The 114987-nt window shown below is 62.2% G+C and carries 101 protein-coding genes (2 of these 101 running past the window's edge); 47 read left to right on the top strand and 54 right to left on the bottom strand.

All coding sequences use genetic code 11. The annotated features are described in order from the left end of the window. The 4 genes from ACLEJP_RS09105 to ACLEJP_RS09090 form a co-directional block, all read left to right on the top strand. Nucleotides 1-281: the final stretch of a glycosyltransferase family 4 protein gene (locus ACLEJP_RS09105; protein WP_440805683.1), read on the top strand. 967 nt of this gene lie to the left of the window's left edge; the window shows 281 of its 1248 coding nt (coding positions 968-1248); its start codon lies beyond the left edge, outside the window; it ends in the stop codon at nt 279-281. Next, nucleotides 278-1522: a glycosyltransferase family 4 protein gene (locus tag ACLEJP_RS09100; protein ID WP_440805681.1), complete on the top strand. Its 1245-nt coding sequence runs from the start codon at nt 278-280 to the stop codon at nt 1520-1522. Before ACLEJP_RS09105 ends, ACLEJP_RS09100 begins: the two co-directional genes overlap by 4 nt. A 58-nt stretch (nt 1523-1580) precedes the next feature. After that, nucleotides 1581-2786, top strand: a complete 1206-nt coding sequence (locus tag ACLEJP_RS09095) for an acyltransferase family protein (protein WP_440805679.1) — start codon at nt 1581-1583, stop codon at nt 2784-2786. A 552-nt stretch (nt 2787-3338) separates the two neighbouring features. After that, complete coding sequence (locus ACLEJP_RS09090; protein ID WP_440805676.1) at nt 3339-4427, top strand: DUF6270 domain-containing protein; 1089 nt, start codon at nt 3339-3341, stop codon at nt 4425-4427. Between the two features lie 205 nt (nt 4428-4632). Here ACLEJP_RS09090 and rfbA read toward each other — a convergent pair whose 3' ends face one another. The 7 genes from rfbA to ACLEJP_RS09055 form a co-directional block, all read right to left on the bottom strand. Next, nucleotides 4633-5514 carry a glucose-1-phosphate thymidylyltransferase RfbA gene (gene rfbA / locus ACLEJP_RS09085; protein ID WP_440805725.1) on the bottom strand — a complete coding sequence of 294 codons (882 nt, stop codon included), beginning with the start codon at nt 5512-5514 and terminating at the stop codon, nt 4633-4635. Between the two features lie 5 nt (nt 5515-5519). Then, complete coding sequence (gene rfbD / locus ACLEJP_RS09080; RefSeq protein WP_440805674.1) at nt 5520-6416, bottom strand: dTDP-4-dehydrorhamnose reductase; 897 nt, start codon at nt 6414-6416, stop codon at nt 5520-5522. After that, nucleotides 6413-7483 (bottom strand): dTDP-glucose 4,6-dehydratase, encoded by a 1071-nt coding sequence (gene rfbB, locus ACLEJP_RS09075; protein ID WP_440805672.1) that lies wholly within the window; start codon nt 7481-7483, stop codon nt 6413-6415. The genes rfbD and rfbB overlap by 4 nt, the downstream gene beginning before the upstream one ends. Before the next feature lie 125 nt (nt 7484-7608). Then, nucleotides 7609-8151 carry a dTDP-4-dehydrorhamnose 3,5-epimerase gene (gene rfbC / locus ACLEJP_RS09070; RefSeq protein ID WP_289134304.1) on the bottom strand — a complete coding sequence of 181 codons (543 nt, stop codon included), beginning with the start codon at nt 8149-8151 and terminating at the stop codon, nt 7609-7611. A 99-nt stretch (nt 8152-8250) separates the two neighbouring features. Continuing rightward, nucleotides 8251-10251, bottom strand: coding sequence for a polysaccharide biosynthesis protein (locus ACLEJP_RS09065; RefSeq protein WP_440805671.1), 2001 nt, complete (start codon nt 10249-10251; stop codon nt 8251-8253). A gap of 49 nt (nt 10252-10300) precedes the next feature. After that, nucleotides 10301-11326 carry an MraY family glycosyltransferase gene (locus tag ACLEJP_RS09060; protein ID WP_440805668.1) on the bottom strand — a complete coding sequence of 342 codons (1026 nt, stop codon included), beginning with the start codon at nt 11324-11326 and terminating at the stop codon, nt 10301-10303. Next, nucleotides 11323-12285: a UDP-glucose 4-epimerase family protein gene (locus ACLEJP_RS09055; RefSeq protein WP_440805667.1), complete on the bottom strand. Its 963-nt coding sequence runs from the start codon at nt 12283-12285 to the stop codon at nt 11323-11325. The genes ACLEJP_RS09060 and ACLEJP_RS09055 overlap by 4 nt, the downstream gene beginning before the upstream one ends. Before the next feature lie 372 nt (nt 12286-12657). Here ACLEJP_RS09055 and ACLEJP_RS09050 point away from each other — a divergent pair, with 372 nt between their 5' ends. The 4 genes from ACLEJP_RS09050 (at nt 12658) to ACLEJP_RS09035 (ending at nt 18178) form a co-directional block, all read left to right on the top strand. After that, complete coding sequence (locus tag ACLEJP_RS09050) at nt 12658-13980, top strand: lipopolysaccharide biosynthesis protein (protein ID WP_440805665.1); 1323 nt, start codon at nt 12658-12660, stop codon at nt 13978-13980. Next, a complete protein-coding gene (locus ACLEJP_RS09045) occupies nt 13970-14875 on the top strand; it encodes a glycosyltransferase (protein WP_440805664.1) in 906 nt (301 codons plus the stop codon). Before ACLEJP_RS09050 ends, ACLEJP_RS09045 begins: the two co-directional genes overlap by 11 nt. A gap of 82 nt (nt 14876-14957) precedes the next feature. Then, nucleotides 14958-16595 carry a hypothetical protein gene (locus tag ACLEJP_RS09040; protein WP_440805662.1) on the top strand — a complete coding sequence of 546 codons (1638 nt, stop codon included), beginning with the start codon at nt 14958-14960 and terminating at the stop codon, nt 16593-16595. 185 nt (nt 16596-16780) lie between these two features. Then, nucleotides 16781-18178, top strand: a complete 1398-nt coding sequence (locus tag ACLEJP_RS09035) for a hypothetical protein (protein ID WP_440805661.1) — start codon at nt 16781-16783, stop codon at nt 18176-18178. A 3-nt stretch (nt 18179-18181) separates the two neighbouring features. On the opposite strand, the gene ACLEJP_RS09030 is transcribed toward ACLEJP_RS09035, so the two are convergent. From ACLEJP_RS09030 to mtnA, 18 genes are all read right to left on the bottom strand, one after another. After that, a complete protein-coding gene (locus ACLEJP_RS09030; RefSeq protein WP_440805658.1) occupies nt 18182-19420 on the bottom strand; it encodes an O-antigen ligase family protein in 1239 nt (412 codons plus the stop codon). A 36-nt stretch (nt 19421-19456) separates the two neighbouring features. Then, entirely contained in the window at nt 19457-20659 is a 1203-nt protein-coding gene (locus tag ACLEJP_RS09025; RefSeq protein WP_440805656.1) for a glycosyltransferase family 4 protein, read from the bottom strand. Further along, a complete protein-coding gene (locus ACLEJP_RS09020; protein WP_440805653.1) occupies nt 20584-21510 on the bottom strand; it encodes an NAD-dependent epimerase/dehydratase family protein in 927 nt (308 codons plus the stop codon). Before ACLEJP_RS09020 ends, ACLEJP_RS09025 begins: the two co-directional genes overlap by 76 nt. A gap of 218 nt (nt 21511-21728) precedes the next feature. After that, nucleotides 21729-22853, bottom strand: a complete 1125-nt coding sequence (gene wecB / locus ACLEJP_RS09015) for a non-hydrolyzing UDP-N-acetylglucosamine 2-epimerase (protein ID WP_440805651.1) — start codon at nt 22851-22853, stop codon at nt 21729-21731. After that, on the bottom strand, nt 22846-23856 hold the full coding sequence (locus tag ACLEJP_RS09010) for a polysaccharide biosynthesis protein (RefSeq protein WP_296235437.1): 1011 nt from the start codon (nt 23854-23856) through the stop codon (nt 22846-22848). The genes wecB and ACLEJP_RS09010 overlap by 8 nt, the downstream gene beginning before the upstream one ends. A 21-nt stretch (nt 23857-23877) precedes the next feature. Continuing rightward, a complete protein-coding gene (locus ACLEJP_RS09005; RefSeq protein WP_440805648.1) occupies nt 23878-24738 on the bottom strand; it encodes a dTDP-4-dehydrorhamnose reductase family protein in 861 nt (286 codons plus the stop codon). After that, nucleotides 24735-25994 carry a glycosyltransferase family 4 protein gene (locus ACLEJP_RS09000; protein WP_440805647.1) on the bottom strand — a complete coding sequence of 420 codons (1260 nt, stop codon included), beginning with the start codon at nt 25992-25994 and terminating at the stop codon, nt 24735-24737. The genes ACLEJP_RS09005 and ACLEJP_RS09000 overlap by 4 nt, the downstream gene beginning before the upstream one ends. A gap of 444 nt (nt 25995-26438) precedes the next feature. Continuing rightward, nucleotides 26439-27869 (bottom strand): MBL fold metallo-hydrolase RNA specificity domain-containing protein, encoded by a 1431-nt coding sequence (locus ACLEJP_RS08995; RefSeq protein WP_440805646.1) that lies wholly within the window; start codon nt 27867-27869, stop codon nt 26439-26441. Between the two features lie 99 nt (nt 27870-27968). Next, on the bottom strand, nt 27969-28232 hold the full coding sequence (locus tag ACLEJP_RS08990; RefSeq protein WP_440805643.1) for a lipopolysaccharide assembly protein LapA domain-containing protein: 264 nt from the start codon (nt 28230-28232) through the stop codon (nt 27969-27971). A gap of 19 nt (nt 28233-28251) precedes the next feature. Further along, entirely contained in the window at nt 28252-28551 is a 300-nt protein-coding gene (gene ihfB / locus ACLEJP_RS08985) for an integration host factor subunit beta (protein ID WP_013971456.1), read from the bottom strand. Between the two features lie 179 nt (nt 28552-28730). Then, nucleotides 28731-29789 (bottom strand): acyltransferase family protein, encoded by a 1059-nt coding sequence (locus ACLEJP_RS08980; protein WP_440805640.1) that lies wholly within the window; start codon nt 29787-29789, stop codon nt 28731-28733. 92 nt (nt 29790-29881) lie between these two features. Beyond that, entirely contained in the window at nt 29882-31558 is a 1677-nt protein-coding gene (gene rpsA, locus ACLEJP_RS08975; RefSeq protein ID WP_003252673.1) for a 30S ribosomal protein S1, read from the bottom strand. Nucleotides 31559-31682: 124 nt separating this feature from the next. Then, nucleotides 31683-32369: a (d)CMP kinase gene (gene cmk, locus ACLEJP_RS08970; RefSeq protein ID WP_225776774.1), complete on the bottom strand. Its 687-nt coding sequence runs from the start codon at nt 32367-32369 to the stop codon at nt 31683-31685. Then, the gene (locus ACLEJP_RS08965) at nt 32366-34585 is read right to left on the bottom strand and encodes a bifunctional prephenate dehydrogenase/3-phosphoshikimate 1-carboxyvinyltransferase (protein ID WP_440805723.1); all 2220 of its coding nucleotides are present in this window, start codon (nt 34583-34585) and stop codon (nt 32366-32368) included. The genes cmk and ACLEJP_RS08965 overlap by 4 nt, the downstream gene beginning before the upstream one ends. A gap of 163 nt (nt 34586-34748) precedes the next feature. Further along, nucleotides 34749-35843, bottom strand: coding sequence for a prephenate dehydratase (gene pheA, locus ACLEJP_RS08960; protein ID WP_112249310.1), 1095 nt, complete (start codon nt 35841-35843; stop codon nt 34749-34751). After that, complete coding sequence (serC, locus tag ACLEJP_RS08955; protein WP_440805638.1) at nt 35843-36928, bottom strand: 3-phosphoserine/phosphohydroxythreonine transaminase; 1086 nt, start codon at nt 36926-36928, stop codon at nt 35843-35845. Before serC ends, pheA begins: the two co-directional genes overlap by 1 nt. Before the next feature lie 205 nt (nt 36929-37133). Further along, nucleotides 37134-39899, bottom strand: coding sequence for a DNA gyrase subunit A (gyrA, locus tag ACLEJP_RS08950; protein ID WP_296235444.1), 2766 nt, complete (start codon nt 39897-39899; stop codon nt 37134-37136). A gap of 361 nt (nt 39900-40260) precedes the next feature. Continuing rightward, nucleotides 40261-41337: an S-methyl-5-thioribose-1-phosphate isomerase gene (gene mtnA, locus ACLEJP_RS08945; RefSeq protein ID WP_440805636.1), complete on the bottom strand. Its 1077-nt coding sequence runs from the start codon at nt 41335-41337 to the stop codon at nt 40261-40263. Between the two features lie 110 nt (nt 41338-41447). Between mtnA and ubiG the strand changes: the two genes are divergently transcribed. The 3 genes from ubiG (at nt 41448) to ACLEJP_RS08930 (ending at nt 43702) form a co-directional block, all read left to right on the top strand. Beyond that, nucleotides 41448-42146, top strand: a complete 699-nt coding sequence (gene ubiG / locus ACLEJP_RS08940; RefSeq protein WP_025338098.1) for a bifunctional 2-polyprenyl-6-hydroxyphenol methylase/3-demethylubiquinol 3-O-methyltransferase UbiG — start codon at nt 41448-41450, stop codon at nt 42144-42146. Nucleotides 42147-42148: 2 nt separating this feature from the next. Next, the gene (mupP, locus tag ACLEJP_RS08935) at nt 42149-42820 is read left to right on the top strand and encodes an N-acetylmuramic acid 6-phosphate phosphatase MupP (RefSeq protein WP_200627036.1); all 672 of its coding nucleotides are present in this window, start codon (nt 42149-42151) and stop codon (nt 42818-42820) included. 141 nt (nt 42821-42961) lie between these two features. Next, nucleotides 42962-43702, top strand: a complete 741-nt coding sequence (locus tag ACLEJP_RS08930) for a YciK family oxidoreductase (protein WP_440805634.1) — start codon at nt 42962-42964, stop codon at nt 43700-43702. A 116-nt stretch (nt 43703-43818) separates the two neighbouring features. Here ACLEJP_RS08930 and ACLEJP_RS08925 read toward each other — a convergent pair whose 3' ends face one another. The 7 genes from ACLEJP_RS08925 to ACLEJP_RS08895 form a co-directional block, all read right to left on the bottom strand. Beyond that, nucleotides 43819-44604, bottom strand: coding sequence for a TenA family transcriptional regulator (locus ACLEJP_RS08925; protein ID WP_225776766.1), 786 nt, complete (start codon nt 44602-44604; stop codon nt 43819-43821). A gap of 30 nt (nt 44605-44634) precedes the next feature. Then, nucleotides 44635-47091 carry an EAL domain-containing protein gene (locus ACLEJP_RS08920; RefSeq protein ID WP_440805632.1) on the bottom strand — a complete coding sequence of 819 codons (2457 nt, stop codon included), beginning with the start codon at nt 47089-47091 and terminating at the stop codon, nt 44635-44637. Nucleotides 47092-47209: 118 nt separating this feature from the next. Next, nucleotides 47210-49042 (bottom strand): ABC transporter ATP-binding protein, encoded by a 1833-nt coding sequence (locus tag ACLEJP_RS08915; protein WP_440805630.1) that lies wholly within the window; start codon nt 49040-49042, stop codon nt 47210-47212. Beyond that, nucleotides 49035-49667: a DsbA family protein gene (locus ACLEJP_RS08910; protein WP_440805628.1), complete on the bottom strand. Its 633-nt coding sequence runs from the start codon at nt 49665-49667 to the stop codon at nt 49035-49037. The genes ACLEJP_RS08915 and ACLEJP_RS08910 overlap by 8 nt, the downstream gene beginning before the upstream one ends. A 3-nt stretch (nt 49668-49670) precedes the next feature. After that, entirely contained in the window at nt 49671-50603 is a 933-nt protein-coding gene (trhO, locus tag ACLEJP_RS08905; RefSeq protein WP_225776762.1) for an oxygen-dependent tRNA uridine(34) hydroxylase TrhO, read from the bottom strand. A gap of 209 nt (nt 50604-50812) precedes the next feature. Continuing rightward, entirely contained in the window at nt 50813-51109 is a 297-nt protein-coding gene (locus ACLEJP_RS08900) for a BolA family protein (RefSeq protein ID WP_225776761.1), read from the bottom strand. A 10-nt stretch (nt 51110-51119) separates the two neighbouring features. Next, a complete protein-coding gene (locus ACLEJP_RS08895) occupies nt 51120-51644 on the bottom strand; it encodes a DUF2059 domain-containing protein (RefSeq protein ID WP_225776760.1) in 525 nt (174 codons plus the stop codon). Nucleotides 51645-51799: 155 nt separating this feature from the next. On the opposite strand from ACLEJP_RS08895, the gene ACLEJP_RS08890 reads away from it, so the two are divergent. Next, the gene (locus ACLEJP_RS08890; RefSeq protein ID WP_225776759.1) at nt 51800-53194 is read left to right on the top strand and encodes a class II fumarate hydratase; all 1395 of its coding nucleotides are present in this window, start codon (nt 51800-51802) and stop codon (nt 53192-53194) included. A gap of 64 nt (nt 53195-53258) precedes the next feature. Here ACLEJP_RS08890 and ACLEJP_RS08885 read toward each other — a convergent pair whose 3' ends face one another. Beyond that, on the bottom strand, nt 53259-54224 hold the full coding sequence (locus ACLEJP_RS08885; RefSeq protein WP_440805626.1) for a DMT family transporter: 966 nt from the start codon (nt 54222-54224) through the stop codon (nt 53259-53261). A gap of 192 nt (nt 54225-54416) precedes the next feature. Then, complete coding sequence (gene pap / locus ACLEJP_RS08880; RefSeq protein ID WP_440805625.1) at nt 54417-55910, bottom strand: polyphosphate:AMP phosphotransferase; 1494 nt, start codon at nt 55908-55910, stop codon at nt 54417-54419. Nucleotides 55911-56037: 127 nt separating this feature from the next. On the opposite strand from pap, the gene mnmC reads away from it, so the two are divergent. The 5 genes from mnmC (at nt 56038) to ACLEJP_RS08855 (ending at nt 63275) form a co-directional block, all read left to right on the top strand. Then, nucleotides 56038-58002 carry a bifunctional tRNA (5-methylaminomethyl-2-thiouridine)(34)-methyltransferase MnmD/FAD-dependent 5-carboxymethylaminomethyl-2-thiouridine(34) oxidoreductase MnmC gene (gene mnmC / locus ACLEJP_RS08875; RefSeq protein ID WP_440805623.1) on the top strand — a complete coding sequence of 655 codons (1965 nt, stop codon included), beginning with the start codon at nt 56038-56040 and terminating at the stop codon, nt 58000-58002. Between the two features lie 167 nt (nt 58003-58169). After that, nucleotides 58170-59957: an N-acetylglutaminylglutamine amidotransferase gene (locus ACLEJP_RS08870; protein WP_440805621.1), complete on the top strand. Its 1788-nt coding sequence runs from the start codon at nt 58170-58172 to the stop codon at nt 59955-59957. A gap of 3 nt (nt 59958-59960) precedes the next feature. Then, nucleotides 59961-61706 (top strand): N-acetylglutaminylglutamine synthetase, encoded by a 1746-nt coding sequence (gene ngg, locus ACLEJP_RS08865; RefSeq protein ID WP_440805619.1) that lies wholly within the window; start codon nt 59961-59963, stop codon nt 61704-61706. Between the two features lie 63 nt (nt 61707-61769). Next, nucleotides 61770-62954 (top strand): osmoprotectant NAGGN system M42 family peptidase, encoded by a 1185-nt coding sequence (locus ACLEJP_RS08860; protein ID WP_225776753.1) that lies wholly within the window; start codon nt 61770-61772, stop codon nt 62952-62954. A gap of 93 nt (nt 62955-63047) precedes the next feature. Next, nucleotides 63048-63275 carry a YheU family protein gene (locus ACLEJP_RS08855; RefSeq protein ID WP_051099660.1) on the top strand — a complete coding sequence of 76 codons (228 nt, stop codon included), beginning with the start codon at nt 63048-63050 and terminating at the stop codon, nt 63273-63275. A 104-nt stretch (nt 63276-63379) separates the two neighbouring features. Here ACLEJP_RS08855 and csrA read toward each other — a convergent pair whose 3' ends face one another. Both csrA and ACLEJP_RS08845 read right to left on the bottom strand, forming a co-directional pair. Then, nucleotides 63380-63559 carry a carbon storage regulator CsrA gene (gene csrA / locus ACLEJP_RS08850; RefSeq protein WP_440805618.1) on the bottom strand — a complete coding sequence of 60 codons (180 nt, stop codon included), beginning with the start codon at nt 63557-63559 and terminating at the stop codon, nt 63380-63382. Between the two features lie 120 nt (nt 63560-63679). Next, on the bottom strand, nt 63680-64489 hold the full coding sequence (locus ACLEJP_RS08845) for an SDR family oxidoreductase (protein ID WP_440805615.1): 810 nt from the start codon (nt 64487-64489) through the stop codon (nt 63680-63682). A 211-nt stretch (nt 64490-64700) separates the two neighbouring features. Between ACLEJP_RS08845 and ACLEJP_RS08840 the strand changes: the two genes are divergently transcribed. Continuing rightward, nucleotides 64701-64853 (top strand): DUF3309 family protein, encoded by a 153-nt coding sequence (locus ACLEJP_RS08840; RefSeq protein WP_003252624.1) that lies wholly within the window; start codon nt 64701-64703, stop codon nt 64851-64853. 55 nt (nt 64854-64908) lie between these two features. Here ACLEJP_RS08840 and ACLEJP_RS08835 read toward each other — a convergent pair whose 3' ends face one another. The 3 genes from ACLEJP_RS08835 to ACLEJP_RS08825 form a co-directional block, all read right to left on the bottom strand. After that, complete coding sequence (locus ACLEJP_RS08835) at nt 64909-66573, bottom strand: cation acetate symporter (protein ID WP_440805613.1); 1665 nt, start codon at nt 66571-66573, stop codon at nt 64909-64911. Continuing rightward, a complete protein-coding gene (locus tag ACLEJP_RS08830) occupies nt 66570-66881 on the bottom strand; it encodes a DUF485 domain-containing protein (RefSeq protein ID WP_170028782.1) in 312 nt (103 codons plus the stop codon). Before ACLEJP_RS08830 ends, ACLEJP_RS08835 begins: the two co-directional genes overlap by 4 nt. 253 nt (nt 66882-67134) lie before the next feature. Then, on the bottom strand, nt 67135-67995 hold the full coding sequence (locus tag ACLEJP_RS08825; RefSeq protein WP_225776749.1) for a glycine betaine ABC transporter substrate-binding protein: 861 nt from the start codon (nt 67993-67995) through the stop codon (nt 67135-67137). A 196-nt stretch (nt 67996-68191) separates the two neighbouring features. Between ACLEJP_RS08825 and ACLEJP_RS08820 the strand changes: the two genes are divergently transcribed. Then, nucleotides 68192-69757 carry a glycoside hydrolase family 17 protein gene (locus ACLEJP_RS08820; RefSeq protein WP_440805610.1) on the top strand — a complete coding sequence of 522 codons (1566 nt, stop codon included), beginning with the start codon at nt 68192-68194 and terminating at the stop codon, nt 69755-69757. A gap of 122 nt (nt 69758-69879) precedes the next feature. On the opposite strand, the gene ACLEJP_RS08815 is transcribed toward ACLEJP_RS08820, so the two are convergent. Next, nucleotides 69880-70257 carry a hypothetical protein gene (locus ACLEJP_RS08815; protein ID WP_440805608.1) on the bottom strand — a complete coding sequence of 126 codons (378 nt, stop codon included), beginning with the start codon at nt 70255-70257 and terminating at the stop codon, nt 69880-69882. 190 nt (nt 70258-70447) lie between these two features. On the opposite strand from ACLEJP_RS08815, the gene ACLEJP_RS08810 reads away from it, so the two are divergent. Next, a complete protein-coding gene (locus ACLEJP_RS08810) occupies nt 70448-71746 on the top strand; it encodes a serine/threonine protein kinase (RefSeq protein WP_440805605.1) in 1299 nt (432 codons plus the stop codon). Beyond that, a complete protein-coding gene (locus tag ACLEJP_RS08805; RefSeq protein WP_225776745.1) occupies nt 71739-72563 on the top strand; it encodes an MlaA family lipoprotein in 825 nt (274 codons plus the stop codon). Before ACLEJP_RS08810 ends, ACLEJP_RS08805 begins: the two co-directional genes overlap by 8 nt. 55 nt (nt 72564-72618) lie before the next feature. Here the strand turns inward: ACLEJP_RS08805 and ACLEJP_RS08800 are convergent, their stop codons facing one another. Then, complete coding sequence (locus tag ACLEJP_RS08800; RefSeq protein ID WP_440805603.1) at nt 72619-73767, bottom strand: patatin-like phospholipase family protein; 1149 nt, start codon at nt 73765-73767, stop codon at nt 72619-72621. Between the two features lie 148 nt (nt 73768-73915). Continuing rightward, entirely contained in the window at nt 73916-74851 is a 936-nt protein-coding gene (locus ACLEJP_RS08795) for a lipid A biosynthesis lauroyl acyltransferase (RefSeq protein ID WP_440805602.1), read from the bottom strand. A 111-nt stretch (nt 74852-74962) separates the two neighbouring features. On the opposite strand from ACLEJP_RS08795, the gene minC reads away from it, so the two are divergent. The 7 genes from minC to ACLEJP_RS08760 all read left to right on the top strand — a co-directional run bounded on the left by minC (nt 74963) and on the right by ACLEJP_RS08760 (nt 81555). Then, complete coding sequence (minC, locus tag ACLEJP_RS08790; RefSeq protein ID WP_170028774.1) at nt 74963-75721, top strand: septum site-determining protein MinC; 759 nt, start codon at nt 74963-74965, stop codon at nt 75719-75721. Nucleotides 75722-75817: 96 nt separating this feature from the next. Continuing rightward, a complete protein-coding gene (gene minD / locus ACLEJP_RS08785; protein ID WP_019097102.1) occupies nt 75818-76630 on the top strand; it encodes a septum site-determining protein MinD in 813 nt (270 codons plus the stop codon). A gap of 3 nt (nt 76631-76633) precedes the next feature. Continuing rightward, nucleotides 76634-76888, top strand: a complete 255-nt coding sequence (minE, locus tag ACLEJP_RS08780) for a cell division topological specificity factor MinE (RefSeq protein WP_003252572.1) — start codon at nt 76634-76636, stop codon at nt 76886-76888. Between the two features lie 155 nt (nt 76889-77043). Next, nucleotides 77044-77679, top strand: a complete 636-nt coding sequence (locus tag ACLEJP_RS08775; RefSeq protein ID WP_440805599.1) for an RluA family pseudouridine synthase — start codon at nt 77044-77046, stop codon at nt 77677-77679. Between the two features lie 81 nt (nt 77680-77760). Continuing rightward, nucleotides 77761-79050: a M18 family aminopeptidase gene (locus ACLEJP_RS08770; protein WP_225776740.1), complete on the top strand. Its 1290-nt coding sequence runs from the start codon at nt 77761-77763 to the stop codon at nt 79048-79050. Nucleotides 79051-79186: 136 nt separating this feature from the next. Further along, on the top strand, nt 79187-79354 hold the full coding sequence (locus ACLEJP_RS08765; RefSeq protein ID WP_178076400.1) for a hypothetical protein: 168 nt from the start codon (nt 79187-79189) through the stop codon (nt 79352-79354). Between the two features lie 44 nt (nt 79355-79398). Beyond that, nucleotides 79399-81555 (top strand): mechanosensitive ion channel family protein, encoded by a 2157-nt coding sequence (locus ACLEJP_RS08760; protein WP_440805596.1) that lies wholly within the window; start codon nt 79399-79401, stop codon nt 81553-81555. Nucleotides 81556-81594: 39 nt separating this feature from the next. On the opposite strand, the gene ACLEJP_RS08755 is transcribed toward ACLEJP_RS08760, so the two are convergent. After that, on the bottom strand, nt 81595-82308 hold the full coding sequence (locus ACLEJP_RS08755; protein WP_440805594.1) for a UTRA domain-containing protein: 714 nt from the start codon (nt 82306-82308) through the stop codon (nt 81595-81597). A gap of 328 nt (nt 82309-82636) precedes the next feature. On the opposite strand from ACLEJP_RS08755, the gene ACLEJP_RS08750 reads away from it, so the two are divergent. From ACLEJP_RS08750 to ACLEJP_RS08725, 6 genes are all read left to right on the top strand, one after another. Continuing rightward, nucleotides 82637-83701 carry an ABC transporter substrate-binding protein gene (locus ACLEJP_RS08750; RefSeq protein WP_440805592.1) on the top strand — a complete coding sequence of 355 codons (1065 nt, stop codon included), beginning with the start codon at nt 82637-82639 and terminating at the stop codon, nt 83699-83701. A 144-nt stretch (nt 83702-83845) separates the two neighbouring features. Next, on the top strand, nt 83846-84652 hold the full coding sequence (locus tag ACLEJP_RS08745; protein ID WP_440805590.1) for an alkaline phosphatase family protein: 807 nt from the start codon (nt 83846-83848) through the stop codon (nt 84650-84652). Continuing rightward, nucleotides 84649-85500 (top strand): ABC transporter permease, encoded by an 852-nt coding sequence (locus ACLEJP_RS08740; protein ID WP_440805588.1) that lies wholly within the window; start codon nt 84649-84651, stop codon nt 85498-85500. The genes ACLEJP_RS08745 and ACLEJP_RS08740 overlap by 4 nt, the downstream gene beginning before the upstream one ends. Beyond that, the gene (locus ACLEJP_RS08735; protein WP_440805585.1) at nt 85490-86284 is read left to right on the top strand and encodes an ABC transporter permease; all 795 of its coding nucleotides are present in this window, start codon (nt 85490-85492) and stop codon (nt 86282-86284) included. The genes ACLEJP_RS08740 and ACLEJP_RS08735 overlap by 11 nt, the downstream gene beginning before the upstream one ends. 1 nt (nt 86285) lies before the next feature. Then, a complete protein-coding gene (locus ACLEJP_RS08730; RefSeq protein WP_440805584.1) occupies nt 86286-87275 on the top strand; it encodes an ABC transporter ATP-binding protein in 990 nt (329 codons plus the stop codon). A gap of 12 nt (nt 87276-87287) precedes the next feature. Continuing rightward, a complete protein-coding gene (locus tag ACLEJP_RS08725) occupies nt 87288-87941 on the top strand; it encodes an HAD family hydrolase (protein ID WP_440805583.1) in 654 nt (217 codons plus the stop codon). A 65-nt stretch (nt 87942-88006) separates the two neighbouring features. On the opposite strand, the gene ACLEJP_RS08720 is transcribed toward ACLEJP_RS08725, so the two are convergent. From ACLEJP_RS08720 to ACLEJP_RS08705, 4 genes are all read right to left on the bottom strand, one after another. Next, entirely contained in the window at nt 88007-90232 is a 2226-nt protein-coding gene (locus ACLEJP_RS08720) for an autotransporter outer membrane beta-barrel domain-containing protein (RefSeq protein ID WP_440805581.1), read from the bottom strand. A 234-nt stretch (nt 90233-90466) separates the two neighbouring features. Beyond that, the gene (locus tag ACLEJP_RS08715; RefSeq protein ID WP_440805580.1) at nt 90467-92389 is read right to left on the bottom strand and encodes a hypothetical protein; all 1923 of its coding nucleotides are present in this window, start codon (nt 92387-92389) and stop codon (nt 90467-90469) included. A gap of 31 nt (nt 92390-92420) precedes the next feature. After that, on the bottom strand, nt 92421-94361 hold the full coding sequence (locus tag ACLEJP_RS08710) for a hypothetical protein (RefSeq protein ID WP_440805577.1): 1941 nt from the start codon (nt 94359-94361) through the stop codon (nt 92421-92423). 99 nt (nt 94362-94460) lie between these two features. After that, nucleotides 94461-95435, bottom strand: a complete 975-nt coding sequence (locus tag ACLEJP_RS08705; RefSeq protein ID WP_440805575.1) for an NAD(P)H-quinone oxidoreductase — start codon at nt 95433-95435, stop codon at nt 94461-94463. A gap of 143 nt (nt 95436-95578) precedes the next feature. Between ACLEJP_RS08705 and ACLEJP_RS08700 the strand changes: the two genes are divergently transcribed. Together ACLEJP_RS08700 and ACLEJP_RS08695 are read left to right on the top strand one after the other, a co-directional pair. Then, on the top strand, nt 95579-97660 hold the full coding sequence (locus ACLEJP_RS08700) for a carboxy terminal-processing peptidase (protein WP_440805573.1): 2082 nt from the start codon (nt 95579-95581) through the stop codon (nt 97658-97660). A gap of 117 nt (nt 97661-97777) precedes the next feature. Further along, nucleotides 97778-98782: an EAL domain-containing protein gene (locus ACLEJP_RS08695; RefSeq protein WP_440805572.1), complete on the top strand. Its 1005-nt coding sequence runs from the start codon at nt 97778-97780 to the stop codon at nt 98780-98782. Here the strand turns inward: ACLEJP_RS08695 and ACLEJP_RS08690 are convergent. The 4 genes from ACLEJP_RS08690 to ACLEJP_RS08675 form a co-directional block, all read right to left on the bottom strand. Then, the gene (locus ACLEJP_RS08690; protein WP_013971408.1) at nt 98764-99132 is read right to left on the bottom strand and encodes a hypothetical protein; all 369 of its coding nucleotides are present in this window, start codon (nt 99130-99132) and stop codon (nt 98764-98766) included. The two genes, ACLEJP_RS08695 and ACLEJP_RS08690, sit on opposite strands and share 19 nt — an antisense overlap. After that, nucleotides 99129-99467, bottom strand: a complete 339-nt coding sequence (locus ACLEJP_RS08685) for a helix-turn-helix domain-containing protein (protein WP_225776728.1) — start codon at nt 99465-99467, stop codon at nt 99129-99131. Before ACLEJP_RS08685 ends, ACLEJP_RS08690 begins: the two co-directional genes overlap by 4 nt. Before the next feature lie 119 nt (nt 99468-99586). After that, nucleotides 99587-100027, bottom strand: coding sequence for a YkvA family protein (locus ACLEJP_RS08680; protein ID WP_440805569.1), 441 nt, complete (start codon nt 100025-100027; stop codon nt 99587-99589). Nucleotides 100028-100321: 294 nt separating this feature from the next. Next, nucleotides 100322-101086, bottom strand: coding sequence for an FKBP-type peptidyl-prolyl cis-trans isomerase (locus tag ACLEJP_RS08675; protein ID WP_225776726.1), 765 nt, complete (start codon nt 101084-101086; stop codon nt 100322-100324). Between the two features lie 269 nt (nt 101087-101355). Here ACLEJP_RS08675 and ACLEJP_RS08670 point away from each other — a divergent pair, with 269 nt between their 5' ends. The 11 genes from ACLEJP_RS08670 (at nt 101356) to ACLEJP_RS08620 (ending at nt 112882) form a co-directional block, all read left to right on the top strand. Further along, a complete protein-coding gene (locus tag ACLEJP_RS08670) occupies nt 101356-102093 on the top strand; it encodes a helix-turn-helix domain-containing protein (RefSeq protein WP_440805566.1) in 738 nt (245 codons plus the stop codon). 184 nt (nt 102094-102277) lie between these two features. Next, nucleotides 102278-103351: an SDR family oxidoreductase gene (locus ACLEJP_RS08665; protein WP_440805563.1), complete on the top strand. Its 1074-nt coding sequence runs from the start codon at nt 102278-102280 to the stop codon at nt 103349-103351. Between the two features lie 4 nt (nt 103352-103355). Further along, on the top strand, nt 103356-104612 hold the full coding sequence (locus ACLEJP_RS08660; protein WP_440805561.1) for an aspartate aminotransferase family protein: 1257 nt from the start codon (nt 103356-103358) through the stop codon (nt 104610-104612). A 9-nt stretch (nt 104613-104621) separates the two neighbouring features. Further along, on the top strand, nt 104622-105065 hold the full coding sequence (locus ACLEJP_RS08655) for a type II toxin-antitoxin system RatA family toxin (RefSeq protein WP_440805559.1): 444 nt from the start codon (nt 104622-104624) through the stop codon (nt 105063-105065). Between the two features lie 4 nt (nt 105066-105069). After that, nucleotides 105070-106215 (top strand): acyl-CoA dehydrogenase, encoded by a 1146-nt coding sequence (locus ACLEJP_RS08650; RefSeq protein ID WP_440805557.1) that lies wholly within the window; start codon nt 105070-105072, stop codon nt 106213-106215. Beyond that, a complete protein-coding gene (locus ACLEJP_RS08645) occupies nt 106212-107039 on the top strand; it encodes an SDR family NAD(P)-dependent oxidoreductase (RefSeq protein ID WP_225776720.1) in 828 nt (275 codons plus the stop codon). Before ACLEJP_RS08650 ends, ACLEJP_RS08645 begins: the two co-directional genes overlap by 4 nt. Before the next feature lie 10 nt (nt 107040-107049). Then, nucleotides 107050-108021 carry a fatty acid desaturase gene (locus ACLEJP_RS08640; protein WP_440805554.1) on the top strand — a complete coding sequence of 324 codons (972 nt, stop codon included), beginning with the start codon at nt 107050-107052 and terminating at the stop codon, nt 108019-108021. Nucleotides 108022-108059: 38 nt separating this feature from the next. After that, nucleotides 108060-108860: a DUF3050 domain-containing protein gene (locus ACLEJP_RS08635; protein WP_440805552.1), complete on the top strand. Its 801-nt coding sequence runs from the start codon at nt 108060-108062 to the stop codon at nt 108858-108860. 73 nt (nt 108861-108933) lie between these two features. Continuing rightward, on the top strand, nt 108934-109998 hold the full coding sequence (locus ACLEJP_RS08630) for an HlyD family secretion protein (RefSeq protein ID WP_440805549.1): 1065 nt from the start codon (nt 108934-108936) through the stop codon (nt 109996-109998). Beyond that, nucleotides 109995-111566: a DHA2 family efflux MFS transporter permease subunit gene (locus ACLEJP_RS08625; protein WP_440805548.1), complete on the top strand. Its 1572-nt coding sequence runs from the start codon at nt 109995-109997 to the stop codon at nt 111564-111566. Before ACLEJP_RS08630 ends, ACLEJP_RS08625 begins: the two co-directional genes overlap by 4 nt. Continuing rightward, nucleotides 111536-112882: a TolC family outer membrane protein gene (locus ACLEJP_RS08620; protein WP_440805545.1), complete on the top strand. Its 1347-nt coding sequence runs from the start codon at nt 111536-111538 to the stop codon at nt 112880-112882. The genes ACLEJP_RS08625 and ACLEJP_RS08620 overlap by 31 nt, the downstream gene beginning before the upstream one ends. Here ACLEJP_RS08620 and pcaQ read toward each other — a convergent pair. The 3 genes in view from pcaQ to nirB are tightly spaced (at most 58 nt apart) and all read right to left on the bottom strand, a layout consistent with a single transcriptional unit that may run on beyond the window. Further along, nucleotides 112873-113805, bottom strand: a complete 933-nt coding sequence (pcaQ, locus tag ACLEJP_RS08615) for a pca operon transcription factor PcaQ (protein WP_440805542.1) — start codon at nt 113803-113805, stop codon at nt 112873-112875. The two genes, ACLEJP_RS08620 and pcaQ, sit on opposite strands and share 10 nt — an antisense overlap. A gap of 58 nt (nt 113806-113863) precedes the next feature. Continuing rightward, nucleotides 113864-114226, bottom strand: coding sequence for a nitrite reductase small subunit NirD (gene nirD, locus ACLEJP_RS08610; protein WP_440805540.1), 363 nt, complete (start codon nt 114224-114226; stop codon nt 113864-113866). Continuing rightward, on the bottom strand, nt 114226-114987 hold the 3' end of the coding sequence (gene nirB, locus ACLEJP_RS08605; protein ID WP_440805538.1) for a nitrite reductase large subunit NirB. The gene runs 1791 nt beyond the window's last position; 762 of the gene's 2553 nt are visible here — the last part of the coding sequence; the start codon falls outside the window, past its right edge; it ends in the stop codon at nt 114226-114228. Before nirB ends, nirD begins: the two co-directional genes overlap by 1 nt.

The following is a 114987-nucleotide window of genomic DNA, read 5'->3' as shown; positions in this document are numbered from 1 at the left end:
ATGTGATTGCCGGTCTACCTGTCGTAGCAACGGATTTTCCGGAAATTCGTCGGATCGTGCGCAGACATGACATAGGTATTCTCGTTCCTGCGGATGATCCAACAGGCCTCGCGCATGCACTCAACGTATTGGTCTCGGACACGAGCTTGCGAGAGAACTATGCACGAAATGCCCGTTCCACTGCTGGCACATTAAATTGGGAGGAGCAGGAGTCGCGGCTGGTGGATTTATATCAACATGTTCTTTCGCCAGTACCGCAGTCATGGCAGGCACGATCATGACCACACGGATCCTGTTGCTCAGTTTTTACTATCCTCCGGACCTTTCTGCAGGCTCATTCCGTGCGGAAGCGCTTGTCAGCGCACTTCGTGCCGAACTAGGTGAGCAAGTAGAAATCGAGATTGTTACCACTCAACCAAACCGCTACCACTCATTCGTTACAAGCGCTGTGAGCATCGAGCGTTTACCGCAGCTGACCATCAGACGGATTAACGTACCTGCACATCGCAGTGGCATAAGGGATCAAGCACAGGCATTTTTCAGTTTCGCCATTAACGCCTTCAAGATTACTCGGAATAAGAAGTACGATCTAGTTTTTGCGACATCGTCAAGACTAATGACAGCTTCACTGGGTGCCGTGATCGCAAAGCGCAACGGCTGCGGTCTCTATCTCGACATCCGAGATATTTTTGTCGATACTTTGCGAGAGTTGTTGCCATCACGCTGGGGACCGTTAGCAGCATCCATTTTTTCTCCAATCGAGCGATGGACAATCAAGCAAGCCACTAGGGTGAACCTAATCTCTCCAGGCTTCTTGCCATACTTCACGACTCGCTATCCTGGACGAGCGTTCACGCTATATACCAATGGCGTAGATGACCTGTTTATTGATCACGCGCAGACAGCCCAGTTACCCGTACCCCAACAGCGCCCTCAACGACTGCAGGTAATTTACGCCGGAAATATTGGCACCGGGCAAGGGCTGCATCAGATTATACCTGCACTGGCTAAACGTTTGACTGACAAGGTAGACTTTCACCTGATAGGCGCCGGCAGTGCTCTGGAAACCCTGAGAAAAGCGCTTGAACATGAAAACGTAGAAAACGTACGAATATCTCTCCCGATGAAGCGCGATCAATTACTGCGTATTTATAATGAAGCGGATGTTCTATTTCTACACCTTAACAACCTAAAGGCCTTTCGCCGGGTATTACCTTCTAAACTATTCGAGTACGCTGCCACTGACAAGCCCATTTGGGGCGGACTGTCAGGTTATGCTTACCGCTTCGCGCAAAAAAGAATCAAGAATGTAGCACTGTTCGCTCCCTGCGATATCGAGGCGGCCATCCGTGCTCTGCATCAATTAGAAATAAAAAGAACTTCCCGCACAGAGTTTGTACAACAATTCTCTCGCCGTTCAATCAAGGAAAAAATGGCGCAGGATGTACTAAAAATTTCACCAAGGTACATTGCTGGTTCCTCGTCCCCACCTTGTAGTTCAACCCAAGGGCGTCCGGATTGAACGCTGCCGAGCACAACAACAGGATTGATATAAGAACATGACTAACGGACTTCATAAAATGAGTCTGTCCAAGCTGGATGGAATCCGCGGCATCGCGGCCGTGATTGTGATTTTCTCCCATGCATTGTTCTGGTTCTACCCAGCCATGCACCTGGGTGTACGCACTAAAGGCCGTCCGCTAGATGGAATTGAATGGTTTGATAGCCCGTTTTCCTTTTTTTACCGTGGTGGTTTTTCCGTATCGATGTTTTTTATTTTAAGCGGACTAGTGCTGACCTATAGCATTTCACGGCATGCCGACGTGCTTGACTCCGTTCGCAGAGCATCGGTTAAGCGCTATATCCGCTTAGGTGTACCTGTCGCCGCGTCTGTCCTTATCGGCTGCGCCCTGATGAAACTTGGGGTTTATGAGGCACCCAATGTCACCCCAACGCCGGTCCTTTCAACGCCGTATCTATTTGACGCGACTTGGGGCAGTGCTATTCGTGACGCAATTTATGGAGCGCTTGCTTTAGGCGACAGCCGTTATAACTATGTGCTTTGGACCATTCAGATTGAGCTCATAGGGTCCTTCGCAGTCTTCGCAGCGTACGCACTCGTTGGCGGTAACGCCTTTATATACCGACTTTTCTGTACCGCAGCGTTTTTGGCACTTTCTTCCTCAGCGAATAAAACAGCCATGTACACATCGCTTTTTTTCCTAGGCTCGATACTGATCACGTTTCGGTTCAATGAGGAAAAGCCCACTGCCATACGACACGCAGTTTCTTTGATCGGCCTGCTCGTCGGACTGTACTTGGCCGGATTCCACTCTGCGAGCGCTTCTTACGTAACACTCGATCATATGACCCGTTCACTAACAACCTTTACAGGTTATAAGCCTTCTTGGCTGTTGATCATGCCCGCATTTGGCGGCTTGATCATTCTACTAAGCGTCCTGAATGCACAACGCACATTCGCTATTCTCGATACCGCACCGATGAAATGGCTTGGGAGGCTCTCCTTCTCTCTTTATCTACTGCACACATTTGTTTTGGTCACGGTGGCTCAATTTTTCACCAAACATTTCGGCATGAGCTTTACCGCCATGGTAATGACATTGAGCACAACATTAACCCTGACCTTTATCGCTGCCTACTATTTCCATTTAAAAATTGACTTGCCCGCCATCTCTTTAGCAAATAAATTTTCTTCGTTGCTTTTAGGCGATAGATCCAAGTCTCAAAACTCTGGTACCAGCCAATCGCGCCCAGTGCAGGCTTAGCTCAACGAATAAAAATTTTTACAAGCATTTTGTAACCGCCACCCCTCCAAAGGTGGCTGGAGCGCTTGGCATTTCTCCAATGTGGCTTGCAAATCGTGCGACACCACACCCAATAGCTAGCTGCAGAAATGTCACAAGGTGACAAGAGCAGCTCAGCTGCATGACACCATTCTAAGAAACTCAAACCGTCTAAAAATATGTGACAGACTTCACATATATTCCCTGCAGCCCTTTCGTCATGCTAATTGCGATGGTAGCAAACCAAGCAAAAATACCAGAAGCACCGACCGAAGTCCTCACATTGCCGAACTTGGATCCAATAGATTTTTATTGACCGAAACGAGAAATGTTCAGCTGATCGGGGACCTTCGATTGCATTCCTGGTCCCGCTATGGATAATGAGGCTTGGGCTATGCTACTCGGAACTTTTCATAGTATCAATTGCCTATACTACTCCGAAGCGTAGCGAATTGATCAAGGTGATAGGCCTGACGGAACAGGACCCCAATGCCGAGTTATGTGAACCAAAAATAAAGAAGGCTAAAAAAGATTGTGGTCAAGAACTTAATTATCTACGGTAGCTGTGTCTCCAGAGACATATTCAACCTAGAAGAAAGCCGAACATTTAAGTTAACCGATTACTTTGCAAGATCTTCAATGGCCTCGCTATGCAGCGCCGCATACGCAAATGACGATGCACTCAACCGCATTTCATCTACATTCCGACGGCGCATGGTTTCATACGACTTTTCTAAACAAATTCTGACTCAACCAGAAATTTTCAAGACCGCCGATCTTATATTGATCGATCTGATCGACGAGCGCTTCGACCTTGTGGTACTACCCTCCGGCCATATCATTACAAATTCTAGCGAATTAGCTGAAAGTGACCTACTTGCAGACAGCAGCGTAAAAGGCTACCAAATAATCAAGTACGGCTCGCCTGAGCGCCGTGATTTGTGGATGCAGGGAATGCGAAAGTTTTTTGCATTTTTGGAAGAGCACAACAAGCTAGGCAGCATAATCATCAACAAAGTGTACTGGGCGTCACATTTTGAAGAAAGCAGCAGCACTGAATTCCCGGTTTCCTTGAACACAGTTGAAAAAGCCAACCAAGAATTGGACTGGATGTACGAGCAACTGGAAAAAAAGCTGTCCAAGAATCAATTCTTGCACTACCCACCGGAAATTTTGACAGCCGACGAGCACCACCGCTGGGGTGTTTCTCCCTTTCACTATTGCAAGCAGTATTACAAAGAAGCCCTTTTACGATTGCAGTCAATAATAGCTGAAGATCACACCGAGAGCGTGCCACTTGGATATCCCGCAGAGCCAGACGCGCTGCTCGTTGCTGACGGAGTAACAATAACCGTTGCCGCTTATGAATCTGGGCATGGAATTTTTGCCCACTGCTCTCTCGTCAAGAATGGAAGAATTTATGACCGTGGGGAATTTGCGTTCTATTTTCTAATTGATGGTGTTCGGCACGGCGTTCGGTGGTATGAAGCCTCGCCTGACGCTCAATTCCCCATCCCTGAAACGCCTGGGGAATACACGGTAATTGCTTTCTTCCAAGACTCCTCGGGCGCGAAAATCTCCAGCAAGTGCCCCGTGAACTCCTTCAGCCTTATACAAAATTAGTTTAAGTTGGGCAGTAGAAATAACGAGGCGAGACCATTCTGAATAGCCCAGAAACCAGGGTGCCTAGGTGCAAAGAGGCGGCACCAAGAGCAGGGAATTCCTTTTTTCCTGCTCAAGTTCCAGCACTGCTTACTCCTACGCTGACACAGCCGACAACTACAATGGATGCGCCCCAGTGCCAGAGCTGCAGGACTCCGATTTCGCTTCAATAAACCTTATCCTGCACCAACCTCTTCAAATACTGCCCATACCCATTCTTGGCCAGCGGCTCAGCCAGCTTCAGCAACTGCTCTGCCCCAATCCACCCCTGCCTGTACGCCACCTCTTCCGGACAAGCCACCTTCAACCCCTGCCGCCGCTCGATGGTCGCGATATACCCACTCGCCTCGAGCAACGAATCATGCGTCCCGGTATCCAGCCAGGCATAACCGCGCCCCATGATCTCCACCGACAACCGGTTCTGCTGCAGATAGGCGCGGTTCACGTCGGTGATCTCCAGCTCACCGCGCGCGGACGGCCGGATTCCCTTGGCGATCTCGATCACATCGTTGTCGTAAAAGTACAAACCGGTGACAGCATAGTTGGACTTGGGTTTGGCCGGCTTTTCTTCCAGGCTGATAGCCTTGCCCTGCGTGTCAAACTCGACCACACCGTAACGTTCGGGATCTTGTACGTGGTAGGCGAAGACACTTGCACTGCCCTGCCGGCCCATGGCACTGCACAGCAATTGCTGGAAGTCGTGGCCGTAATAGATATTGTCCCCTAGCACCAGCGCGGTGGGCGCGCTGCCAATGAAGTGCTCGCCAATCAAAAAAGCCTGGGCCAGGCCATCGGGAGACGGTTGTACAGCATAGGTGATATTGATACCCCAGCAGTGACCATCGCCCAGCAATTGCTCGAAGCGCGGAGTATCCTGCGGGGTGGAGATGATCAGAATGTCGTGGATACCCGCCAGCATCAGCGTGGTCAGCGGATAGTAAATCATCGGTTTGTCGTACACCGGCAGCAGCTGCTTGGAAATTGCCAGCGTCGCCGGGTGCAAGCGGGTACCTGACCCGCCCGCCAGAATGATGCCTTTACGCTTGATAGTGTTCATTTCTCGTGTATTTCCGTAAGCATGCGAGCCACACCCAGGCGCCAGTCCGGCAAGGTCAGGGCAAACGCTTTCTGCAGTTTATGGGTGTCCAGACGGGAATTGGCCGGCCGCTTGGCAGGGGTCGGATAAGCAGCGGTGGTCAACGGGTCGACCTGTTCCGCATGGGCTTTCAGGGTGACACCCTGGGCAGCAGCATGCTCCAGTATGTAGCGGGCATAGCCACACCAGGTGGTTTCGCCGTCGGCTGCCAGGTGGTAAAGGCCGGCCAGGGCCGGGTTGGCCTGGGTGGCGCTGATGGCGTGGGCGGTAATGTCGGCGATCAGCTCGGCGCCGGTCGGGGCGCCATGCTGGTCGTCGATCACGCCCAGGCTGTCGCGCTCCGCAGCCAGGCGCAGCATGGTCCTGGCGAAGTTGTTGCCGCGCGCGGCATACACCCAGCAAGTGCGGAAAATCAGGTAGCGGCAGCCGGCGGCCTGAATGGCCTGCTCGCCGGCCAGCTTGCTTTCGCCGTAGACATTCAGCGGGCCGACCGCGTCCTCTTCACGCCACGGCCGGGTACCTTGCCCCGGAAACACATAATCGGTGGAATAGTGCACCAACAACGCGCCGACGTCGGCGGCGGCACGAGCCAGCACACCTACGGCCTCGGCGTTCACCCTGAAGGCTTGCTCGCGCTCGCTTTCCGCCTTGTCCACAGCGGTATAGGCGGCAGCGTTGACGATTACATCAGGCGCGTAGGCGCGTACAGTTTCGGCCAGGCCCGCCAGGTTGGCCAGGTCGCCGCAGTGCGACTGGCTGCGGGAATTCAGCGCCAGCAACTGGCCCAACGGGGCCAGGCTGCGTTGCAGCTCCCAGCCGACCTGGCCGTCCTTGCCCAGTAGCAGGATCTTCATGCCGAGCGCCCTGCGTAGTTCTTCTCGACCCAGTCTCGGTAGCTGCCGGACTGTACGTTCTGCACCCACTCCTGGTTGTCGAGGTACCAGGCCACGGTCTTGCGGATGCCGCTTTCGAAGGTTTCGGCGGGTTTCCAGCCCAGTTCACGCTCGAGCTTGCGGGCATCGATGGCGTAGCGGCGGTCGTGCCCGGGGCGGTCGGCCACGTAGGTGATCTGTTCGGCGTAGGGCTTGCCGTCGGCGCGGGGGCGCAGTTCGTCCAGCAGGGCGCACACGCGGTTGACGATCTCCAGGTTGGGCTTTTCGTTCCAGCCGCCCACGTTGTACACCTCGCCGGTTTTCCCGGCTTCCAGTACGCGGCGGATGGCACTGCAGTGGTCCTTGACATACAGCCAGTCGCGAACTTGCTGGCCGTCACCGTACACCGGCAACGGTTTGCCAGCCAGGGCGTTGACGATCATCAACGGGATGAGCTTTTCCGGGAAGTGGTACGGGCCGTAGTTGTTCGAGCAGTTGGTGGTCAGCACCGGCAGGCCATAGGTGTGGTGGTAAGAGCGCACCAGGTGGTCGCTGGCAGCCTTGCTGGCCGAGTAAGGGCTGTTTGGCTGGTACTGATGGGTTTCGGTGAACGCGGGCTCGCCGGCAGCCAGCGAACCGTAGACTTCGTCGGTTGACACATGCAGGAAGCGAAATGCCTGGCGTGCCTGGTCATCCAGGCCGCCCCAGTAGGCGCGTACCGCCTCCAGCAGGCGGAAGGTGCCGACGATGTTGGTTTCGATGAAGTCTTCCGGGCCGTGGATCGAGCGGTCGACGTGCGACTCGGCAGCGAAGTTGAGGATGGCGCGCGGCTGATGCTCCTGCAACAGGCGGGCTACCAGCGCGGAGTCGCCGATGTCGCCGTGCACGAAGATATGGCGCTGGTCGCCTTGCAGGCTGCCAAGGGTCTGCAGGTTGCCTGCGTAGGTGAGTTTGTCGAGGTTGACCACAGCCTCGTCATTGCCGGCCAGCCAGTCCAGCACGAAATTCGCGCCGATAAAGCCTGCGCCGCCGGTTACCAGAATGGTCATGTTCGTCTGCTTCCGCTGTCATGGTCTGCTGTTGCATCTTCTGTATTCTAGCCGCTCGGCGCTGCAGCCGAGCAGGAAGATGATATCGTCGTGCTACTTCCCCATCCCTGCGTAGGCTGCTTTGCTCAATCGAAGCAATCCAGATCCCGCAGCGCTGTGCCAACCTGATCCTTGCCTGACAGCAATGGCCGCTCGACAGGCCACTGAATACCAACGGTGGGGTCATTCCAAGCCAGGCAACGCTCGAACTGGGGGGCGTAGTAATCTGTGGTCTTGTACAGGAATTCCGCATGGTCGGACAACACGACAAAACCGTGCGCGAAACCTTCCGGGATCCACATCTGCTGCTTGTTGTGCGCTGAAAGACGGGCCCCGACCCAGTGGCCGAACGTAGGCGAAGAACGGCGCAAGTCTACCGCGACATCGAACACATCACCGGCGACTACTCTTACCAGTTTGCCCTGTGGTTGATGCACCTGGTAATGCAAGCCGCGCAGTACATGCCGGCGCGAGCTGGAGTGGTTATCCTGGACGAAGTTGACGGGACGCTGTACCAGGCGCTCGAAGACTGTGTGGTTGAAGCTCTCGAAGAAGAATCCGCGGTCATCGGTGAAGACGTTTGGCTCAAGTAGCAGGACTTCGGGTATTGCGAGGGGGGTTGCTTTCATTTAACTGCCTTGAAAATTGGTTACATGCCGGCTGCCCCCCGAAGGCGCCGCGCAACGCCGGGGACAACTGGTGACCCTTCGGCGCTGCACTTCGGCGGGTCAGGGCTCGAGACGTCGTTGCTGGTAAATCCAGTCAACAATCTCGCCTTCCGGTGCATAGCCGCTGACGGTTTCACGCAGCAACTGGCGTACCCGCACGAAATCGTCTGCTTCCACTGCCGCCAGCAATTGGCGCAGCGTGTCCTTGAGTGTGTCCCAGGGCAGGAAGTCTTCGTTGGCGCTCATGATCATCGGGTGGCGGGTGGCAATCACGTTATCGCCAATCAGCAGTTCTTCATAAAGCTTCTCGCCTGGCCGCAACCCGGTGAATTCGATGGCGATATCGCCCATCGGGTTACGCTCGGAACGCACGCTGAAACCGGACAGGTGAATCATCTTCTCGGCCAGCTCCACGATTTTCACTGGTTCGCCCATGTCGAGCACGAACACATCACCCCCCTTGCCCATGGAACCCGCCTGGATTACCAACTGGGCCGCCTCGGGAATGGTCATGAAGTAACGGGTGATCTTCGGGTGAGTGACAGTGAGCGGGCCGCCGGCCTTGATCTGTTTATGGAACAGCGGAATCACCGACCCCGACGAGCCCAGTACATTGCCGAAGCGGACCATGGTGAAGCGAGTCTTGTTCACCTGCGAGACGTTGCCGCTGTCGCCGAACAGTACCGGTGCCACTTCGCGGCTCAGGGCTTGCAGGGTCATTTCCGCCAGGCGTTTGGTGCTGCCCATCACATTGGTGGGGCGTACGGCCTTGTCAGTTGAAATCAGCACGAAGTTGGCAACGCCTGCCTGTAATGCAGCCTGGGCAGTGTAGAGGGTGCCGATGACGTTGTTCATCAGGCCTTCGGCAATATTGTGCTCTACCATCGGCACGTGCTTGTAGGCAGCGGCATGGTAGACGGTGTCAACCCGCCAGGTACGCATGATGTCGAGCAACTGCGCCTGGTTACGGACCGAGCCGAGGATCGGTACCAGGCACACCGACAGCGACTCGCGGGCAATGCGCTGTTCCAGTTCCGACAGGATGCTGTACAGGTTGAACTCGCTGTGGTCGAACAGCAGCAGGGTTTTCGGCGTCTGGCCCAGAATCTGCCGGCACAGCTCCGAACCGATCGAGCCTCCGGCCCCGGTTACCAGCACCGTCTGCTCGACGATGCAGCGCGCCAGCAGGTCAGCTTGCGCCGGAACGGCATCGCGGCCCAGCAGGTCGGCGATGTCCACCTCCTGAATATCATCGACCTTTACCTTGCCGCTGGCCAGTTCCATGAAACTGGGAATACTGCGCACATGCAACGGGAAACCTTCAAGGAAGTTGAGAATCTCCCGTCGGCGAGTGCGGGTGGAAGACGGAATGGCCAGCAAAATTTCCTGCGCGCCGGTGGCATCGATCATCTCCTGCAACTGATCGGGGCGATATACCTGCAGGCCGGCAATTACCCGGTCGGTAATGCTGGGGTCGTCGTCGATGAATGCCACCGGGCGCAACGCCCGATCCGCACGCAGCGCCGCTACCAGCTGGTTGCCGGCACCACCGGCGCCATACACGGCCACCCGCGGCAAGCCATCACGGTTGTTGCCGGTAAAGGGGACGTGTTGTACGGCGGCGGCAAACCAGTCACCGAGGAAGTACTGGCGCATGGCCAGGCGCAGGCCGCCCACCATGATCAGGCTCAACCACCAGTAGTTGAAGGTAATGGAACGTGGCACCACGTTCTCGTGGTTGCTTGCCCAATAGATGATAAAACCGAGGATCAGTGCGGACAGGGTTACGGCCTTGGTGATCGCAATCAGCGCGTCGGTGCCGAAATAGCGCAACACCGCACGGTACAGACCAAACCTGATGAACAGAGGAATGCCTACGACCGGCGCAGTGAGGAACAGCCAGCCATGATCCAGGATGGGGTTGGCCAGGTCATCAATACCAAGCCGAACCACGAATGCCATCCACAGGGCAACCCAGATCAGGACAACGTCGGTCAAGACCTGCAGCAAGCGTTTGTGTCTACGTGGTAGAGCAAGCAGTTTAGCGCGCACGGTGTCCATCGCTCCTCTGAAACGTTTCCAGAAATTCCCTGACATCAAGTCGCTCACTTTACCTTTGGTGTCTATCTTCGATTTGGCCTGCGCGGAAACGCACGGCCAGCAGCAACAACGGGATATAGGCCAGCACTACACCTGCGGCACCATCCAGGCCGAGCCGCGCAACGCAAAAGGCTATCGGCAGCAACCAGCACAGGTTCAATACCGCAACAGCCAATGTGACTGGCAAGTGCCTGCCAACCTCACGCGAAGCGAACTGGTAGGCGTGGCTGCGGTGAGCCTCGTACACCTTGTCCCCCCGCAACAATCGACGAACCAGGGTGTAGGTGGCGTCGACAATGAACACGCCGAGCAGGATCAACCAGCACCAGAGCATCTCAGGTGCCACCCAGGCGGCTTGCAGCGAAAGACCGCCCAGAACGATGCCGAGGAAGCCGCTGCCAGCGTCGCCCATGAAGATCTTTGCCGGGGGAAAATTCCAGAACAGGAACCCGGCAACTGCGGCGGCCAGCAGCAATGGCAGCACTGCATGGTTGCCAAGACCCGCCAACCAGTATAGCCAGGCACCACCCAGGCACACAGTGATGGCTTCGATACTGGCGATGCCGTCAATCCCATCCATGAAGTTGTAAAGGTTGAGCAGCCACACCAGGTACACCGCAGCCAGTACGCCCCCCAGCCAGCCCAGGTCCACTTGCAAGCCGAACAGGGCCAACGGCGGCAGCCCTCCCATCCAGGCCAGCATCCAGGCGGCGGCAATGAAATGCCCGAGCAGGCGCCAGCGGGCCGGAATATGGCCGTGGTCGTCCATGAAGCCGATAACGGCAATCAGCGCACCGCTGCCACCCAGTGCCACCAAGGTGCGGCTCTCCCCCGCGCCGGCAAGCATGAGACCGACAATGGCCAGCAGGAATGTCAATACGATTGCAACCCCGCCACCGCGAGGCGTAGGCACTGTGTGCGAGCTACGGCCGTTGGGCACGTCGATGATACTGCGCGCCAGCGCGTATCGACGCAGGCCGGCAGTCATCAACAAAGACAGCAGCAGTACTGCGGGTAGAGCCAAGAAAAGCGTCATTGGTGGTTGTTTTCCTGAAAATGCCTTGCTGCAGCCAGAAGCGCCGCATCCACCCGAACCGGAGGCTGCCAGCCAAGCAGTTCGCGGGTTTTACCGATATCGACCTGTAGCGAGCCGCACAATCGTTGGGAAAGCGCCCCTTTGCCGAGCGCCTTGGCGCCACTGCTTAGCAACCAGGCTGGCACCGGTAGCAGGCGGGCCGGTTTGCCGAGCGCCCTTGCCATGCGAGTAAGCAGTTCGGTCGTGGACAGGTCCTCTCCATCACTGACCAGAAACACCTGGTTGGCTGCGCCCGGGTGATCGATACACCTCAGCACCAGGTCTACCAGGTTGTCCAGCGCCACCAGGCTGCGACGATTATGTATGGCACCGAAGGGCAATGGCACACCACGATCCAACCAGCGCATCATGCTGAGAAAATTGGCTTTCACCCCTGGCCCGTAAACCAGGACTGGACGAATGATGACAATTTCCATGCCTGTTTGCGCGCCAAGCGCCAGCAAACCTTGTTCCGCTTCATGCTTGGAAATGCCATAGGGATCTACCGGGTGCGGGGTGTCGTCGGCACGGTAGGCAGCGCCAGGGCGGGTCTGTTCGCCATTGACCTTGATTGAACTGACGAACACGAACCGGCGGGCGCCGGCCGCGCTGGCGGCCCGGGCGAAGGCCAGGGTACCGTCAACATTGATGCGGCGAAACTCTGCCAGCGGGTCGCTGGCGGTATCGCTCATGACGTGCACGCGCGAAGCGCAGTGCACCACAACATCGGGACGGTGAATCTGTAACTCGGCGCTCTGGTCATCGGCAAGGTCGCCAATCGGGTAACTGGCAACCCCGGCTGGCATCTCCAGCAAAGGTGAACGCAACGGCAGGACCGTTTCAACGTTTGCGTTGCGACTGAGCGCTTTCAGAACCGCCCCTCCGACGAAGCCGGACGCACCCGTCAAAATTACTTTCATTCTCACCTGATCGCTTGTTGGGTTTATTGGCTGTTTACTATCGGACAGATCGCATGCCAACGGAAGACACGTCGACAACTCTCGGAAATTACTGACAAATATCCCTCGAAAACGCCAACACGGCAGCGTGTAGCGCGGGGTGAACACGGTAGTGACTGGAGACCCTAATGAATCTGGAGCAAAACTACAAATCGGCTGTCCGAATACCCGGCCTGGCCCTGATCGGTATCAACTCCCCTGATTTCGAAGCGTCCAGAGCATGGACAGCCCATGCAAAACAAAACAGAATCCGTCCTCCCCCCAAGGTGTCTATAAGAACTCATGTCCACAGGGAAAGTCACCAACGCGCTTTCTTCTCCGATCGCGGCAAGCATGGCTGCGATATTTGGCCGCTTCCTGTTGTTGGGCACCGGCGCCCTGACGGGCATCATCATTCCGCTGACCATGTCGCAGACTTCGGTCGGGTTGTTCTTTCTGGCCCAATCGCTCATCGCAGCACTGGCCACCTTGGGCCAGCTCGGCCTGAGCATTACCGCGCCCGCCTGCATCTCCACCGCGCAGGGGCACCGCGACGGAGGCCAGGTAAAGCAGCTGTTACGCCGCACCCTGCTGTTGGCGGTGCTGTCGACCATTGGCTTGGCCGTGGGGTTCAATATTTTTATGCAGGTACTGTCACGCTACGAAGGTGACGACCTGCTGCGGATGCTGCATGGCATTGCTCCACTGGTTTCGCTAAGCATGATACTGGCGGCGATCAGTACCATTCTGGCCGAGCAGCATCGTGCTCTGGGCCATTTCGTGCAGGCCAGCTTCCTGACCACCGGGGCCAGCCTGGCCAGCGCGGCAACGGTTATCCTGGCCTGGCGCGGCGAGCTGCATATTGAACTGAGCACGTTGATCCTGGCTGGCGCCGTGGGCGCCGGCTGCACCACCTTGCTCGGGGTCTGGAGCCTGTGCCACTGGTACCGGGCGCAACCCCGGGGCAAGCCGAATACCAGCATCGGCTATACCACGTTGCTGCGAGAAACCCGGCCCAATCTGACAACCACCGTAGTGCTGTTCGTAATGTCGCAGGCCGACCTGTGGATCATCGCCTGGTTCGGTGATGCGCCCGGGCTGGCCATTTATGGCCTGGCTTCACGCCTGGCAGCCTTGGTGCTGATCCCGCTGGCAGTGATCAACACCGTGGTCGCACCCTCGATCGGGCGTATCTGGGTGCGCGGCAAGAAACGTTATCTGCAGCGCGTAATGGGGGTAGGTGCGGGAGCGGCGACGCTACTGGGGCTTTCGGGCTATCTGCTGTTCATTGTGTGTGGCCAGTTCGTGCTGACGCATGTGTGGTCCAGTGAATATGCCGATGCGTACTATATATTTGCCATTCTGGGCATTTCGCAACTGGCGCAGACTTACGCCGGCACTGCCGGGTTCGTGCTGATGATGCTACAGAAACAGCACGTGGCCATGCGTATTTCGGTCATCAGCGGGCTAGGCATGATTACCGCCGGACTGCTGGCAATGTGGTTGTATGGAATCATCGGTTTGGCCGTGGTATACAGCCTCGGCGGTATCTGCCAGTCGCTGGCACAGATTTACTGCGTGAAACGGATATTCAACCTCAGCACCACCGCCGATTACGTTTCATTACGCCGGTTCGTGCACCTCTATTACCGTCGAAAGGTATCTCATGGTCGCTAGCAACATACAGCCCAAGGTTTCGATCGTCATTCCTACCTACAACACCGGGCGCTATGTACTGGATGCGATCGACAGCGTGCTGCAGCAGACCTATCCGAACGTGGAACTGATCGTCGTCGATGATGGCTCCACAGACGACACTCCTGCGCTGCTGGAGCAACACCCGGGCCATTTCATTCGCCACCGTCAGGCCAACGCCGGGCAGAGCGCGGCGATGAACTTCGGCTGGCAACAGAGCACGGGCGAGCTGCTTGGCTATCTGAGCGCCGATGACCGCTTGCACCCGCGTGCCGTCGAGGCCATCGTCGCAGCCATGGCCAAGGCTCCTGAGGCTGTGCTGGCCTACCCGGATTTCTGTGTCATTGATGAACATTCCAAACATGTGCGAACCGTGCAAACCCCCGATTACGAAGAGCGGCTGCTGATCGCCAACTTCCAGTGCCTGCCTGGCCCCGGAGCGCTGTTCCGCCGCGCCGTATGGGACAAGGTCGGTGGTTGGAACACCGGGCTGCGCAACATTCCGGACATGGACTTTTTCCTGCGTCTTTGCCAATACGGGCCATTTATTCGAGTAGCCGAACCCCTGGCGGACTTCCGTATTCACTCAGGCTCGACCACCTATAACCCGTGCAACGCCGAACGCTCCGACGAGCCGCTCAAGGTAATCAACAGCCTTTACCAGACCAATGGCCTCTCGCCCTCCATTCTTGGCTGGAAACGCAAGGCCATTGCCAATGCCCATATGCTTTCCGGCTTCATGCACGGGTTTTCCGGGCGCTATGCGATGTTCGTGGTACGCATGGGCAAGGCCGCTCTGCTGGATCCTCCATCGATTCTTTCACGCAAGATGGTCAGCTACGTACTGACCATTTTCAGGCCCAAGTCCAAGGCCTGAGGCCTGCTACGTACCTGTGGGTGCAGCGGTCCCACAGGTCCCGAGAACCAAGAAAACAGTTCTTCCCACTTGGAGCGCGCGGATGAACCAGATCGTTCAAGCCCACCTGCTGGATAACCGCTACCTGCACGTCAGTGCGTTACTGCTGATTGCCACGGCGACTCTCGCCGCCGCTGTCCATTACCCGGGGTCCCTGACACCGCTGCTGCTCAATGGCGTTCTGGCCGGCTTGCTGGTACGCAGCGTGCTGTCCAACCGCACCAGCTTCTTCTCGTTCTTCCTGCTGGCTTTCCTGATTCTCGGTTGCTGGGCAAAGCTGGTATTTCACTTCATTTTCGCCACGCAGTTCATCGAGCCGATCGGTGCCTTCGATAACTCACCGCAGGCTTGGGACTCGGCCATGCTGGCCCTGAACGCTGCATTTGCCACATTACTGGCCTGTCAGGCCATTGCCGCGCGCCTGCAGCCGCCTGCAACCATTCCTGTCGAACGACCACGCGCACTGCTAAAGCCGTCCATGTGGCTGGCAGTTCTGCTCACTGTCGTGCTGCTGGCCATTAATTTCAGGTTCGCCATTCTGAAGGTCGGCACCGAGCCAACGCTCAAGCTCCACAGCTACGTCTACGTACTGGTCTCGTTCATGATTGCCTGGGGCAACCTGATTCTGCTTGCCACGCTGGGGTACTGGTTGGTGCAGGCGCGCCAGATGAAGCTGGAGACACTTTTCTACATTCTCATCCTTGAAGGTGCGGTTACGGCGGTGTCCATGGGCAGCCGGGCGCAAATGATCCTGCATGTGATTGCACCGTTGGCGGTTTACCTGGTGCATGGTCGCGAACTGGCATCAGCAATGCGCCTGGTCCAGTGGGTCAGGATCCTGCTGGTGACCGGGATATTGTTCGTGGCATCTCTGCTGCTGGTGTCTGCTGACCGCCTGCAATCCTTTGCCCAGGCCCGGCCAGTCATGACGCCAATGATTAGCAGCAAAGAGCCGGCGAGCGATGCCAGCCTGACAGTGGCCCGACCAGTGAGCAGCCTGCTTGTTGCCCCGGCCGAGTCGGCACAGGCGATAGCAAGTATATTGGCACCGGCGATTCCTCAATTCCCCATCATCGCCCCCCTTGTAACAGTCGCACCTGTCGACGCGGAACCGGTTCCTGTAACGGTAGCTCCCGTTGTGGAGACTACCGAGGTAAAGCGTGCCCGCTGGAAAGGCATGCTGATGGAACTGAGTAAACTGGTAGTGGACCGTTGGGTTGGCCTTGAGGGTGTATTAGCGGTTGTCAGCCACGAACATACCGGCTGGCCACTATTTCTGCACAGCCTGACCGAACGCCCGGAAGCCGGCACCCATGCCATCTACCAGCGCATGTCGAATGCGCAGTATCAGGCTTTCGAAAACTTCACTTTCATGACCATCCCCGGCCCGCTGGCCATCCTGCTCTATAGCGGCAACCTGGCAGTGCTGGTCGCAGGTCTGGCGCTGTTGTTTTTCGCTGGCATTCTTGTCGAACGGTTGGCTAGCCTGCTGGTCGGCAATATCTTTACTCGCGCTGCCATTGGTGTGGCCTTGGCCTACCTGCTGGTACAGACCAACTTCCCACGGGTGCAGATGTTCTTCCTTGTCGAAGTACTCGGGTTCATCGCCGGCTTGTATCTGGCACGCATTATCGTCACCGCGCAGAAAACCGAAAACGTCGCGCTCAAACCTGCCCTCTAGTACATCGCTCCGTTAAAGACGGAACGGCTTTGCCATAGGCGCCCGACAAACGTGCGGTGGAAAACCGCACCCTTGCGCTCGCTCCTTGTCACAGTCAGGTCAACCTCCCAATCCTGAGCCAGTCCGAATCCTGGATTGTCCAGTAATCGGCATGGCTCGGGTGTGATCAGGCAGAACCTCTCACGATGACAGCAGCTATCACGACTTACAGTAAGATCGCGCCCATTGACGCCATGCTGGCACCGCTCTTTGCGCTGTGCGCCTGGGTAACGTTGAATCCGTATTTTCTCTGGCATTCGCTGCGTCACATGGCCATCGCCGGCATGGTTTCGGGATGCCTGGCCATTGTTGCCCTGCTCCTCGGCGACCGACCGCGGCGGGGCGAGGTTCCCGGTTTCATCCTGATCTGTCTGTTCGTGCTTTATATAAGCATGTTGCCAAAGGTTGATGGCAGCACGACGCGCTGGTATTTCGTACTACCGACCCTCTTTGCCCTTGCAGTGTTCTCTGACCAGCGTCGTGGCAAGATACTGCAATGGTTCGGCTGGTTTTTCGCGCTCAGCCTGATTCCGGGCATCTTGGCATCGCTGTGCAAGATAGTCGGCTTGCCGGTGCAAATGGACCACCTGCCTCTGCTCAACCCTGCGATGGCAGAGGCCGGGGGATTCTACTTGCACGCGCCGGGGGCGCTATTGTTATCCGGCAATCACCTGTCACTGCCTTGGGGGGGCGAACTCTATCGGCTGTGCGCAGTGTATGATGAACCCGGCATGGTCGGCACGTTGTCAGCATTCTTGCTGGCGGGCAACCGCTTCCGGCTCAAGCCTTTCCCCTTTTTCATCATCTTCATTGGTGGTGTGCTGTCGTTTTCCCTTGCCTTCATCGTCATGGCTTCCCTCGGTTTCCTGTTCCGCCTGGTACAAGCCCGCTCGCCATTACCCCTGCTGCCGCTCGCCATCCTCGGGCTTTTCGGCTTGCTGGTACTGGGCATCCTCAAGCCCAAGGGGCCAGACCTGCAACCAGCTCTGCCTGTGGCAACGCAGGCACGGGTAATGGAACCGAACTCTTCCCTGCAGGATGGACCGGTTGAACCCGTGGGTAAACCAGCCTCATCATCGGCGCCCAGCACTAGCACCGCAGTGCCGATCGCACCGCTTGCAGTGCAACAGCCAGAACCTGACCAACAATTGCGCCAGACCCAGTACATCAATAACCGCTCGTTACCGGAGATGGACAAGCTCTTCGCTCGCTACCTGGATGCAGACACCCGCACTTTGCTGTTCGGCATGGGTGCCGATTCCAGCGTGGTCCATGGCGGCGTATCACAGGTAGTGACTCGCATACTCACAGACTTCGGCCTGATCGGTGCCCTGCTGTTCGCGCTGGCCATGATCAGCCTGAGCCTGGCCATAACCCATAGCGCCAAGCGCCGCTTATGGGTACTGCTGTTCTTCGCGCTGTTTGCACTGAGCATCTACCAGCGCCCGATAGTATGGATGCCTTATGCATTCACCATGTTCATCTGCAGCTCAACCCTGGCCGGGCGCCGCAAGTCGACCAGCGAAGCGCAACCGGCAAGCTGAGCCTCATCTTGTAGCGGTCAGGCCGACGCTTGCATCGTCAGCCAGCGCTGGCGACGTGGCCACTTCCGGGGGCGGGCTTTTGGCGATAGCCAGCGCAAACAGCGATGCCAGCAATGTGTCATAAGCCGGGGTCAGTAAAACCACCTCGAACAGGCTCCACAGCAGCGTAACGGCTGCCCCTATGAACACCGAGCGCCAGAATGTCGAGCTGCCTGCCAATTGCGAAAACAGCCGCATGACGCAGTAAAGGTAAAACAAGTACACCGCAGTACCGCCTACCCCCAGCAACAGGAGCATGTTCAACACCGAATTATGCGGATCCCATGCCAATCCGTTGAAAATATAGAAATATTCAGAGCGTGGTGTGCCGATCAGTGGATGATCGATAATGTGGTACACCGCTGCATGCCATAGGCCCACGCGAATGGACAGAGACTCCGGCAGCCCGCCTTTCATGAAAAAAGCGGTAAGGAACACCATCAGGCTGCAGATAATGAACGCGAAGGCAAAAAAGCGCGGATAACGGGAAAGCAGGGTTGTTCTGGTGTCGAGCAACCAGATGGCCACCGCGATGACCAACATCGCGTACCCGGTACGCGAAAATGTGAACATGAACGCCCCAACCAGTGCAATGGCACAAAGATACTGCCTGGCATACAAGGCCACCAGAATGCCAAACAGCAGGAACACGGCAAGATAATTGGAGCTGCCCAGAGGCGTCGCAACCAGGTTCTTCAAGGTGTAGAAATCCAGTTGCTCACGGTAGCCGAGCCCGATATGTGCCAGCATGATGAACGCAATCAATACACAGCCGAAGAGCATGCAGTTCTGCACCAGTAACTCCCCGACGCTACACCTGCTTACCACCAGGATGGCTACCGCAGAGTAAAAAAAACAAAAGTAGACGGAGATATCATTCTTGATAGGCGGATACCCGCCGAAAAATTGGAATACCACCGGTACGCAGGCCAGCGCAGGCAATACCGCCTGCCACCTGAGCGACCTGATTGGCCTGATCTTCAGGCGCAACGCCAGGAGCGGCAGGATATACATCGCAAGCGGTAGCGTGACCCTTGCATAGACATTTCCATAAAATATCGCCAGGAAAAATAACGCCAGCAGCACGTGCTCCTGGGTAGCTCTTTTATACCAACGCTCAAGCACCGACATTTCAAACCTGACCGCCATGAACCATTGATTGGACAGCTGCGCCTCTTTATCCGGCGTTGCCGAAGCTGACACTGCTGCGATGGCCGTCAGCGGAGCCGACGGACACGCCTACTCCACCATCGACCCCGTACGCAACAGCCGGGCAAAACGGTGCAACATCACCTGCACCATGGCTGACCAGGTGTAATGTTCGGTAATGTAAGCCTTGAGTCGCCCGCCTTTTGCCCTGAGCTCGGCAGGGTCAGCCAACATACGCTCAAGACCCGAAGCGATGCCCGCTGCACTGGCTGGAACCACCAGCCCTCCTTGCACCTGCTCGACCTGGTCGAAACCACAGGTATCGGTGAGCAAAACCGGTAACCCGACAATCCCGGCTTCCAGCGCGACCAGCGACATGGCCTCCGAACGCGAAGGGATGACCAGCATCATTGCCTGACGGTACACCTGGGTACGCTGTGCTTCATCAAGAAAGCCGATGAAGTGAATGCGTCCAGCCAGCCCCGAGGCCTCCACTTGGGCCTGCAGATCCTGCTGCATGCCAAAGTCCGGCCCAGCCATCACCAGGGGGTATCGTTGCGCTGCTGGTGTGTCGAGATAGGCCTGGATCAGGAAGTCAGGCCCTTTGACTGGTGCCAGCCGCCCCATGAACAGGATGAAGGGCTCGTCCGGCAGTTGTACAACCTCTGTCCGTCGCGCCGGACCTGGGTCAGCCACGGCGTTGCCGATAACCGGAATGGAAGCTGCCGGCACGCCTGCCACTTGCGCAATCAGCCCTTGTTCCAGGTCGGTAATGGCGATAAAACCTGCGGCTCCCTTGATCAACCAGCGGCCCAGCAGCAGGTGAAACACCTTCATGATCGGACGCGGCGCACCCACCGACGCGAATTCGCCTGCCGGACACAGGATATAAGGGCGCCGACTCAAAAACGCCAGCAGGCCCATGGCGACACTCAACAGGTTCCAGTAGCCCATGATGTGCAGTACATCCGCCCTGCGCACAGCGCGCCAGGCTCGCCAAGGGTTGAGCAACGGGATCGGGAAGCGCAAACCGATTCTCCCCGTGATGTAGCTTTTTACCCCCTGCTCATCAAACTCCCGTTGCCATGAATTGCCGGTCATGGCCACGGCTTCGCAGGCGCTACCGGCTTTGGCCAGGTGCAGCGCCAGGTGCCGGGTGCGCTCGGCTGTACCACCGCCAAGCTTGGCATCCAGCGAAATATTCACCAGTAACACCCTCATGCCGATGCCCTCAGCAGGGCAATGTAGCGCTGCAATTGTTGCTTGAAGTCTGCCGTGGGCGGCTGCTGCCACTCGGCAAGCCGCTGCTCGCTGAAGCGACGCATTGGGTTGGCATTGCTGATACGGCGCAAACGCAACAGCAAGCCGAGCAATGCCGGCGGCAGATGCGGCAAGCAGCTGATCGAGGGCCGGCCAAACGCCTGCATCAAGGCATCCTGCAGGTGACCAAAGTTGTTTTCCGGCGCCGCATCATCCGTTACCAGCACCACTTCCCCTTGGTTTACCTGTGGCACGTAGGCTACGAATGCCAAGGTTTGTGCGACCTTTTCCACACTGACCAGATGCATACGACGCGGGCCATAAAGAATGCGCCGCAACGCCAGCTTCCAGACAGGCGCGACAGACACCTCACGAACAAACGACACGATGTTCAGCCCACCATCACCAAACACCGCGCCCAGACGCAACACCAGCACTTCGAAGCTGTCAGCCGGCACCACGCGCACCAACGCTTCAGCAGCGGCGTGCTCACGTTCATAAGGCGTCCTGGGTTCGAGCTGCGTGTCGGCATCGACCACCGCGTCCGGCGCAGCACCGAATACATCGATACTCGATACGTGCACATAGCGCTTGATGCGTGCTTCGTTGCAAGCGGCGAGCACATTGGCGATAGCTGGCTCGAACCAGCCACTGCCATCGGGCCGCAACAGGTTGATCACTGTGCAGCCGGGCACCAGTATGGCTGCAAGGCTCGCGGAGTCGTTCACGTCAAAGCGAGCCACTTGCACCGTGGCATTCGTCAACCATTCCGGTTCGGTACGGTGGACCGCATAGATGACTTCCGTGTCTTCCAACGCGTTGCATACAGCCAGGAAATGTCGGCCAACAAAGCCGCTTCCCCCAATTACCACCAGCGTGTTCATAGGCCGTTCGCTTCTCCATCAGCCAAGGCGGGGTTCAGTATGGGCCTGATGCCTGTCAGCGGACCAGAAGGACCACTTCGCCGCCCAGTGTCGGCAAGCCCCCACAGAGAGCTCGCCATCGACAATTTCTGCTCATTACTTGTGGCACCGGCTTGCCGGGCAATGGGCTGCAGAACAGCACCGATCAGCGCGAGGTGACAGGATCAGCCTCGGGTCGCTTACTTGGACCACACCGTACGATTGATGTAATCGGTGTAGCTGTACACGATCCGTACCACCTGCTTGGAAACCGGCCCGCCCAGGTAATCCTGCACCACCGGGATCACCCGCTGGTTGCGGTCATGTTGGCTGATCACCACGCGCACCGCGTCCAGCACACGGCACGGTGTCAGGCCGCACATGATCAGGGTGCCTTCATCCATCCCCTCCGGTCGCTCATGGGCGTTGCGGATGGTGACCGCCGGCAGGTTCAGCAGCGAAGCCTCCTCGGTGATGGTACCGCTGTCGGAAAGCACGCAGAGCGCCCCCATCTGCAGCCGGATGTAATCCAGCAAGCCGTAGGGTTTGACAAAACGGATCAGTGGGTGGTCCAGGCTTTCGCCCAGGTCCTCGAGGCGCTTGCGGGTACGTGGGTGGGTGGAGACGATGATCGGATGGCCATAGCTGTCGGCCAGGGCGCGCAGCGAGGCCAGCAGGTCACGCAGGTTCTCCGGGGTATCGACGTTCTCTTCGCGATGCGTGCTGACGATGAAGTACTTGCCCTCTTCCAGCCCCTCGCGTTCGAGCACCGTGGAGGCGTCGATCCGAGGCCGATAGTAGTCCAGCACTTCCTGCATGTGCGAGCCGGTCTTGATGATGGTTTCCGGACGAATGCCTTCATCCAGCAAATAGCGCCGGGCATGCTCGGTCAGCACCATGTTGATGTCGCTGAGGTGATCGAGCACCTTGCGGTTCAACTCTTCCGGCACGCGTTGATCGAAGCAGCGGTTACCTGCCTCCATATGGAACACAGGGATCTTTCGGCGCTTGGCAGCGATCACCGCCAGGCAGGTGTTGGTGTCGCCGTACAGCAGCAAAGCGTCGGGTTTTTCCAGCTCGAAGATTTCATCGGACTTGGCGATGACTTCGGCGATGGTCCCGGCTGCCGTGGCTCCCACTGCCCCCAGGAAATGATCCGGTTTGCGAATACCCAGGTCATCAAAGAATACCTGGTTGAGCTCGTAATCGTAGTTCTGGCCGGAATGCACCAGCACATGGTTGGCCTGCTCGTCGAGCTCGGCGATGACGCGGCTCATCTTGATCAGTTCGGGCCGGGTGCCGACCAAGGTCATGACCTTAAGCATTGAGTTGTTCCTGGATATAGTCGAGTTTCAGCAACAGAGCCTTGATGCCATCAATGTCGAGCCGCTCGGTATTGTGTGAGGTGTAGTCGTCCAGCTCGGAGATGTGCTGCTCACCTTCGACAAAGTACTTCTTGTAATTCAGGTCACGGTTATCGGCCGGAATACGGTAGTAACGGCCCATGTCGTCGGCCTTGGCCATTTCCTCACGAGATATGAGCGACTCGTAGAGCTTCTCACCATGCCGGGTACCGATTACCTTGATCGGGTTTTCCCGCTTGAACAGCTGGCGCAGCGCTTCGGCCAGCTCCTGCACAGTGGACGCTGGCGCTTTCTGCACGAAGATATCACCTTGCTGGGCGTTCTCGAAAGCGTGCAGGACCAGGTCCACCGAGTCCTCCAGCGACATCAGGAAGCGAGTCATGTTCGGGTCGGTCACGGTCAGCTCATTGCCGGCCTTGAGCTGATCGACAAACAGCGGAATAACCGACCCTCGTGACGCCATTACATTGCCGTAACGGGTGGCGCAAATCACCGGGCCGTTCTGCGGAATCATCCGCGATTTGGCAACCATCAGTTTTTCCGCCATGGCTTTGGAAATGCCCATCGCGTTGATTGGGTATACCGCCTTGTCGGTGCTCAACACCACCACGCGCTTCACCCCGTTGGCGATGGCCGCGTTCAACACGTTTTCGGTACCGATGACATTGGTCTTCACGGCTTCCATCGGGTAGAACTCACAAGATGGTACCTGCTTCAACGCAGCAGCATGGAAGATGTAGTCGACCCCGACCATGGCCTCTGACACGCTTTGATAGTCACGTACATCGCCGATATAAAACTTCACCTTGTCGTTGGACAAGGCAATGCGCATATCTTCCTGCTTTTTCTCGTCGCGGCTGAAAACACGTATTTCCTTGACGTTGGTGTTGAGAAAACGCTTGAGGACAGTATTACCGAAAGAGCCGGTACCACCAGTAATCATCAGGATCTTGTTATCGAACACGGGTACGCTCCTTGTTGTTCGTTATTGACGCTGTGCGTGCATGAATTGTATGAGCGCCGGCCAGGAAGGTGGCTGGTAGCCCGCATCCGCGCGGAAGCGAGTAGAGTCCAGCGAACGATCGATTACCAATTTGTCATCCGGTACGATCTGGATGTCCTTGCCATAAACCTTCGCCACTTGCTTGAGCAGCTCATACTTGTCGATCGGCTCTGCAGAAACGTGGTAAAGACCCTTCAGCGAAGGATTGGGAAGAACGTAGTCCAGCATCACCCGAGCCAGTTCGGCAGTCGGCAGGCCTGAAAAAATCGCCTTGGTAAAGCCTTTGACGCAGCCTTGCTGAGAGAGGAACCAGTCGACCAGCGATGCATTGCTCTGCAACTCATGGCCAATAATTGATGTGCGCAGGGTTATGGCGTGGTCCAGGTCGTGCAATTCGCCAATGTATTTGGATTTGCCATACAAGTCGGTGCAGTCCGACTCGTCCTGTTCCCGATACATGCCCTTGGTACCCGAAAACACACAGTCAGTACTGACGTGGATCAGGCGCGCGCCAGCTACCCGGCACAGCGTTGCCAGACGATGCGGAAGCATGGCGTTGATCGGCAGCGCGGTGAGCGGGTCCTTGGCATCAGCAAGTTGCTTGATCAAGCCCACGCAGTTGACCACCACATCCGGCCGGGCCTTGGCGAAGGCCGCCATCAGCGCATCGGCATCGAGCACATCTACACCACAGAGCAGATGCTCGGCCTGATCCGGCGTGAAAAACCTGCACCCGGACGATGAACGCAACGTGCCCATCACCCGGTGTTGCGAATTGGCCGAGAAATACCGGAAGACGGCGTTGCCCAGCATACCCGAGACACCCAGTACCAAAATGTTCATTGCGTCGCCTTGTCCTGTTCAATCCGTTGTTCAAACATACGCACCAGTGCCTTGCATTGGGCCTTGAGTTCGAAATGTTTCAAGAAATAGTCCCTGGCCCGAGCGCCCATCTGCTCTCGCTGCGCTTGCGGCATGGCCAGCATCGACTGGATGCACGCCGCGAGCCCGGTCGCATCATCGGCAGGGCAGGTAATACCGGCACCGGCTTCGCTGATGACGCGGGCACCTTCACCGTCCAGGCTGCCAATTATCGGTCTGCCCGCTGCCAGGTAGGCCTGCACCTTGCTTGGAATGGTAAAGCTGAAAATCTCGTCTCGCTTGAGTGTAACCAGTAATACGGCACTGAGTTCGAACAGTTCGGCCATCGCCGAGCGTGGGTAAGCACCGGCAATGATCAAGTTGTCCAGGCCCCACTTACGCTTCTCCTCTGCCAGCCATTCAGCCTTGCTGCCGGTGCCGACCATCACGATACGGGCCTGTGAATGTTCGGCTTGCAGCAATCGCGCTGCCCCGACAACAGTGGCCAGCCCCTGCGCGCTGCCCAGGTTGCCGGCGAACACGACGCAGAAGTGGTCACGCAACAAAGTGGTCAACGTCTCAGGCAACCTGCCGATCTCGCCGGAATCATCCTGCTGCAGATAAGAGTTGGGGTAGTAGCTTATTTTGTCTGCCCGCGCGTAGCGCTTGACCGGGTCGATGAATGCTCGTGACTGCACCAGCAGCACATCCACGGCCCAGTACAGACCGCGCACCAGCAAGCCTACGATCGACAACAGGTACTTGTTACGTACGAAACCGGTGGCAGCCAGGCTCTCCGGCCACAGGTCCTGCACCCAGAGGAAGACGGGAGCAGGATGGGCACGCTTCATGGCCAGTGCCGGAATTACCGAAATGATGGGCGACGGTGCGAACACGAAGTACACATCGAACTTGCCGCGTCTGGCATGACGGGTGAAATGCCTGACGCCATTGGCGACAAATGAAAAATAATTCAGAATTAGATTTCTTGCTCCGCCTTTTTTGCGCGGACGCAAAGGCGCCCGATGAACAATAACGTTTTCGGCAAAACGATCTTCAACTGCACCGTGAGCGGTATATCCGGGAAAAACCTCACCCTCAGGATAGTTAGGCTTACCGGTAAAAACTTCAACATGCACACCCATCGCGCTCAGTTCCTGAACAATATCATTGATAATGAAGTTCTCAGGAAAAAAATACTGGCTGACCACAGCAATTTTCAAAGGTACTTGCGTCACACTGACTCATCCTTCTGCGTGTGGCGATTTCGGTGCTGCATGAAATGCCTGAACCCTCGCGGCGGCCCCGCCTGATGGCGTGACTGAATCTGGGCGGCTGTTTTGCCGCCATTTCAGGAAACACGGAATACCAGAAGACAAGCCTCCCACCACCATCCCCGGGATCAATTCCGATGTTGGCGCATGTTATTGCAGTTATCCGGTGACCGCCATCCTTTGGCCATCATAAAAATATGTAGCTTGCTATGTTTTGTCGTATTCGCTGCGTCAAGGCCGTCAAACTACTATCCTGCGCGACCCGCTTCAAGCCCAGGCCAGGCATCCTTGGTAAGTCAGCGCATTCATCGGGCAAGTTCCTCGTCCGCTCGAAAAAAAGTTGCCATCCATCGGACGGATCGGCATTCGCTGGCTGCTGCGCCTGTTACGCGCACTACAGCATCCCCACTATGGCACGCTGACCGTGACCTTACGCCCCTGCTGACTGAAGGCCGCCTCGATAGCCCTGCGCAACGCAACCTTGGCACCGGCGTCGCCGTGAACCAGTACCACACGCCCGGCGGGCTCTTTACCTCGCGAAGCAAAAGCGAGCAACCCTGCCTGATCGGCGTGCCCTGAATAACCACCCAATGTAAGTACTTTGGCGCGAATCTCATACAGCTGTCCGTCCAGATCGAGCTGGACAAACCCTTGCACCCCTTCACTGGCCTGTATCACCGCACCCGGCGTGCCCTTGGCCTGGTAGCCGACGAACATCACCTCATGCCGTGGATCCCCCAGCATGGCCTTGAGGTAATTGACGATACGCCCACCCGAGCACATGCCATTGCCGGCAATCACGATCGCCGGCCGCCCGGTACTCTTCAGGTAGTTGACCACCTGCTGATGGCGGGCGTGGGTGTCCACGCTTACAAGCTGGCTGAAACCGAGCGGGTCGCGCCCTTCGGCAAGGCGCGCCTGAGCGTCGGCATTCCAGTAGCCGTGCAGCTCTCGGTACACATCGGTAATGCGCTGGGCCAGGGGCGAGTCGAGAATGATGGGCAACTGCGACCAGTCAAGAGATTCGTCAGCAGGCGCCGGGCCGGCTTTGTTCAGCAAGGCCTTGCGGTGAAGAATGCCTTCGAGTTCGTACAGCATTTCCTGGGTGCGGCCAAGGCTGAAGGCCGGAATGAGCAGGGTACCCTGGTCGGCAAGGGCGCGGTCGATGGCAGCTTCCAGCTGCTGCACACGGTCGCCCACAAGTGGATGCAGGCGGTCGCCATAGGTACTTTCCAGCACCAGCACATCAGCACGCTCCGGGGGCTGCACAGGGCGCAGCAAGGGGTTGTCACCGGCCCCCAGGTCGCCGGAAAACACGTAGCGAGTATTGGTTTGCTCATGCTGCATGTCACATTCGACATAAGCCGAACCCAGCAGGTGACCGGCGCGCTGCAGGCGGATCCGGCAGCTCAGGCCGGGGCGCTCGATCAGACAGTGCCAGCGCTCGAAAGGCAAGGGCACGATCAGCTCGCGGACGAAATCGGAGTAGCGCGCCACCGCTGCGGGTTCGCTGCTGATGCTGAGCTTGTAGGCATCTTCCAGCACCAGTGGCAGCAGCCGGGCAGACGGCTCGCTGCACAGGATGGGGCCACGGTAGCCTGCCGCCAGCAATGCCGGAATGCGACCTACGTGATCAAGATGAACATGGGTGATGACCAGCGCCTGGATGCCCTGCGAATTGAAACCGAGCGGCGCCGATTCCGCGCCTGACGCTGCGTCGGCGCCCTGCTCCAGGCCGCAATCGATCAGCAGGCTGGTCGACGGATCGAGGTGCAACTGGTGGCAGGATCCGGTGACGCCGCGGGTACCGCCGTGATGGGAAAGAACAGGGTATTCCATGCTGCACACTCGCCTGGGCCGAAAACGGAGTGGGCTATTACTCCACGAGGCTGCAGCAGGAAAAAGTTATGCTTTCCGAAAACGCTGTAGGAAATGTTCTTAATTACCGCTCAGCGCTGCCTGACGTGCCGAAGCCCTGATTTTACGCTTGCTACGCTGCACGCCGTACACCCCCAACAAAGGCCCAACGGCCAGGCCAATCACCAGCGCGGCAAGTACCAGCACCGCAACCGGCATGGCTGGAGCAGACCAACCAAACAGGACCAACGAGACGGTTTGCTGGTTCTCCAGCACGAACAACAGCACCACAACCGCCAACAGCAGCACGAACACCGCCGCCAGGGCGCGCTTGAGGTTACGCATCAGTTTGCTCCTTGTGGAATCAGGTGTGGGCCTCGTGTTCTTCTTCATTGACCCGATCACGCAACTCTTTGCCGGGTTTGAAGTGCGGCACGAACTTGCCTTCGAGGCTGACCGACTGGCCGGTCTTAGGGTTACGGCCGACACGCGGTGCACGATAATGCAGCGAGAAGCTGCCAAAACCACGGATCTCGATACGATCACCGGTGGCAAGGCATTGTGACATCTGTTCAAGCATGGTCTTGATGGCCAACTCCACGTCCTTGGACGAGAGCAGCCCCTGATGGGTGACAATACGTTCGATCAGCTCCGACTTCGTCATATTTTTCCCTTCGTTATCAAGCAGCTAGATCATTGCTTAACCAGTTTGTAGCACGCTGGAAGGGATTTGAACAGGGTGGTTCTTGACTTAATAAAAAAATTCAAGATTGAAGTTTTGCAGGAATGGTCTAGCCGGCGACCCTGGAAGGTGCCGAACCGGCGGGCCTGGCGCCCATCGGGTCAGGCCAGCTGCTGCTGGGGGTTTGCCTTGGAAAAGCGCTTGCGCATCGCCAGGGCAGGCTTTTCCACCAACTCCCACGACACATACCCTGCCAACCAGGACGCTGGCACCGCCGCCAACATCAGCCAGTAAGGCCCGGCCCATGGCATCGCCTCTGCCAATACCTGCTGGATCGGAAAGGCGTACAGGTAGATGCCGTACGAGTAATCCTGCACCCATGGAGGCAGCTTCAACTGCGGGCAGTAAGCGAAGTACAACGTGCCGTAGAGCGTCAGCACGGCGCAGGCAAACACCTCGAAACGCCCACCCTTGCTCAGTAGCAACAATCCGGCACAAGCAAGCAGCAACCACCACCCGTACGGGATCAGCGCCCGGCACGAATAGAACGCCGAGCCAGCCAGGAAACACACTACCAGCTTGAACGGGTACTCCGCATAAGCCGGATGCAGGGTATGCAGCCCCAGCGCAAACAGCAGCGCCGCAAGCGTCAGCCCCGCCATCGGCCACCGGCAAGCCCTGGCCACCAGCACCAATAGCCCTAGCACCAGGTACATGCGCATTTCCAACGGTATGGTCCACAAGCTGCCATTGACCGAAATCCCGTAGTTTCGCGGAGTAAAACTTACCCCGGGCAGCACGAACTGGGCATCCTTGAGTACCAGCAAGGGACTGTAGACGTACCGGTAGACCTGGCGCTGGGAAAGATACTCGGCCAGGGGCAGCGAGGTCGCCAAAGGCCCCAGCACGAAGGCCATCAACAACAGGCACACCAGCAACCCGGGAAAGATTCGCAGCGCCCGTGCCAGGTAGAAATTTCGCGGGCTGTTGCTCACGCCGCTGGCGGTAATCAGCAAGCCGCTGAGCATGAAGAACACTTCCACACCCAGACTGTGGACAGGTACTGGCAGGCCGAGCCATAACGCTGGGTCGCTACAACTGGCGCATTCACGATAGGACAATGCGTAGGAATGGCCGACCACCACAGCGGTCGCCGCCAGCAGCCGAATGACCAGGAAATTGTTGTCGCGACCGCGCCCGCTCATAACGTCGGCGAACATCAACATCACCCAATCCCCCTCGGCCATGGCTAATTCATAGCACAAAAAAAGGGCGACCCGAGGGTCGCCCTTTTTTACCGATCAAACAGAACTCAGTTCTGCTTGGCCATTGCTTCGCGCAGCAGCGCAGCCATGGTGGTGTCGGCAGCCGCTTCCGGAGCGTTTTTCAGGCTCTGGATGGCTTCGCGCTCTTCAGCATCGTCCTTCGATTTGATGGACAGGCTGATAACGCGGGACTTGCGGTCAACGCTGATGATCTTGGCTTCGATCTCTTCGCCTTCCTTCAGGACGTTACGCGCGTCTTCAACGCGGTCACGGCTGATTTCGGAAGCTTTCAGAGTAGCTTCGATGTCGTCGGCCAGGGTGACGATGGCGCCTTTGGCGTCAACTTCTTTCACGATGCCCTTGACGATAGCGCCCTTGTCATTGACAGCAACGAAGTTGGAGAACGGATCGTCTTCCAGCTGCTTGATGCCCAGGGAGATGCGCTCGCGCTCTGGGTCGACCGACAGGATGACGGTTTCCAGCTCGTCGCCCTTCTTGAAACGACGTACGGCTTCTTCGCCGGTTTCGTTCCAGGAGATGTCGGACAGGTGAACCAGGCCGTCGATGCCGCCGTCCAGGCCGATGAAGATACCGAAGTCGGTGATCGACTTGATGGTACCGGTGATCTTGTCACCCTTGTTGAACTGGCCGGAGAAGTCTTCCCATGGGTTGGACTTGCACTGCTTGATGCCCAGGGAGATACGACGACGCTCTTCGTCGATGTCCAGAACCATGACTTCCACTTCGTCGCCAACCTGAACGACTTTCGACGGGTGGATGTTCTTGTTGGTCCAGTCCATTTCGGAAACGTGTACCAGACCTTCAACGCCTTCTTCCAGCTCAGCGAAGCAGCCGTAGTCGGTCAGGTTGGTAACGCGAGCCTGTACGCGAGTACCTTCTGGGTAACGGGCAGTGATAGCTACCCACGGATCTTCGCCCATCTGCTTCAGACCCAGCGAAACGCGGTTGCGCTCACGGTCGAACTTCAGAACGCGTACGTCGACTTCGTCGCCAACGTTAACGATTTCCGACGGGTGCTTGATGCGCTTCCAGGCCATGTCGGTGATGTGCAGCAGGCCGTCGATACCGCCCAGGTCCACGAATGCGCCGTAGTCGGTGAGGTTCTTGACGATACCCTTGACTTGCTGGCCTTCCTGCAGGGTTTCCAGCAGGGCTTCGCGCTCGGCGCTGTTCTCGGCTTCCAGCACGCTGCGACGGGAAACGACAACGTTGTTGCGCTTCTGGTCCAGCTTGATGACCTTGAATTCCAGCTCTTTGCCTTCCAGGTGGGTGGTGTCGCGCACAGGGCGGACATCAACCAGGGAGCCCGGCAGGAACGCACGGATGCCGTTAACGTCGACAGTGAAGCCGCCCTTAACCTTACCGTTGATAACGCCCTTGACCACTTCTTCGGCGGCGAAAGCTGCTTCCAGAACAATCCAGCACTCGGCGCGCTTGGCTTTTTCACGGGACAGCTTGGTTTCGCCAAAGCCGTCTTCGACCGCGTCCAGCGCAACGTGAACTTCGTCACCGACCTTGATGGTCAGCTCGCCAGCTTCGTTGTAGAACTGCTCGAGCGGGATGACGCCCTCGGACTTCAGGCCAGCGTGTACGGTAACCCAGTCGCCGTCGATGTCGACAACGATACCGGTGATGATCGCACCCGGCTGAAGATTGAGGGTTTTCAGGCTTTCTTCAAAGAGTTCTGCAAAGCTTTCGCTCATTTTAATTCCTGTAGATTCGGGCGAAACATACGCCCCTCGCCACATTCCAGACAATGTGGGTCTGTTTTAAGTAAAGGAAAGCGGGCAGGACGTTGACTGGTGCCCCTGCCTGCCTTCCTGGCTATCAGAGCAGGTCGCGCAGGGCGAGCTCACTCTTGATACGTTGCAACACCTGCTCGATGGACAACTCGGTAGAGTCCAACTGAATGGCATCGGCCGCTGGTTTCAGCGGGGCCACTGCACGTTGGGTGTCACGTTCATCACGCGCACGAATCTCATCCAGCAGACTCGACAGACTAACATCTTCACCCTTGCCCTTCAACTGCAGATAACGGCGGCGCGCGCGCTCCTCCGCACTGGCGGTGAGGAATATCTTCAGCGGCGCATCGGGGAATACCACGGTGCCCATGTCCCGGCCATCGGCGATCAGGCCAGGCAGTTCACGGAAGGCACGCTGGCGTTCCAGCAGCGCATCGCGTACCGCAGGCAGCGAGGCGACCATCGAGGCACCGGCACCGACGGTTTCGGTACGGATAACCTGGCTGACATCCTCGCCTTCGAGGATGGTTTGCTGCAGCTTACCGGGCTGGGCTGCGATGAACTGCACATCCAGATGAGCGGCAAGCTTGGTCAGCAGCTCTTCGTTGGTCAGGTCGACGCCGTGGTTGCTGGCGTTGAACGCCAGCAAGCGGTACAACGCGCCGGAGTCCAGCAGCTTCCAGCCCAGCTCCCGCGCCAGCAGGCCGGCAACGGTGCCCTTGCCGGAGCCGCTTGGCCCGTCGATGGTGATGACCGGCGCCAGGGCACTCACGACTTGCCCTCTTCCGCCACGCGGATACCCACTTCGGCGCACAGCGCCAGGAAGTTGGGGAAGGAGGTGGCGACGTTGGCGCAGTCGTGGATGCGGATCGGCGCGCTGGCACGCAGCGAAGCCACGCTGAAGGCCATGGCGATGCGGTGGTCACCGTGGCCATGCACTTCACCACCGCCGAGCTGACCGCCGTCGATGATGATGCCGTCCGGGGTCGGCTCGCACTTGATGCCCAGGGTGGTCAGGCCGTCGGCCATCACCTGGATACGGTCGGATTCCTTCACCCGCAGTTCTTCGGCGCCACGCAGCACGGTACGCCCTTCGGCGCAGGCAGCGGCGACGAACAGCACCGGGAACTCGTCGATGGCCAGTGGCACCAGCGCCTCCGGGATGTCGATGCCCTTCAGGCGGGCGCCACGCACCCGCAGGTCGGCCACCGGCTCGCCGCCGACTTCACGCTGGTTTTCCAGGGTGATGTCGCCGCCCATCAGGCGCAGGATGTCGATCACGCCGGTACGGGTCGGGTTGATGCCGACGTGCTCCAGCACCAGCTCGGAGCCTTCGGCGATGGACGCGGCCACCAGGAAGAAGGCTGCCGAGGAAATGTCGGCCGGCACTTCGATACGGGTCGCCGTGAGCTTGCCGCCGGACTGCAGCGAGGCCACCGGGCCGTTGCTTTCGACGTTGTAGCCGAAGCCGCGCAGCATGCGCTCGGTGTGGTCACGGGTAGGCGCGGGCTCGGTGACGGTGGTCTTGCCTTCGGCATACAGGCCGGCCAGCAGCAGGCAGGATTTGACCTGGGCACTGGCCATCGGCAGCGTGTAGGTCAGCGCCTTGAGCTTGTGGCCACCGCGAATGGTCAGCGGCGGGCGGCCTTCAGGGCCGGTCTCGACCACGGCACCCATTTCGCGCAGCGGGTTGGCCACCCGGTTCATCGGGCGCTTGGACAGCGAAGCGTCGCCGGTCATGGTCACATCGAACGGCTGGCCGGCCAGCAGGCCTGACAGCAGGCGCATCGAGGTACCCGAGTTGCCTACATACAGCGGCCCGGGTGGCGGCTTGAGGCCATGCAGGCCAACGCCGTGAATGGTCACGCGGCCGTGGTTGGGGCCTTCGATGACCACACCCATGTCGCGGAAAGCCTGCAGGGTTGCCAGCGCGTCTTCACCTTCGAGGAAACCTTCGACCTCGGTAGTGCCTTCGGCCAGCGAGCCGAGCATGATCGAGCGGTGAGAAATCGACTTGTCGCCCGGTACGCGGATTCGCCCGGACAGGCGGCCACCCGGTTGGGCCAGGAAAATCAGATCGTTGGCGTTCATAGCGTCCACATAGGCCCGGCGGGCCAGGATTTTACTGAAATGCTCGCGGGCTACCCGAGCGCGGGTGAATACACCCAGCAGCTGGTGCCCGTCCCCTTCAGCGATCGCGTCACGCAAGGCGTCGAGATCGCTGCGATATGTATCAAGCGTGCGCAGGACAGCATCGCGGTTGGCGAGGAAGATGTCGTGCCACATGGTCGGGTCACTGCCGGCGATTCTCGTGAAATCGCGGAAGCCTCCCGCAGCGTACCGGAAGATCTCGAGGTTTTCATTGCGCCTGGCCAGCGAATCGACCAGGCCGAAGGCCAGCAGGTGTGGCAGGTGGCTGGTGGCGGCCAGCACTTCGTCGTGGCGCTCGACCGACATGTGTTCCACGTCGGCTTCCAGCGCGCGCCACAGGCGGTCGACCAGGGCGAGGGCGGCCGGGTCGGTTTCCGCCAACGGCGTGAGAATGACCTTGTGCCGGCGGAACAGGGCGGCGTTGGACGCCTCTACCCCGCTCTGCTCGGAACCGGCGATCGGGTGGCCGGGGACGAAGCGCGACAGGCGTTCGCCGCCCTCGCTCGGAAAAACGGCGCGCGCTTCACGCACCACGTTGCCCTTGGCGCTGCCGACATCGGTGATGACGGCGTTGCCGAGGTCGAGCGTGGCCAGGCGGGCGAGCAGTTTTTCCATGGCCAGGATCGGCACCGCCAGCTGGATGACATCGGCGCCGACACAGGCAGCGGCGAGGTCTTCTTCGCAGCGGTCGACCACGCCCATGGCCACGGCCTGCTTGCGCGAGGGGGCGTCCAGGTCGACCCCGACCACTTCGCGGCACAGGCCGCTTTCACGCAGGCCCTTGGCGAACGAGCCACCGATCAGGCCGAGGCCGACCACGACCAGGCGGTCGATGATTGGCGCGGGTTTGGTTTTTGCTGCATTTACCACTGGTGCGAACCCTGTTCAGAAATCTGGGCAGTCTTGAGGCCCATGGGGCTGCGTTGCAGCCCATCGCGACGCAAGGCCGCCCCTGCGAGGAATTGTGTACGCCTGCAGGAGCGGCCCCGGCAAATTTCGCTCAAAGCACCGCCTTCGGATAAGAGCCCAGCACCTTCAGCGCCACAGCTTCCTGGCTGATCTGCTCGAGCACTGCCTTGATCAGCGGGTCACGATGGTGGCCGACGAAATCGATGAAGAATACGTAGGTCCACTTGCCACTGCGCGACGGGCGGGTCTCGATGCGAGTCAGGTCGATACCGTTCTGGTGGAACGGTACCAGCAACTCGTGCAAGGCACCCGGCTTGTTGCTCATCGAAACGATGATCGAGGTCTTGTCGTCGCCGGTTGGCGGCACTTCCTGGTTGCCGATCATCAGGAAGCGCGTGGAGTTGTCCGGGCGGTCTTCGATCTTTTCGGCCAGGCGGGTCAAACCATACAGGTTGGCGGCCATGTCGCCGGCGATCGCCGCCGAGTTCCACTCGCCCTTGACCCGCTTGGCCGCCTCGGCATTGCTCGACACAGCCACGCGTTCCACGTTCGGGTAGTGCGCGTCCAGCCACTTGCGGCACTGGGCCAGCGACTGGGCGTGGGAGTAGATGCGGGTGATGCTGTCGGTCTTGGTGTTCTCGCCCACCAACAGGTGGTGGTGGATCCGCAGCTCGACTTCGCCGCAAATCACCATGTCGTGCTCGAGGAAGCTGTCCAGGGTATGGCTGACTGCACCCTCGGTGGAGTTTTCCACCGGTACCACGCCAAAGTTGACGGCACCGGCCGCCACCTCACGGAACACTTCGTCGATAGCCGCCATCGGCCGGCTGACCACCGCGTGGCCGAAGTGCTTCATGGCCGCGGCCTGGGTGAAGGTGCCTTCAGGGCCCAGGTAGGCGATTTTCAGCGGTTCTTCCAGGGCCAGGCACGACGACATGATTTCGCGGAACAGCCGCGCCATCTCTTCGTTGTCCAGCGGGCCCTTGTTGCGCTCCATCACGCGCTTGAGCACGGCAGCTTCACGCTCGGGGCGGTAGAACACCGGTTTTTCGCCTTCGGCCAGCGAGGCGGTCTTGACCTTGGCCACTTCCTGGGCGCAACGGGCACGCTCACTGATCAGCTCGAGGATCTTCTCGTCAAGGCTGTCGATGCGAACGCGCAGCGCCTTCAGTTCGTGCTCGGACATCAGCCGTGCTCCTTCTCGAATTCGGCCATGTAGGCCACCAGGGCTTCCACCGCCTCAAGGCCCAAGGCGTTGTAGATGGAGGCGCGCATGCCGCCGACCGAACGGTGGCCCTTGAGGTTGAGCAGGCCACGGGCATCGGCGCCAGCGAGGAAAGCCTTGTCCAGGCGTTCGTCAGCCAGGCGGAACGGCACGTTCATCCACGAACGGGCGTTGTGGCTGATCGGGTTGGTGTAGAACGCGCTGCTGTCGATGAAGCCGTACAGACGGTCTTTCTTGGCGCGGTTGCGCTGCTCCATGGCCTCGACGCCACCCTGCTCCTTCAACCACTCGAATACCAGGCCCGAGAGGTACCAGGAATAGGTGGCCGGGGTGTTGTACATCGAGCCGTTGTCGGCCGAAACCTTGTAGTCGAGCATGGTCGGGCAGCTGCTGCGGGCGTGGCCCAGCAGGTCTTCGCGTACGATCACCACGACCAGGCCGCTTGGGCCGATGTTCTTCTGCGCGCCAGCGTAGATCAGGCCGTACTGCGAAACATCGATCGGGCGCGAGAGGATGTCCGACGACATGTCGACCACCAGCGGTACGTCACCCGTCTCGGGTACCCAGTCGAACTGCAGGCCACCGATGGTCTCGTTGGATGCATAGTGTACGTACGCCGCGCTCTTGGTCAGGTTCCACTCGTTCTGGCCCGGAATGGCCAGGTAGTCGTAGGGCTTGGCGCTGGCAGCAACGTTGACATTGCCGAAGCGGCGCGCTTCCTCGATGGCCTTTTTCGACCAGATGCCGGTCTCGATGTAGTCGGCGGTGCCGTTTTCCGGCAGCAGGTTCAGTGGAATTTCAGCGAACTGCTGACTGGCGCCGCCCTGCAGGAACAGCACCTTGTAATTGGAGGGGACGGACAGCAGGTCACGCAGGTCCTGCTCGGCCTTTTCGGCGATGGCCACGTAATCGTCGCTGCGATGGCTCATTTCCATCACCGACAAGCCCTTGCCACGCCAATCCAGCATCTCGGCCTGGGCGCGCTGCAGAACAGCGTCAGGAAGCGCAGCAGGGCCTGCGCAGAAGTTAAAGGCTCGTTTGCTCACATCCACTCTCGCTCTAATAGATCTAAACAGCTAGTTCTGCGGGAACCCTGTGGGAGCGGGCTTGCCCGCGAACACCGGCAAAGCCGGTGCCATGCATCGCGGCGCCTGATTCGCGGGCTTGCCCGCTCCCACAGGGCCAGGCATTGCCCGGCCTAATCAGTCAAACGGGGCGACCTTGGTCGCCCCGTTCGGGTTTAACGCTTGCTTACTCCTGCGGGGCCTCTTCAGCGCCAGCAGTTTCGTCATTGTCTGGCGCTTCAGCCACGACGCCCTCCTCGTCCGTCTCGATCACATCATCGAGTTCGTCCTCGGACGGCTCCTGGATACGCTCCAGGCCTACGAGTGTCTCGTCATTGGCCAGCTTGATCAAGGTCACGCCCTGGGTGTTACGGCCCAGGCTGGACACTTCGCCAACGCGGGTCCGCACCAGCGTGCCCTGGTCGGAAATCAGCATGATCTCTTCGCCTTCCTGCACCTGGATAGCACCGATCAACAGGCCATTGCGCCCTTTGGTGCCCATGGCGATCACGCCCTGGCCACCACGGCCGCGACGCGGGAACTTGGACAGCGGGGTGCGCTTGCCGAAGCCACGCTCGGAGGCGGTGAGGATCTGCGCGCCGGACTCCGGGATCAGCATGGAGATGATCCGCTGGCCCTTGCCCAGCTTCATGCCACGCACACCACGGGCGTTACGGCCCATTTCGCGCACCACGCTTTCAGCGAAGCGGATCACCTTGCCGGCGTCGGAGAACATCATGACTTCCTTGGCGCCGTCGGTGATGGCCGCTGCAATCAGGGTGTCACCTTCCTTCAGCTTCAGGGCGATCAGGCCATTGGAGCGCGGACGGGCGAACTGCACCAGCGGGGTCTTCTTCACGGTACCCGAAGCGGTGGCCATGAAGATGTAGGCGCCGGTCGGCTCGGCAACCCACTCAGGGGTATCGCCGTCTTCCTCGTCGACTTCCTCGGCCTCGACCACTTCGCCTTCGAGCACGGTGTCTTCCGCGTCCTCCAGCTCTTCGTCAGCGCCAGCGCTCTGTTGCAGGGCCTCGAGGTCGATCTGCAGCATGGCGGTGATGCGCTCACCCTCCTCCAGCGGCAGCAAGTTGACCATCGGGCGGCCGCGGGCGGCGCGGGAGGCTTCAGGAATGTCGTAGGTCTTCAGCCAGTACACCTTGCCCTTGCTGGAGAACAGCAGCAGGGTGGCATGGCTGTTGGCGACCAGCAGGTGCTCGACGTAGTCCTCGTCCTTCACCCCGGTGGCCGATTTGCCTTTGCCGCCACGGCGCTGGGCCTGGTAGGCGGACAGCGGCTGGGTCTTGGCGTAGCCGCCGTGGGAGATGGTCACCACGCGCTCTTCTTCCGGGATCATGTCGCCGTAGTTGAGGTCGTGGCGCGCATCGAGGATCTCGGTGCGGCGGGCATCGCCGTATTCGGCGCGGATGGCTTCCAGCTCTTCGCGGATCACTTCCATCAGGCGCTCGGCGCTGCTGAGGATGCGGATCAGTTCACCGATCTGCTCGAGAATTTCCTGGTATTCGGCCAGCAGCTTCTCGTGCTCCAGGCCAGTCAGGCGGTGCAGGCGCAGGTCGAGAATGGCCTGGGCCTGCTCCGGCGACAGGTAATACTTGCCTTCACGCAGGCCGTACTGCTCCGGCAGGTCTTCCGGGCGGCAGGAATCGGCGCCGGCGCGCTCGACCATGACCTGCACGGCGCTGGATTCCCAGGCGGTGGACACCAGGGCTTCCTTGGCTTCGGACGGGGTCGGCGAGGCCTTGATCAGGGCGATGACCGGGTCGATGTTGGACAGCGCGACCGCCTGGCCTTCAAGGATATGGCCGCGTTCGCGGGCCTTGCGCAGCTCGAACACGGTACGGCGGGTCACCACTTCGCGGCGGTGACGGACGAACGCTTCGAGCAGGTCCTTGAGGTTGAGCAGGCGCGGACGGCCATCGACCAGGGCGACGACGTTGATGCCGAACACGCTCTGCAGCTGGGTCTGCGAATACAAGTTGTTGAGCACCACCTCCGGCACCTCGCCGCGACGCAGCTCGATGACGATGCGCATGCCGTCCTTGTCGGACTCGTCGCGCAGCTCGGTGATGCCTTCGATCTTCTTCTCTTTGACCAGCTCGGCGATCTTCTCGATCAGGCGTGCCTTGTTCAGCTGGTACGGCAGCTCGGTAACCACGATCTGCTGGCGGCCGCCGGCCTTGTCGATGTCCTCGATTTCGGAGCGGGCGCGCATGTAGATGCGGCCACGGCCGGTGCGATAGGCCTCGATGATGCCCTGGCGGCCGTTGATCAGGCCGGCAGTCGGGAAGTCCGGCCCCGGGATGTGCTGCATCAGCTCATCGATGGTGACATCCGGGTTGTCGATGAGTGCCAGGCAGCCGTCGATGACCTCGCCGAGGTTGTGCGGCGGAATGTTGGTCGCCATGCCCACGGCGATACCGCTGGAACCGTTGACCAGCAGGTTGGGAATACGGGTCGGCATGACCGCCGGGATCTGTTCGGTGCCGTCATAGTTGGGCACCCAGTCGACGGTTTCCTTGTGCAGGTCGGCCAGCAGTTCGTGGGCCAGCTTGGCCATGCGCACTTCGGTGTATCGCATGGCCGCGGCGTTGTCGCCGTCCACCGAACCGAAGTTGCCCTGGCCGTCGACCAGCAGGTAGCGCAGCGAGAACGGCTGGGCCATACGCACGATGGTGTCGTAGACCGCGGTGTCGCCGTGCGGGTGGTACTTACCGATCACGTCACCGACCACACGGGCGGATTTCTTGTACGGCTTGTTCCAGTCGTTGCCCAGTTCACTCATCGCATAGAGGACGCGACGATGCACGGGCTTCAAGCCGTCACGCGCATCGGGCAGCGCCCGCCCGACAATCACGCTCATCGCGTAGTCGAGGTAGGACTGTCTCAGTTCGTCTTCGATATTGACCGGGAGGATTTCTTTGGCCAGTTCGCCCATGAGAAGCCTGATTCCTTTTTCTGGTGAAACTTCGCAGCTCCATCAAGGGCCGAACGAAGCTCGCCGCCGCAGCGCATAAGGGTGCGACGACTTACGACAAATCAATGAGTTGTGCCATGGATCTGCGCAATGAAGGCCGCCGTGGTGGGCGGTCCTGGAAACTGCCGGATGTTATCACAAAGGCAGGCACGGTGGGGAGATGTGGCAGGGGCCTCACACGAGGGTAAATCTGGATTTTTTATAGCCTGTGCTGACCTCTTCGCGGGTAAACCCGCTCCCACAGGTACACCACCGCCCCCAGGCCTTGTGCTATCCCTGTGGGAGCGGGTTTACCCGCGAAGAGGAACAGGCACTACGAATATCAGTGCAGGCGCTTGCGGCACAGCAACTGCGCCAGCTTGGCAGTATCCGGCCGCTCGACGATGCCTCGCTCGGTCACAATCACGTCGATCAGGTCCGCCGGGGTCACGTCGAACACCGGGTTGAACACCTCGACATCCGGCGCGACCCGGGTGCCGCCAATGTCCAGCAGCTCGTCGGCCGCGCGTTCTTCCAGGGGGATGTCTTCGCCCGTGGCCAGGTTGAAGTCGATGCTGGTGCTCGGCGCCACCACCATGAAGCGCACCCCGTGGTGCATGGCGCTGACCGCCAGCTGGTAGGTGCCGATCTTGCCGGCCATGTCGCCATTGGCGGCCACGCAGTCAGCGCCCACCACCACCCAGGTGATGCCCTTGGTTTTCATCAGGTGGGCCAACGCCGAGTCGGCGCACAGGGTCACCGGGATGCCTTCGTTGGCCAGCTCCCAGGCCGTCAGGCGCGAACCCTGCAACCAGGGACGGGTCTCGCCGGCATATACCCGCTCGACCATGCCCTCCAGATAACCGGCACGGATCACCCCCAGCGCGGTGCCGAAGCCGCCGCTGGCCAGGGCGCCGGCATTGCCGTAGGTAAGCAGGGTCTGGGCGTTGCCCTGGTGGCGGCGGACCAGCTCGATGCCATGCTGGGCCATGGTCAGGTTGGCTTCCCGGTCGCTTTCATGGATGGCCAGTGCTTCAGCTTCCAGCGCTGCCAGCACATCTTCGTCCGGGCGCAGGCGCTGCAGGCGCTCGCGCATGCGGTTCAGCGCCCAGAACAGGTTGGCGGCGGTGGGGCGCGCCTCGGCCAGCAACAGGAAGTCCTCTTCCAGGTCCATTTCCCAGTCGCCGCCCTGGGCCAGGCGCTCTTCCACGGCCAACACCAGGCCGTAGGCCGCCACGATGCCGATGGCCGAGGCGCCGCGTACGGCCATGTCATGGATCGCTGCCGCCACCTGCGCGACATTGTCGCAGGCCAGCCAACGCTCTTCCGACGGCAGCAGGCGCTGGTCGAGCAGGTGCAAGACGCCGCCCTGCCAGCGGATCGCGGTCACCTTCTCCGCCGCCAAAAGTCGCTCGCGCATCGCCTCTCCCCGTCGTTCGGATATCAAAAGCCGGCGATTATAGCGACCCTCGGGGCCAAGCGCTCGGGTATACTCCGGCGCAATTTTGCGAAGTTTCAGAGGACTGTTCAATGAGCAACGTCGACCGCGCCGAAATCGCCAAGTTCGAAGCGCTGGCCCACCGCTGGTGGGACCGCGAAAGCGAGTTCAAGCCGCTGCATGAAATCAACCCGCTGCGCGTCAACTGGATCGACGAGCGCGCCAGCCTGGCCGGCAAGAAAGTGCTGGACGTGGGTTGCGGCGGCGGCATCCTCAGCGAGGCCATGGCCCTGCGCGGCGCCACCGTAACCGGCATCGACATGGGCGAGGCGCCGCTGGCCGTGGCCCAGTTGCACCAGCTGGAGTCGGGTGTGCAGGTGGAATACCGGCAGATCACCGCCGAAGCGCTGGCCGAGGAAATGCCCGAACAATTCGATGTGGTCACCTGCCTGGAAATGCTCGAGCACGTGCCCGACCCGTCCTCGGTCATCCGCGCCTGCTATCGCATGGTCAAGCCGGGCGGCCAGGTGTTCTTCTCCACCATCAACCGCAACCCCAAGGCCTATTTGCTGGCGATCGTCGGCGCAGAGTACATTCTGAAGATGCTGCCGCGCGGCACCCACGACTTCAAGAAGTTCATCCGCCCCTCCGAGCTGGGCGCGTGGAGCCGCGTTGCCGGGCTGCAGGTCAAGGACATCATCGGCCTGACCTACAACCCGCTGACCAAGCACTACAAGCTCAGCAGCGACGTGGACGTCAACTACATGATCCAGACCCTGCGCGAGGAATGAGGATGCGTTTGCAAGCGGTTCTCTTCGACATGGACGGCACCTTGCTCGACACGGCGCCGGACTTCATCGCCATCTGCCAGGCCATGCTCGCCGAGCGCGGCCTGCCGGCCATCGACGACCAGCGCATCCGTGACGTGATATCCGGCGGCGCCCGCGCCATGGTTGCCGCCACGTTCGCCATCAGCCCCGAGACCGAAGGCTTCGAGGCCCTGCGCCTGGAGTTTCTCGAGCGCTACCAGCGCGACTGCGCGGTACACAGCAAGCTGTTCGACGGCATGGCCGAGCTGCTGGCCGATATCGAGAAAGGCAACCTGCTGTGGGGGGTGGTCACCAACAAGCCGGTGCGCTTCGCCGAGCCGATCATGCAGCAGCTGGGCCTGGCCGAGCGTTCGGCACTGCTGATCTGCCCGGACCATGTGAAAAACAGCAAGCCCGACCCGGAGCCGCTGATCCTGGCCTGCAAGACCTTGAACCTGGACCCGGCCAGCGTCCTGTTCGTCGGCGACGACCTGCGCGACATCGAGTCCGGCCGCGATGCGGGCACCCGTACGGCGGCGGTGCGCTACGGCTATATTCATCCAGAGGACAACCCCAACAACTGGGGCGCCGACGTGGTGGTGGACCACCCGCTGGAGCTGCGCAAAGTGATCGACAGCGCGCTGTGCGGCTGCTGAGTAGCAACGGCTGACGCCAGACTCTGTGGGAGCGGGCAAGCCCGCGAAGCAGGCACTGCTGTGGATGGCACCGGCTTTGCCGGTGTTCGCGGGCGCGCCCGCTCCCACACGGTCTGTCGCGCCATAAAAAGGGAATACGCAATGTTCGACTACACCGCCCGCCCCGACCTGCTGCAAGGCCGGGTCATCCTGGTTACCGGTGCCGGCCGTGGCATCGGGGCCGCCGCTGCCAAGGCCTACGCCGCACTGGGCGCCACCGTGCTGCTGCTGGGCAAGACCGAGGCCAACCTCAACGAGGTCTACGACCAGATCGAAGCTGCCGGTCACCCGCAACCGGTGGTGATCCCGTTCAACCTGGAAACCGCCCTGCCCCACCAGTACGACGAGCTGGCGGTGATGATCGAGGAGCAGTTCGGCCGCCTCGACGGCCTGCTCAACAACGCCTCGATCATCGGCCCGCGGACGCCGCTGGAGCAGTTGTCGGGTGACAACTTCATGCGCGTAATGCACATCAACGTCAACGCCACGTTCATGCTTACCAGCACCTTGCTGCCGCTGCTCAAGCTGTCGGAAGACGCTTCGGTGGTATTCACCAGCAGCAGCGTCGGGCGCAAGGGCCGGGCCTACTGGGGCGCTTATGGCGTGTCGAAATTCGCCACCGAGGGCCTGATGCAGACGCTGGCCGACGAACTGGAAGGCGTGGCGCCGGTGCGCTCGAACAGCATCAATCCGGGCGCCACGCGCACGGCGATGCGCGCCCAGGCGTACCCCAGCGAGAATCCGCAGAACAACCCGCTGCCGGAAGCGATCATGCCGCTGTACTTGTACCTGATGGGGCCGGACAGCAAAGGCGTGAACGGGCAGGCGTTCGACGCCCAGTAAGGCACGGGTTGCCGCGGCTGGCCGGCAGCCCATCGCTACACAAGGCCGGTCCAGCAGGGGTTCGCCCCACCCTGCAGGACCGGCCTTGCCGCAATGGCTGCGCAGCGGCCCGGGCCTTACCCCGCCACCAATGCCGGGCGCATGTGACCCTGCTGGCGGCCTTCCAGCTGCATGCAGCGTTCCAGGAACAGGTACATGCAGTCATAGCTTTTGCATATCGCCCTGCGCAGTTCGGTGCGCAGCCCCAGAGTCGGGTTCTCGCCGGCCAGGGTGCAGATGATCTCCAGCGCCTCCCACGGGTGCGCGTCGTCATACTGGGCATGCATCTTCAGCCACTTCATCGCCCGCTTGCGTTCATCCTCCGCAAAGCCCAACGCATAGGTGTCGGTCGAACACACCACCGCCGACCACTCTCCGGTCGCGCCTTCGATGGCGTAATTGGTCGCCGCCATGGAGATCGCCAGGTTTTCGGTGCAACACACGCGCCAGCACCAGTCGTTCAGGCCGTTCAGCTCGGGCGGTACGTTCTGCGCCTGCAGTTCATGCAGATGCACGCCATGCGCCTGGGCCCAGTTGACCCAATAGTCGGCATGGTTGAGCTCGACGCGGATATTGCGCATCAGCCAGCGCCGCGCCATATCCTCGCCCTGGTGCCGGCCATAACGGGTCTTGGTCAGGTTGTGCGCCATGTACAGCGAGAACTGCTCCACCACCGGCCAGCCACCGATCAGGTACTGACGAATGGTCGATTGCTTCAGCTGGCCATCACGCAACCGTGCGTAGAACTCGTGTTCCACGACCCGGCGCTTGCTTTCGCGGCAATCCTCAATCAGTTGCTGGGCCCATTGGGGGTAGCTGGCAGGGTCCATCAGAGGGCCGATACGAACGAATGCATCAATCACTTTGAGCTCCTTGATCCTTGCGATCACTAGCTAACGAAACGTGCCAGGTGCCCGCTGCAACAGAGGCCGGGTGGCGATCCGTTGGCGCTGCAGACTGTCACAGGTGAACACCTGGGGGCGTTCAATCAGGTAGCCCTGGGCGTAATCAACGCCAATCTCCTGCAAGGCCTGCTCGATCAAGGGTGTTTCGACGAACTCGGCAATGGTGCGCTTACCCATTACATGACCGATGTGATTGATGACCTCGACCATTGCCCGGTTGACCGGGTCGTCGAGCATGTCCTTGACGAAACTCCCGTCGATCTTCAGGTAATCCACGGGCAAATGCTTGAGGTAGGCGAACGATGACATACCAGCGCAGAAATCATCGAGCGAGAAGCGACAGCCCAGCCCCTTCAATTCGTTGATGAAGCGGATGGCGCTGCCGAGGTTGGCAATCGCGCTGGTTTCGGTGATTTCGAAGCAGATCATCCGCGGCGGGATGGCATATTCGACGAATAACCGTTGCAGGTATTCGAGGAACTTGTCATCGCCGATGCTCGACCCCGACAGGTTGATCGCACAGATCGACAGCGGCCCTTCCCGCTCCTGGTCCAGGCACTGGCGGATGACCTGGAACACATTGCGCACCACCCAACGGTCCAGCGCGGTCATCAGGCCATAGCGTTCGGCCGCCGGTATGAAGCTGTTGGGCAGGATGGTGCGACCGCTTTCGTCGTGCAGGCGCAACAGGATCTCGATATGGCCCGGCCCTTCGAAGCTTTTCAGCGGGGCGATTTCCTGGGCGTACAGGCAGAAGCGGTTTTCCTCCAGCGCCACATGCAAACGCTGGATCCAGGCCATTTCGCCAAAGCGCATGGACAGCTCGCTGTCGTCGGCGTGGTACACCTGCACACGGTTGCGGCCCTTCTCCTTGGCCATATAGCAGGCCATGTCAGCTGCGCGCAGCGAGGCCTCCAGCGTACCCGGGGCCTGGGCCATGTGCACCAGGCCGATACTGACGGTGGTGACGAACGGCCGCCCTTTCCATACGAAGTGCAGGCTCTGCACCAGCTGGCGCAACTGCTCGGCAATGCGTTCGGCCTGGTCGGGCGGGCAACTTTCCAGCAGCACGCCGAATTCGTCACCGCCCAGGCGGGCCAGGGTGTCGCCTTCACGCAAGCCGGACTGCAGCACGGCACAGATGTGCCGCAGCAATTCATCGCCAGCGGCATGCCCACAGGTGTCGTTGACCAGCTTGAACTGGTCGAGGTCGAGGAACATCAGCGAATGCCGCCCGGCCTGGCGCGCCAGGTCATTGAGCGCCTGCTCCAGGCGGTATTCGAACTCGCGGCGGTTGGCCAGCCCGGTCAGGGCGTCGTGGGTGGCCTGCCAGGACAGGTTGGCGATGTACTGGCGTTCCTGGGTCATGTCATGCAGCACCAGCACGATGCCGCTGACCTGGCCGTCATTGACGATGGGCGAACCGACCAGGTTGATCGACACGGTACTGCCGTCCAGGCGCTGGATCAGCCGGGCATGCTCGGCGCCGCCCTTGAGGCTGCCGCTGAGTACCTGCTCGACCAGGCTGCGGCCATCCTCTGCGGCCTGCTCGTCCACCAGACTGAACAATGCCGACAACGGCAGGCCCTGGGCCTGGGCCGCCTGCCAGTGGGTCAGTTGTTCGGCGGCAGGGTTCATGTAGCCGATACTGCCCTCCACATCAGCGGTGATCACCGCGTCGCCGATGGCCTGCAAGGTGATCTGCGCCCGCTCTTTTTCCACCTGCAGTGCACTGGCAAAGGCCTCGCGCTGGGCCAGCAGCTTGCTGGAGCGGCGCCAGGCAATGGCAATCAGAAACAGTGCCGTCACCAGGTTGGTGATCAGCAGCACCCGCAACAGCATGCGCGAGCCTTCGCCCAGGGCATCGCTGAATGCCTTGGCAGCCGGGGTCACGCCTTCGTTGATGGTGACGATGCGCGCCTTCCATTCGCTGACCGTACGGGCGTCTACCGGGCCAGCGGCAAACTTGCTGCGCATTTCGACGGCGAGCAGGTCCAGCCTGGCCAGGTAGTCGTCGCCGATGTTCCAGTAGTCGATCGCCGTCTGCATGTAGCTGAGGTTGCGAAAGTTGCGATAGAACCAGATGATCCGCTCGACATCGTCGGGGTGGTTGCCGCCTTGCAGCACGGCCTGGCGCGCGGCATCCAGGTCGGGAACGGGCTGGTCGAGCACTTCGCGCACGCGCTGGTCGCCCTGGGGCACGGCTATTGCCTGGCGGTAGCGCTGGTAGGTAATGTCGTCGCGGGTCTCGGCGTACAGGTCGAGGTAATAGATAGCGTCTTTCTGCGCCTTGGACCACAGGCTTTCACCCGCGACATAGGCGCGCACGGCCGATAGCGCATAGAAACTGACGCTGCCCAGGGCCACCTGGAAGACCACAACGGCGATGAAGGGCCAGGTGATGCCGAGCAGCTTTGGCGCTTCTAGAGTGCGATGTCCCTTCATGGAGTCCCTGTCACAGAGCAGATAAGGCGCAGATCAACCCAGACAAGCACAGCGTAGGCCATATGCCATCGCTGTGGTTGGGTTTTTCATGACAGAAGATCGGCGAAATTGTACAAGTTCAATTTTGTTGCAGGTGCCCATAAAGCTTGGCATACAACCCGCCTTCTGCAATCAGCTGCTGGTGGTCTCCATCCTCTGCCACGTGCCCGCCATCGAACACCAGCACCCGGTCGGCCTGCTTCACTGCCGACAGGCGGTGGGCGATGATCAGGGTGGTGCGGCCGCTGAGAAAACGCGCCAGGGCCTGGTGCAGGTTGTACTCGGTAGCGGCATCCAGGGCCGAGGTCGCTTCGTCGAGGATCACCACCTTGGGCTCGGCCAACACCATGCGGGCAATCGCCAGGCGCTGACGCTGGCCACCGGACAAGCGCACGCCGGAGCGCCCCACCACACTGTCCAGGCCCTGCGGCAAGGCGGCGATAGTGGCATCCAGCTGGGCGATGCGCAGTGCCTGCCAGCAGGCCTCGTCACTGCAATCGCGACCCATGGTCAGGTTGGCGCGCACGCTGTCGTTGAACAGCGACGGGTGCTGCAACACCACCGCGACGTTTTCGCGCAGGGTTTCCAGGCCGATTTCCTGCAGGCTGGCACCGCCGAAGCGGATAGTGCCGGCTTGGGCGCTATAAAGGCCCAGCAACAGTTGCACCAGGGTGCTCTTGCCACCGCCGCTGGCGCCGACGATTGCCACCTTCTCGCCCGGCGCAATGCACAGGTCGAGGTGTTCGAGGACTGGCTCTTCGGCATAGGCAAAGCGCAGGTCACGCACTTCGATGCCGACCGTCTGGCGACCGGCGAACGGGTCGCTGGCGGCCGCGTACTGCGGCTCGTCGGCACGCGCCAGCAGCTCGTTGAGACGGCTCAGCGCACCACCGGCGGCGTAGTAGGCATATTGCAGGTTGAGCAGTTGCTCCACCGGGCCGATCATGAACCACAGGTAGCTGAACACCGCCAGCATCTGGCCGATCGAGAGGTCGGAAAACAGCACGGTGAGCATCGCCGCGGCGCGGAAGATATCGATACCGAACTGGAACAGCAGGCCACTGGCGCGGCCACTGGCGTCGCTTTTCCATTGCGAGTCCACGGCATAGTCGCGCACTTCGCGGGCGCGCAGGCCAAGGCGCCCGAGGAAATAGCCCTGGCGGTTGCCGGCACGGATCTCCTGGATGGCATCGAGGGTTTCCGCCAACGCCTGGGTGAATCGTGCGGTGCTGTCGTTCTCGAGCTTTTTCAGGTGCTTGACGCGCTTGCCCAACTGCACGGTGAAGTAGATGACCAGCGGGTTGAACAGCAGGATCAACAAGGCCAGCTGCCAGTGCATCCAGATCAGGATGGCCGCGGTGCCGGTCAGGGTCAGCATGGCCACCAGGAAGCGGCTGAGGGTTTCGCCGACGAACTTGTCGAGGGTGTCCAGGTCGGTGACCAGGTGGGTGGTCACCGTGCCGCTGCCGAGGCTTTCGTATTCTTTCAGCGAAATGCGCTTCAGCCGCTCGATAAGGCGAATGCGCAGGCGGTAGACGATGTCCTTGGCCAAGCCGGCAAACAACCTGGCCTGGGTCACGTTGAACGCCAGGGCGGCCAGGCGCAGGCACAGGGTCAGCAGCAACATCAGGCCAATGTAGCCGGCCGCCACCTGCCAGCTGGACGGCAGCAGGTGGTTCATCCACTTCAGCGCGGCATCGCCCTGGCCCAGCAGCACTTCGTCCACCAGCAGCGGCAGCAGCAACGGGATGGGCACGCTGCAGCAGGCTGCCAGCACAGCGATGAGGTTGGCGGACCAGAGGTTCTTCTTGTGATGCAGGGCCAGGCGGCGGATTTCCGCCCAGCTCAGTCGATCGGCCGCAGTGTGAGGCTTGCCCGGCACCGGGTCGGGTGACCCAGGCACATCAAGCACAGGTGGCCTGCTGCAGCCAACGGCCGAGCAAGGGTTGCAGGCGTTCCAGCGGCTGGTAGCCGTTGGTCAGCAGGGCCAGCTGGCCATTGCGTTCGGCCAGCAGGGTCGGGAAACCGGCAATGCCCAGGTCCTGGGCCCAACTGAAATCGGCTGCAGTGGCGGCGCGGGTGTCGGCACGGGTGAAGGCCTCGGCGAACACGGCACGGTCGAAGCCTGACTGTTCGGCCAGATCGACCAGATGCGGCGCAACGGTCACGTCCACGCCCTGCTCGTAGAACGAACGCTGGATCAGCGCCAGCAGCGGCCAGACGCGCTCGGCGTCCAGCTCGCGGGCAGTGACCAGGGCCCGACAGGCCGGCTCGGTGTCATAGACGAAGCCGTCGGGCATGGCCCCTTCGAAGCGGAACGGCTGGCCGGTGGCTTCGGCCACCGCCTGCCAATGTTCGAGAATGTACTCGCGGGTGGCGCTGTCCAGGGCGCTGCCACCGGTGCGCAAGCCGCCAGTGACCAGGCGGGTGGGCACGCCTGCTTCACGCGCCTGGGCGATCAGGGCCGCGGCCACGGGTGCGAAGCCCCAGCACCAGGAGCACATCGGGTCCATCACATAGATCAGGCGCGCGGACATGCATCAAGCCTCGGCTTTGTAGTTGTAACCGATCGGGTGCGGCAGGTTGCGGGCCTTGGCCAGCTCGATCTGCTTCTGCCGGTCGATGGCGCTACGCCGGGTCTTCTCGCTCAGGGTGTCCCAGCAATGCGGGCAGCTGACCCCTGGCGAATAGTGCTCGGACGCGCGCTCCTCTGCATTGATCGGATGGCGGCAGGCGTGGCACTGGTCGTATTCGCCCTCGCTCAGGTCATGGCGCACCGTGACCCGGTTGTCAAAGACGAAGCAGTCGCCGTCCCACAGGCTTTCTTCCTGAGGTACTTCCTCGAAGTATTTCAGGATGCCGCCCTTAAGATGATAGACCGCCTCAAAGCCTTCACCGAGCATGTAGCTGGAGGCTTTTTCGCAACGGATGCCACCGGTGCAGAACATGGCAACCTTCTTGTGCTTGCTGGGGTCGAAGTTGGCCTTGATGTAGTCGGGGAACTCACGGAAGGTCTCGGTCTTCGGGTCGATGGCGCCCTTGAAGGTGCCGATGGCCACTTCGTAATCGTTGCGGGTGTCGATCAGCAGCACTTCCGGGTCGCTGATCAGCGCGTTCCAGTCCTTGGGCTCGACGTAGGTGCCGACTGCCTTGTTGGGGTCGACGCCGGGTACGCCGAGGGTGACGATCTCTTTCTTGAGCTTGACCTTGGTACGGTAGAACGGCTGTTCGTCGCAGTACGATTCCTTGTGGTCGACATCGGCCAGGCGCGGGTCGTTGCGCAGCCAGGCCAGCAGGCCGTCGATGCCTTCGCGGGTGGCCGAGACAGTGCCGTTGATACCCTCGTGGGCCAGCAACAGGGTGCCTTTGACGTTGTTGTCGAGCATGGTCTTGAGCAGCGGTTCACGCAGCTCGACGTAGTCTTCCAGGGTGACGAACTTGTACAACGCCGCGACGACGATGGGTTGGGACATGACGCAGAATCTCCAGGTGGTTGCCCTCGTAAGGGGCGGACCGGGTTTGACAGGTGTAACAAAGCATGGGGGCGCCCTGCGCCCCTTTCGCGACACGAGGCCGCGCCTGCAGGAAAGTCACATAACCTGCAGGCGCGGCCTCGTGTCGCAAAAGGGCCGCAAAGCGGCCCCCGGATTTGGCAGGATTCTACCAGAACAACAGAATGGTTTCAGTGCCCGCCGCCCGCGCACACCGGCGAGGCCGGTGCCACGCCGACCTTGGCCCATTCCTCGGCTGTGTAGGTATGGATGGCCAGGGCATGGATCTCGCCCATCAGTTCAGCCATGGTGGCGTAGACCTTCTGGTGGCGCTTGACGCTGTTCAACCCGGCAAACTGCTCGCTGACGATCACTGCCTTGTAGTGGGTCTCCTGACCACGACTGTGCATGTGACTTTCGTTGAGCACTTGCAGGTGTTGCGGCGCCAGGGCGGCCAGCTGCTGTTCGATGCGCTGCTGCATGGTCATCGCGGCGTGCTCACTTCTTCGCCGGGGCGGCGGCCTTGCCGGCGTTCGGGTCCAGTTCCTTGGTCATGTCGTCGAGCAGCTTGTTCACCACCGGCACCGCAGGCTCCAGGCTCTGCTGGGTCAGCTGGGCCGACTGCTGGGTGACCTTGGGCATTTCACGCAGCACTTTCTTGCCCAGCGGCGATTCATAGAACTTGACCAGGTCCTTGAGCTCCTGCTCGGTGAAGGTCTGGGTGTACAGGTCGACCATCTTCGGCTTCAGCTTGTTCCAGCCGATGGCGTTGTCCAGCGCCGCGTTGGCCTTGGCCTGGTAGCTTTCCAGCACCGACTGCTTGGTAGCCGGGGCCTTGGTCTGGGCGAAACGCTGGGCGAACATCTGCTGGACCTGCATGTACACCGGGGTGCCCAGCTTGTCGGCGTTGGCCAGGGTCAGGAATTTCTCGGCAGCAGCATTGTGGCTGGCGGTGGCAGCGAGTACCTGGCCGCTGGCGCAAGCCAGGGCAACGGCGGCACAAAGGACACGGAGACGGGTCATTGCATTTCCTTCAGAAGAGACAGAGGCAGGTACCTCAGAGTAGAGCATTCTGCGCCGTGGTGGCGATGTGCTCAAGTGGCACGACGAGCGACGGAACCGCTCGGTCGAATCAGGGCCTAAACTGCGATTTCGAACTACACAGGAGTGCGTACAGAATGAGCCGTATCGAGACAGACAGCCTGGGCCCGGTCGAAGTTCCTGAGGACGCCTACTGGGGTGCGCAGACCCAGCGTTCGCTGATCAACTTCGCCATTGGCAAGGAACGCATGCCCATCGCGGTGCTGCACGCCCTGGCGCTGATCAAGAAGGCCGCCGCACGCGTCAACGACCGCAATGGCGACTTGCCGGCCGATATCGCCCGGCTGATCGAACAGGCTGCCGACGAGGTGCTGGCTGGCCAGCACGACGACCAGTTCCCGCTGGTGGTGTGGCAGACCGGCAGCGGTACCCAGAGCAACATGAACGTCAACGAGGTGATCGCCGGGCGGGCCAACGAGCTGGCCGGCAAGGGCCGTGGCGGCAAGGTGCCGGTGCACCCCAACGACCACGTCAACCGCTCGCAGAGCTCCAATGACTGCTTCCCCACCGCCATGCACATTGCTGCGGCGCAGGCGGTACACGACAAGCTGCTGCCGGCCATTGCCGAACTGTCCTCGGGGCTGGCCGAGCTGTCGGCGCGTCACCACCAGCTGGTAAAGACCGGCCGCACGCACATGATGGACGCCACGCCGATCACCTTCGGCCAGGAAGTGTCCGCGTTCGTCGCCCAGCTCGACTACGCCCAGCGCGCCATCCGCGCCAGCTTGCCGGCGGTCTGTGAACTGGCCCAGGGCGGCACTGCCGTGGGCACCGGGCTGAATGCCCCGCATGGGTTCGCCGAAGCCATCGCGGCCGAGCTGGCGGCGCTGTCCGGCCTGCCGTTCGTCACCGCACCGAACAAGTTCGCCGCCCTGGCCGGGCATGAGCCGCTGACCAGCCTGGCCGGCGCCTTGAAGACCCTGGCAGTGGCGCTGATGAAGATTGCCAACGACCTGCGCCTGCTGGGTTCCGGCCCACGCGCCGGGTTGGCTGAGGTACGCCTGCCGGCCAACGAACCCGGCAGCTCGATCATGCCGGGCAAGGTCAACCCGACCCAGTGCGAGGCATTGTCGATGCTGGCCTGCCAGGTGCTGGGCAACGACGCGGCGATCGGCTTTGCCGCCAGCCAGGGCCATTTGCAGCTGAACGTGTTCAAGCCGGTGATCATCCACAACCTGTTGCAGTCGATCGAACTGCTGGCCGATGGTTGCCGTAACTTCCAGCAGCACTGCGTGGCGGGTATCGAGCCGGATGCCGAGCAGATGGCGGCACACCTGGAGCGCGGGTTGATGCTGGTAACGGCACTGAACCCGCATATCGGCTATGACAAGGCAGCGGAAATTGCCAAGAAGGCTTACGGCGAGGGCAAGACCTTGCGCGAGGCGGCACTGGAGTTGAAGTACCTGACCAACGAGCAATTCGACCAGTGGGTGCGGCCGGAGAACATGCTGGCCCCAGGAGGAAAAGGCTGACATCCAGACACCGCGCCTCTTGCAGGAGCGGCCTTGCGCAGCCCATCGCGACGCAAGGCCGCGCCTATACAGAGCGCGCGACTTTGCGGAATTTTCGCGCCCGCCAGCTCGCCACCAGTGAAGGCCCCAGCGCCACCAGCGCCGACCCCAGCACCACCGTGACCGCCCCAACGTAACCCAGGGCGTTGATGTCCTCCGCCTGTACGTAGTCAGGCCACAGCAAGGCCGCCAAGGCCACCGCGACAAAGGTGACCAGCGGTGTCAGCGCCAGCGTGGCACTCACCCGCGATGCCTCCCAGTGAGCCAGCGCCTCGGCAAATGCGCCATAGGCCACCAGGGTGTTCAGGCAGCAGGCCAGCAACAGCCAGCCCTGCACCGGGCTCAGCTGCAACGCCTGCAGTGGGTGTACCCATGGCGTGAGCAACGCGGCGCAACCGAGGTAGATCACCATCATGACCTGCTGCGAATTCCACACGGTCAGCAACTGTTTCTGGCTCAGCGCGTAGAACACCCAGATCGTGGTGGCCAGCAGGATGGTCAGTACCCCCGTGGTATAGGTACCCAGCGAAGTCAGCAGCTCTTCAAGGCGCTGGTTGAAGAACAGAGCAAACCCCGCCAGCAGGATCAGCAAGCCCATGCCCTGCCCCAGGCTGAAACGTTCGCGGAACACGAACACGCTGGCCACCAGCAACAGCACCGGGCCGAGCTGCACCACCAGTTGCGCGGTGCCCGGGCTCAGCAGGTTCAGGCCGATCAGGTACAGTACATAGTTGCCCATCAGGCCGAGCACGGCCACCAGCACCAGCCCCTTGCGCCTGGGCGTCAGTTTGCGAAGGGACGGCAGGCGGCGCTGGGCCGTCAGCCAGGCGAACAGCAGGCCACCGGAAACCAGCAGGCGGTACCAGGTGACCGTTATCGGGTCGACCACCTGCAGCACCTGCTTGAGCTTGATCGGCAGGATGCCCCAGAGCAACGCCGTCAGAAGTGCCAGGCACAGGCCATAGCCCCAGCGGCCGGAAGTGGTGTGCATAAAGTCCTCGATCAAGCCCGTGGTGGGGGTGGTTGAATTCTAAAGGCTTGGAGGGCTGGGGCGGGCGCAAGTGCCGAGAAAAGAATTCATCAGGTCATTCTTTTGCGGCATGGCTGGGAAGGCGTGGTAGCGGCTCTGGCCTGTTCGCGGGCGGGACCGCGAAAGGGCCAGAACAGGCAGCAACGATTTCGCTTATTTCTTGTCCTTGGCAAATGCCGCCTCAAGTGCCTGGTTGAGCGTGCGCAACACTTTCACCCGCGCCCAGCGCTTGTCGTTGGCCTCCACCAGCGTCCACGGCGCGATCTCGGTGCTGGTCCGGTCGACCATGTCACCTACCGCCTGCACATAGTCGTCCCACTTTTCGCGGTTGCGCCAGTCATCCTCGGTGATCTTGTAGCGTTTGAACGGGATCTGCTCGCGCTCTTCGAAGCGCGCCAGCTGCGTCTGCTGGTCGATCGCCAGCCAGAACTTGACCACCACCACGCCGGCATTCACCAGCTGTTCCTCGAAATCGTTGATTTCGCTGTAGGCGCGCATCCAGTCGGCCGGGCTGCAGAAGCCTTCCACCCGCTCCACCAGTACCCGGCCATACCAGGAACGGTCGAAGATGGTGAACTTGCCACGCGCCGGAATGTGCCGCCAGAACCGCCACAAGTAAGGCTGCGCGCGCTCTTCTTCAGTGGGTGCGGCAATTGGCACGATGCGGTACTGGCGTGGGTCCAGCGCCGCTGCCACGCGGCGAATGGCACCGCCCTTGCCGGCAGCGTCGTTGCCTTCGAACACCGCCACCAGGGCATGCCGGCGCATGCGCTTGTCGCGCAGCAGGCCAGCCAGGCGCGCCTGCTCGGTGACCAACTGCTCCTGATAGTCGGCCTTGTCCAGGCGCAGGGTCATGTCCAGCGCGCCGAGCAGGCTGCGCTGGTCGAGGCTGCGGCCCAGCGGGGCGACGTTGCCACGGTGCTTGGCCTTGGGGTCGTTGGCCAGGGCTGCCTGCAGGCTTTCCAGGAGAATGCGCCCCACCGCCAGGCTGCGGTAGTTGGGGTCGACACCTTCGATGATATGCCAGGGTGCATAATCGCGGCTGGTGCGGCGTAGCACGCGCTCGCCGAAGCGCACGAAGCGGTCGTAGGTTTCTGACTGCTGCCAGTCCAGCGGGCTGATGCGCCAGCTGTGCAAGGGGTCGTCCTTCAGTGCCTTGAGGCGGGCCTTCATCTGTTTCTTGGACAGGTGGAACCAGAACTTGATGATCAGCGCCCCCTCGTCGCAGAGCATTTCCTCGAGCCGCTCGGCGCCAGTGATGGCCTGGTCCAGCACCGCGTCCTTGAACAGGCCATGCACCCGCCCCTGGAGCATCTGGCTGTACCAGTTGCCGAAGAACACGCCCATCCGCCCCTTCGGTGGCAGCGCCCGCCAGTAGCGCCAGGCCGGAGGCCGGGCCAGCTCCTCGTCGGTTTGCTGGTCGAAGGTGAGCACATCGATCAGCCGCGGGTCCATCCACTCGTTGAGCAGCTTGACTGTCTCGCCCTTGCCGGCGCCTTCGACGCCGTTGATCAGCACGATCACCGGGAAGCGCGCCTGCTGCTTGAGTTCGTACTGGGCTTCGAGCAAGGCCTCGCGCAAAGCGGGCACCTCGGCCTCGTAAGCCTCCTTGTCGATGCTGTGGCCGATTTCGGCAGATTCGAACATGCATTGGCTCCTTCAATGGATAAGCAAGACTAGCGGATTTCATTTATGCCCGCGAAGCGCTCGGCACAGCCTGTGCAAACCGCCCGGATAGCTTAAAATCCGCCCATCCGCTGCAACCGAGCCAACCATGTCCACCCTTCTCCAGCACGCCCAGATCGACTGGGACGACCAGGGCCGCCCTCATTCGCGGCAATATGACGACGTCTATTTCGCGGTCAATGAAGGCGTCGAGGAAACCCGTCATGTCTTCCTCGGGCAAACCCGCCTGGCAGAACGGTTCGCCGCCCTCGCCCCGCACGCCTGCCTGGTGATAGGTGAAACCGGTTTTGGCACCGGCATGAACTTCTACTGCGCCTGGCAGTTGTTCGAGCAACAGGCCGGCGCCGAGGCCCGCCTGCATTTCGTCAGCGTCGAGAAGTACCCGCTCGGCCGTGACGACCTGGCCCGCGCCGTGCGCCTGTGGCCAGAGCTGGCGTCCTACAGCGAACCGCTGCTGGCGCAGTACGTGGCGCTGCACCCAGGTTACCAACAGTTCACCTTTGCCAATGGGCGGGTCACCCTCACCTTGTTGATTGGTGACGTGCTGGAACAGTTGCCGCAACTCGATGCGCAGGTCGATGTGTGGTTCCTCGACGGCTTCGCCCCGGCCAAGAACCCGGACATGTGGACGCCGGCGCTGTTCGCACAGCTGGCGCGGCTGTCGCACCCCGGCACCGTGCTGGGTACGTTCACCACCACCGGCTGGGTACGCCGCAGCCTGGTCGACGCCGGCTTTGCAATGAAGAAGGTGCCGGGCATCGGCAAGAAGTGGGAGGTGATGAACGGCGCCTATGTCGGCGCTGCACCCAGCGCCAGCCCGCCCTGGTATGCCCGCCCGGAGGCCGTAGCGGGGCCACGCGAGGCGCTGGTCATCGGGGCCGGGCTGGCCGGCAGTTGCAGCGCCGCCAGCCTGGCCCGACGTGGCTGGCAGGTGACCGTGCTGGAACGCCACGACGGGCCAGCACGGGAAGCGTCAGGCAACCCGCAAGGGGTGCTCTACCTCAAGCTGTCTGCCCATGGCACAGCACTGTCGCAGCTGATCCTGTCCGGTTTCGGCTACACCCGGCGCCAGCTGGAGCGCCTGCAGCGAGGCCGCGACTGGGATGCCTGTGGCGTGCTGCAACTGGCCTTCGACAGCAAGGAAGCCGAGCGCCAGGGCAAACTGGCAGCGGCCTTCGCCCCTGACCTTTTGCAGCCACTCCAGCGTGATGAAGCCGAAGCCATGGCCGGTGTGGCGTTGCCGGCCGGTGGGCTGTTCTATCCCGAGGGTGGCTGGGTCCACCCGCCGGCGCTGTGTCAGCAGCAGTTACAGCACCCTGGCATTCGCTTGCTGACACACCAGACAGTGCTGGAGTTGCGCAAGGTCGGTGAACAATGGCAGGCCTGGGCCGGCGAACGGCTGCTGGCCAGCGCCCCCGTGGTGGTGCTGGCCGGGGCCGCCGAAGTACGGCGCTTCGAGCCGTGCGCACAGCTGCCGCTCAAGCGCATCCGCGGTCAGATCACCCGCCTGCCGGCCACCGCCGGGAGCCGCGCGCTGCGCACCGTGGTGTGTGCGGAGGGCTATGTGGCGCCACCGCGCGACGATGAACATACCCTGGGCGCGAGCTTCGACTTTCATAGCGAAGACCTGGCGCCGACGGTGGCCGAGCACCAAGGCAACCTGGCGTTGCTGGATGAAATTTCCCCCGACCTGGCCCAGCGCCTGGGCACCGCCGGCCTGGACCCGGCACAGTTGCACGGGCGCGCGGCGTTCCGCTGCACCAGCCCCGACTACCTGCCGATCGTCGGCCCGATGGCCGATGCCCTGGCGTTCAGCGAAGCCTATGCGGTGCTCGGCCGCGATGCGCGGCAGGTGCCCGAGGTGCCCTGCCCGTGGCTGGGTGGCCTGTATGTGAACAGCGGGCATGGCTCGCGGGGCTTGGTTACCGCACCGCTGAGTGGCGAGCTGGTGGCCGCCTGGGTATGCGGCGAGCCGCTGCCGTTGCCGCGGGCAGTGGCGGAGGCTTGTCATCCGAACCGGTTTGCCTTGCGCAGGTTGATTCGAGGCAAATGAGCGGACCGGGGCTGCTGCGCAGCCCATCGCCGGCAAGCCAGCGCTCACAAAGGAAGCGCTGGTATATAACAGATCGATCTAAAACTCTCACAAACCGCACAGGTCAGTTCCTTCAAGTGCCCTAATCCGGGGCACTCCCTCCCCAACGGAAAAACCGGTAAGGACCTATGTGCGGATTAGCAGGAGAGTTGCGTTTCACCCCCATCGACCAAGCCCCTCGCCCAGCCGACCTGGCTGCGGTAGAGCGCATTACCCATCACTTGGCGCCGCGCGGCCCGGATGCCTGGGGCTTCCATAGCCAGGGCCCGATTGCCCTGGGCCACCGGCGCCTGAAAATCATGGACCTGTCCGACGGCTCGGCGCAGCCGATGGTCGACAACACCCTGGGCCTGTCGCTGGCGTTCAACGGCGCCATCTACAACTTCCCCGAACTGCGCCAGGAGTTGCAGGCGCTGGGCTACACCTTCTGGTCCGACGGCGACACCGAGGTGCTGCTCAAGGGCTACCACGCCTGGGGCGCCGCCTTGCTGCCAAAGCTCAACGGCATGTTCGCCCTGGCCATCTGGGAGCGCGACAACCAGCGCTTGTTCCTCGCCCGCGACCGCCTGGGTGTCAAACCCTTGTACCTGTCGCGCAATGGCGAGCGCCTGCGTTTCGCCTCGACCCTGCCAGCACTGCTCAAGGGCGGTGACATCGACCCGGTGCTCGACCCGGTGGCCCTCAACCACTACCTGAACCTCCACGCCGTGGTACCGGCGCCACGCACCCTGCTGGCCAACGTGCAGAAGCTCGAGCCCGGCACCTGGATGCGCGTCGACCGCCACGGCGAAGTGGAACGCCAGACCTGGTGGCAGCTGCACTACGGCGCCACGCCAGACGAGCGCGAGCTGGACCTCGAAGGCTGGACCACCCGCGTGCTCGATGCCACGCGCGAGGCCGTGGCCATTCGCCAACGTGCCGCCGTGGATGTGGGCGTGCTGCTCTCCGGCGGGGTCGATTCCAGCTTGCTGGTCGGCCTGCTGCGCGAAGCAGGTGTGGACGACCTGTCGACCTTCTCCATCGGTTTCGAGGACGCTGGTGGCGAACGCGGCGACGAGTTCCAGTACTCCGACCTGATCGCCCGGCACTACGGCACCCGCCACCACCAGTTGCGCATTGCCGAACACGAAATCATCGAACAACTGCCGGCGGCGTTCCGCGCCATGAGCGAACCGATGGCCAGCCACGACTGCATCGCCTTCTACCTGCTGTCGCGGGAAGTGGCGAAACATTGCAAGGGCGTGCAAAGCGGCCAGGGCGCCGACGAACTGTTTGCCGGCTACCACTGGTACCCACAGGTGGACGGCGCCGAGGACGCCTTCAGCGCCTACCGTGCGGCCTTCTTCGACCGCAGCCACGCCGAATACCGCGACACCGTGCAACCCTCCTGGCTGCTGGAAACCGATGCAGCGGGCGACTTCGTCCGCGAACACTTTGCCCGCCCCGGCGCCGCCGATGCGGTGGACAAGGCCCTGCGCCTGGACAGCACGGTGATGCTGGTGGAAGACCCGGTCAAACGGGTGGACAACATGACCATGGCCTGGGGCCTGGAGGCGCGCACGCCGTTCCTCGACTACCGCCTGGTGGAGCTGTCGGCGCGCATTCCCGCGCGCTTCAAGTTGCCCGACGGTGGCAAGCAGGTACTCAAGCAGGCCGCACGGCGGGTGATCCCGCATGAGGTGATCGACCGCAAGAAGGGCTACTTCCCGGTGCCAGGCCTGAAGCACCTGGAAGGCGCCACCCTTGGCTGGGTACGTGAACTGCTGACCGACCCCAGCCAGGACCGGGGGCTGTTCAACCCGGCCATGCTCGACCGCCTGCTGAACAACCCGCACGGCCAGTTGACCCCGCTGCGCGGCTCCAAGCTGTGGCAACTGGCGGCACTGAACCTGTGGCTGACCGAACAAGGACTCTGATCGATGAAAGCCCACGAAACTGCTTACGGCCAGCGCCTGCTGCGCGGCCAGGCGCCTTCCTACGAGCGCCTGCAGGCACGCCTGGCCGGCGATGGCAGCCAACCCCACGACCAGCCGCGCGCCGTACATTGCGGTTGGGGCCGGCTGCTGATCGGCCACACCTACGCCGACCCGGCCCGGCTGGCCGAGGACCTGCTCGGCGAGTGCCCGGGCGAACGCGACATCGCGCTGTATGTGGCTGCGCCACAGCAGGTGCTGGCCCATGCGCCACAGCAGCTGTTTCTCGACCCGTCCGACACCCTGCGCCTGTGGTTCACCGATTACCGCCCGGCGCAGCGGGTGTTCCGCGGCTTCCGCGTACGCCGGGCGCAGAACCCCGGTGACTGGCAGGCCATCAACACCTTGTACCAGGCGCGCGGCATGTTGCCGGTCGTCCCCGAGCTGCTCACCCCCCTTGACCAGGGTGGCCCGGTCTACTGGCTGGCCGAGGACGAAGACAGCGGCGCGATCATCGGCAGCGTCATGGGCCTGAACCACGCCAAGGCATTCGACGACCCCGAGCACGGCAGCAGCCTGTGGTGCCTGGCGGTGGATCCGCACTGCACCCGCCCCGGTGTCGGCGAAGTGCTGGTACGCCACCTGATCGAGCATTTCATGAGCCGCGGCCTGGCCTACCTGGACCTGTCGGTGCTGCACGACAACCGCCAGGCCAAGCGCCTGTACCAGAAACTAGGGTTTCGCAACCTGCCGACCTTTGCGGTCAAGCGCAAGAACGGCATCAACGAGCAGCTGTTTCTCGGCCCCGGACCGCAGGCAGACCTCAACCCCTATGCCCGCATCATCGTCGACGAAGCGCTGCGCCGGGGTATCGAGGTGCAGGTAGATGACGCCGCTGCCGGGCTGTTCACCCTCAGCCTCGGCGGGCGCCGCATTCGCTGCCGGGAATCGCTGAGCGACCTGACCAGCGCCGTCACCATGACCCTGTGCCAGGACAAGCGCCTGACCCGGCAGGCCCTGCATAACGCCGGGCTCAAGGTGCCGGCACAGCAGCTGGCCGGCAACGCCGACGACAACCTGGCGTTTCTCGACGAGCACGCCGCGGTGGTGGTCAAGCCGGTCGATGGCGAGCAGGGCCAAGGTGTCGCGGTCAACCTCACCACGATCGAGGACATCACCCGCGCCGTCGAGCATGCGCGCCAGTACGACAGCCGCGTATTGCTGGAAAGCTTCCATGCCGGGCATGACCTGCGCATCGTGGTCATCGGTTATGAAGTGGTGGCCGCCGCCATTCGCCACCCGGCGCAGGTGGTGGGTGACGGCAAGCACAGCATTCGCCAGCTGATCGAGGCGCAGAGCCGCCGTCGCCAGGCGGCGACTGGCGGCGAAAGCAAGATTCCGCTCGATGAAGAGACCGAACGCACCCTCGGCGCGGCGGGCCATGGCTACGACGATGTGCTGCCACCAGGGCAGCATTTGAACGTGCGGCGCACCGCCAACCTGCACACCGGCGGCACCCTGGAAGACGTGACCGAACGCCTGCACCCGGCGCTGGCCGAGGCCGCCGTACGGGCAGCGCGGGCGCTGGAGATCCCGGTGGTGGGGCTGGATTTCATGGTGCGCGATGCCGGGCAGCCGGAGTACGTGATCATCGAAGCCAACGAGCGGGCCGGGTTGGCCAACCACGAGCCGCAGCCGACCGCCGAGCGTTTCATCGACCTGCTGTTTCCGCATAGCCGGCCTTTGGCGTGAACCCGTGCCGGCCTCTTCGGCTAAGCCGCGAAAAGGCCGGCACAGCAGTAAAGGAGTCCGACCATGTCCGAGCGACATCCCGAACCCGATCTCGACTACCTCAAACGCGTCCTCCTTGAGATGCTCGCCATCCCCAGCCCCACCGGTTTCACCGACACCATCGTGCGCTACGTGGCCGAACGCCTGGAGGAGCTGGGCATTCCCTTCGAGCTGACCCGCCGCGGCACCATCCGTGCCACCCTCAAGGGCCGGCAAAGCTCGCCGGACCGCGCCGTGTCCGCCCACCTGGACACCATCGGCGCCAGCGTCCGGCAATTGCTCGACAATGGCCGCCTGGCCCTGGCGCCGGTGGGCTGCTGGTCCAGCCGCTTCGCCGAAGGCAGCCGGGTCAGCGTGTTCACCGACACCGGCGTGTTCCGGGGCAGCGTGCTGCCGCTGATGGCCAGCGGGCACGCCTTCAACACCGCCATCGACCAGATGCCGATCAGCTGGGAGCATGTGGAAGTGCGCCTGGACGCCTACTGCGCCACCCGCGCCGATTGCGAGGCGCTGGGTGTGAGCATCGGTGACTTCGTCGCCTTCGACCCGTTGCCCGAATTCACCGAAAGCGGCCATATCAGCGCCCGCCACCTGGATGACAAGGCCGGCGTGGCGGCATTGTTGGCGGCACTGAAGGCCGTGGTGGAAAGCGGCCGTCAGCCACTGATCGACTGCCATCCATTGTTCACCATTACCGAGGAGACCGGTTCGGGTGCCGCCGGTGCCCTGCCCTGGGATGTCAGCGAATTCGTCGGTATCGACATTGCCCCGGTGGCGCCCGGCCAGGCCTCCAGCGAACATGCGGTGAGCGTGGCCATGCAGGACTCATCGGGGCCTTATGACTACCACCTGTCGCGACACCTGCTGAAACTGGCTGGCGACCATGACTTGCCGGTGCGCCGCGACCTGTTCCGTTATTACTTCAGCGATGCCCATTCGGCGGTCACGGCAGGCCACGACATTCGCACCGCACTGGTGGCGTTCGGTTGCGATGCCACGCATGGCTACGAACGCACCCACATCGATAGCCTGGCGGCGCTGAGCCGGTTGCTGTCGGCGTACCTGTTGAGCCCGCCGGTATTTGCCAGCGATTCGCAGCCGGCCAATGCGTCCCTGGAGCGCTTCAGCCACCAGCTGGAACACGATGCGCAAATGGAGAGCGAGACACGGGTACCCGCGGTGGATAGCCTGGTCGGTCACAAGGGTTGAAGGCCCGGGGGCTGCCCTGCAGCCCATCGCGGCGCCAAAATGCCGAATGTTTCGCGTAGCATGCCCGCACCCACACCCTAGGCAACGCCCATCATGCTGATCCCTTACGACCAACTGCAAGCCGAAACCCTGACCCGTCTGATCGAAGACTTCGTCACCCGCGACGGCACCGACAACGGCGACGATACCCCGCTGGAAACCCGCGTGCTGCGGGTGCGTCAGGCCTTGGCCAAAGGCCAGGCGTTCATCCTGTTCGACCCGGAGAGCCAGCAGTGCCAGTTGCTGGCCAGGCATGATGTGCCACGCGAGCTGCTCGACTAGCAGGCCTGGCCCGTTCGCGGGCAAGCTCACTCACACGACGTGGCGCTGCCCCGGGCCCGCTTGTGGGGGTGGGTTTACCGGCGAACTGGCCAGGGCAGGCGCCATCAGGCCTTGCTTTGCCTGGCCTCCTTGATGCGCTTGTACACTTCGGCCCGATGCACCGGCACCTCGCGCGGTGCGTCCACGCCAAAGCGCACCACCCCATCGCGCGCTTCCACCACCATGAGCCGAATGTCATCGCCGATCATGATGACCTCCCCCACCTCGCGTCCTATTACCAACATGCTCCAGTCCTCCAGCGAAAGGGAAAACCGGAGCCTGCCTTGCGGACATCTGGCTACTCAATAGTTCCACTGCGATTCAGAAGCCCCCTACATATCGAAGTAATTTGTCTTACAGACCAATCATCGTGAATGGGCCTTGGCACGCATTTTCATTGCCATGTCGGCCATCTCGTCATACAGCCGCTCGGGCGCCTGGCGTTTCAGTTGCCAGGCCTGGCGCCCGGCTTCGTGGGGCAGGATCAGGAATTCGCCGGCGGCAACCTGCCGGTGGATGTAGTCGGCGATTTCCGCCGCATTGATCGGCGATCCCTCCAACAGCTTGCCCACCTGCGCCTTCATCGCCGGGTTCGGCCCGCGGAACGAATCCAGCAGGTTGGTCTGGAAGAACGACGGGCATACCACATGCACCGCCACCTCGAGCTGGCGCAGCTCCACCAGCAGGCTCTCCGACAAGGCCAGCACGCCGGCCTTGGCCACGTTGTAGTTGCTCATGCCCGGGCCCTGCATCAGCGCTGCCATCGAGGCGATGTTGATGATGCGCCCCTTGCTGCGTTCCAGCAGCGGCAGGAACGCCTTGCAGCCCTTGACCACCCCCATCAGGTTGATCGCGAGTTGCCAGTCCCAGTCTTCCAGCGACAATTCGGCGAAGAACCCGCCCGCGGCGACACCGGCGTTGTTGACGATCACATCGATGCCGCCGAACTGCTCGCTGCAGGCCTGCGCCAGGGCGGTGAGCTGGCTGTAGTCACGCACGTCGCAGCGCTGGACGAAGCCGTCGCCGCCGGCCTCGCGCACGCCTTCCAGGGTGTCGCGCAGGCCGCCTTCGTTGACGTCGGCCAACGCCAGGCGCCAGCCCTCGCGCGCCCAGCGCAGGGCGATCTCGCGACCGAGGCCGGACCCGGCGCCGGTGATCATGATGCGGTTTTGCATGGTGGCTGGCCTTGTTTGCATGAAGAGTGACTGGAGTCTAAACAAGGGCCTGGGTAACGGCAGGGTTCATCAGGGTAGTGAATGGGGCAGCATGCGTCCGTGCCAGCACTGTCGGTACACGAATGGAATCTTTCCCAAGCGGCGTCGGTCCCAATTTACAAGAGGCCAGCAGTCCGAGGCCCTTGACCCCCAACCACGCAAGGACTCCGTCATGACCACGATTCTGATCATCATCCTGATTCTGCTGTTGATTGGTGGCTTACCGGTCTTCCCACATTCACGCAGCTGGGGCTACGGCCCGTCCGGCATCATCGGCGTGGTGCTGGTGATCCTGCTGGTGTTGTTGCTGCTAGGCATGATCTAGCGCCACAGACAAGAAAAAACCGCGCCGAAGCGCGGTTTTTTCATTGCAGTGAAGATCAGTGCGATACCGCGCCCGATGCCCCCAGGCCGGTCTGCGAACGCACGAACTGCGGGAAGAACAGCGCACGTTCGTCTTCAGCAGCCTTGGACTTGTCGGTGATCGAGAAGAACCAGATACCGACGAAGGCGATCAGCATCGAGAACAGTGCCGGATACTCGTACGGGTAGACCGGCTTCTCGTGGCCGAGAATCTGTACCCAGATGGTCGGGCCGAGGATCATCAGCGTCACTGCACTGACCAGGCCCAGCCAGCCGCCGATCATGGCGCCACGGGTGGTCAGCTTCTTCCAGTACATCGAGAGCAGCAGTACCGGGAAGTTGCAGCTGGCGGCGATGGAGAACGCCAGGCCGACCATGAAGGCGATGTTCTGCTTCTCGAACAGGATGCCCAGGCCGATCGCCAGTACGCCGAGGGCGACGGTGGTGATCTTCGACACGCGGATCTCGTCCTTGTCGTTGGCCTTGCCCTTGCGCCATACGCTGGCGTACAGGTCGTGGGAGACCGCCGAGGCACCGGCGAGGGTGAGGCCGGCAACCACCGCCAGGATGGTGGCGAAGGCCACTGCCGAGATGAAGCCGAGGAACACGCTGCCACCCACGGCATTGGCCAGGTGCACCGCTGCCATGTTGTTGCCACCCAGCAGGGCGCCAGCGGCGTCCTTGAAGTCCGGGTTGGTGCTGACCAGCAGGATGGCGCCAAAGCCGATGATGAAGGTCAGGATGTAGAAGTAGCCAATGAAACCGGTGGCATACAGCACGCTCTTGCGCGCTTCCTTGGCGTCGCCGACGGTGAAGAAGCGCATCAGGATATGCGGCAGGCCGGCGGTACCGAACATCAGTGCCAGGCCCAGCGAGAAGGCCGAGATCGGGTCCTTGACCAGGCCGCCCGGGCTCATGATCGCTTCGCCCTTGGCGTGCACCTTGATCGCTTCGGAGAACAGCGTGTTGAAGTCGAAGCCCACATGCTTCATCACCATCAGCGCCATGAAGCTGGCCCCGGACAGCAGCAGCACGGCCTTGATGATCTGTACCCAGGTGGTGGCCAGCATGCCGCCGAACAGTACATACAGGCACATCAGGATACCGACCAGGATCACCGCCACGTGGTAGTCCAGGCCGAACAGCAGCTCGATCAGCTTGCCGGCACCGACCATCTGCGCGATCAGGTAGAACGCTACCACCACCAGCGAACCGGAGGCCGACAGGGTGCGGATCTCCTTCTGCCCGAGGCGGTACGAGGCCACGTCGGCAAAGGTGTACTTGCCCAGGTTGCGCAGGCGTTCGGCGATCAGGAAGAGGATGATCGGCCAGCCCACCAGGAAGCCGATCGAGTAGATCAGGCCGTCGTAGCCGGAAGTGAACACCAGCGCGGAAATGCCCAGGAACGAGGCCGCCGACATGTAGTCACCGGCAATTGCCAGGCCATTCTGGAAACCTGTGATCTTGCCGCCTGCGGCGTAGTAGTCGGAAGCCGACTTGTTGCGCTTGGAAGCCCAGTAGGTAATGCCGAGGGTAAAGGCGACAAAGGCCACGAACATGGCGATGGCGGAAACGTTCAGCGGTTGTTTCTGCACCTCGCCGGTCAGGGCATCGGCGGCCCACACGGCGGGTGCGAAGGCACCGCAGGCCAGTACGGCCAGGGTTTTGGCATGTCGAATCATTGTTGCGCCTCCTTCAGGATGGCCTTGTTCAGCTCATCGAACTCGCCATTGGCGCGGCGCACGTAGATGGCGGTCAGCACGAATGCCGAGACGATCAGGCCGACGCCCAGGGGAATGCCCCAGGTAATCGAGGAGTCCGGGCTGAGCTTGGTACCCAGGATCTGCGGACCGTAGGCGATCAGGAGGATGAAGGCGCAGTACAGGCCGAGCATGATCGCCGAGAGAATCCAGGCGAACCGTTCGCGCTTGGTGACCAGCTCCTTGAAACGGGGGCTGTTTTGTATCGAGAGGTAAATGCTGTCGTTCATTGTTTTTGTCCTAGCAGCACAGATAGGGGAGAACCCACGACCCCTACTTTATGCGGCTGTCGGACGCCAACCAGACGACCTTAGTCTTAGATGCAACGGTGTTTTACCAGTTGCGTAACAAAGTGAAGGCCCATGTGAAGGCCCATTCGCGGGCACGCCCGCCCCCACAGGATTTTCGCTGCCCTTGAAGTCGGTGCAGTTCCTGTGGGAGCGGGCGTGCCCGCGAAGCAGCAAAACTGGCCCTGACGGGTTGTTACTTGCCGGTCCACTCCTTCACGCGCTCAGGGTGCTTGGCCACCCAGTCCTTGGCCGCCGCTTCAGGCTTGGCCCCTTCCTGGATCGCCAGCATCACCTCGCCAATCTCGTCCTTCGACTGCCAGCTGAACTTCTTCAGGAACTCCGCCACTTCCGGCGCCTTGCTCGCCAGCTCCTTGCTGCCGATGCTGTTCACGGTTTCAGCAGCGCCATACACGCCTTTCGGGTCTTCGAGGAACTTCAACTTCCACTTGGCGAACATCCAGTGCGGTACCCAGCCGGTCACCGCGATCGACTGCTGCTTGTTGTAGGCACGGCCCAGTTCTGCCGTCATCGCCGCACCGGAGCTGGCCTGCAGCTTGTAGCCGGTCAGGTCGTAGTCCTTGATGGCCTGCTCGGTTTTCAGCATCACACCGGAGCCGGCGTCGATGCCGACGATCTTCTGCTTGAAGGTATCGTCGGTCTTGAGGTCGGCGATGCTCACCGCCTTGACGTACTCGGGGACGATCAGGCCGATCTTGGCGTCCTTGAAGTTCGGGCCGTAATCGACCACGTTGTCCTTGTTCTTGGCCCAGTATTCGCCATGGGTCACCGGCAACCAGGCCGACAACATGGCATCGAGCTTGCCGGTGGCCACGCCCTGCCACATGATCCCGGTGGCCACAGCCTGCAGCTTCACGTCATAGCCGAGCTTCTGCTTGATCACTTCGGCGGCCACGTTGGTGGTTGCCACGCTGTCGGCCCAACCATCCACGTAACCAATGCTTACTTCTTTTGCCATTGCCTGTGCAGCGCTCATGGCCATCACCAGGGCGGTGCCCACACCCAGGAAACGTCGCATTTTTCTCAAAGCAGCCATCAAAGCATCCCCTCGTCAGGTCTAGGAGATTGCATCATCTTCCTGCCACACCGGGCGACCTGCTCCACGTGCGACCTGTACCCGCCCATATGCGACAGCACTATGCCATTAGCGCCATCCTCCAGTGCCGACCTGCGCGATCCTTGCATGCCAAAGGTTTGGCGCCGGGCTACTATCTACCCTTTTGCGCCTGACGATGGACCGCCCGATGCTCCGTTCTGCCCACCTGCTGCCGTTGTACCTGCTTGCCTGCCTGCTCGCCCTGGCCGGGCTGGGAGGGCTCTGGTACGGGCTCGGCAAGCCGGCACAGCTGCCCGACGCCGCCAGCCCGACGCACAAGCTGCAATGCGCCTCCTACACACCGTTCGACCAGGACCAGTCGCCCTACGACCGCCCGTTCCGCCTGCGCCCGGCACGCATGGACGCCGACCTGGCGTTGCTCGCCGAGCGATTCCAGTGCATCCGCACCTATTCCCAGACCGGTCTTGAGGCGATTCCGGCACTGGCCCGCAAACATGGGCTGAAGCTGATGCTGGGCGCCTGGGTCAACGCCCACCCGGCCGACACCGAGAAGGAAATCGAGCTGCTGATCGCCGCCGCCAACGCCAACCCCGACGTGGTCAGCGCGGTGATCGTCGGCAACGAGACGCTGCTGCGCAAAGAGGTAACCGGCGCCCAGCTGGCCAAGTTGATCACCCGGGTGAAAAGCCAGGTGCAGGTACCGGTGACCTACGCCGATGTCTGGGAGTTCTGGCTGCAGCACCCGCAAGTGGCGCCGGCAGTGGACTTCCTGACCATCCACCTGCTGCCGTACTGGGAAGATGACCCGCGCGGCATCGATCAAGCCCTGGCCCATGTCGCCGATGTGCGGCGGGTGTTCGGCACGCGCTTCGCGCCCAAGGACATCCTGATCGGCGAAACCGGCTGGCCCAGCGAAGGCCGCCAGCGCGAGACGGCGGTGCCGAGCCGGGTCAACGAGGCGCGTTTCCTTCGCGGCTTCGTCGCCATGGCGGAAAGCAACGGTTGGCGCTACAACCTGATCGAGGCGTTCGACCAGCCATGGAAGCGCGCCAACGAAGGGGCAGTCGGCGGTTACTGGGGGCTTTACGATGCCGAGCGGCAGGACAAGGGCGTGCTCGAAGGGCCGGTGAGCAACTTGCCGCACTGGCCGCAGTGGTGGCTGGCCAGCGCCCTGCTGGCGGCATTCATGCTGATATTGGCCGGGCGCCCCGCCACCCCCAGCGCAGCCCTGCTGCTACCGCTGCTGGCGGCATTTGGCGCGGGTTGCCTGGGGCTTTGGGGCGAGCTGATGCGCACCCATGCGCGGTTTGCCGGTGAATGGCTGTGGGCGCTGTTGCTGGCGGGGCTGAACCTGCTGGTACTGGCCCATGCCATGCTGGCGCTGGCACGGCGGGCGGGCTGGCGCGAGCGGCTGTGCGCCTGGCTGCAGGCACGCGCGGGCTGGCTGTTGCTGGCAGCCGGCTTTGCCGCCGCGGTGAGCCAGTTGGCAATGGTGTTCGACCCACGCTATCGCAGCTTCCCCAGCGCAGCGCTGGCCTTGCCGGCGCTGGTGTTTGCGCTGTGGCCGGTACCGGCGCGGCGGGCGGAAGTGGCGTTGCTGGCGCTCCTCGTGGGTGCCGGGGTGGCGCCGCAGTTGTTCGTGGAGGGGCTGGAGAACCAGCAGGCCTGGCTGTGGGCGCTGGTCTGTGTGCTGATGACGGCGGCGTTGTGGCGGAGCTTGCGGATTACGCGCAAGGCCTGAAAACAACTATTGCTGTAGGTGCGGCCTTGTGTCGCGATGGGCCGCAAAGCGGCCCCGGGATCTCGACTACGACTCAAGATTGCCGGGGCTGCTGCGCAGCCCATCGCGACACAAGGCCGCTCCTACAGGGACGGCGTAGCCCCAGCGTTTCGCACCAACCGCAACCCCGCCAGCACCAGCGCAAACGTTGCAATGCTGGCGGTATACAGCACCAGCGCCGGCACCGCGAAGACCAGCCCGAGCAGCGCCAGCCACCAGCCACGACGGCCGCCGATGACCTGCGCCAGCAGCGCCAGCCCCAGCCCGCCCCAGGCCAGCACCTGATGATGAATGCCCAGCCCCAGCAACGACCGCACCTCACATTGCCAATAAGTCGCCGGCGCCGTGCACAGCCCTACCCACTGCGCGTCCTCCATCAGCCCATAGCGCACGCCATAACTGGCAGCAAGCCACAGCCCCAGAAACAGCACAAGCAGCGCAGGCGGCAGCGAACGAGACATCCAGTTCTCCAATAGCGGTAATCGAAAGCATCCATGATCGCTGATGACTTGTTGTAAGGCAAAATCACAACCCTGCAGCTATGTTGCAGATAACAAGTACACAAAAGGCCACCACGCCTGGCAACTTTGCCCGGCCCGCTGTGGTCCTAGCCTGCACACTGCTCGACCTTGCGTTCTTTTGGGGGATTACATGCTTCGATCTTTGCGCCTCGCTGCCTTGCTCGGCGGCCTGCTCATGGCGGTGGCCGCTTCGGCGCGAGATATCGACGCCGCGAGTTATGGCTACCCCTTGACCAACCCGTTCGAGGCCACCATTGCCACGACGCCGCCGGAGCAGCGCCCCACCCTGCCCGGCGATGACGAAATCAACCAGTCCGACTACAGCCTCAACCTGCGCCCGGAGCGAGAGTTCAGCCTGCCCGACAACTTCTGGGCGGTGAAAAAACTCAAGTACCGCCTGGCCCGTCAGGACCGCCAGGCACCGTTGATCTTCATCATCGCTGGCACGGGCGCCCCTTATAGCAGCAGCATCAACGAATACCTGAAAAAGCTGTTCTACCAGGCCGGCTTCCATGTGGTGCAGCTGTCGTCACCTACCAGCTACGACTTCATGAGCGCTGCCTCACGCTTCGCCACTCCCGGCGTCAGCCAGGAAGATGCCGAGGACATGTACCGGGTGATGCAGGCGGTGCGTGCGCAGCACCCGCGCCTGCCGGTCAGCGACTTCTATCTCACCGGCTACAGCCTGGGGGCACTGGATGCCGCCTTTGTCAGCCACCTGGATGAAACCCGCCGCAGCTTCAATTTCAAGCGCGTGCTGCTGCTGAACCCGCCGGTCAACCTGTACACCTCGATCAACAACCTCGACAAGCTGGTGCAAACCCAGGTCAAGGGCATCGACCGCAGTACCACGTTCTATGAGTTGATGCTGGCCAAGCTGACCCGCTACTTCCAGGACAAAGGCTACATCGACCTCAATGAAGCCCTGCTGTACGACTTCCAGCAGTCGCGCCAGCACCTGTCCAACGAACAGATGGCCATGCTGATCGGCACGTCGTTCCGCTTCTCCGCAGCCGACATCGCCTTCACCTCGGACCTGATCAACCGCCGCGGCCTGATCATTCCGCCGAAGTTCCCGATCACCGAGGGCAGCAGCCTCACGCCGTTCTTCAAACGCGCCCTGCAGTGCGACTTCGACTGCTACATGACCGAGCAGGTCATCCCCATGTGGCGCGCCCGCACCGATGGCAACAGCATTCTGCAGCTGGTCAACCAGGTCAGCCTGTATGCCCTGGAAGACTACCTGCGCGGCAGCGACAAGATCGCCGTGATGCACAACGCCGACGACGTCATCCTCGGCCCGGGCGACATCGGTTTCCTGCGCAAGGTGTTTGGCGACCGCCTGACCCTTTACCCCCACGGCGGCCATTGCGGCAACCTCAATTACCGCGTCAACAGTGACGCCATGCTGGAGTTCTTCCGTGGTTAACAAACTCCTCTTCGCCACTGCCCTGTTCGCCGCCGGCCACGCCCTGGCTGCCGAAACCGCCCCGCGTGCCAGCGTGATCGAGGCCGACCCGCAGGTCACCAGCGCGCCGCTGACGCCGGAGGCCGACGGCTTCCTCGACCCGTTGCGCGAGTTGAAATTCAACCCGGGGCTGGACCAGCGTGAGTTCGAACGCTCGACCCTGGAAGCGCTGAACGTGTACGACCCGCTGGAGTCGATCAACCGCCGCATCTACCACTTCAACTACCGCCTCGACCAATGGGTGCTGCTGCCGCTGGTCAGCGGTTACCAGTACGTCACGCCGCGCTTCGTGCGCACCGGCGTGAGCAACTTCTTCAACAACCTGGGCGATGTGCCGAACCTGTTCAACAGCGTGCTGCAGCTCAAGGCCAAGCGCTCGGCGGAGATCACCGCGCGGCTGATGTTCAACACCATCATTGGTGTCGGTGGGCTATGGGACCCGGCGACCAAGATGGGCCTGCCGCGCCAGAGCGAAGACTTTGGCCAGACCCTGGGCTTCTATGGCGTGCCGGACGGCCCGTACCTGATGCTGCCGGTGCTGGGCCCGTCGAACCTGCGCGACACCACCGGGCTGGTGGTGGACTACGCGGGCGAGCAGGCGGTCAACTACCTGAACGTGGCCGAAGCCAGCAGCGACCACCCGGAAATCTTTGCCTTGCGCGTGGTGGACAAGCGCTATACCACCAACTTCCGCTATGGCCAGCTGAACTCGCCGTTCGAGTATGAAAAGGTCCGCTATGTGTATACCCAGGCGCGCAAGCTGCAGATAGCCGAATAAAAGCTGTCTCGCCCCTATCGCCGGCTTGCCGGCGATAGGGCCTGAACGGGCAACATCAGATACCGAGGAACTGGCATAACTCGCGCTTCTTGGCCAACGCATCCCTGCGCCCCAGCTCGATCAGTTCACTGCAATAGCTGGCCTCGAACAGCAGGTAGCTCAACACCCCTGCGCCACTCGTCCGCGTAGCCCCCGGCCCGCGCAGGAACAGGCGCAACGCCGCCGGCAACTCGCGCCGGTGGCGTGCGGCGATCTCGTCCAGCGGCTGGCTGGGTGCGACCACCAGCACGTCGATGGGCGCCAGCCCCAGGCGCCGGGCATCGAGGTGCGCCGGCAACAGGCGGCTCAGGTGGTTGAGGCGCTGCAGCAGTTCGATGTCGTCTTCCAGGCTGTCGATGAATGTGCTGTTGAGCATGTGCCCGCCGATCTGCGCCAGGCTCGGCTGCTGCCCGCTGAACACACGCTGGGTCGGCAATGGCGGCGCTGGCCGCTGCGGGTTGCCGCTGACCCCGACCACCAGAACGCGGCTGGCGCCCAGGTGCAGGGCCGGGCTGATCGGCGCCGACTGGCGTACCGCGCCGTCACCGTAATATTCATCACCAAGCTGCACCGGGGCGAACAGCAGCGGGATGGCGGCGCTGGCCAGCAGGTGGTCGATGGTCAACGACGTGGGCATGCCGATACGGCGGTGGCGCAACCAGGCCTCGATGGTACCGCGGCCCTGGTAGAAGGTGACTGCCTGGCCAGACTCATAGCCGAACGCCGTCACCGCGACGGCCCGCAACTGTTCGGCAGCGAGGGAATGGGCGATTCCGTCCAGGTTCAGATGCGCCTGCAGCAGGCCACGCAGCGGGCTGCTGTCGAGCAACGCCACCGGCGCCGGGCCACCCAGGCCCAGCAGGTTGTGGCCAACGAAGCGGCTGGCCTGGCGGACCACGCCCGGCCAGTCGCTGCGGATGACCAGGTGGCTGCGGAAGTTCTGCCAGAACGCCGTCAGCTTCTGCACGGTGTCATGGAAGTGCGTGGCGCCACTGGCCAGGGTCACGGCGTTGATGGCCCCGGCCGAAGTGCCGACGATAACCAGGAACGGGTTGGGCGCGGCCGTGGGCAACAGCTCGGCGATGCCGGCCAGCACACCGACCTGGTAGGCGGCACGGGCGCCGCCGCCAGAAAGGATGAGACCGGTTACCGGGGGTGGGGCCATACGAGTCCTTCCTGGAGTTGATGTGCTGTCAGTGCCGGCCCTTTCGCGGGTAAACCCGCTCCCACAGGTATTGCACAGCTTTCAAGGCCTGTGGAGAACCTGTGGGAGCGGGTTTACCCGCGAATAGGCCGGCACAGGCATAGCAGGCTCAGCGCTTCTTCTTGTCATACAGCCGCGGCGCCCCTTCGGGTCGCGACTTGAAACGCCGGTGCGCCCACAGGTACTGCTCGGGGCATTCGCGCAACACGCGCTCGACCCACTGGTTGATACGCAGGCAGTCGGCTTCTTCGCTTTCACCGGGGAAGTCGGCCAGCGGCGGATGTATCACCAGACGATAGCCGCTGCCATCCTCCAGGCGCTTCTGGGTGAACGGAATCACTTGCGCCTTGCCCAGCCGGGCGAACTTGGTGGTGGCGGTCACCGTCGCTGCCGGGATGCCGAACAGCGGTACGAAGATGCTCTGCTTGGCGCCGTAGTCCTGGTCCGGTGCGTACCAGATCGCCCGGCCCGAGCGCAGCAGCTTGAGCATGCCGCGTACATCCTCGCGCTCCACGGCCAGCGAATCGAGGTTATGCCGCTCGCGGCCGCTGCGCTGGATGAAATCGAACAACGGGTTGCCGTGCTCGCGGTACATGCCGTCGATGGTGTGCTGCTGGCCCAGCAGCGCGGCGCCGATTTCCAGGGTGGTGAAGTGCACCGCCATGAGGATGGCGCCCTGCCCCGCCTGCTGGGCGGCCTGCAGATGCTCCAGCCCCTCGACATGGGCCAGGCGCGCCAGCCGCGCCTTCGGCCACCACCAGCTCATGGCCATTTCAAAGAAGGCGATGCCGGTGGAGGCGAAGTTGGCCTTGAGCAGACGCTGCCGCTCGTCGACCGACAGCTCCGGGAAGCAGAGTTCCAGGTTGCGCGCGGCAATGCGCCGCCGCTCACCGGCAAAGCGGTACATCACCGCCCCCAGCGCGGCACCGACCTTCAACAGGGCCCGGTACGGCAGCTGGACCACCAGCCACAGCAGGCCCAGGCCCAGCCACAGGCCCCAGAAACGTGGGTGAAGGAAATAGGGACGAAAACGCGGACGTTCCATTGAAGCTTCCGGAAAGACAAAGGCCGCGCATTCTACAACGGATCAGCGCATGTTGCGGGCAACCGGTCTTATCGTTATAAGTCAGGGCACTTTTTTCGCAACAAGCCGTCTATGCAGACCATGAGCCCAAACCACACACCCGACTCCGCCTCCGTGTTCCAGCTCAAGGGCAGCATGCTTGCCATTACCGTGCTGGAACTGGCGCGCAATGACCTTGAGGCCCTTGACCGCCAGCTGGCGGCCAAAGTCGCCCAGGCACCGAACTTCTTCAGCAACACGCCGCTGGTGCTGGCGCTGGACAAGCTGCCGGCCGACGTGGGCGCAATCGACCTGCCTGGCTTGATGCGGATCTGCCGCCACCACGGCCTGCGCACCTTGGCCATCCGCGCCAACCGTATCGAGGACATTGCCGCGGCCATTGCCATCGACCTGCCGGTGCTGCCGCCGTCGGGTGCCCGCGAACGGCCGCTGGAGCCCGAGCCCGAGGTGAAGAAGCCCGAGCCGGCCCCGGTGCCGCCGCCGATCCTCGAGCCCGAGGTGCGCCCGACCCGCATCATCACCGCGCCGGTGCGTGGCGGCCAGCAGATCTACGCCCAGGGCGGCGACCTGGTGGTGACCGCCTCGGTCAGCCCGGGGGCGGAACTTCTGGCCGATGGCAACATCCATGTGTACGGCGCCATGCGTGGCCGGGCCCTGGCCGGCATCAAGGGCAATACCAAGGCGCGTATCTTCTGCCAGCAGATGACCGCCGAAATGGTCTCCATCGCCGGCCAGTACAAGGTTTGCGAAGACCTGCGCCGCGACCCGCTGTGGGGCACCGGGGTGCAAGTCAGCCTGTCTGGCGACGTGTTGAACATCACCCGTCTTTAACGGATACTTGCGGGCATTTTTAGGCAACATTTTGTTCGTTGCCGTTTTTTGTATTTTGCAGGGACCCAAGTCCCGATTATTTAGGGGTGAAACACCTTGGCCAAGATTCTCGTGGTTACTTCCGGCAAGGGGGGTGTGGGCAAGACCACCACCAGCGCCGCCATTGGTACCGGCCTCGCACTGCGTGGGCACAAGACCGTCATCGTCGACTTCGACGTCGGCCTGCGTAACCTCGACCTGATCATGGGCTGCGAACGCCGCGTGGTGTACGACTTCGTCAACGTGGTCAACGGCGAAGCCAACCTGCAGCAGGCCCTGATCAAGGACAAGCGCCTGGAAAACCTGTACGTGCTGGCCGCCAGCCAGACCCGTGACAAGGACGCGCTGACCCAGGAAGGCGTGGAAAAGGTCCTGATGGAACTGAAGAAAGACTTCGAGTTCGTCATCTGCGATTCGCCGGCCGGTATCGAGAAAGGCGCGCACCTGGCCATGTACTTCGCCGACGAAGCCATCGTGGTGACCAACCCCGAGGTGTCCTCGGTACGTGACTCCGACCGTATGCTGGGCATCCTGTCGAGCAAGTCGCGCCGCTCCGAGAACGGCGAAGAGCCGATCAAGGAACACCTGCTGATCACCCGCTACCACCCGGAGCGCGTGGAAAAGGGCGAAATGCTGAGCATCGCCGACGTCGAAGAGATCCTGGCGATCAAGCTCAAGGGCGTGATCCCCGAATCCCAGGCGGTGCTGAAGGCTTCCAACCAGGGCATCCCGGTCATCCTCGACGACCAGAGCGATGCCGGCCAGGCCTATAGCGATACCGTCGACCGTCTGCTGGGCAAAGAGAAGCCACTGCGGTTCATCGAAGTGCCGAAGCAAGGATTCTTCGCGCGCCTGTTTGGAGGCAAGTAAACCATGAACCTTTTTGACTTCTTTCGTGGCAGACAGAAACAGACCAGCGCGTCGGTAGCGAAAGAGCGTCTACAGATCATCGTGGCGCACGAGCGCGGCCAACGCAGCGAGCCGGACTACCTGCCAGCGCTGCAGAAAGAACTGCTGGAAGTGATCCGCAAGTATGTGAACATCGGCAACGATGACGTGCATATCGAACTGGAAAACCAGGGCAGCTGCTCGATTCTGGAGCTGAACATCACGTTGCCGGATCGCTGATCCGCGCAATCAGCCATTGGGGCTGCTGTGCAGCCCATCGCGACGCAAGGCCGCCCTGCCGGGAAATGCATACCCCCGTGCAGGAGCGGCCTTGCGTCGCGATGGGCCGCAAAGCGGCCCCAATGGCTTTCCCTCGTTTCAATAGAGACCCCGCAATGCCGCTGTCCAACATCCAGATCCTGCACGAAGACGCCGCCATCCTGGTGATCAACAAACCGACCTTGCTGCTCTCGGTACCGGGCCGTGCCGACGACAACAAGGACTGCCTGATCACCCGCCTGCAGGAAAACGGCTACCCCGATGCGCTGATCGTGCACCGCCTGGACTGGGAAACCTCCGGCATCATCCTGCTGGCCCGCGATGCCGATAGCCACCGTGAACTGTCCCGCCAGTTCCACGACCGCGAGACCGAAAAGGCCTACACCGCACTGTGCTGGGGCCAGCCGGCGCTGGACAGCGGCAGCATCGACCTGCCCCTGCGCTACGACCCGCCGACCAAGCCACGGCATGTGGTGGACCACGCGCTGGGCAAGCACGCGTTGACGTTCTGGCGCATCATCGAGCGCTGTGGCGACCATTGCCGGGTGGAGCTGACGCCGATCACCGGGCGCTCGCACCAGCTGCGCGTGCACATGCTGTCGATCGGGCACCCGCTGCTGGGCGACCGCCTGTATGCCAACCCCGAGGCGCTGGCGGCCCATGAGCGGCTGTGCCTGCATGCGTCGATGCTGAGCTTTACCCACCCGGTTTCCGGCGAGCGGATGAAGTTCGAGTGCCCGGCGCCTTTTTGAATCGAGAGTGCCGGCGATGGGCTCCACACAATTTGCCGGCCTAATACGCTAAACTCGCGCCACTGCTGTCTGGAGTGAGCTATGCGCGACGCACTGAATTCTGGCCTGATCGACTTCCTCAAGGCTTCCCCTACGCCCTTCCATGCCACCGCCAGCCTGGCCCAGCGCCTGGAAGCTGCCGGCTACCAGCGCCTGGACGAGCGTGACAGCTGGGCCACCGTGCCTGGCGGTCGCTACTACGTCACCCGCAACGATTCATCGATCATCGCCATCAAGCTGGGCAAGCAGGCACCGCTGCTGAATGGCATTCGCATGGTCGGCGCACACACCGACAGCCCATGCCTGCGGGTAAAACCGCAGCCCGAGCTGCAGCGCCAGGGCTTCCTGCAACTGGGCGTCGAAGTGTATGGCGGCGCGCTGCTGGCGCCGTGGTTCGACCGCGACCTGTCGCTGGCCGGCCGGGTCACCTACCGCCGTGACGGCAAGGTGGAAAGCCAGCTGATCGACTTCAAGCTGCCGATCGCGGTCATCCCCAACCTCGCCATTCACCTCAACCGCACTGCCAACGAAGGCTGGGCGATCAACCCGCAGAACGAGCTGCCGCCCATCCTCGCCCAGGTCGCGGGTGACGAGCGCATCGACTTCCGCGCCCTGCTCACCGAGCAGCTGGCCCGCGAGCACGAGCTGATCGCCGATGTGGTGCTGGATTACGAGCTGAGCTTCTACGACACCCAGGACGCCGCGCTGGTCGGCCTGAACGGCGACTTCATTGCCGGCGCCCGCCTGGACAACCTGTTGTCGTGCTACGCCGGTCTGCAGGCGCTGCTGGCGGCCGACAGCGATGAAACCTGCGTGCTGGTGTGCACCGACCATGAAGAAGTCGGCAGTTGCTCGGCCTGCGGCGCCGACGGCCCGATGCTCGAGCAGACCCTGCAACGCCTGTTGCCGGATGGCGATGCCTACGTGCGCACCATCCAGCGCTCGCTGATGGTGTCGGCCGACAACGCCCACGGCGTGCACCCCAACTACGCCGACAAGCACGACGGCAACCACGGGCCCAAGCTCAACGCTGGGCCGGTGATCAAGGTGAACAACAACCAGCGCTACGCCACCAACAGCGAAACCGCCGGGTTCTTCCGCCACCTGTGCATGGCCGAGGAAGTGCCGGTACAGAGCTTCGTGGTGCGCAGCGACATGGGCTGCGGCTCGACCATCGGCCCGATTGCCGCCAGCCACCTGGGCGTACGTACGGTGGATATCGGCCTGCCGACCTTTGCCATGCACTCGATCCGCGAGCTGTGCGGCAGCCATGACCTGGCGCACCTGGTGAAGGTGCTGAGCGCCTTCTACCGTTGCCGCGAGTTGCCTTGATGCAGGCAGGGCCGGCCTTTTCCCGGGCAAACCCACGAAAAGGCCGGCCCTGCCCAGACCTGCTCAAGGTCAATCCCGCTTCGCCCGCTACCCGCTATGCTTGTTACATGGCCCCACTGCAAAAGGATTGCTGTCCATGTCCCCCTTCCTGTCCCTGTTCGTGCCAGTGTTCCTGTTCCTGTTGCTGCTGACGGTCGGCTTCAGCCTGCGCGAACGCAACATTGGCGTGGTGATGATGTGGGTCGGCACCCTGGGCATCTTCGGCCTCACCTGCTGGAAGATCCTGGAGCAACTGCCGTCGTAAAGCTCTACACTCGGTCCATCGTTTGACCTGAGGTAGTTTTGCCCGTGCCCGCCCTCCTGCGTTGCCTGTTTCTGCTGCTGTTGCTGTTCATCACTCCAGTACAAGCCGCCGGCTTGCCCGGCCTGCTTGGCGGTAGCGCGCCCGCGCAACCGCAAGCCAGCGAACCGCTGGACAAGTCGCTGGACGAGGTGATCAGGACCCTGGAAAACGACCAGCAGCGGACCAAGCTGCTGGCCGACCTGAAAAAGCTGCGCGATGCCAGCAAACAGTCACAACCCAGCGTCGAACAGGGCGTGCTCGGCCTGATCGGCGGCGCCCTGCATGATCTCGAAAAACAGTTCAGCGGCGACGCCAGCCCGTTCCACCGTTGGGCGGCGGAAATCGAACAGGCCCAGGCCGAACTGAGCGAACTGGTCGTGCCGGTGCACCAGTGGCCGGCGATCCTGTTCGGCTTTGCTGCGGTCATCGCCGTATGGAGCGTGCTGGCCTATGCCTTCAACTGGGTTGGCCACCGGGTACGCCTGCGCTTCGGCCTGAGCGAGGAGCTGCCGCAGCACCCGCGCACCTGGGACCTGGTGCGTTTCGCCCTGCGTAAGCTGGGCCCATGGCTGGTGGCGCTGGTGTTCACCGTGTACCTGAGCGTCGTGCTGCCACCGTCGCTGGGCAAGTCGCTGGCCATGGTGCTGGCCTATGCATTGGTGGTGGGGACCTGCTTCTCGGCCATCTGCGTCATCGCCTTTTCGCTGCTTGACGGCCCGCACCGCCACCGCGCCCTGTATATCCTGCGCCACCAGGCATTCCGCCCACTGTGGCTGATCGGCAGCTTCGCCGCGTTCGGCGAGGCCATGAGCGACCCACGCCTGACCGTCGCCCTCGGCAGCCACCTGGCGCATGCCCTGGCGACCCTGGCCAACGTGATTGCGGCGCTGTGCACCGGGCTGTTCATCCTGCGTTTTCGCCGGCCCATCGCCCATCTGATCCGCAACCAGCCACTGTCACGGCGCCTGACCCGGCGCACCCTCAGCGACACCATCGAGATCCTCGGCAGTTTCTGGTTCGTGCCGGCGCTGATCCTGGTGGCCATCTCGCTGTTCGCCACCTTCGTTTCCGCCGGCGACACCAGCACCGCCCTGCGCCAGTCGCTGATGTGCACCGTGCTGGTGGTGGTGTGCATGGTGCTCAACGGACTGGTGCGCCGCCATGCCGCCAACCCCAAGCGGGCCAACAGGCGCCAGGCGGTATACGCCGAACGCCTGCGCAATTTCGCCTACCTGCTGCTGCACCTGTTCATCTGGCTGCTGTTCATCGAACTGGGCCTGCGCGTGTGGGGCTTGTCGATGATCAGCTTCGCCGAGGGCGAGGGCCACGACATAAGCCTGCGCCTGCTGGGCCTGGCCGGCACACTGATCGTCGCCTGGCTGGTGTGGATTCTCGCCGACACCGCCGTGCACCACGCCCTGGTGCGTTCGCGTCGCGGCCTGGCCAACGCCCGCGCGCAAACCATGATGCCGTTGATCCGCAACGTGATGTTCGTGGTCATTTTCATCATCGCGGTCATCGTCGCCCTGGCCAACATGGGCATGAACGTCACCCCGCTGCTGGCCGGTGCCGGGGTGATCGGCCTGGCCATCGGTTTTGGCGCACAATCGCTGGTGGCCGACCTGATCACCGGGCTGTTCATCATCATCGAGGACTCGCTGGCCATCGATGACTACGTGGATGTCGGCGGCCACCTGGGCACGGTGGAAGGGCTGACCATCCGCACCGTGCGCCTGCGCGACATCGACGGCATCGTGCATACCATCCCGTTCAGCGAGATCAAGAGCATCAAGAACTACTCGCGCGAGTTCGGTTACGCGATTTTCCGCGTGGCGATCCCGCACAGCATGAACATCGACCAGGCGATCAGCCTGGTTCGCGAGGTGGGGCAGAAACTGCGCAACGACCCGCTGATGCGCCGCAATATCTGGTCGCCACTGGAGCTGCAGGGCGTGGAAAGCTTCGAGTCGGGCTCGGCGATCCTGCGGGCGCGGTTCAAGACCGCGCCGATCAAGCAGTGGGAGGTGTCGCGGGCGTTCAACCTGGCGTTGAAGCGGCAGTTGGATGAAGCGGGGCTGGACCTGGCGACGCCGCGCCTGTCGGTGCAGGTGGTGACGGCCGCGGGTGGGAGCATGGCGGAGGGCAGCAGCGCAGCGAACTAGGGCCGCTTCGCAGCCCCATCGCGACACCAGGCACCCTGCTCACCCGGCCTGGGCACGAATACGGATGGCATCATGTCGCCAATACTCGAGGTCGCAGTCGATCAGGTGTCCATGCTGGTCGCTGTTGACCCGGGTGATGTGCAACCCGGGGCTACCCGCTGATACCTTCAACGCACTGGCCGCCTCCACCGGCAACGCCGTCGGCCAGATCTCGAAGCATACCTGCCCATACTGGATGCCATACACCCGCCCATAGATCTCGGTCAGCGACTGGGCCAGGTCCTGTTCGAGGATCGCCGGGAAATACCGCGGATTGAGGTAATGCTCGGCATACAGCACCGCTCGCCCGTCGATCCGCCGCAACCGGCAGATGCGCACCACGCTGGACAACGCCGGCAGCTGCAGGCGCGCGCAAATCGCGGCCGAAGCCGGCTGCAACCGCGCGGACAGCAGTTCGGTACTGGCCACCCGCCCCTGGTCCCGCACCATGGCGTGGAAGTGGCTGCGCTGGATCAAATCGTAGGTCAGCCGCTCGGGCGCAACGAACCAGCCGCGGCGCTCTTCGCGGTAGATCAGGCCCTGGGCTTCCAGCTGCACCAGCGCCTCACGCAGGGTGATGCGGGTGGTGTCGAACACCTCGCTGAGCCTGCGTTCAGCCGGCAGCTTGCCGCCCGGCGCCAGCAGGCCGTGCTCGATCTGCTCCTGCAGGGCATGGCAGATGGCTGTTACCGCGCGCGGAGGCATCGACTGCATCAAAGGTTACCTATCTGGACTAGTCCAGCCCCATGACGGGGCATCTGGAGAATAGTGCAAGCCTAGGCAGGGCTGATGAACATCCTGTGACAAAGCTGCACTGGACGCACTGCCAGAATCGGGCCAGCCCCGCAAAACCGGGGACTGGCCATGGTCTACGCTGTATTGCCAGGAACCCGCTTACACCTGCGCGGGCTTTGCCCTACATCAAATTGTCACGCAAGCGGCCTACCTTGGCTCAAGGTTTGCTGACCTAGACCAAGGGTCTCAGGCAACGGCTTTACTCATAACAATGATTCGCAAAGGCACTCACCCAAAGGAGCTTCGGATGAAAAAGTTCTTCATGGCGTCACTGCTCGGTTCGGCCATCGCCCTGTGCACCACGGCCATGGCCGCCGGTACCGACCTCAAGGCCCTGGAAGACGCGGCCCGCAAGGAAGGTAACGTCAACAGCGTGGGCATGCCCGATGCCTGGGCCAACTGGAAAGGCACCTGGGAAGACCTGGCCAGCAAGTACGGCCTCAAGCACAGCGACACCGACATGAGCTCGGCCCAGGAAATTGCCAAGTTCGAAGCCGAGAAAGATAACGCCAGCGCCGACATTGGCGACGTGGGTGCCGCGTTCGGCCCGATCGCCGTGACCAAGGGTGTGAGCCAGCCCTACAAGCCCAGCACCTGGGACCAGGTGCCGGTGTGGGCCAAGGACAAGGACGGTCACTGGGCGCTGGCCTATACCGGCACCATCGCCTTCATCATCAACAAGGACCTGGTCAAGGAAGACGAGCGCCCGAAAACTTGGCATGACCTGGAAAAAGGCAAGTACAAGGTCGCCATCGGCGATGTCGGCACCGCTGCCCAGGCCGCCAATGGCGTGCTGGCTGCGGCCATCGCCTACAAGGGCGACGAGCGCAACGTGGCGCCGGGCCTGCAGCTGTTCACCAAACTGGCCCAGCAGAAGCGCCTGTCGCTGGCCAACCCGACCATCCAGACGCTGGAGAAGGGTGAGGTCGAGGTCGGCGTGGTGTGGGACTTCAACGGCCTGAGCTACCGCGAACAGATCGACCCCAAGCGTTTCGAAGTGCTGATCCCGGCGGACGGCTCGGTGATCTCCGGCTATACCACCATCATCAACAAGTACGCCAAGCACCCGAATGCAGCCAAGCTGACGCGTGAATACATCTTCAGTGATGCCGGGCAGATCAACCTGGCCAAAGGGCATGCGCGGCCGATCCGTGCCGAGCACCTGAAGCTGCCGGACGATGTCCAGGCCAAGTTGCTGCCCAACGAGCAGTACCAGGCGGCGCAGCCGATCAAGGACGCCGAGGCCTGGGAAAAGACCTCCAAGGCACTGCCGCAGATGTGGCAGGAGCAAGTGATCATCGAGATGGAGTAAATGGCTAGTTTTTGCAGTGCCTGATCCGGCCTTTTCGCGGGCACGCCCGCTCCCACAGGACCTCTACAGGTTTGAGGCTTCTGCAGTACCTGTGGGAGCGGGCGAGCCCGCGAAGAAGCCAACGCGTATATGACTGGAGCCACCATGCAACACAACGTCATCCTGGTCCTGCTCGACGGCCTCAACTACCAGGTCGCCCACCACGCCATGGGCCACCTGCATGCCTATGTCGAGGCCGACCGTGCCGCGCTCTACCGCGTGGAGTGCGAACTGCCATCGCTGTCCCGGCCGCTGTACGAATGCATCCTCACCGGCGTGCCGCCGATCGACAGCGGCATCGTGCACAACAAGGTCAGCCGCCTGTCCAACCAGCGCAGCGTGTTCCACTACGCCCGCGAAGCCAACCTCAGCACCGCCGCGGCGGCCTACCACTGGATAAGCGAGCTGTACAACCGCTCCCCCTTCGACGCGCAGCGCGACCGCCATACCCACGCGCCCAAGCTGCCAATCCAGCACGGGCTGTTCTACTGGGACGACCGTTACCCCGATTCGCACCTGCTGGCCGATGGCGAATACCTGCGCCGCCGGCACACCCCCAATTTCCTGCTGGTACACCCGATGAACATCGACGACGCCGGCCACCATCACGGCCTGGACAGCAGCCAGTACCGCAACGCCGCACGCAGTGCCGACATCCTCCTGGCCGACTACCTGCCGGGCTGGCTCGAAGAGGGCTACCAGGTGCTGGTCACCGCCGACCACGGCATGAACAACGACCGCTCGCACAACGGCCTGCTCGCCGAAGAACGCGAAGTACCGCTGTTCGTCTTCGGCGATGCCTTCAGCCTGGACCCGGCGGCCAAGCCGCTGCAGACCGAGCTGTGCGGGACCATCTGCGAGCTGCTTGGCGCACCGCATGACAAGAGCGTCTGCCGGGAGCTGCTGAAGTGACCAAAGCCAAGCGCAGCAGCAACCATGGCCGCTACCTGGCCCTGCTCTGCCTGCTACCGTTCGCCGTGTTCTTCGTCATTTTCCAGATCGCCCCGCTGGCCTGGGTGGCGATCAACAGCCTGCAATCGGAAGCAGGCTGGGGCGTGGCCAACTTCAGCAAGGTGTTCGCCTCGAAGTTCTACCTGCAGGCCCTGCAACGCAGCCTGGAGATCAGCTTCTGGTCGAGCCTGTTCGGCATCGTCATTGCCACCCTCGGCGCCTACTCGCTGCGCCAGGTGGACTCGAAGCTGCGCGACTTCGTCAGCGCCTTCGCCAACATGACCAGCAACTTCGCCGGGGTGCCGCTGGCCTTCGCCTTCATCATCCTGCTCGGCTTCAACGGTGCGCTGACCCTGCTGCTGAAGCAGGCCGGCCTGCTGGAAGACTTCAGCATCTACTCCAAAAGCGGGCTGATCCTGGTGTACACCTACTTCCAGATCCCGCTTGGCGTGCTGCTGCTGTACCCGGCGTTCGACGCCCTGCGTGAAAATTGGCGCGAGTCGGCCGCGCTGCTGGGCGCCAACCACTGGCAATTCTGGCGCCACATCGGCCTGCCGGTGCTGACCCCGGCACTGCTGGGCACCTTCGTCATCCTGCTGGCCAATGCCCTCGGTGCGTATGCCACCGTGTACGCGTTGACCACCGGCAACTTCAACGTGCTGCCGATCCGCATCGCTGGCCTGGTGGCCGGTGACATCAGCCTCGACCCCAACCTGGCCAGTGCCCTGGCCATGGTCCTGGTGGGGCTGATGACGCTGGTCACGGTGGTGCATCAATGGCTGCTGAAAAGGAGCTACCATGCGCGCTGACACGCGTTCTGGCGGCTGGTACCACCGCGCCGTGGTCTACCTGCTGTTCCTCATCCTGCTGTTGCCACTGGCCGGCACCCTGCTCTACTCGCTGGCCACCAGCTGGTCGGCCAGCCTGCTGCCCAGCGGGCTGACCTTCAAATGGTACGTCGCGCTGTGGAGCGAGCCGCGCTTCCTGGCCGCCTTTGCCCAGTCACTGCTGGTGTGCGTGGGCGCGCTGCTGCTGTCGGTGGTGCTGATCCTGCCGCTGCTGTTCGTGGTCCACTACCACTTCCCCAGGCTCGACGCGCTGATGAACATCCTCATCCTGCTGCCGTTCGCGGTACCGCCGGTGGTGTCCTCGGTGGGGCTGCTGCAGCTCTACGGCAGCGGGCCCATGGCGATGGTCGGCACGCCGTGGATCCTGATCGGCTGCTATTTCACCATCGCCCTGCCGTTCATGTACCGGGCCATCACCAACAACCTGCAGGCGATCAACCTGCGCGACCTGATGGACGCCGCCCAACTGCTCGGTGCCAGCACCTGGCAGGCGGCGTTGCTGGTGGTGCTGCCGAACCTGCGCAAGGGCCTGATGGTAGCCCTGCTGCTGTCGTTCTCGTTCCTGTTCGGCGAATTCGTGTTCGCCAACCTGCTGGTCGGTACCCGCTACGAGACCTTGCAGGTGTACCTGAACAACATGCGCAACAGCAGCGGCCATTTCAACAGCGCGCTGGTGATCTCGTACTTCGCTTTCGTGCTGGTACTGACCTGGGTCGCCAACCGCTTGAACAAGGACAAGACCTGACATGAGCTTCGTCAGCGTACAGAAACTGCACAAGAGCTACGCCGGCAGCCCGGTGTTCGAGAACATCGACTGCCACATCGAGCGCGGCGAATTCGTCACCCTGCTCGGCCCGTCCGGGTGCGGCAAGTCCACGCTGCTGCGCTGCATCGCCGGGCTGACCCCGGTGGACAGCGGGCAGATCCTGCTCGACGGCCAGGATATCGTGCCGCTGAGCCCGCAAAAGCGCGGCATCGGCATGGTGTTCCAGAGCTACGCGCTGTTCCCCAACATGACCGTGGAACAGAACGTGGCCTTCGGCCTGCGCATGCAGAAGGTCAAGGCCGATGAAAGCCAGGCCAGGGTGTGCGAGGCGCTGGCGCTGGTGGAGCTGGGCAACTTCGCCGGGCGCTACCCGCACCAGTTGTCCGGTGGCCAGTGCCAACGCGTGGCCCTGGCCCGCTCGCTGGTGACCCGCCCGCGCCTGCTGCTGCTCGACGAGCCGCTGTCGGCGCTGGATGCGCGCATTCGCAAGCACCTGCGCGAGCAGATCCGGGCGATCCAGCGCGAACTGGGCCTGACCACCATTTTTGTCACCCACGACCAGGAAGAGGCGCTGACGATGTCCGACCGCATCTTCCTGATGAACCAGGGGCGTATCGTCCAGAGTGGCGACGCCGAAACCCTCTACACCGCGCCGGTGGACCTGTTTGCCGCCGGTTTCATCGGCAACTACAACCTGCTCGACGCCGACAGCGCCAGCCGCCTGCTGCAGCGCCCGGTGGCCAGCCGCCTGGCGATCCGCCCTGAATCGATCACCCTGGGCCGCGACGGCGCACTGGACGCGGAAGTACGCAGCCACAGCCTGCTGGGCAACGTGATCCGCTACCGGGTACGCGTGCGCGAGGTGGAGCTGGTGGTCGACGTGCTCAACCGTTCGGCGGCCGACCTGCACGCGGACGGGCAGCGGGTAAGCCTGTCGATCGACCCCACGGCGCTACGGGAAGTGGCTTAAGGAGAGTTACCCATGGCACTGGCAATTTTCGATCTGGACGAAACCTTGATCCACGGCGACTGCGCGTCGCTGTGGAGCGAGCAGATGGCCCGGCTGGGCTGGGTCGACGGCAAGGAGTTCCTGCGCCGCGACCATGAGCTGATGGAGGCCTACGGCAAAGGCCACCTGAGGATGGAGGAGTACATGGCCTTCAGCCTGGAGCCGATTGCCGGGCGCACCCTGGAAGAGGTCCAGCACCTGGTCGAGCCGTGGGTCGAGGACGTGATCGAGCCGATCATCTATGGCGATGCCTGCCGCTGCATTGCCGAGCACCGCAAGCGCGGGGACCGCATCCTCATCATCTCGGCTTCAGGCACGCACCTGGTCGGGCCGATTGCGGCGCGGCTGGGCGTGGACGAGTACCTGGCGATCGAGCTGGAGGCGGTAAACGGGGTGTATACCGGCCAGACCCATGGGGTGCTGACGTACCGCGAGGGCAAGATCACCCGGCTGCTGGAGTGGCTGGATCAAGAGCAGGAGAATCTCGAAGGAGCGAGTTTCTATTCCGACTCGCGTAATGATTTGCCGCTGTTGTTGAAAGTCGACCACCCCTACGTGGTCAACCCAGACCCTGTATTGCGCGAACATGCGCAGCTCAATGCCTGGCCGATCCTCGACTGGAAATAGGCTTTTCCCGTGAAAACAGGGCCAACACGTGCACTTCTGCCGGCTGTTGGCCCTGGATGTACCGATCACCAGCTGTAGCGCATCCCCACGTTCACGCCATAGGGCTGCTCGATATGCTCGCCCTTGGCATAGTCGAAATCGGCATGCAGCGAAAACTGCTCGGTGAACGCCACCGCCACACCCGCACCGAACTCGGCACGCGAACCGGAAAGGTCGTTGTTGAACAGGTTGTCGTTGACCTGCACGCGGTTGGCCTTGGCAAATTCGTGGGCCACCGCGGCCTTGACGTACGGCTGGATCACGGAGCCACCTTGCAGGCGCACATTGCGGCCCGCCACGCTGCCAAGCTTACCCAGCAGCGAGCGGGTCTGGTCACCCTCAGCCTGCATACCATTGTCCAGACCGTAGTCCTTGCCTTCGATCACCACTGCCGACAGTTGCCCATACGGCTCGACGAACCAGCCATCGTGCAAGGTGATGTGGCGGCCGAACTCCACCGAGCCGCCCAGGCCGGTATTGCTGTAGTCGCCCTTGGCCCGGGTGGCATCGCTCATGCTGACCTTGGCCTTGTTATCGAAGCGGTTGGCCTTGAGCACGGCATCGAAGTAATAGCCGCTGCTTTGGTCAAGCCAGGTGGTGTAGGCACCCACGTAGTAACTGTCGACACTGCCGGAGGTACCCCGGGTCAAGTCCAGGTCGGAGCGGCTATGGCCAGCCAGCGCACCTACCAGCCACTGGCCGTCACCCCACGGCAACGGTGCATCGGCGCCCAGCGAGAAGCCGCTTTGCACCTGGCTGTAGCCAACGCCCGATTGCTCCCCGACGTCGTATTTATTGCTGTAGGCACGGGTCCATAGGCCGGCCTTGGCGCCGTTGAAGCGCAGCTCGCCCATGCGGCTGCGCAGCGAGGTGAGTTCGCCGTACCACACGGTAGGCGCGGTATTGAACAAGGCCAGTACCGAACGGGTGCCGGGGCTGATGACCTTTGACTCGGGGTCGAGGAACCATTCAGTACCACCACTGCCATCTCCACGGGACGCCAGGTTGTATGAGTAGGTACCTACGTCGACAGGCTGATCGCCACTGAGGCTGAAGCGTGCATCCCCAGCGCCCGTGTTCACCAGGGTCAGCGCTCTTGGGTCGGTCGGGTCTTGACCACTACCGGCGACCTGCAAGGTATGCTCACCCGTCGCGTTGCCTGTCACGGTCAAGGTATCGTGTGCATTGGTGGTGTAATCGGCATTCATCACAAACGTGCCGCTGCCTGAGAGGTTTTCTACCTGCAGCTGGCGGAAATCCCCATGGCCACTGTTGAAATCAACCGTACCCTGATTGAGTGACAGGTTGGCCAGTTGCTGGTTGCCAGTGAGTGCCCATACAGCACCAGACTCGACAGCCATCTGGTTGACGTTCTGCAGCCTGCCGGTGAAGAAAGCGCCATTGCGCAATGCCACGTCAGCCTCGCTGCCCGATTCGACCACCACATCTCCAGCTACGGTGCTGGCATCGAACACCAGGCTACCCGAGCTGCTATCACGGATGTTGAAATTGCCTTGCAGGGTGCTTCGGGTCACAGTGAGATCGACGCTTGAGCCTTCGGAGACATCGAGCAGCAGGTCATTGGCACCTTTTAGCTGTGCACCATTGCTCAACGCTATGGTTGCCTGCGCTCCCTGCACCACCGCCAATGCCGCACCGTTGCGGCCAATGACTGTCGATCCGTCCACCTCTGCCCGATAGTCACCGACATTGTCGGAATCTGCGCCGATACTGATGCCATTGTTGGCACCGGTGATCACGGAGTTGTTGCGAATGATGGCGTAGCCACCTCGCACATTCACGCCATCGGCACCTGCCTGGGTACCTTCGACTCGACTGTTGTCCAACACCAGTGTGCTCAACCCAGTGACCTCTGCGCCACTTTCGGCAGCGGAAACATCACTGTTGCTGACCGTGAGGGTCGACCCACCGGTCACCGTACCCAACAGACGGCTGACGTTGATACCAACGAATTCGCTGCGGATCGTACTGTTATTGACCGTCCCGCTAGCGTTCAGGATCTGCACGCCATAATCCTGCGCATTCACCTGGCTCCCTTGCATGTTCAGCACAGAGCCGTCTGAAACGAAAACGTCGAGTAATGAGCTGCCAGCCAAAGTATTCAAGGTCGACTGGCCACGCACAATGTAGCGGTCGGCGGGCTGAGAAGAGTCGACGGTATAGGTTTCACCGTTTTCGACCACGATGGCAGCCGCCGCAGACGAATAGAGCGCCACGCTGATCAGGCTCAAGGCAAACAATCCAGAGGATTGCTTCCGGACGGAAAATAGTGATCGCATAATTTGGACTCTCATGTAGGGTTCAACGCATTTGCGGCGCCGGAAATTTACATGTAGAACAATTATCAATATGTAGGAAAAATCTGATATTGCAGCGACAGAAACCTGCCGCGTCGTAATCGTTTTTTTTGAACGAGCAGATGCAGCAAAGCGCACCTGCACGGTGCACTTTGCCGGGTCATTCAACTATCGCCGAAACTTGACAGGGCACGTCGCACCGCCGCCGCCTGGCAACTCTACGTAGACCAACCTGATTTCTTCCGCCGAAGGCACCGGCAGCCCGTTGATCACGGCGGTGTATTGGATACCGCCGTAACCGAGCCGGATGTTCAGCACGTAAGGGTCGTAGGGCACCCGCACAGTGAACCCTGACGCGGCCTCTTGAGCGTTTGGGGTATAAGTGAATTCGTGGGCCGTGTCAGCAATGGGCGTCGTCCCTTCAGCATCGCTGTAACCCTGGAAGTTGAAGGTCAGTGCCTGATCGGCCAGACGGTCTTCGCCCCCGGCGACCCGTACTTCGATGACCTTACCCGTGCCCTGCGGGTCATCGCGCAAGGTTGAGCAATTGACAATAGGCCCTTCGTCCGGATCATCATACAAATTCAAATACGTTACGGCGGGCAATGTCACAACTACCGCACTTACAGCAACATCCGTGAAGGGCGATCGATTCAGGTTTTCATTGTCGGCATTGGACACCACATAACGCACCGGCAATGCGGCCGAGTTACCACCGGCTTCGATGTCTGCCCAGGCAATATTAAACGGAACGATGAAGCCAGCCGGCTCACTGCCAGTAACCTCATACTTGTCAACCTCCACACCGTTCCATAACAGGTGCAATACCTCACCCAGCACGGCGCCCGCATACAGCTCAACGCTCGCAGTCGCGTCCTCCCCCGCGTCCTCTGGCGCGATGACATTCGGGACCGCACTAACCGCGCCCTGAACAGTAACAACGGCGAGCGCCGGGTTGCCCACTTCCGGATCGGGCTCAGGGTCAGGGTTGTCGGGCCCGCCTACGCGTAGATCAATATCCAGTTCGATCCCGGTCGGCTCAGGGAAACTGCGGACACCGCGCACGATACTGTAGGTCACCTTTCTCTGTTTTGGCCCGGTGTCGGCCGGTGTTTCACGCACAGTGATGTAGGGAATCGTGGCAAACGCCGGGAACCCGCTGATTGGAACCGGGAATCCCACCGCCACGCCCGCCCAATACACCTGTGCGGCATCACCCGCGGCATAGTTATCGTACTCGTCGATCTGTACGCCCACGCCTTCCTGGGCATCGTCCAGATCGATCAGCCCATCATCGAACTGCGGAACCTTCGGCGGCACGAGATTGGCCGGTGCCGCGGTCAGGTACACATTGACATTCTTGAAAGTTGACCGAGGTCCAATATTCTCGCTGCGGTCGGCCAAGGTGTACACCAGTGGGTAGCTGCCTTCGTGAGGCATCTTATCCTCTTTCCACTCGATCACCATTGGCACACTAAGGTCATCGCGCGTGAAGCTGCCGATTTCCATAGAGTCGGCATAAGCCGTGATCACATCGCCAAGTTTGGCATCGATATAGTCCGGGATGGTCAGATCAACACTACCGTTGGCATCCAGATATTCCCGAGTGACGCCGCCTGCCTCAACTTCAGGAGGGAGCTCCAATTGGCGACCCGGCTGGCCCTGGTTTGGCGGAACGGTATCAACATAGAAGTCCAACGCGTCAGAAGTATTGGGATTGCCCAAGTGCGTGGCGCGGTAACGCAACTTAACTGGGCCATTGTTCTCCGTATACGCCGCCGGCAACGTGAATTTCTTGGGAAAATCGGCAGGATCAAGCGGGAGCGGAAAGGATTGAGCAGTACCTACAAGGTCTTCCCCCACCATTAACTGAACCCTGACAGTACCAGTCCCGTTGACATCAAAATACGGCACCTCGACATCACGCTCCACGCCGTGTGGCTTTTTCAACATATTTGGATGATCCCCGGGGAGATCCGGCAATAATGAGTCACCCGCGAATGAAGGTGCGAGCATCGTCAACGTACCCTGTTCATACCGCAACTTACGATAATTCAGGCGTGCTTGTGCAGCTGAGACCAAAGAGCCCATGGTGTTATTCCTTTATAAAAAGTGCCTGCGATTATTCAGCGACCGATTCGCCCGTTTCATCACAGAGGTCGTTGGTGGGAGAACAAACTTCACTGCTTGGCATTTTCCGCGTGATCTTCACGACGTCGCGTACGGAAATACCTAGACGCCCGTCCTGCTTGAGCAGGCGATACTCGACAGTGGCCGAGGCGTTATCGACCATTGGTTCAATGAGCGTTTCGTAGGGCAAGACCACGAAGACAGTGCCCTGGGACGCTTCATCGCTCGATACCTTGCGGCTGAAGGTGTGCGCCACGCCAGGGATAGGCGAAGACCCGTTGAGGTTATCGTGGCCTTGCCAACTCAGCTCCAGGGTGTCTTCAGCCTCGATCAGTGCATGGGGCTCCACGCGAACAGTCACCCCTTCCCACAGCCGCGGTTTCGAGCAGCAGTTCAGGTAGCCGTATCGGTCCGCGTGGGGGAACGTGGCCGCTGGCAGGTCACGGATCACCTCCACCGCCACGTCGACTAGCGTAGTGTTCGCCAATTGCTGGTTGACACCATTGTCGGTGCGGTACCAAACCGGCAGCGCCCGGTCATTGGGTTGCTGCTCGACGATCGCCCAAGGCACATCGATCTCGATGGGTTTTCCGGACAGATCCCCGGCCTCGACACGATATTCCGCCACAGGCTGAGGTTGATTGCCCCAGTACACCAGTACCAGTTCATCGGGTTGAGGGTTGTCGAACAAGCGCAGCAAAACCCGCGCGTCCTCACCGTAGTCGATGGGCTCGAGCACGTTGGGCTTGTCCGACTTGCGGCCCCGGACCTCGACGAGCGCCAGCAAAGGGTTGAGCAAAGCCGGTGCAGCGCTGTGGTCCTGGCCCGCAACGCGCAGGTCGAACGGCACCGCTAGCTCAGGTGAAGGCGTGAATTGCAGATTGCGGCGAATTTCGTACTGCACCTGGGCATCGCCCGGCCCCAAACCCGCTGCGACCAGCGCTGGCCAAGGCACGAACACGCGCAGCGGAAAGTCCACAGGGTCGACAGGACGCTCCGCAAGCTTCTGCCCCTGCCAGCTGACGATGGCCTGGTCCCGGTCGCTGGCGTTGTCGTACGGGTCGATTTCCACCACGACCCCGCCCTCGCCGTTGGCCCCCTCCCGCGCATGTTCACGGTCGATCAGCCCGCGCACCGACAACGTGACCCGTGGCGGCGGCAGATTGGCGGGCCCTGGGCTGAGCTCGACAGGCGTTTGCGCAACCACGGCACCCGGACCGACATTGCCCGCCAGATCGGCGAGCTGGTACCACGGGTAACGCAGGCCGGAACCCGAAGCGCGTATCACCGCTGCGTCATAGCTGACCAGGATACTGTCGTTGTCGATTTCGTCCTGAGTCACTGTTTTGCAACCCACGTCGGGCTCATCATTGGGCGGTGGGTTGCTGTCGGACCAGTAAAGGATGATTTTGTCCTGGGCCCGCGCCACGTAATACGAGGGCACCTTGAAAACTACCTCGCCGTACTGGGCCAGGTATTCCTCCGTGATTTCACCACCTGGCACCCCCTGAATCTGCAGCGCCTGGCCCGGCTGACCGTAATTGGGCGGCTGTGTATCGACCGTGACGGTCAATTTGGGCGATGGATTAGGATTGCCCAACTGGGTGATGATGTATTGAAGGTCGTATACGCCGTGATTGAGCAGTTCGATCGGAATGAACAGCTCAAGCTCGTCGTCATAGGGTGGTCGCAGTGTTTCGTTATGCACTGAGTTGAAGGGCGCGCCCTGGAACTGCCAACCCAAATCCAGGGTGACACTCGGTAGCCCCGGGTCGGCGTAATTCCCCGGTACTACAACGCGCAACGGCTGTTGCAATGCCTCAATGGGTAGTAGCCCATCGGCGCGCGGCAGGCCATTCTCGTCCTTGATGATGGCGTCGACTTTGGGTTCGACCAAGTCCACCCTGCGGGCGAATACCTTTTCGGAACACATGGGACAGCTCCTTCGATCATCCCGCCTGCTCAGCGGCAGGCCTGTATTAAGCGATGACCGAAAGTTATTCTTCTGCCCCTGTGTCCGCTACTGACAGAATTAACAGGTGGCAGGTTGATCCATGGGCTCTATGATGACCACCAGTTTGCCTGCAATCTGGTTGCTCGCCAGCTCATCGAGTGCCGCTTGCGCCTGCTCGATCGGGTAGGTTCTGACCAGTTGTGGATCCAGACGGCCCTCGCTGAACAATGGCCAGACATCCTTGCGCAAGGTGCTGATCAATTCGGCCTTGAAGCTGTCATCGCGATTGCGCAATGTGGACCCCTGTAACTGAATGCGCTTGGTCAGTATCTGGGCCAGGTCCAGTTCGAACGAGCGCCCACCCATCAGGCCGATGAGCAGCCAGCGACCATCACGTGCCAGCAGTTTGAGGTTGAGCTCGCCGTAGCCCGCACCGACCGGGTCGAGAATCACATCGAACGGCCCGAAGCCTTCCAGCGCGTCAAGGTTCTCATTGCGCACCACGCCACCGGCGGCGCCGAGTTTCTCGCAGTAGGCCAGGCGCTCCTGCGAACCGACGCTGACCCACACCGGGCTGCCGAATGCCTTGCACAATTGGATAGCGGCCGAGCCAACGCCACTGGCACCGGCGTGCACCAACACCTTCTCGCCAGCCTTCACCCGACCAAGCTGGAAGATGTTCAACCAGGCGGTGGCGTAGACCTCCGGCAACGCTGCGGCTTCATACAGGCTCAGGCCTTCGGGTACCGGCAGCACGTGGCGGGCATCCACCACCACTTCTTCGGCCATGGCGCCGCTGGCCAGCAGCGCGCATACCCGATCACCCACCCGCCAGTCGGCGCCTGCCCCTACCTCGCTGACCACCCCGGCGCACTCCAGGCCCATGTAGGGGCTGGCGCCTGGCGGTGGCGGGTAAAGGCCCTTCATCTGCAGCAGATCGGCGCGGTTCAGCCCCGCTGCGGCTACGCGAATGCGCACTTGGCCCGCATCACAGGCCGGGCGTTCGGCCTCGACCCAGGCCACATGTCCGTCAACGCCTTGCAATGCCTTCACAGTGCCTCCATAGTTGAATCATATGACCGAGCCTGGGAATGCTACGTCCCAGGCTTTTTGCAGTATGCGTCCGGTTTTTTGCAACCGGCGAACGGAAAAGACGGCCTACTATGCGTGATCAATTGCCTCCACGTCGAATCAGCATGAAGCATTTCCTCCCAAGCACCGCCCTGGCGCTGATGATCGGCCTGGGCGGCCTCGCGCTCGGCGGCAATGCGGCGGCCGCCAACAAGTGGGACAGCCTGCAGCCGGACCGTGACGAGATCGTCGCCAGCCTCAACGTGGTGGAACTGCTCAAACGCCACCACTACAGCAAGCCGCCGCTGGACGACGCCCGTTCGGTCATCATCTATGACAGCTACATCAAGCTGCTGGACCCGGCGCGCAGCTACTTCACCGCCGCCGACATCGCCGAATTCGACCAGTGGAAAACGCAATTCGACGATTTCCTCAAGAGCGGCAACCTGGATCCGGGCTTCACCATCTACAAGCGCTACCTGGACCGCGTCAAGCAACGTCTGGACTTCGCTCTGGCCGAGCTGGGCAAGGGCGTGGACAAGATCGACTTCAGCGCCAAGGAGAGCTTGCTGATCGACCGCAAGGACGCCCCATGGCTGAAGGACCAGGCCGCACTCGACGAGCTGTGGCGCAAGCGGGTGAAGGACGAGGTGCTGCGCCAGAAGATCGCCGGCAAGGAACCCAGGCAGATCCAGGAAACCCTGACCAAGCGCTACAAGAACCAGCTGGCGCGCCTGGACCAGACCCGTGCCGAAGACATCTTCCAGGCCTACATCAATACCTTCGCCCAGTCCTACGACCCGCACACCAACTACCTGTCGCCGGACAACGCCGAAAACTTCGACATCAACATGAGCCTGTCGCTCGAAGGCATCGGCGCGGTGCTGCAAAGCGACAATGACCAGGTCAAGATCGTGCGCCTGGTACCGGCAGGCCCGGCGGCCAAGACCAAGCAGGTGGCCCCGGCCGACAAGATCATCGGCGTGGCCCAGGGCAACAAGGAAATGGTCGACGTGGTCGGTTGGCGCCTGGACGAAGTGGTCAAGCTGATCCGCGGCCCGAAAGGGTCGGTGGTGCGCCTGGAGATCATTCCGGCCAGCAATGCCCCTAGCGACCAGACCAGCAAGATCGTGTCGATCACCCGCGAGGCGGTGAAGCTCGAAGAGCAGGCGGCGAAGAAGTCGGTGCTCAAGCTCAAGCAGGACGGGCGTGACTACAAGCTGGGCATCATCGAGATCCCGGCCTTCTACCTGGACTTCAAGGCCTACCGCGCCGGTGACCCGGAGTACAAGAGCACCACGCGTGACGTGAAGAAGCTGCTCACCGAACTGCAGAAGGAAAAAGTCGACGGCGTGGTCATCGACCTGCGCAACAACGGCGGCGGCTCGCTGCAGGAAGCCACCGAACTGACCAGCCTGTTCATCGAGAAAGGCCCGACCGTGCTGGTGCGCAACAGCAACGGCCGCGTCGACGTGCTGGAAGATGAAAACCCCGGCGCCTTCTACAAGGGCCCGCTGGCCCTGCTGGTCAACCGCCTGTCGGCCTCGGCGTCGGAGATCTTCGCTGGCGCCATGCAGGACTACCACCGGGCCTTGATCATCGGTGGCCAGACCTTCGGCAAAGGCACCGTGCAAACCATCCAGCCGCTCAACCATGGCGAGCTGAAGCTGACCCTGGCCAAGTTCTACCGGGTTTCCGGGCAGAGCACCCAGCACCAGGGCGTGCTGCCGGACATCGACTACCCGTCGATCATCGACACCAAGGAAATCGGCGAGAGCGCCCTGCCCGAAGCGATGCCGTGGGATACCATCCGCCCGGTGGTCAAGCCAGCGGCCGACCCGTTCAAACCGTTCCTGGCCCAGCTCAAGGCGCAGCATGAAGCGCGCAGCGACAAGGACGCGGAGTTCACCTACATTCGCGACCGCCTGGCCCTGACCCAGAAGCTGCTGAACGAGAAAACCGTCAGCCTCAACGAGCAGGACCGCCGCGCACGCCATGATGAAATCGAGGCCAAGCAGCTGGCGCTGGAAAACATCCGCCGCAAGGCCAAGGGTGAAGAGCCGCTGAAAGAGCTGAAAAAAGAGGATGAGGATGCCTTGCCGACCGAGGATGAAAACACCAAGCCGGAAGACGACGCCTACCTGGCGGAGACCGGTCGCATCCTCATCGACTACCTCAGTGCAAGCACCAAGGTGGCCAAGAAGTAACAACGGCAGCAATGATGGCAAATTAACGTGACCTGTCATCAAACAGTCATCGCGCTGTCGTGAAATAGAGGGGCCGGGCGTGCAAGCGTCCGGCCCTTTCATTTTCAGGAATCCGTCATGACCGTCGTCGAACAGCTCAGTGCCTTGGGTGCCATCCTGGCTCAACGCAGCATTCACAGTCTGTTCCAGCCGATCATGCGCCTGAGCGAACAACGGGTGTTCGGCCATGAAGCGCTGAGCCGCGGCCCGTCCAACAGCCCGCTGCACGCTCCGCTGAACCTGTTTACCATCGCCCGCCAGGCCGGGCGCCTGACCGAGCTGGAGGCCGCCTGCCGGGAAAGCGCCTGCCGGCGGTTCAGTGAACAGCAGCTGCAGGGCCAGCTGTTCCTCAACGTCTCGCCCGAGTCGCTGCTGGAACCGGACTATCCCTCCGGCCAAACCCTGAAACTGCTCGAACAAGTCGGCCTGGCGCCCAGCCGAGTAGTCATCGAGCTGACCGAACACACCCCGACCGACGACTTCCAGCTGCTTTCCAATGCCCTGCACCATTACCGCGACATGGGCTTTTCGATTGCCATCGATGACCTCGGGGCAGGCTATTCCAGCTTGCGCCTGTGGTCGGAACTGCGCCCCGAATACGTCAAGATCGACCGCCACTTCATTGACGGCATCCACCGCGACCCGCTCAAGCGTGAGTTCGTCGGTTCGATCCTGCAGATTGCCCGGGCGTCAAAGGCACAGGTGATCGCCGAAGGCATCGAGCTGGCGGAGGAGCTGGCGGTGTTGGTCGAGATGGGTGTGGACCTGGTGCAGGGCTACCTGCTGGGGCGGCCGCAGGAGTTGGGTGTGCGCGAAAGCCGGGCGCTACCGGTGTCGACGCGTGTACGGCTGGCCGCACAGCCTACGGTGCAACTGAACGCCACGATCGGGCAGCTGCTGGAATTGTTTGGTCGTCATCAGCACCTCAACGCCCTGGAAATGGTGGATGCCGAAGGCAGGCCATGTGGGCTGATCCACAGGCATACCTTGCCGGTAATGACTGCTTCGCGGGCAAACCCACTCCCACAGCGGGTACCCGCGCAGCGGCCGGAACAGGTGATCAATCAGGCCGTTTCGGGATAGCTGTACTCGAACACCCGGACAACTTCGGAAGCATGCCACGATGCCGCCTCCATGCCATCGACCGGCCCGGAGAAACGGCCCAGGCGCTCCACGCACTCGAAAAAGCCGGTACGCGGCAACCGGCTGGCACCTTGGCTGATGACCAGCGAGCTGCGCAGTGGCTGCTCGGCACGGGCATCCAGCACCGCCAGGTACTCCAGCGCGGCGGTCAGTGTCTGCATGGCCGGGCTGGGCAGTTGCAAGCGCTCGATCAGTGCACGGTAAGTCAGCAAGTGACGTTGACGACGGGCCAGGTCAAGCTCGCCCAGCAGGTTATCCCAGTGCTGACGGCTGATCCTGACCTGGCTCATGACGGCTCGCTCCAGCCGGCCACGCCCAGATGCCAGGCCAGGGCGCGGCGGATGGCGGCATCCGGTTGGCGTTCGCCTGCCTCGATCATGGCCAGGTAAGCCGGGCTTACCCCGACGTTGCGCGCCAGTTGCTCAGGCGCGATGCCCTTGGCCTGGCGAATCTGTGCGACTTCACTGAATGCCGGCAAGGGTGCGCTGGCAGCGGCACTGCCCGCATCCCGCGCAGCCGCCTCGGCAGGCGCCTGCCCTGCTGCCTTGAGCAGCGCCTGGTAGTCCTCCCAGGGAACCACGGCGTACTCGGGTTGACCGTCCCGGCTGATGACCTGAATACCCATACAAACCCCTCAGTAAGGATTACTGCATGTAATCCATAGGCATAACCCTTATGCCAATTATATGACCAACTCTGGGGTCTGTGCAGTCGAGCTGCAACCAGGTGTCGCTCAGGCCGGTTTCACTGCGTCTTGCGCTCGAGCTGCAAGGCTTCCGGGGTGGTCGGCAGGCGTTCGACCACGCGCAGCCGCTCGGGCGCCTGGCTGTCGCGCCAGGCCTTGAAGCGCGCCAGCTCGTCAGCCACGGTCTTCAGTACCCAACCCAGCACGGCGATGTCGTCAAGCAAGCCCACTCCCAGCAGCCAGTCGGGGATGGCATCGATAGGGCTGACGAAATACAGCAGGCCGGCGACGATGGTGACCAGGGCCTTGGCGCTGATGGCGCGGTACTCACCACGCCACCAGGCCAGGCACAGCGACTGTAACAGCTTCACATCTTCCCGCAGCTGGCCGAGGCGCGGGCCTTTGCGGGCCACCGCGAACAACAGGGCCGGCAACCGGCCACGGCTGAGCAGGCGCTCGGCCAGGGGCAGGAAACGGGTGAAATTCCAGGGTGCGCTCATGTAGCCTCCAGGGCGGAAGGTTATCCACATTTATTGTGGATAACCTTGTGAACAGGGCGAGGTTTCCGACCGCAGGTGCCTGCCAGGCAAGGGCCCCGGTCAGATCGGGCGTTTTTTACACAGTCGTTTCACAGCGTGCGTATGTGTGCAGCGCAAACGATTTGTGCCAGAAGCGTCCTGCTTCTTCACGCTGCATTTGCTCGGACAGTATCAGCTGTTGCAGGTTCGTCCAACCATCCGGCACAAACGAAAACGCCCCGTCGGGACGGGGCGTTTTGCAGGGGCCAGCCAGTGTTACTTGGCAGGTGCCTCGGCTGGAGCTTCGGCCGGGGCCTCGGCTTCCGGCTCGGCGCCTTGCAGCTGGGCCGGGTCCTTGATGGCGATCAGCTCAAGGTCGAACACCAGTACCGAATTGGCCGGGATCAGCGGGCTCGGGCTTTGTGCGCCGTAGGCCAGTTCCGCCGGGATGAACAGCTTGTATTTCTCGCCAACGTGCATCAGCTGCAAGCCTTCGACCCAACCCGGGATCACACCGCTGACCGGCAGGTCGATCGGGCTGCCGCGCTCGACGGAACTGTCGAACACCTTGCCATCGATCAGCTTGCCTTCATAGTGGACGGTAACCACGTCGGTCGGCTTGGGCTGCGGGCCGTCGGCCTTCTTGACCACTTCGTACTGCAAGCCCGAGGCCGTGGTGACCACGCCTGGCTTCTTGGCGTTTTCCTCAAGGAACTTCTTGCCGGCAGAAGCGGCTTCTTCGCTGGCCTTGGTCAGGCGTTCCTCTGCGCGTTTTTGCAATGCGGTGAAAGCCTCGACCAGCTCTTCATCCTTGATACGCTGTTCTTTCTTGCCGACGGCGTCTTCGATGCCGAGGGCGACTGCTTTCGAGTCAAGGTCTTCCATGCCTTCCTGAGCCAGGCTTTTGCCCATGTTCAGGCCGATACCGTAGGAGGCTTTCTGCGCCGGAGTCTTCAGCTCGGGGCTGCTGGTCTGTTGATCACAGCCAGCCAGTACCAGGCCTACCAGGGCAACCGCAGCCGCCAAACGATGTTGTTTCATGTGATTTCCTTGTTCATGCGCCATAAGGGCAATCAGGGTAAAGCCGCGAGCTTATCAGGCGTCCCCGACCCATGGCTACCGGCATAAGAGCGGGCAGACACGGATTAGTTCCACAGCCATGCACGCGGCAAAAAGGCGTTGAGGAAGGCCAAAGGTGCTTCGTTACGTTTTGTGTCGACCAAGATATACCATAACGCTATCATCTGCCGCGTTCAGAATACTGGCCCGGGCGCGGCCAGGCCATCCAGCACAGGTTTCAGGGATGCACGATGAGATGGGATGGAGCCGTAACCTTCGGTGATTACTGGCTGGGCTATATCGGCAAGACCGACCAGACTGCCGCCCACGCCCACGTTGCCATTCAGCTGTGCATCGGCCTGCGCTACGACATCACGGTGGAGTTCGGCAACCACGTCCTCACCGCGCCCGGAGTATTGATCGGGCCCTCTGTCGACCATCGCTCGCTGCCCAACCCAGGCCGTGTTGCCTTTCTCTACTTCTACCCCGACGCGCCCCTTGGCCGTGCGTTGAAGGCCCTGCTCGACGACAGCGGCACGGCAGCGATCAGCCCCGATATTGTCGATTGCGTGCGAAACGCGGCCAACTTCAATGACGTGGTCCGGGCCCTGGAGATCAAGCTGGTACCGCTGGACAGCTTCGACCCGCGTTTGTCCAACGCCCTGCACCTGCTGCGCCAGGACTGCGCCGGCATCGGTGCGGTATCGCGTGCGGCCAGTGCGGTTGGCCTGTCCAGCCCGCGCCTGCGCTTTTTCGCCACGCGGCAGATGGGCGTGCCGCTGTCGCAATGGATCATCTGGCGCAAACTCGAACGGGCCTGCCATGCCCTGGCCAACGGCGCCAGCCTCAGCGATGCCGCGATTGACGGTGATTTCGCTGACCAGGCCCACCTCACCCGCATGATGCGGCGCATGGTTGGCATGTCGCCAAGCCGCGTTGCCGCGGTGCTGCGCAATACAAGCGATTCGTTCAAGAATCAGCAGTTGTAAGACGCCATTATCCCGCCCAGCCCACGCCAATCGGGGTCTCCACCACCAGGCGCAGGGGCGCTTGCCGGCTGCGTGACAACAGTCGGCTTTTTTAATCGTTCCGCTCCTGGCGCCCCTGAAAGGCTGCCAGGCGGACGGCTGCCATGCCACTTCATCAACCTTAGCGAGCAAGGAGTGCTAGCCAATGTCAGGACCCACGCGGCTGACCGTTTTCCTCACCGGTGGAGCCGGTGTACTGGGCGATACCCTGATCGACCAACTGGCCGAGCGCTATCACCTGATCTGCCTGACCCGCCGCAGCAGCATCAACCACCCCGGGGTCGAGACCCTGCACGGTGACATCTGCCAACCGCGCCTGGGCCTGTCCGGCACGGATTACCTGGCATTGACCAAGCGGGTCGACTGGGTCATCCACTGCGCAGCCATCACCCGCCTGGATGGCCACGCCGAAGCCGTGTTCTCGGTCAACTACCAAGGCACCGAGCAGGTGCTGGAATTCGTTCGCGACGCCGACGTACCGCTGTATCACATCAGCACCGCCTTCACCCACCCGTGTGACTATCACCCCGGGGTGATGCCTTCGACCCCGTACGAAGAGGTCAAGCGCCAGGCCGAAACCCTGGTACGAGAGGCAGGCGTACCGGTGTCGATCTTCCGCCCGTCGATCATCATCGGCGACAGTCACAGCGGCCACATGCCCATCCTGCAGGGTTTCCACCTGACCATGGGGCTGATGATGTCGGGCTACCTGCCGATCATCCCTTGCCCGGAAGCCGGGCGGGTCGATGTGATCGCCCGCGATGTGGCAGCGGCCGGCATCGCCAGCGCCCTGGACCAACGCCTGATCGGTGACGACTACTTCCTCAGCAACGGCCCGCAGGCGCTGGATATCCGTACCCTGCTCGACCTGATGTGCGCGGAAATGCAGGACCAGGGCAAGCCCTTCCAGCGCCCGCGCTGCATGAACCCGGACATCTACGAACGCCTGGTGCGCCCGGTATTCCTGCCCGCCCTGGAAGAGAACATCCGCGCCGCCCTCGGCCGCGCCACCCAGTTGTGCCGCTACGCCAGCCTGCTGCAGCCGCTGCCCAGCTCGCTGGAGCAACTGTTGCCGGCGCAGCGCCTGGCCCGCCGTTCGCCACGCCAGGAGCTGGCCCTGACCCTGGCGCGCCTGTCGCCCAAGCTTTCGGCCATGCAGCGCATGTTGAAGATTCCGGTAGCCGGCGAGCGCCGTGGCGAACTGGCCATGGAGGCCTGAGACGATGAACAGCTTCACTCCCTTGCCCGAAGGGCTGGACGCCGAGCGCGTGCGCGCGCAGTACCGTGACCATGTCAATGCCGGCTATGCCCGCCTGGCGTCGATGATGAACCTGCCCATCGAGGTGGCTGGCGAAGGCGTCTACCTGTTCGACATGGACGGCAACCGCTATCTGGATGCCGGTGGTTATGGCGTGTTCCTGCTTGGCCATTCGCACCCGCAGGTGGTCGGGCAGGTCAGCCGCCAGCTGCACAGCCACCCGATGGCCAGCAAGCTGCTGCTCAACCCGTTCCAGGCCCAGGCCGCTGCAGCGCTGGCTGCGGTATGCCCCGACCCGCTGCAGTACGTGTACTTCTGCAACTCGGGTACCGAAGCCACCGAGGCGGCGCTCAAGCTGGCCTGGCTCAACGGTTGCCAGCAGGTGATCTCGACCCGGGGCGGCTACCACGGCAAGACCCTCGGTTCGCTGGCGGTCACCGGACGAGAGCTGTACCGCTCCCCGTTCGCCGAGCGCCTGGGCGACAGCCACTTCGTGCCCTATGGCGATGCCGAAGCGCTGGGCCGACAATTGCAGGCCCAGCCCGCCCGCGCCTGCGTGATCCTCGAACCGGTCCAGGCCGAAGCGGGGGTGATCGTGCCCGAGCCCGGCTACCTGCAGCAGGTACGCCAGCTCTGCGACCAGTACGGCGCGGTGCTGATCGCCGACGAGATCCAGTCCGGCATGGGCCGCACCGGGCGCTGGTGGGCCTGCGACCACGAGGGCGTGGTCGCCGACATCCTGCTGGTCGGCAAAAGCCTGTCCGGTGGCTGCGTGCCGGTCAGCGCCATGGTCTGCACTGCCGAAATGCAGGCACCGCTCAACCGCAACCCGTTGATGCACACCTCCACCTTCGGCGCCAACCCGCTGGCCATGGCCGCAGTGATGGCGACCCTGGACGTGATGCAGCGCGACCAACTGGTAAGCCGCGCCGCGGCACTGGGGCAACGCCTGCGCCAAGGCCTGCAGGCGCTGCTGCGCCAGCACCCGCGTGGCGCCGAGGTGCAGCTGCGCAGCGCCGGCCTGCTGCTGGGCCTGGAGTTCGCCGACGCCGGGCTGGCAGCCAACATGGTCATGCACCTGATCGACCAACGCATCGTGGTCAACCATTCGCTCAACGATCACCGGGTAATCCGCCTGACACCGCCAGCCTTGTACAGCGACAGCGACGTCGAATGGCTGCTGGGCGGTTTCGCCCGCGCCCTTGCCTGCACCTTCGAATAGGAAACCGAAATGAATGAAGTCAGCCTGAACGCCCATGTTCCCAGCCAGAGCGCCCAGCAGGTCTACGCGGCCATCAGCAATTTCAGCGTCTACCCGCAGTTGTGCGAGTCGGTGCGCAACATCGAGATCGAGACCATCGCCGAGCACGAAGTACTGAGCCACTGGGAGGTGAATTTCCATAGCGGCATTCTCAAGTGGCAGGAACGCGATGTCTTCGACCGTGACAACCTGCACATCCACTTCCGCCAGACCGCTGGCGACATCGAGCACTTCTCCGGCTCGTGGCAAGTCAGCGAAACCGACGGCGGCGCCAGCATCGCCTTCCGCTCCTGCTTCGACCTGGGCCTGCCGATGCTGGCCGACATGCTCGACCCGGTGGCCCGGCAGGCGATTCGCGACAATATCAGCGCCATCATCCATGGCCTGTTCCCGAACAGCCAGATCCAGGAGTAATGCCATGCCTTTGTCCCTTCTGAACAACGCCCGGCAAACGCTGCAGCGCTTTGCCCCGGGCTTCGCCAACCTGCTGCTGGAACTGCCATTCGAGCAGCGCGAGGCCGCCGGCAGCCCGCTGGTGGACTGGTTCAAGCGCAGCGGCCCGGTTGCCTTGCTGGTCCCCGAGGCTGGCGGTGGCCTGGGCGCCAGCGCCTGCGAAGCGCTGCAGGTGCAGCTTGCCCTCGGGGCGTTGTCGCCCTCGCTGGCGGTGGCCAGCACCATGCATCAGTTTTCCGTGGCCAGCCTGGTCGCGGTTGCCGCCAATGGCGCCGGCGCCGAAGGCCTGCTGTTGTCGGCCATCGCCCAGCAGCGTCTGCTGCTGGCCTCGGGCTTCGCCGAGGGCGTGCCCGGTGGCGGCATCCTCGATGCCGGCATGGAGGCGGTGCAACTGGCTGATGGCGTGCGTCTGAGCGGCAGCAAGCAACCGTGCAGCCTGAGCACTTCGATGGACCTGCTGACCGCCAGCTTCAGCCGGGCCGGCGAGCACGGCGAGGAACTGATGATTGCGCTCATTCCGGCCAATGCACCGGGCATCAGCCACCACCCGTTCTGGGGCAACAGCGCCCTGGCGGCGGCGCAAAGCCAGGAGTTGCGCCTGGAGGATGTCTACGTCAGCGACAAGATGATCTTCTCCGCCGGGCTGAAGTCGCAGCTGGGCGAGGTACAGACCATCGGTTTCATCTGGTTCGAGCTGCTGATCAGCGCCAGTTACCTGGGGGCGTGCATGGGCCTGGTGGAACGGGCTGTCGACGAGCGCCGCTGGAGCGACCAGCAGCGGGTGCAGCTGGCCTGCCAGCTGCAACTGTGCCTGAGCGCGCTGGAAGGCCTGGCCCACGAAGTGGAGCAGCTGCAAGACGACGCCGATGACCTGCTGGCGCGCCTGCTGCTGGTCCGCTACGGCATCGAGCAACAACTGGCCAGCGCCTCCGACCTGGCCCACCAGATGCTCGGTGGCCTGGCCTTCATCCGCTCGAACCAGGGCTGCGACTGGCTGGCCAGCACCCGTGGCCTGCAGTTCCACCCGCCTGGGCGATTCAGCATGACCGCCAACCTCGACCGCTACCTGCAAGGCGCCACCTTCAGCATTGCCAATGGAGTCACCCCGTGAAACTGCTCAACAAGATCGTCGTCATTACCGGCGCGGCACGTGGCCTGGGCCTGGAAACCGCGCGCAAGCTCAAGCGTCAGGGCGCGACCGTGATCGGCATCGACCGGCTCGAACCGCACACGGCATTGAATTTCGATGCCTACTACGTGCTCGACCTGTGCGACCGCGAACGCCTGGATGAAGCCGCCGCCTCGATCCTGGAGCGCTTCGGCGACATCGACATCCTGGTCAACAATGCCGGGGTGCTGACCCTCGAACGCGGCGAGACCGGGGTAACCGAAGACGTGCGTCGCGCACTGGAGGTCAACCTGCTGGCGCCCTGGCAACTGACCTCGCGGTTCTTGCCGGCGCTGCTGCGCACCCGCGGCAAGGTGGTCAACGTGTCCTCGCTGTTCGCCCTGGTGAACGCGCCTTACGTCGCGGCCTACGCCACCAGCAAGCGCGCCATGAGCGCCTATTCGGATGTGCTGCGCATGCAGTACCCGGGGCAGCTGGACGTGGTGACGGTGTTCCCCGGGTTCATCGACACCGCCATTCACGACCCGGCGGAGCGGGTCGGCCTGTCGGTCAAGCGCCTGGTCAGTTTCAAGCGCGGCGACCGCGTGCTGCTGTCGCTGGAAGAGAAGCTCGATGACGCCAGCAACGGCCTGGTGCGTGCCTGCACCCAGCGGGGCCTGCGCAATCGCGGCCTGACCTTCCTCGGCAGCGTGGCCATGTATACCGCCCGCTGGTTGCCGAGCCTGGTGGACGCCTTCATCGGCCTGCGCCTGCGCAGCCTGAGCAAGGCCGGGCAGCTGTCGCTCAAGCCTGAACTGATCGACTGAGGCCAGGCCGATGACGCAACTGGCACTGGACAAGCCCACGCTGCGCCCGGACCGCAGCCTGCTCAAGCCATCGGCACTGGAAACCAGCCTGGTGGTCGGTTATGCGCTGCTGCTGTTCGCCGTACCGCTGGCGCTGGTAGTGGCCATCCTCAGCCAGGCGCCACAGGCATGGCCGCTGGCCCTGCCGCTGCTGGTGCTGGCTGGCTACGGTCTGTTCCTGCAGGGCATCCTCGGCCACGAGGGGTTTCACTTCAACCTCAGTGACAACCGCCTGTACAGCTGCCTGCTGGCGGTGCTGCTAAGTTCGATGCTCACCGGCTTCTGCGTCACCGGCTACTTCGTCGACCACTGGCAGCATCATCGCTACAACGGTAGCCCCAGGGACCCGGACTGGCGCCTGCTGCGGCGCTATCGCCTGGCGCTCACCCGGCTGCTGCTGTCACGCCTGCATGTGACCGCCTGGTACCTGTTGCAAACCGTGCGCCTGGCCCTGCCCGGCGCCAAGGTCAGCGGCACCCTGCCGCTGCCGGACCAGCAGATCCGCCTGCTGGCCCGGGTCAACCTGGCCTGCCTGCTGTTGTGGCCGGCGCTGTGGCTGGCGCTGGCAACCCGCTGGCCGTTGCTGCTGCCCGCCGTGGCCGGGTGCCTGCTGCTGGCATTGCTGGTTTCGGCCCTCAATGCCTACCAGGAACATGCCTTCGAGGCCAGCGTTGCGCTGCCGGTGGCACGCTCGCGTACGGCCTGCCTGAGCACCCTGCTACACCTGGGCTCCAACTACCACCTGGAGCACCACCTGTACCCGCGGGTGCCGTGCTGGCGGCTGCCACGCCTGCATCGCCAGTTGCTCGCCAGCGGCTGGTACGAAGGCCGCCAGGCGTTGCTCGAACCGCGTTTCTTTGGCGCCTTGCGCTACTGCAAGGCACGTTTCCCCTATGCCGGAGCCTGGCAGGCAATGCCACCACCCGGCCGCTCAGGGCAGTGATCCGCCCGCAGCCTCACCACACACTCAAGGAGCCGAGTATGTCTTTTGACGTAGATGAACTGATTGAAAATGAACGTCGCACCCTGCTGGCACACCCGCTGTTCGCCCGCATCAGCACACTGGATGACGTGCGCCTGCTGATGGAAAACCATGTTTTCGCGGTGTGGGACTTCATGACGCTGCTCAAACGCATCCAGCGCGACCTGACCTGCGTCAGCCTGCCCTGGCTGCCACCCCGGCACATCATTGCCGCGCGGCTGATCAACGAGATCGTCATCGGCGAGGAAACCGACGAACACCCCGACGGTGGCTTCATCAGCCACCTCGACCTGTACCTCAGCGCCATGGATGAAATTGGTGCCGATACCGGCCCGTTCCGCCAGTTCCAGTCCCTGCTGCAAGCGGGTGTGCCACTGGCCCAGGCGCTGACCAACGTAGACATCCCGTTGCCGGCCAAGGTGTTCGTCAGCAAGACCCTCGACGTAGCCCTGCATGGCTCGACCGAGCAGGTACTGGCGTACTTCTTCTTCGGCCGCGAAGACATCATCCCCGACATGTTCACCGGCCTGCTGCAGCGCTGGGCCATCGATGAAACCAGCGTGCCGATGCTCACCTACTACCTCAAGCGCCACATCGAGATGGACGGCGACGATCACGGCCCGGCAGCCAAACGCATCATCACCGAGATCGTCAGCGAGCCGGCACAACAGCAGGCCCTGGCCAAAAGCGCCGCCGATGCACTGGTGGCCCGCACGGTACTGTGGGACGGCGTGCTCGAACTGCTGCAACAGCGGGCCAGCGCCAGTGGCCAGGCCGCTTGCGCGGCCGCCGCCAGCTGAGTGGCGGCCCCTGCCTGCGCCAGCTGCGGGCAGGGGCAGCGGCCCCATAACGACAAGGACGAGAGCGTGTGACATGGTGAAAGGCAAGTACGCCAAGTGGGCAGTATCGGCGCTGGTCATCACTGGCCTGGCAGTGCTGGGGCTGCAACGCTGGCAATACGCAAGGCAGTACGTCAGCACCGACAACGCTGAAGTGGAAGGGGTGATCATCCCCATTCGGGCCCGCTTGAGTGGCGTGGTGGTGCAAGTGCCGGTGCACGAGAACACCCGGGTGAACAAGGGTGACCTGCTGTTCCAGGTGCGCGACGACGAATACCTGCAGCGGGTCGAGCAAGCCCAGGCCAATTACCTCGGCGCCCTGGTGGCTACCGGCCAGGGCGGCATGCCCGGCCTGATCGACAGCCAGGTGCGCAGTGCTGCGGCGCGCAGCCAGGCGGCACAGGCCACCATCGGCCAGCTGGTGGCCAATGTCGAACAGGCGCGCAGTGACTACCAGCGCAGCCAACGCCTGGCCGAACAAGGTGTGGTCAGCATCCAGGACCTGGAAGCCGCACGGGCCCGCTTCAATGCCCTGAACCACCAGTTGCAGGCGGCCCGCGACAACTCCACCGCGGCCCGTGAAGGCGCCTTGGCCAACAAGGCCGCCCTGAAAGTCGAAGAGTACCGGATCAAGGCCGCCGAATCGGCACTGGCCTTGGCCCGCATCGAACTGCAGGACACCCGCCAGGCCTCGCCGCGGGCCGGGGTCATCGTGCACAAGGACGTACAGCCCGGGCAGTTCGTCGTGGCCGGGCAGAAGCTGCTGAGCCTGGTCAGCACCGAGCACATGTGGGTGGTGGCCAACTTCAAGGAAACCCAGATCGCCCGCATACGGGTCGGCCAGCCGGCACGCATCAGCGTCGACGCCTTCCCGGGGCAGCAGTTCGAAGGGGTGGTGCACAGCCTGGTACCCGCCACCGGCGCACGCTTCTCGCTGCTGCCACAGGAAAACGCCACCGGCAACTTCACCAAGGTGGTGCAGCGTATCCAGGCGCGCATCGAGTTCCGCCAGTTGCCCACTGCCACGCAGCAGGCGCTCAGCCAAGGCATGAGCGTGTTCGTCGAGGTCGATACCCGCGACAGCGGGCAGACACTATGAAATCGCCCTGGCTGGTGGCCGTGACGGTCACCCTGATCTCGATGATGGAGCTGCTCGACGTGACCATTGTCAACGTCGCCATCCCAAGCCTGATGGGCAGCTTTGGCGCTTCGGTGGACGAAATTTCCTGGGTCTCGACCGGCTACATCGTCGCCAACGTGGTGATCCTGCCGGCCAGCGGCTGGCTGTCGGCCTGGTTTGGCCGGCGCCGCTACTACTGGGTGTCCTCGGCATTGTTCGTGCTGGCTTCGCTGGGTTGCGCAGTGTCGCAGGAGCTTTGGCAGATGGTGCTGTGGCGCGTGGTACAGGGCCTGGCCGGAGGCGGCCTGCTGGGCATCTCGCAGGCGATCATCTACGACGTGTTCCCCAAGGAGAAGGTCAGCGCCGGCCTGGCCTTGTACGGCGTCGGGGTGATGATGGGGCCGACTCTCGGCCCGTCGGTGGGCGGCTACCTGATCGACGAGTTCTCCTGGCACTGGATCTTCCTGATCAACCTGCCGATCGGTGCGCTGGCGCTGCTGCTGGCCTGGCTGTGCGTGGGCGACTCGCCCAACGAACGGCGCCCACGCAGCATCGACTACCTGGGCTTCATCCTGCTTGCCATCGGTGTCGGCAGCTTGCAGATCCTGCTGGAGCGTGGCGAGCACTGGGACTGGCTGGAGTCCGACCTGAGCCTGCTGTGCCTGGCCCTGGCGCTGCTCGGCCTGCTGGGGTTCTGCTACTGGGAGCGGCGGGTAGCCAACCCGATCGTCAACCTGGCGCTGTTCAACAACCGCGAGTTCCTGCTGGGTTCGGTCTGCGCCTTCTGCGTCGGCTTCGGCCTGTACAGCACGCTGTTCATGGTGCCCCTGCTGTTGCAGACGCTGCTTGAACAAAGCGCCTACCAGAGTGGCCTGGTGATCTTCCCCGGGGCCTTGGCCAGCGCGGTCAGCACCCTGGTGATCGGCAAACTGTCGCAAGAGAACCGTATCGACGAGCGCTACTTCATCTGCGTGGGCATCCTGGTCTACGGCTACGCCATGTACCTGCACACCCAGTTCACCCTGCAAAGCAACCCCGACACCCTGTACTGGCCGCTGATCATCCGTGGCTTTGGCCTGGGCATGATCTTCGTGCCGCTGACCAACCTGGCCATGCGCCAACTGCCGGCGCAGCTGATTTCGGTGGGCTCCGGCGTGCTCAACCTGATGCGCCAGCTAGGCGGCAGCGTCGGCATCGCCATTGCCGCCACGCTGCTGACGCGGTTTTCCTGGGCGCGCTACCGGCAGCTTTCCGAGCACGTCGACGAAAACACCCTGCTCGCCAGTGGCTGGGACCTGGCCGACCTCGACCCACGGCGGCTCTCCACCGACTTGCTGGGTGCCGACCAGGCCAATGCCGTACTGGCCTTTTTCCAGGCCCGGGAGCAGGCGCAGATGCTCGGTTTCAGCATGCTCTTCGGTCTGCTCGGCGCAGTGATGCTGATCGGCGTGCCAATGGTGCTGCTGATGCGCAACCCCCGCCAACCCAAGCCCTCACCTGCAAAGGAGTCCGTGACGTGTTCGGACAAAGCACACGAATCCGCCTAGGCGTGCTGGCCCTCACCCTGTTCGGCACAGGCCCCGTCCAGGCCCGCGACCTGTACCAGACCTACCAGCAGGCCCTGGGGCATGACATGGCCTATGCCGCGGCCCAGCAACGCCAGCTGGCGGCTGCGCAGAAGGCTCCGCAAGGGCTGGCCAGACTGTTGCCGCACCTGTCCCTGGAAAGCGGCGCAGCCTGGGTCGACCGCGAACACAGCGGAGCGGCCAGCCGCGACCGCGACAATTCCAACGCCTACGCGCTGGTACTGGTCCAGCCGCTGCTGCGCTGGCAGAACGTGATCGGCCATGAACAGGGCAAGGCCCTGGCAACGGCGGGCGAAATCGACTTGCTCGCTGCACGCCAGGACCTGATGCTGCGCGTGGCCGACGCCTACTTCGAGCTGCTGCTGGCCGAGGACCAGCTGGCCACCAGCCGCCAGCAGGTCCGAACCCTGGCTCAGCAACTGGACAAGGCACAGCGCTTCCGCCGCGAGGGCTCCGGGACCGAGAACGAGGTGCAGCGCATCCAGGCGCGCTACGACCTGGCGCAGGCCGAGCAGATCGCCGCCGGCAATGCCTTGCGCCTGAACCAGCAGGCGTTGGCCCGCCTGACTGGCAGCACGCCGGGCGAACTGGCCAGGCTTGACGACCAGGTGGCGTTCAGCGGCCCGCAGCCGGCCCGCCTGGATGCCTGGACCGAACAGGCACGTCAGCACAACCTGAAGGTGCAGGCCGCCGAAGTGCGCCAGCTGATCGCCGAACAGGAGGTGGACAAACAACAGGCCGGGCACCTGCCTACCCTCGACCTGGTGGCGGCGCATGGCCGTTTTGCCTCGGTCGGTGGCAGCCTGTACGACGTTACCGTGCCGGAAGAGAAGTACACCCAGACAGTGGTTGGCGTGCAACTCAGCGTGCCGCTGTATGCCGGTGGCGGTACCCGGAGCCTTACCCGCGAAGCCCGTGCCTTGCAGGGTGCCGCCGAGGATGAACTGGAGGATGCCAGGCGCGAGGCGGACTTCATGGCGCGCCAGGCCTACCTCAACCTGACGGGCGGCATCAGCCAGTACCAGGCCCTGCAGCAAGCCTTGCGCTCCAGCCAGAGTGACCTGCAGATCACCACGCATGCCTTCGAGGCCGGCGCGCGGATCAGCAACGATGTGCTGGATGCCGAGCAGCAGCTGACCCGCACCCGCCTGCAACTGGCCCGTCAGCGCTACGCCATCGTGCAGGCCCAGCTACGCCTGATGGCGGCCAGCGGCAGCCTCAGCGATGACAGCCTCAAGGCCATCAACGCCCTGCTGACCGCACCGCTTCAAGGATAGGCACCGTCGCGGTACTGCCCGGCCACTTCACGCAGCACCTCGCATACCCACTGCCCGGGAAGGCTCTGTGGCAAGGCCGCGTTGCGGCAGATGCCGACCGAGCCGCCCGGCTCGCGCACGCCCAGGTCGAGTTCGGCCAGCTCGCCACGGCGCAAGTCGAGCAGCACCGCATCGCGCGGCGCCACCCACAGCGCATCGCTGCCCAGCAGGTAACGCCGGCTCAGGGCCAGCGACAGGGTTTCCAGACGCTGTGCCGGCAGCTGGATGCCGCATTGCACGAACAGGCTGTCGGCATGCTGACGGATGGTGGTACCGGTCGGCGGCAACACCAGCGGGTAACGCCCGACCTGGGTCCTTTCAACCGGCGCGCTGGCCAGCAGCGGGTGGCCCGGGCGTACCACCAGGCTCATCGACTCGCTGTACAGGTGCTCGAAAGACAGCCCCTGAATCTGTGGGCTGTCGGTCATGCGCCCGACCACCAGCTCCAGCTCGCCCAGGCGCAACTGGCCGAGCAGCTGCGCGCTGGCCCCGGTGACGACACTGATCACCAGCGCTTCATGGCGCTGGTGCAGGCGGCACAACACCTCGGGCATGAGCAGCCCTTCCACCGTGGACAGCACGCCAATGCGTACCTGCGACGGCGCCCGCGCTTCGCCGCGCAGGCTGCTGACGCCATCGCGCAGGGCTTGCACGCTGGGGCCGGCATAACGCATGAAGCGCGTGCCGTCCGCGGTCAGCTCGACGCCCTGGCGGCTGCGCGCGAACAACCGCGTTTGCAGCAGGTCTTCGAGTTCCCTGAGGGTCTTGGAGATGGCCGGCTGACTGATTGCGAGCACGTCGGCAGCCCTGGCCAGGCTGCCCTGCCGGGCAATCTCCAGGAAGCACAGGAGGTGGCGGTACTTGATGCGGGTGTCGAGGTTCATGGGCGCAAGCTTAACGCATTGCACTCGTCGCGGTGTTTTCGCAGCCGACAACAACGCATCAATCCACCGCCAGCTCCACCGCACGCCCCCTCAAGCGCACCGGCCACACCCGCAAGCGCTGCGCCGAATCCTCCAGGCATTGCCCGCTGTGCAGGCTGAAATGCTGCTTGTACAACGGCGCCGCCACCACCAGTTCGCCTTGCAGCGTGCCCACCAGCCCACGGCCGATGACATTGGCCCCGGAACGCGGGTCACGGTTGTCCACCGCGTACAGCGGTTGGGCCTGCCCCGGCAGGTAGAACAGCGCCACCTGGGCGCCATCGAGCCACACCACTACCCCCGAATCGGCTACCAGATCCTCGGCCAGGCACACCGTTTGCCAGTTCACGCGGGTTTTCACAGCAGCATTGGACAGGTTCATCACACAGCCTCCTCGACGGTTGGGATCAGGTGCAGCGCTGCTGCAGGCCGGCGCTGCTCGCGTTCGCGCACGAAGTGCACGTCCGGGTCAGCGCGGCGGTCATTGACGAAGGTACGGAAGCGCTTGAGTTTTTCCGGGTCGTTCAGGGCGTTGGCCCACTCGCACTCATACTGCTCGACCACATGCTGCATCTGCGCTTCCAGCTCGCCCGCCAGGCCCAGGCTGTCGTCGATGACCACCTGCTTCAGGTAGTCCAACCCGCCCTCCAGGTTCTCGCGCCACACCGCGGTGCGCTGCAGCTTGTCGGCGGTACGGATGTAGAACATCAGCACCCGGTCGATCAGGCGTACCAGGCTTTCGTCGTCGAGGTCGGTGGCGAACAGTTCGGCGTGCCGCGGGCGCATGCCGCCGTTGCCGCACACATACAGGTTCCAGCCTTTCTCGGTAGCGATCACGCCAATGTCCTTGCTTTGCGCCTCGGCGCATTCACGGGTGCAGCCGGACACTGCGAACTTGAGCTTGTGCGGGCTGCGCAGGCCCTTGTAGCGGTCTTCCAGGCGCAGCGCCATGGCGACGCTGTCCTGCACCCCGTAGCGGCACCAGGTGCTGCCCACGCACGACTTCACCGTGCGGGTCGACTTGCCATAGGCGTGGCCGGTCTCGAAGCCGGCCTCGATCAGCTCGCCCCAGATCAACGGCAGCTCGTGCAGTTGGGCGCCAAACAGGTCGATACGCTGGCCACCGGTGATCTTGGTGTACAG

Source organism: Pseudomonas sp. SMV7 (genome assembly GCF_052041995.1).
Taxonomy (GTDB): Bacteria; Pseudomonadota; Gammaproteobacteria; order Pseudomonadales; family Pseudomonadaceae; genus Aquipseudomonas.
The sequence above is the reverse complement of the archived record's forward strand: the minus strand, read 5'-3'. Positions and strand labels throughout refer to the sequence as shown.

Excerpts from the sequence above, each read along its gene's own strand:
- ACLEJP_RS09100 (WP_440805681.1), top strand. The coding sequence starts at position 278 with ATGACCACACGGATCCTGTTGCTCAGTTTTTACTATCCTCCGGACCTT.
- ACLEJP_RS09095 (WP_440805679.1), top strand. The coding sequence starts at position 1,581 with ATGAGTCTGTCCAAGCTGGATGGAATCCGCGGCATCGCGGCCGTGATT.
- rfbD (WP_440805674.1), bottom strand. The coding sequence starts at position 6,416 with ATGAAGATCCTGCTACTGGGCAAGGACGGCCAGGTCGGCTGGGAGCTG.
- rfbB (WP_440805672.1), bottom strand. The coding sequence starts at position 7,483 with ATGACCATTCTGGTAACCGGCGGCGCAGGCTTTATCGGCGCGAATTTC.
- rfbC (WP_289134304.1), bottom strand. The coding sequence starts at position 8,151 with ATGAAAGCAACCCCCCTCGCAATACCCGAAGTCCTGCTACTTGAGCCA.
- ACLEJP_RS09065 (WP_440805671.1), bottom strand. The coding sequence starts at position 10,251 with ATGGACACCGTGCGCGCTAAACTGCTTGCTCTACCACGTAGACACAAA.
- ACLEJP_RS09060 (WP_440805668.1), bottom strand. The coding sequence starts at position 11,326 with ATGACGCTTTTCTTGGCTCTACCCGCAGTACTGCTGCTGTCTTTGTTG.
- ACLEJP_RS09055 (WP_440805667.1), bottom strand. The coding sequence starts at position 12,285 with ATGAAAGTAATTTTGACGGGTGCGTCCGGCTTCGTCGGAGGGGCGGTT.
- ACLEJP_RS09050 (WP_440805665.1), top strand. The coding sequence starts at position 12,658 with ATGGCTGCGATATTTGGCCGCTTCCTGTTGTTGGGCACCGGCGCCCTG.
- ACLEJP_RS09045 (WP_440805664.1), top strand. The coding sequence starts at position 13,970 with ATGGTCGCTAGCAACATACAGCCCAAGGTTTCGATCGTCATTCCTACC.
- ACLEJP_RS09040 (WP_440805662.1), top strand. The coding sequence starts at position 14,958 with ATGAACCAGATCGTTCAAGCCCACCTGCTGGATAACCGCTACCTGCAC.
- ACLEJP_RS09035 (WP_440805661.1), top strand. The coding sequence starts at position 16,781 with ATGACAGCAGCTATCACGACTTACAGTAAGATCGCGCCCATTGACGCC.
- ACLEJP_RS09020 (WP_440805653.1), bottom strand. The coding sequence starts at position 21,510 with ATGAACACGCTGGTGGTAATTGGGGGAAGCGGCTTTGTTGGCCGACAT.
- wecB (WP_440805651.1), bottom strand. The coding sequence starts at position 22,853 with ATGCTTAAGGTCATGACCTTGGTCGGCACCCGGCCCGAACTGATCAAG.
- ACLEJP_RS09005 (WP_440805648.1), bottom strand. The coding sequence starts at position 24,738 with ATGAACATTTTGGTACTGGGTGTCTCGGGTATGCTGGGCAACGCCGTC.
- ACLEJP_RS08995 (WP_440805646.1), bottom strand. The coding sequence starts at position 27,869 with ATGGAATACCCTGTTCTTTCCCATCACGGCGGTACCCGCGGCGTCACC.
- ACLEJP_RS08990 (WP_440805643.1), bottom strand. The coding sequence starts at position 28,232 with ATGCGTAACCTCAAGCGCGCCCTGGCGGCGGTGTTCGTGCTGCTGTTG.
- ihfB (WP_013971456.1), bottom strand. The coding sequence starts at position 28,551 with ATGACGAAGTCGGAGCTGATCGAACGTATTGTCACCCATCAGGGGCTG.
- ACLEJP_RS08980 (WP_440805640.1), bottom strand. The coding sequence starts at position 29,789 with ATGTTCGCCGACGTTATGAGCGGGCGCGGTCGCGACAACAATTTCCTG.
- rpsA (WP_003252673.1), bottom strand. The coding sequence starts at position 31,558 with ATGAGCGAAAGCTTTGCAGAACTCTTTGAAGAAAGCCTGAAAACCCTC.
- pheA (WP_112249310.1), bottom strand. The coding sequence starts at position 35,843 with ATGTCCGAGCACGAACTGAAGGCGCTGCGCGTTCGCATCGACAGCCTT.
- gyrA (WP_296235444.1), bottom strand. The coding sequence starts at position 39,899 with ATGGGCGAACTGGCCAAAGAAATCCTCCCGGTCAATATCGAAGACGAA.
- mtnA (WP_440805636.1), bottom strand. The coding sequence starts at position 41,337 with ATGCGCGAGCGACTTTTGGCGGCGGAGAAGGTGACCGCGATCCGCTGG.
- ubiG (WP_025338098.1), top strand. The coding sequence starts at position 41,448 with ATGAGCAACGTCGACCGCGCCGAAATCGCCAAGTTCGAAGCGCTGGCC.
- mupP (WP_200627036.1), top strand. The coding sequence starts at position 42,149 with ATGCGTTTGCAAGCGGTTCTCTTCGACATGGACGGCACCTTGCTCGAC.
- ACLEJP_RS08930 (WP_440805634.1), top strand. The coding sequence starts at position 42,962 with ATGTTCGACTACACCGCCCGCCCCGACCTGCTGCAAGGCCGGGTCATC.
- ACLEJP_RS08920 (WP_440805632.1), bottom strand. The coding sequence starts at position 47,091 with ATGAAGGGACATCGCACTCTAGAAGCGCCAAAGCTGCTCGGCATCACC.
- ACLEJP_RS08910 (WP_440805628.1), bottom strand. The coding sequence starts at position 49,667 with ATGTCCGCGCGCCTGATCTATGTGATGGACCCGATGTGCTCCTGGTGC.
- trhO (WP_225776762.1), bottom strand. The coding sequence starts at position 50,603 with ATGTCCCAACCCATCGTCGTCGCGGCGTTGTACAAGTTCGTCACCCTG.
- ACLEJP_RS08900 (WP_225776761.1), bottom strand. The coding sequence starts at position 51,109 with ATGACCATGCAGCAGCGCATCGAACAGCAGCTGGCCGCCCTGGCGCCG.
- ACLEJP_RS08895 (WP_225776760.1), bottom strand. The coding sequence starts at position 51,644 with ATGACCCGTCTCCGTGTCCTTTGTGCCGCCGTTGCCCTGGCTTGCGCC.
- ACLEJP_RS08890 (WP_225776759.1), top strand. The coding sequence starts at position 51,800 with ATGAGCCGTATCGAGACAGACAGCCTGGGCCCGGTCGAAGTTCCTGAG.
- ACLEJP_RS08885 (WP_440805626.1), bottom strand. The coding sequence starts at position 54,224 with ATGCACACCACTTCCGGCCGCTGGGGCTATGGCCTGTGCCTGGCACTT.
- pap (WP_440805625.1), bottom strand. The coding sequence starts at position 55,910 with ATGTTCGAATCTGCCGAAATCGGCCACAGCATCGACAAGGAGGCTTAC.
- mnmC (WP_440805623.1), top strand. The coding sequence starts at position 56,038 with ATGTCCACCCTTCTCCAGCACGCCCAGATCGACTGGGACGACCAGGGC.
- ACLEJP_RS08870 (WP_440805621.1), top strand. The coding sequence starts at position 58,170 with ATGTGCGGATTAGCAGGAGAGTTGCGTTTCACCCCCATCGACCAAGCC.
- ngg (WP_440805619.1), top strand. The coding sequence starts at position 59,961 with ATGAAAGCCCACGAAACTGCTTACGGCCAGCGCCTGCTGCGCGGCCAG.
- ACLEJP_RS08860 (WP_225776753.1), top strand. The coding sequence starts at position 61,770 with ATGTCCGAGCGACATCCCGAACCCGATCTCGACTACCTCAAACGCGTC.
- ACLEJP_RS08855 (WP_051099660.1), top strand. The coding sequence starts at position 63,048 with ATGCTGATCCCTTACGACCAACTGCAAGCCGAAACCCTGACCCGTCTG.
- csrA (WP_440805618.1), bottom strand. The coding sequence starts at position 63,559 with ATGTTGGTAATAGGACGCGAGGTGGGGGAGGTCATCATGATCGGCGAT.
- ACLEJP_RS08845 (WP_440805615.1), bottom strand. The coding sequence starts at position 64,489 with ATGCAAAACCGCATCATGATCACCGGCGCCGGGTCCGGCCTCGGTCGC.
- ACLEJP_RS08840 (WP_003252624.1), top strand. The coding sequence starts at position 64,701 with ATGACCACGATTCTGATCATCATCCTGATTCTGCTGTTGATTGGTGGC.
- ACLEJP_RS08835 (WP_440805613.1), bottom strand. The coding sequence starts at position 66,573 with ATGATTCGACATGCCAAAACCCTGGCCGTACTGGCCTGCGGTGCCTTC.
- ACLEJP_RS08830 (WP_170028782.1), bottom strand. The coding sequence starts at position 66,881 with ATGAACGACAGCATTTACCTCTCGATACAAAACAGCCCCCGTTTCAAG.
- ACLEJP_RS08825 (WP_225776749.1), bottom strand. The coding sequence starts at position 67,995 with ATGGCTGCTTTGAGAAAAATGCGACGTTTCCTGGGTGTGGGCACCGCC.
- ACLEJP_RS08820 (WP_440805610.1), top strand. The coding sequence starts at position 68,192 with ATGGACCGCCCGATGCTCCGTTCTGCCCACCTGCTGCCGTTGTACCTG.
- ACLEJP_RS08815 (WP_440805608.1), bottom strand. The coding sequence starts at position 70,257 with ATGTCTCGTTCGCTGCCGCCTGCGCTGCTTGTGCTGTTTCTGGGGCTG.
- ACLEJP_RS08810 (WP_440805605.1), top strand. The coding sequence starts at position 70,448 with ATGCTTCGATCTTTGCGCCTCGCTGCCTTGCTCGGCGGCCTGCTCATG.
- ACLEJP_RS08800 (WP_440805603.1), bottom strand. The coding sequence starts at position 73,767 with ATGGCCCCACCCCCGGTAACCGGTCTCATCCTTTCTGGCGGCGGCGCC.
- ACLEJP_RS08795 (WP_440805602.1), bottom strand. The coding sequence starts at position 74,851 with ATGGAACGTCCGCGTTTTCGTCCCTATTTCCTTCACCCACGTTTCTGG.
- minC (WP_170028774.1), top strand. The coding sequence starts at position 74,963 with ATGCAGACCATGAGCCCAAACCACACACCCGACTCCGCCTCCGTGTTC.
- minE (WP_003252572.1), top strand. The coding sequence starts at position 76,634 with ATGAACCTTTTTGACTTCTTTCGTGGCAGACAGAAACAGACCAGCGCG.
- ACLEJP_RS08775 (WP_440805599.1), top strand. The coding sequence starts at position 77,044 with ATGCCGCTGTCCAACATCCAGATCCTGCACGAAGACGCCGCCATCCTG.
- ACLEJP_RS08770 (WP_225776740.1), top strand. The coding sequence starts at position 77,761 with ATGCGCGACGCACTGAATTCTGGCCTGATCGACTTCCTCAAGGCTTCC.
- ACLEJP_RS08765 (WP_178076400.1), top strand. The coding sequence starts at position 79,187 with ATGTCCCCCTTCCTGTCCCTGTTCGTGCCAGTGTTCCTGTTCCTGTTG.
- ACLEJP_RS08755 (WP_440805594.1), bottom strand. The coding sequence starts at position 82,308 with ATGCAGTCGATGCCTCCGCGCGCGGTAACAGCCATCTGCCATGCCCTG.
- ACLEJP_RS08750 (WP_440805592.1), top strand. The coding sequence starts at position 82,637 with ATGAAAAAGTTCTTCATGGCGTCACTGCTCGGTTCGGCCATCGCCCTG.
- ACLEJP_RS08745 (WP_440805590.1), top strand. The coding sequence starts at position 83,846 with ATGCAACACAACGTCATCCTGGTCCTGCTCGACGGCCTCAACTACCAG.
- ACLEJP_RS08735 (WP_440805585.1), top strand. The coding sequence starts at position 85,490 with ATGCGCGCTGACACGCGTTCTGGCGGCTGGTACCACCGCGCCGTGGTC.
- ACLEJP_RS08730 (WP_440805584.1), top strand. The coding sequence starts at position 86,286 with ATGAGCTTCGTCAGCGTACAGAAACTGCACAAGAGCTACGCCGGCAGC.
- ACLEJP_RS08725 (WP_440805583.1), top strand. The coding sequence starts at position 87,288 with ATGGCACTGGCAATTTTCGATCTGGACGAAACCTTGATCCACGGCGAC.
- ACLEJP_RS08715 (WP_440805580.1), bottom strand. The coding sequence starts at position 92,389 with ATGGGCTCTTTGGTCTCAGCTGCACAAGCACGCCTGAATTATCGTAAG.
- ACLEJP_RS08710 (WP_440805577.1), bottom strand. The coding sequence starts at position 94,361 with ATGTGTTCCGAAAAGGTATTCGCCCGCAGGGTGGACTTGGTCGAACCC.
- ACLEJP_RS08700 (WP_440805573.1), top strand. The coding sequence starts at position 95,579 with ATGAAGCATTTCCTCCCAAGCACCGCCCTGGCGCTGATGATCGGCCTG.
- ACLEJP_RS08695 (WP_440805572.1), top strand. The coding sequence starts at position 97,778 with ATGACCGTCGTCGAACAGCTCAGTGCCTTGGGTGCCATCCTGGCTCAA.
- ACLEJP_RS08690 (WP_013971408.1), bottom strand. The coding sequence starts at position 99,132 with ATGAGCCAGGTCAGGATCAGCCGTCAGCACTGGGATAACCTGCTGGGC.
- ACLEJP_RS08685 (WP_225776728.1), bottom strand. The coding sequence starts at position 99,467 with ATGGGTATTCAGGTCATCAGCCGGGACGGTCAACCCGAGTACGCCGTG.
- ACLEJP_RS08680 (WP_440805569.1), bottom strand. The coding sequence starts at position 100,027 with ATGAGCGCACCCTGGAATTTCACCCGTTTCCTGCCCCTGGCCGAGCGC.
- ACLEJP_RS08675 (WP_225776726.1), bottom strand. The coding sequence starts at position 101,086 with ATGAAACAACATCGTTTGGCGGCTGCGGTTGCCCTGGTAGGCCTGGTA.
- ACLEJP_RS08670 (WP_440805566.1), top strand. The coding sequence starts at position 101,356 with ATGAGATGGGATGGAGCCGTAACCTTCGGTGATTACTGGCTGGGCTAT.
- ACLEJP_RS08665 (WP_440805563.1), top strand. The coding sequence starts at position 102,278 with ATGTCAGGACCCACGCGGCTGACCGTTTTCCTCACCGGTGGAGCCGGT.
- ACLEJP_RS08660 (WP_440805561.1), top strand. The coding sequence starts at position 103,356 with ATGAACAGCTTCACTCCCTTGCCCGAAGGGCTGGACGCCGAGCGCGTG.
- ACLEJP_RS08655 (WP_440805559.1), top strand. The coding sequence starts at position 104,622 with ATGAATGAAGTCAGCCTGAACGCCCATGTTCCCAGCCAGAGCGCCCAG.
- ACLEJP_RS08650 (WP_440805557.1), top strand. The coding sequence starts at position 105,070 with ATGCCTTTGTCCCTTCTGAACAACGCCCGGCAAACGCTGCAGCGCTTT.
- ACLEJP_RS08640 (WP_440805554.1), top strand. The coding sequence starts at position 107,050 with ATGACGCAACTGGCACTGGACAAGCCCACGCTGCGCCCGGACCGCAGC.
- ACLEJP_RS08635 (WP_440805552.1), top strand. The coding sequence starts at position 108,060 with ATGTCTTTTGACGTAGATGAACTGATTGAAAATGAACGTCGCACCCTG.
- ACLEJP_RS08630 (WP_440805549.1), top strand. The coding sequence starts at position 108,934 with ATGGTGAAAGGCAAGTACGCCAAGTGGGCAGTATCGGCGCTGGTCATC.
- ACLEJP_RS08625 (WP_440805548.1), top strand. The coding sequence starts at position 109,995 with ATGAAATCGCCCTGGCTGGTGGCCGTGACGGTCACCCTGATCTCGATG.
- pcaQ (WP_440805542.1), bottom strand. The coding sequence starts at position 113,805 with ATGAACCTCGACACCCGCATCAAGTACCGCCACCTCCTGTGCTTCCTG.
- nirD (WP_440805540.1), bottom strand. The coding sequence starts at position 114,226 with ATGAACCTGTCCAATGCTGCTGTGAAAACCCGCGTGAACTGGCAAACG.